Origin of the sequence: Micromonospora sp. NPDC005206, assembly GCF_040608175.1 — a bacterium.
Taxonomy (GTDB): Bacteria; Actinomycetota; Actinomycetes; order Mycobacteriales; family Micromonosporaceae; genus Micromonospora.
In genome coordinates, this window is the sequence record NZ_JBEXHU010000002.1 from 341,788 (window position 1) to 429,420 (window position 87,633).

The 87,633-nt window shown below is 70.4% G+C and carries 73 protein-coding genes and 1 pseudogene (1 of these 74 only partly in view); 39 read left to right on the plus strand and 35 right to left on the minus strand.

The window, feature by feature from the left end; all coding sequences use genetic code 11:
* The 8 genes from ABZU69_RS03715 to ABZU69_RS03750 form a co-directional block, all read left to right on the plus strand.
* Positions 1-1,828: the 3' portion of a DUF262 domain-containing protein gene (locus ABZU69_RS03715; protein ID WP_354962862.1), read on the plus strand. The gene continues 515 nt to the left of window position 1, outside the view; only the last 1,828 of its 2,343 coding nucleotides appear in the window; the start codon falls outside the window, past its left edge; the stop codon is at positions 1,826-1,828.
* A 5-nt stretch (positions 1,829-1,833) separates the two neighbouring features.
* Positions 1,834-3,171, plus strand: coding sequence for an AAA domain-containing protein (locus ABZU69_RS03720; RefSeq protein WP_354962863.1), 1,338 nt, complete (start codon positions 1,834-1,836; stop codon positions 3,169-3,171).
* A gap of 77 nt (positions 3,172-3,248) precedes the next feature.
* Positions 3,249-7,421 carry a BREX system serine/threonine kinase PglW gene (gene pglW, locus ABZU69_RS03725; protein ID WP_354962864.1) on the plus strand — a complete coding sequence of 1,391 codons (4,173 nt, stop codon included), beginning with the start codon at positions 3,249-3,251 and terminating at the stop codon, positions 7,419-7,421.
* Between the two features lie 20 nt (positions 7,422-7,441).
* The gene (pglX, locus tag ABZU69_RS03730) at positions 7,442-10,939 is read left to right on the plus strand and encodes a BREX-2 system adenine-specific DNA-methyltransferase PglX (protein ID WP_354962865.1); all 3,498 of its coding nucleotides are present in this window, start codon (positions 7,442-7,444) and stop codon (positions 10,937-10,939) included.
* On the plus strand, positions 10,936-14,625 hold the full coding sequence (locus ABZU69_RS03735) for a phage resistance protein (protein ID WP_354962866.1): 3,690 nt from the start codon (positions 10,936-10,938) through the stop codon (positions 14,623-14,625). The genes pglX and ABZU69_RS03735 overlap by 4 nt, the downstream gene beginning before the upstream one ends.
* A complete protein-coding gene (gene pglZ / locus ABZU69_RS03740) occupies positions 14,622-17,294 on the plus strand; it encodes a BREX-2 system phosphatase PglZ (protein WP_354962867.1) in 2,673 nt (890 codons plus the stop codon). The genes ABZU69_RS03735 and pglZ overlap by 4 nt, the downstream gene beginning before the upstream one ends.
* Positions 17,291-18,625 carry a BREX system ATP-binding protein BrxD gene (brxD, locus tag ABZU69_RS03745; RefSeq protein ID WP_354962868.1) on the plus strand — a complete coding sequence of 445 codons (1,335 nt, stop codon included), beginning with the start codon at positions 17,291-17,293 and terminating at the stop codon, positions 18,623-18,625. Before pglZ ends, brxD begins: the two co-directional genes overlap by 4 nt.
* Complete coding sequence (locus ABZU69_RS03750; RefSeq protein WP_354962869.1) at positions 18,622-20,727, plus strand: DEAD/DEAH box helicase; 2,106 nt, start codon at positions 18,622-18,624, stop codon at positions 20,725-20,727. The genes brxD and ABZU69_RS03750 overlap by 4 nt, the downstream gene beginning before the upstream one ends.
* A 78-nt stretch (positions 20,728-20,805) precedes the next feature.
* Here the strand turns inward: ABZU69_RS03750 and ABZU69_RS03755 are convergent, their stop codons facing one another.
* Positions 20,806-22,632 carry a DUF262 domain-containing protein gene (locus ABZU69_RS03755; protein ID WP_354962870.1) on the minus strand — a complete coding sequence of 609 codons (1,827 nt, stop codon included), beginning with the start codon at positions 22,630-22,632 and terminating at the stop codon, positions 20,806-20,808.
* Positions 22,633-23,029: 397 nt separating this feature from the next.
* Here ABZU69_RS03755 and ABZU69_RS03760 point away from each other — a divergent pair, with 397 nt between their 5' ends.
* Together ABZU69_RS03760 and ABZU69_RS03765 are read left to right on the plus strand one after the other, a co-directional pair.
* Positions 23,030-23,266, plus strand: a complete 237-nt coding sequence (locus tag ABZU69_RS03760; protein WP_354962871.1) for a hypothetical protein — start codon at positions 23,030-23,032, stop codon at positions 23,264-23,266.
* Positions 23,251-23,439, plus strand: a complete 189-nt coding sequence (locus ABZU69_RS03765; protein WP_354962872.1) for a hypothetical protein — start codon at positions 23,251-23,253, stop codon at positions 23,437-23,439. The genes ABZU69_RS03760 and ABZU69_RS03765 overlap by 16 nt, the downstream gene beginning before the upstream one ends.
* 189 nt (positions 23,440-23,628) lie before the next feature.
* Here the strand turns inward: ABZU69_RS03765 and ABZU69_RS03770 are convergent, their stop codons facing one another.
* Complete coding sequence (locus ABZU69_RS03770; protein WP_354962873.1) at positions 23,629-24,123, minus strand: flavoprotein; 495 nt, start codon at positions 24,121-24,123, stop codon at positions 23,629-23,631.
* The gene (locus tag ABZU69_RS03775; protein ID WP_354962874.1) at positions 24,120-25,367 is read right to left on the minus strand and encodes a helix-turn-helix transcriptional regulator; all 1,248 of its coding nucleotides are present in this window, start codon (positions 25,365-25,367) and stop codon (positions 24,120-24,122) included. The genes ABZU69_RS03770 and ABZU69_RS03775 overlap by 4 nt, the downstream gene beginning before the upstream one ends.
* Before the next feature lie 355 nt (positions 25,368-25,722).
* Between ABZU69_RS03775 and ABZU69_RS03780 the strand changes: the two genes are divergently transcribed.
* From ABZU69_RS03780 to ABZU69_RS03800, 5 genes are all read left to right on the plus strand, one after another.
* Positions 25,723-25,854, plus strand: coding sequence for a hypothetical protein (locus ABZU69_RS03780; protein WP_354962875.1), 132 nt, complete (start codon positions 25,723-25,725; stop codon positions 25,852-25,854).
* Positions 25,851-26,114, plus strand: a complete 264-nt coding sequence (locus ABZU69_RS03785; protein ID WP_354962876.1) for a DivIVA domain-containing protein — start codon at positions 25,851-25,853, stop codon at positions 26,112-26,114. Before ABZU69_RS03780 ends, ABZU69_RS03785 begins: the two co-directional genes overlap by 4 nt.
* The gene (locus tag ABZU69_RS03790; protein ID WP_354962877.1) at positions 26,111-26,374 is read left to right on the plus strand and encodes a hypothetical protein; all 264 of its coding nucleotides are present in this window, start codon (positions 26,111-26,113) and stop codon (positions 26,372-26,374) included. The genes ABZU69_RS03785 and ABZU69_RS03790 overlap by 4 nt, the downstream gene beginning before the upstream one ends.
* A 10-nt stretch (positions 26,375-26,384) precedes the next feature.
* Positions 26,385-26,792 (plus strand): GIY-YIG nuclease family protein, encoded by a 408-nt coding sequence (locus ABZU69_RS03795; RefSeq protein ID WP_354962878.1) that lies wholly within the window; start codon positions 26,385-26,387, stop codon positions 26,790-26,792.
* Between the two features lie 182 nt (positions 26,793-26,974).
* Entirely contained in the window at positions 26,975-27,343 is a 369-nt protein-coding gene (locus tag ABZU69_RS03800) for a hypothetical protein (protein WP_354962879.1), read from the plus strand.
* Here ABZU69_RS03800 and ABZU69_RS03805 read toward each other — a convergent pair.
* Positions 27,305-29,671, minus strand: coding sequence for a UvrD-helicase domain-containing protein (locus ABZU69_RS03805; protein ID WP_354962880.1), 2,367 nt, complete (start codon positions 29,669-29,671; stop codon positions 27,305-27,307). The two genes, ABZU69_RS03800 and ABZU69_RS03805, sit on opposite strands and share 39 nt — an antisense overlap.
* Positions 29,672-30,299: 628 nt before the next feature.
* Between ABZU69_RS03805 and ABZU69_RS03810 the strand changes: the two genes are divergently transcribed.
* The 4 genes from ABZU69_RS03810 (at position 30,300) to ABZU69_RS03825 (ending at position 33,106) form a co-directional block, all read left to right on the plus strand.
* Positions 30,300-31,169, plus strand: coding sequence for a helix-hairpin-helix domain-containing protein (locus tag ABZU69_RS03810; RefSeq protein ID WP_354962881.1), 870 nt, complete (start codon positions 30,300-30,302; stop codon positions 31,167-31,169).
* A 58-nt stretch (positions 31,170-31,227) separates the two neighbouring features.
* The gene (locus tag ABZU69_RS03815; RefSeq protein WP_354962882.1) at positions 31,228-31,497 is read left to right on the plus strand and encodes a hypothetical protein; all 270 of its coding nucleotides are present in this window, start codon (positions 31,228-31,230) and stop codon (positions 31,495-31,497) included.
* Between the two features lie 30 nt (positions 31,498-31,527).
* Positions 31,528-32,823 carry a phosphodiester glycosidase family protein gene (locus ABZU69_RS03820; RefSeq protein WP_354962883.1) on the plus strand — a complete coding sequence of 432 codons (1,296 nt, stop codon included), beginning with the start codon at positions 31,528-31,530 and terminating at the stop codon, positions 32,821-32,823.
* Positions 32,824-32,896: 73 nt separating this feature from the next.
* A complete protein-coding gene (locus tag ABZU69_RS03825) occupies positions 32,897-33,106 on the plus strand; it encodes a hypothetical protein (RefSeq protein ID WP_354962952.1) in 210 nt (69 codons plus the stop codon).
* A gap of 306 nt (positions 33,107-33,412) precedes the next feature.
* Here ABZU69_RS03825 and ABZU69_RS03830 read toward each other — a convergent pair whose 3' ends face one another.
* Entirely contained in the window at positions 33,413-34,162 is a 750-nt protein-coding gene (locus tag ABZU69_RS03830) for a hypothetical protein (RefSeq protein ID WP_354962884.1), read from the minus strand.
* An 8-nt stretch (positions 34,163-34,170) separates the two neighbouring features.
* On the minus strand, positions 34,171-35,844 hold the full coding sequence (locus ABZU69_RS03835) for an NYN domain-containing protein (RefSeq protein ID WP_354962885.1): 1,674 nt from the start codon (positions 35,842-35,844) through the stop codon (positions 34,171-34,173).
* A gap of 58 nt (positions 35,845-35,902) precedes the next feature.
* Here ABZU69_RS03835 and ABZU69_RS03840 point away from each other — a divergent pair, with 58 nt between their 5' ends.
* Together ABZU69_RS03840 and ABZU69_RS03845 are read left to right on the plus strand one after the other, a co-directional pair.
* Complete coding sequence (locus ABZU69_RS03840) at positions 35,903-37,504, plus strand: NERD domain-containing protein (RefSeq protein ID WP_354962886.1); 1,602 nt, start codon at positions 35,903-35,905, stop codon at positions 37,502-37,504.
* A complete protein-coding gene (locus ABZU69_RS03845; RefSeq protein WP_354962887.1) occupies positions 37,501-39,891 on the plus strand; it encodes a pentapeptide repeat-containing protein in 2,391 nt (796 codons plus the stop codon). Before ABZU69_RS03840 ends, ABZU69_RS03845 begins: the two co-directional genes overlap by 4 nt.
* Before the next feature lie 561 nt (positions 39,892-40,452).
* Here the strand turns inward: ABZU69_RS03845 and ABZU69_RS03850 are convergent.
* From ABZU69_RS03850 to ABZU69_RS03860, 3 genes are all read right to left on the minus strand, one after another.
* The gene (locus ABZU69_RS03850) at positions 40,453-41,715 is read right to left on the minus strand and encodes a phosphodiester glycosidase family protein (RefSeq protein WP_354962888.1); all 1,263 of its coding nucleotides are present in this window, start codon (positions 41,713-41,715) and stop codon (positions 40,453-40,455) included.
* A 211-nt stretch (positions 41,716-41,926) separates the two neighbouring features.
* Positions 41,927-44,632: a M48 family metalloprotease gene (locus tag ABZU69_RS03855; RefSeq protein WP_354962889.1), complete on the minus strand. Its 2,706-nt coding sequence runs from the start codon at positions 44,630-44,632 to the stop codon at positions 41,927-41,929.
* Positions 44,616-45,137: a hypothetical protein gene (locus tag ABZU69_RS03860; protein WP_354962890.1), complete on the minus strand. Its 522-nt coding sequence runs from the start codon at positions 45,135-45,137 to the stop codon at positions 44,616-44,618. The genes ABZU69_RS03855 and ABZU69_RS03860 overlap by 17 nt, the downstream gene beginning before the upstream one ends.
* 324 nt (positions 45,138-45,461) lie before the next feature.
* Here ABZU69_RS03860 and ABZU69_RS03865 point away from each other — a divergent pair, with 324 nt between their 5' ends.
* Entirely contained in the window at positions 45,462-45,695 is a 234-nt protein-coding gene (locus ABZU69_RS03865; protein ID WP_354962891.1) for a hypothetical protein, read from the plus strand.
* A gap of 61 nt (positions 45,696-45,756) precedes the next feature.
* Positions 45,757-46,359, plus strand: a complete 603-nt coding sequence (locus ABZU69_RS03870; protein WP_354962892.1) for a hypothetical protein — start codon at positions 45,757-45,759, stop codon at positions 46,357-46,359.
* Positions 46,360-46,423: 64 nt separating this feature from the next.
* Here the strand turns inward: ABZU69_RS03870 and ABZU69_RS03875 are convergent, their stop codons facing one another.
* The gene (locus tag ABZU69_RS03875) at positions 46,424-46,645 is read right to left on the minus strand and encodes a hypothetical protein (protein ID WP_354962893.1); all 222 of its coding nucleotides are present in this window, start codon (positions 46,643-46,645) and stop codon (positions 46,424-46,426) included.
* A 382-nt stretch (positions 46,646-47,027) separates the two neighbouring features.
* On the opposite strand from ABZU69_RS03875, the gene ABZU69_RS03880 reads away from it, so the two are divergent.
* A complete protein-coding gene (locus ABZU69_RS03880; protein ID WP_354962894.1) occupies positions 47,028-47,357 on the plus strand; it encodes a hypothetical protein in 330 nt (109 codons plus the stop codon).
* A 32-nt stretch (positions 47,358-47,389) separates the two neighbouring features.
* On the opposite strand, the pseudogene ABZU69_RS03885 reads toward ABZU69_RS03880, so the two are convergent.
* Positions 47,390-47,941: pseudogene (locus ABZU69_RS03885) on the minus strand (DUF4180 domain-containing protein); the annotation flags it as partial.
* Positions 47,942-48,182: 241 nt separating this feature from the next.
* Between ABZU69_RS03885 and ABZU69_RS03890 the strand changes: the two are divergent.
* A complete protein-coding gene (locus ABZU69_RS03890) occupies positions 48,183-48,437 on the plus strand; it encodes a hypothetical protein (protein ID WP_354962895.1) in 255 nt (84 codons plus the stop codon).
* Between the two features lie 259 nt (positions 48,438-48,696).
* Here the strand turns inward: ABZU69_RS03890 and ABZU69_RS03895 are convergent, their stop codons facing one another.
* Complete coding sequence (locus ABZU69_RS03895; protein WP_354962896.1) at positions 48,697-49,479, minus strand: hypothetical protein; 783 nt, start codon at positions 49,477-49,479, stop codon at positions 48,697-48,699.
* Positions 49,480-49,670: 191 nt separating this feature from the next.
* Here ABZU69_RS03895 and ABZU69_RS03900 point away from each other — a divergent pair, with 191 nt between their 5' ends.
* Positions 49,671-50,309, plus strand: coding sequence for a hypothetical protein (locus ABZU69_RS03900; protein WP_354962897.1), 639 nt, complete (start codon positions 49,671-49,673; stop codon positions 50,307-50,309).
* On the opposite strand, the gene ABZU69_RS03905 is transcribed toward ABZU69_RS03900, so the two are convergent.
* The 3 genes from ABZU69_RS03905 to ABZU69_RS03915 form a co-directional block, all read right to left on the minus strand.
* Positions 50,299-50,667: a DUF4180 domain-containing protein gene (locus ABZU69_RS03905; protein ID WP_354962898.1), complete on the minus strand. Its 369-nt coding sequence runs from the start codon at positions 50,665-50,667 to the stop codon at positions 50,299-50,301. The genes ABZU69_RS03900 and ABZU69_RS03905 overlap by 11 nt on opposite strands.
* The gene (locus ABZU69_RS03910; protein WP_354962899.1) at positions 50,660-51,115 is read right to left on the minus strand and encodes a helix-turn-helix domain-containing protein; all 456 of its coding nucleotides are present in this window, start codon (positions 51,113-51,115) and stop codon (positions 50,660-50,662) included. The genes ABZU69_RS03905 and ABZU69_RS03910 overlap by 8 nt, the downstream gene beginning before the upstream one ends.
* Before the next feature lie 728 nt (positions 51,116-51,843).
* Positions 51,844-52,044, minus strand: coding sequence for a hypothetical protein (locus tag ABZU69_RS03915; protein ID WP_354962900.1), 201 nt, complete (start codon positions 52,042-52,044; stop codon positions 51,844-51,846).
* Positions 52,045-52,426: 382 nt separating this feature from the next.
* Here ABZU69_RS03915 and ABZU69_RS03920 point away from each other — a divergent pair, with 382 nt between their 5' ends.
* Together ABZU69_RS03920 and ABZU69_RS03925 are read left to right on the plus strand one after the other, a co-directional pair.
* Positions 52,427-53,323, plus strand: coding sequence for an aldo/keto reductase (locus ABZU69_RS03920; RefSeq protein ID WP_354962901.1), 897 nt, complete (start codon positions 52,427-52,429; stop codon positions 53,321-53,323).
* Between the two features lie 296 nt (positions 53,324-53,619).
* Positions 53,620-56,898 (plus strand): AAA family ATPase, encoded by a 3,279-nt coding sequence (locus ABZU69_RS03925; RefSeq protein WP_354962902.1) that lies wholly within the window; start codon positions 53,620-53,622, stop codon positions 56,896-56,898.
* 114 nt (positions 56,899-57,012) lie between these two features.
* On the opposite strand, the gene ABZU69_RS03930 is transcribed toward ABZU69_RS03925, so the two are convergent.
* Together ABZU69_RS03930 and ABZU69_RS03935 are read right to left on the minus strand one after the other, a co-directional pair.
* Entirely contained in the window at positions 57,013-58,077 is a 1,065-nt protein-coding gene (locus ABZU69_RS03930; protein ID WP_354962903.1) for a glycosyl hydrolase, read from the minus strand.
* Positions 58,064-61,069 carry a glycosyl hydrolase family 28-related protein gene (locus ABZU69_RS03935; RefSeq protein ID WP_354962904.1) on the minus strand — a complete coding sequence of 1,002 codons (3,006 nt, stop codon included), beginning with the start codon at positions 61,067-61,069 and terminating at the stop codon, positions 58,064-58,066. Before ABZU69_RS03935 ends, ABZU69_RS03930 begins: the two co-directional genes overlap by 14 nt.
* A 278-nt stretch (positions 61,070-61,347) precedes the next feature.
* Here ABZU69_RS03935 and ABZU69_RS03940 point away from each other — a divergent pair, with 278 nt between their 5' ends.
* A complete protein-coding gene (locus ABZU69_RS03940) occupies positions 61,348-62,424 on the plus strand; it encodes a LacI family DNA-binding transcriptional regulator (protein ID WP_354962950.1) in 1,077 nt (358 codons plus the stop codon).
* On the opposite strand, the gene ABZU69_RS03945 is transcribed toward ABZU69_RS03940, so the two are convergent.
* The 4 genes from ABZU69_RS03945 to ABZU69_RS03960 form a co-directional block, all read right to left on the minus strand.
* Complete coding sequence (locus ABZU69_RS03945; RefSeq protein WP_354962905.1) at positions 62,395-62,694, minus strand: hypothetical protein; 300 nt, start codon at positions 62,692-62,694, stop codon at positions 62,395-62,397. The two genes, ABZU69_RS03940 and ABZU69_RS03945, sit on opposite strands and share 30 nt — an antisense overlap.
* Positions 62,695-62,794: 100 nt before the next feature.
* Positions 62,795-63,652, minus strand: coding sequence for an ABC transporter permease (locus ABZU69_RS03950; protein WP_354962906.1), 858 nt, complete (start codon positions 63,650-63,652; stop codon positions 62,795-62,797).
* Positions 63,649-64,662, minus strand: coding sequence for an ATP-binding cassette domain-containing protein (locus ABZU69_RS03955; RefSeq protein ID WP_354962907.1), 1,014 nt, complete (start codon positions 64,660-64,662; stop codon positions 63,649-63,651). Before ABZU69_RS03955 ends, ABZU69_RS03950 begins: the two co-directional genes overlap by 4 nt.
* A 28-nt stretch (positions 64,663-64,690) precedes the next feature.
* Entirely contained in the window at positions 64,691-65,245 is a 555-nt protein-coding gene (locus ABZU69_RS03960; protein WP_354962908.1) for an NAD(P)H-dependent oxidoreductase, read from the minus strand.
* A gap of 156 nt (positions 65,246-65,401) precedes the next feature.
* Here ABZU69_RS03960 and ABZU69_RS03965 point away from each other — a divergent pair, with 156 nt between their 5' ends.
* Positions 65,402-65,917, plus strand: coding sequence for a GNAT family N-acetyltransferase (locus ABZU69_RS03965; RefSeq protein ID WP_354962909.1), 516 nt, complete (start codon positions 65,402-65,404; stop codon positions 65,915-65,917).
* Positions 65,918-65,942: 25 nt separating this feature from the next.
* Here ABZU69_RS03965 and ABZU69_RS03970 read toward each other — a convergent pair whose 3' ends face one another.
* Positions 65,943-66,929 (minus strand): aldo/keto reductase, encoded by a 987-nt coding sequence (locus tag ABZU69_RS03970; RefSeq protein ID WP_354962910.1) that lies wholly within the window; start codon positions 66,927-66,929, stop codon positions 65,943-65,945.
* An 80-nt stretch (positions 66,930-67,009) separates the two neighbouring features.
* Positions 67,010-67,765, minus strand: a complete 756-nt coding sequence (locus ABZU69_RS03975; protein ID WP_354962911.1) for an SDR family oxidoreductase — start codon at positions 67,763-67,765, stop codon at positions 67,010-67,012.
* 102 nt (positions 67,766-67,867) lie between these two features.
* Between ABZU69_RS03975 and ABZU69_RS03980 the strand changes: the two genes are divergently transcribed.
* Positions 67,868-68,704, plus strand: coding sequence for a helix-turn-helix transcriptional regulator (locus ABZU69_RS03980; protein WP_354962912.1), 837 nt, complete (start codon positions 67,868-67,870; stop codon positions 68,702-68,704).
* Here the strand turns inward: ABZU69_RS03980 and ABZU69_RS03985 are convergent.
* The gene (locus tag ABZU69_RS03985) at positions 68,635-69,669 is read right to left on the minus strand and encodes a DUF5937 family protein (protein ID WP_354962951.1); all 1,035 of its coding nucleotides are present in this window, start codon (positions 69,667-69,669) and stop codon (positions 68,635-68,637) included. The two genes, ABZU69_RS03980 and ABZU69_RS03985, sit on opposite strands and share 70 nt — an antisense overlap.
* A 130-nt stretch (positions 69,670-69,799) precedes the next feature.
* Between ABZU69_RS03985 and ABZU69_RS03990 the strand changes: the two genes are divergently transcribed.
* Entirely contained in the window at positions 69,800-70,330 is a 531-nt protein-coding gene (locus ABZU69_RS03990) for a nuclear transport factor 2 family protein (protein WP_354962913.1), read from the plus strand.
* 78 nt (positions 70,331-70,408) lie between these two features.
* On the opposite strand, the gene ABZU69_RS03995 is transcribed toward ABZU69_RS03990, so the two are convergent.
* The 3 genes from ABZU69_RS03995 to ABZU69_RS04005 form a co-directional block, all read right to left on the minus strand.
* Entirely contained in the window at positions 70,409-71,104 is a 696-nt protein-coding gene (locus ABZU69_RS03995) for a hypothetical protein (RefSeq protein WP_354962914.1), read from the minus strand.
* Positions 71,105-71,184: 80 nt separating this feature from the next.
* Entirely contained in the window at positions 71,185-72,036 is an 852-nt protein-coding gene (locus ABZU69_RS04000) for an aldo/keto reductase (RefSeq protein WP_354962915.1), read from the minus strand.
* 133 nt (positions 72,037-72,169) lie between these two features.
* Entirely contained in the window at positions 72,170-73,138 is a 969-nt protein-coding gene (locus tag ABZU69_RS04005; RefSeq protein WP_354962916.1) for a LysR family transcriptional regulator, read from the minus strand.
* A 52-nt stretch (positions 73,139-73,190) separates the two neighbouring features.
* Between ABZU69_RS04005 and ABZU69_RS04010 the strand changes: the two genes are divergently transcribed.
* Positions 73,191-74,114 carry a serine hydrolase gene (locus ABZU69_RS04010; RefSeq protein WP_354962917.1) on the plus strand — a complete coding sequence of 308 codons (924 nt, stop codon included), beginning with the start codon at positions 73,191-73,193 and terminating at the stop codon, positions 74,112-74,114.
* Positions 74,115-74,268: 154 nt separating this feature from the next.
* The gene (locus ABZU69_RS04015) at positions 74,269-75,264 is read left to right on the plus strand and encodes an MBL fold metallo-hydrolase (RefSeq protein ID WP_354962918.1); all 996 of its coding nucleotides are present in this window, start codon (positions 74,269-74,271) and stop codon (positions 75,262-75,264) included.
* A gap of 43 nt (positions 75,265-75,307) precedes the next feature.
* Here the strand turns inward: ABZU69_RS04015 and ABZU69_RS04020 are convergent, their stop codons facing one another.
* The 3 genes from ABZU69_RS04020 to ABZU69_RS04030 are packed head-to-tail and all read right to left on the minus strand — an operon-like array spanning position 75,308 to position 77,715.
* Positions 75,308-75,847 (minus strand): DUF1697 domain-containing protein, encoded by a 540-nt coding sequence (locus ABZU69_RS04020; RefSeq protein ID WP_354962919.1) that lies wholly within the window; start codon positions 75,845-75,847, stop codon positions 75,308-75,310.
* A 30-nt stretch (positions 75,848-75,877) separates the two neighbouring features.
* Positions 75,878-76,561, minus strand: a complete 684-nt coding sequence (locus ABZU69_RS04025) for a response regulator transcription factor (RefSeq protein WP_354962920.1) — start codon at positions 76,559-76,561, stop codon at positions 75,878-75,880.
* Entirely contained in the window at positions 76,558-77,715 is a 1,158-nt protein-coding gene (locus ABZU69_RS04030) for a sensor histidine kinase (protein ID WP_354962921.1), read from the minus strand. The genes ABZU69_RS04025 and ABZU69_RS04030 overlap by 4 nt, the downstream gene beginning before the upstream one ends.
* A gap of 169 nt (positions 77,716-77,884) precedes the next feature.
* On the opposite strand from ABZU69_RS04030, the gene ABZU69_RS04035 reads away from it, so the two are divergent.
* From ABZU69_RS04035 to ABZU69_RS04045, 3 genes are read left to right on the plus strand one after another with little or no spacing between them, the layout of a single operon-like run.
* Positions 77,885-78,670: an ABC transporter ATP-binding protein gene (locus ABZU69_RS04035; RefSeq protein WP_354962922.1), complete on the plus strand. Its 786-nt coding sequence runs from the start codon at positions 77,885-77,887 to the stop codon at positions 78,668-78,670.
* Positions 78,664-81,096, plus strand: coding sequence for an ABC transporter permease (locus ABZU69_RS04040; RefSeq protein WP_354962923.1), 2,433 nt, complete (start codon positions 78,664-78,666; stop codon positions 81,094-81,096). The genes ABZU69_RS04035 and ABZU69_RS04040 overlap by 7 nt, the downstream gene beginning before the upstream one ends.
* 54 nt (positions 81,097-81,150) lie before the next feature.
* Entirely contained in the window at positions 81,151-82,134 is a 984-nt protein-coding gene (locus ABZU69_RS04045; RefSeq protein WP_354962924.1) for a hypothetical protein, read from the plus strand.
* A gap of 2 nt (positions 82,135-82,136) precedes the next feature.
* Here ABZU69_RS04045 and ABZU69_RS04050 read toward each other — a convergent pair whose 3' ends face one another.
* From ABZU69_RS04050 to ABZU69_RS04065, 4 genes are read right to left on the minus strand one after another with little or no spacing between them, the layout of a single operon-like run.
* Entirely contained in the window at positions 82,137-82,700 is a 564-nt protein-coding gene (locus ABZU69_RS04050; protein WP_354962925.1) for a heme-binding protein, read from the minus strand.
* Between the two features lie 31 nt (positions 82,701-82,731).
* Positions 82,732-83,481, minus strand: a complete 750-nt coding sequence (locus tag ABZU69_RS04055) for a hypothetical protein (RefSeq protein ID WP_354962926.1) — start codon at positions 83,479-83,481, stop codon at positions 82,732-82,734.
* A 2-nt stretch (positions 83,482-83,483) separates the two neighbouring features.
* Positions 83,484-84,281 (minus strand): ABC transporter permease, encoded by a 798-nt coding sequence (locus tag ABZU69_RS04060; RefSeq protein WP_354962927.1) that lies wholly within the window; start codon positions 84,279-84,281, stop codon positions 83,484-83,486.
* Positions 84,278-85,174, minus strand: a complete 897-nt coding sequence (locus tag ABZU69_RS04065) for an ATP-binding cassette domain-containing protein (RefSeq protein ID WP_354962928.1) — start codon at positions 85,172-85,174, stop codon at positions 84,278-84,280. Before ABZU69_RS04065 ends, ABZU69_RS04060 begins: the two co-directional genes overlap by 4 nt.
* Before the next feature lie 132 nt (positions 85,175-85,306).
* Between ABZU69_RS04065 and ABZU69_RS04070 the strand changes: the two genes are divergently transcribed.
* Positions 85,307-86,560, plus strand: coding sequence for a histidine kinase (locus ABZU69_RS04070; RefSeq protein WP_354962929.1), 1,254 nt, complete (start codon positions 85,307-85,309; stop codon positions 86,558-86,560).
* Positions 86,548-87,267, plus strand: a complete 720-nt coding sequence (locus tag ABZU69_RS04075) for a response regulator transcription factor (RefSeq protein ID WP_354962930.1) — start codon at positions 86,548-86,550, stop codon at positions 87,265-87,267. Before ABZU69_RS04070 ends, ABZU69_RS04075 begins: the two co-directional genes overlap by 13 nt.
* Before the next feature lie 80 nt (positions 87,268-87,347).
* Here ABZU69_RS04075 and ABZU69_RS04080 read toward each other — a convergent pair.
* Positions 87,348-87,633: transposase (locus ABZU69_RS04080; RefSeq protein WP_354962931.1), on the minus strand; the 286-nt coding region annotated here is incomplete at its 5' end.

Consider the following 87,633-nt stretch of genomic DNA (forward strand, 5'->3'; position numbering starts at 1 on the left):
ACGCGAGTTCCACCAGGAGAAAATTACCGGCGCGGACAAGGGCGTCGACGTGGTCGTCGACATCTTCAACCGGGTCAACTCGGGCGGCACGAAGCTCTCCAAGGGCGACCTGGCGCTGGCGAAGATCTGCGCCGACTGGCCCGAGGCCCGCTCGACGATGCGCAAGCACCTGGGCACCTGGTCGACCGCCGGGTTCGAGTTCAACCTCGACTGGCTGCTGCGCAACGTCAACGCGGTAGCGACGGGCCGGGCCCAGTTCGAGTCCCTGGAGGGGGTCGGCTCGGCCGACTTCGCGCAGGCGCTTACCTCCAGCGAGCGCTACCTTAGCGGCTTCCTCGACGTGATCTCCGGGCGGCTCGGCCTGGACCACGACCGGGTGCTGATGGGTCGCTACGCCTTCCCGGTGGTCTCCCGCTTCCTGCACCTCAACGGCGGCACGTTCGCCGACGCCACCGAACGCGACCGGGTCCTCTTCTGGTACATCCACGCCGCGCTGTGGGGACGCTTCGCCGGCTCCACCGAGACGATCCTGACCCAGGACTACGACACGGTCGCCCGCAGCGGCATCGACGGCCTGATCACCAGCCTGGCCCGTTGGCGCGGCGGAAACCTGGTGATCGACGGGCAGGACTTCGAGGGCTTCGGCCGCGGCTCCCGCTTCTATCCGCTGCTCTACCTGCTCACCCGGGTGCTCGGCGCCCGCGACTTCAACTCCGGCCTGGAGCTCAAGAGCGAGATGCTGGGCTACCTCACCTCGCTGCAGGTCCACCACATCTTCCCCAAGGCGCTGCTCTACAAGCACGGCTACGGCCGCTCCGAGGTCAACGCCGTCGCCAACTTCTCCTTCCTGACCCAGCAGACCAATCTCGCGATCGGCAAGCGGCCGCCGGAGGACTACTTCGCCGAGACCGAGCAGAAGCACCCGGGCGCGCTCGAATCCCAGTGGATCCCGACGGACCCGCAGCTGTGGCGTCCCGACCGGTACCTGGACTTCCTCGCCGCCCGCCGGGAGCTGCTGGCCAACGCCGCCAACGGATTCCTCGCCGGTCTCCGGGACGGCACGAGGCAGGCCGCCGAGCCACTGCGGCCGGTGGTCGTGGTCGCCGAGGAGGAGGTTAGCGACGTCCGCGCTGGGCAGGTGAAGGCCCTCGTCGAGGAGCTGGTGGCGGCGGGCTGCGCCGAGCCCGCCCTCGACAGCGAGATCGCCGACCCCGCCACCGGTCGGCTGCTGGGCGTGGCGGAGGCGTACTGGCCGGACGGCCTGCAGCCGGGGCTGGGCAATCCGGTGGTGCTGGAGCTGGACGCCAACCCGGAGCTCGCCCGGATGGAGGAGCTCGGCTACGAGGTCTTCACCTCGGTAGACGCCCTGCGCGGTTACGTGGCCCGGCGCAACGAGCAGGCGGCGGGACTCGCTGACACCGACGGTGAGCCGCTCGGCGAGGAGACGGATGCCGACGGCGAGGCGGCCAGCGGCTCGCAGAGTGCGGTAGTACCGGCCCAGTCCGGCGGCGATCAGGTGACGGTCGCGGACTTCGAGCGGGCGATGCGCGGGGTGTACGAGACGGCGCGGCGCGAGGCCGGCTACAACGCCACCTACTTCATCGGCATGGTCGCCGCGCACGGTGGGCTCGCCACCGCCAAGAAGCTGCTCGCCAGCCCGGTCGTGTCCGACGGGTTCGCGGCGCTGTGGGAGCGCGGGCGACTCGACCTCACGGTGGAGGCCCTGGTGGCCAAGGACGAGTACGAGTCGCTCTTCACGCCCCACGAGCTCGACATCGCCCGGCACCGACTGCGGCAGTTTGACTTCGACACCACGGCACGGCGGTGAGCACCATGACCACCCTGCTTCTGCCGCACGCGCCGGCGGACCCGCCGTCGGTCCAGGCCGAGCGCGTCATCGCCGAGGTGCTGGCCGACCTGCGTTCCGGCCTGCACCATGGCGTCGTGGTCGACTCCCCTCCCGGGGCCGGCAAGTCGACCCTCGTCGTCCGCGCCGCCGCCGAACTGGCCCGCGCCGGCGAGCCGCTGATCGTGATCGCCCAGACCAACGAACAGGTCGACGACCTGATCGACCGCCTGGCGCAGAAGGCGCCGGAGCTGCACATCGGACGGCTCTCGGCGACCGACTACACGGCCTCCGACCGGATCAAGCAGTACGCCACCGTCCGGGTCGCCGCCAAGGTCGCCGACCTCGGTGGTCCCTCCGTCATCATCGGTACGGCCGCCAAGTGGGCCATGGTGTCCGACGGCTGCTGGCCGTGGGCGATCGTCGACGAGGCGTACCAGATGCGGTCGGACGCCCTGCTGCGCGTCGCGGGCCGGTTCGAGCGGGCGCTGTTCGTCGGCGACCCCGGCCAGCTCGACCCGTTCTCCACCGTCGAGACCGAGCGGTGGATTGGGCTGACCTGGGACCCGATGCAGTCGGCGGTAGCGGCGCTGCTGCGGCACAACCCCGACCTGCCGGTGCACCGGCTCCCGGTGTCGTGGCGACTGCCTCCCTCGGCCGCGCCGGTGGTGGCCCAGGCGTTCTACCCCTTTACCGGGTTCCAGGCCGGCACAACCGCTGGCGAACGGTCGCTGTCCTTCACCACTGCCGTGTTTGGGCATGGGCCGGTCGACGCTGCCGTGGAGACGGCGGCGGCGACCGGGTGGGCGCTGTATGGGCTGCCGGCCCGGCACACGCTGCGGACCGATTCGGAGGCGGCCGCAGCGTGCGCGGCGCTGGCGCGGCGGGTGTTGGAGCGGGGAGCGGTCGCGGTCTCGGAGCGCGAACCGGGCGGCGCGTCGGTCACCGGGGACCGGATCGCCATCGGGGCCGCGCACCGCGACCAGGTCGCGGCCATCCGCGCGCAGCTCGGCGCGGCTGGAGCGGACATCACGGTCGACACGGCCAACCGGCTCCAGGGCCGGGAGTACGACGTGACGATCGTGCTTCATCCGCTGTCTGGGCGGCGGGACGCCACCGCTTTCCACCTGGAGTCGGGGCGGCTCTGCGTGCTGACGTCGCGGCATCGGCAGGCCTGCATCGTGGTGGCGCGGGCGGGGATCGCCGAGCTGCTCGACGCCCACCCGTCGGCCGAGCCGGTGCACCTCAACGTCCCCGTCAAGTTCCCCGACGGCTGGGAGGCGAACCAATCGATGATGGGCCACCTCGTGAGACGCCGGTATTGACGATCTTCGTTGGCATTTGTTGACCACGGCGGGCGCGACATCGCAGGATGGAGCACTCGCACAGACCTTGGGGGGAGGTGGCTGCGATCAGAGATGATTCGCCGCGCTGGAGAGAGATCAACGCCAGCGCCTGGCTGCACGAGCGGGCGGGCCTGCGCCACATCAAGACCCTGCTGCCCGACGGTGAGCCGTACAATGCCTGGGCCAATGTCGAATTCGTCGGCACCGACGGCTCGATCAATGAGGTTGACCTGCTCGTTCTCACTCCGAGCGGTCTGCAACTGGTGGAGCTCAAGCACTGGCAGGGGGAAATTAGTGGGAACGGCACGCAGTGGCGGGTGAAGTCACTTAACGGCCGAGTCCGGCGCGAGGACAATCCGCTGATCTTGGCCAACCGGAAGGCGAAGCGGCTCGCCAGTCTTCTTCACCACTACGGTGGTCAGTCGGGCAAGGATGTCAAGGTTCCGTACGTACGCGCCGCGATTTTCCTTCATGCCGCCAATATGAGCGCGCGCCTCGACGAGGTCGGCAAGCAGCGGGTCTACGGCCTGCACACGGACCAACGGAGTGGCCTGCCCACCATCTACGACCTCCTCACCCAGCCTCCGACGGATCAGCGGGACGCCGTCGACCGCACCCGGGCCCGAGAGATCGTCTCTTTGATCGATGGCTGCGGCATCCGTCCCTCGATTGCCGATCGCACCGTGCAAGGTCTCCTGCTCCAACCGAAGCCCTTCTCGGAGGGGCCCGGCTGGCAGGACTACCTAGCTGGTCACAAGGTTGAGACCGACATCGTGCGCCGCGTCCGGTTCTACCTCACCTCAAAGGCCAGCGCGGACGACCGAGACCTGATCCGCCGCGCCGCCGAGCGGGAGTTCCGACTGCTGCAGGGCATCTATCACCCCGGGATCGGCCACGCGATCGACTTGGTCGACCACGAATTTGGCCCGGCGGTGATCTTTGAGCACGTTGAAGACGCGGTGCGGCTCGACCACTGGCTGACCGAGCACGGCGATCAGCTAGCCCTGGAGCACCGGCTGGACCTGGTCCGTGACCTGGCTGAGGTGCTCCGGTACGCGCACTCGCGTCACCTGGTCCACCGGGCACTCAGTCCTCGCGCGATCTTCGTGTACGACCCGGACAAGCCACGACCGCGCCTGGTCGTCACCGACTGGCAAGCCGGCGGTCGGGTGGCGGCGACGACGACCCAGGCCACCCTGCTCGCCGGCACCACCCACGTCGACCAGCTGACCGACGAGAGCGTGCGGCTCTATCAGGCGCCCGAGCTGGCGACTAATCCGGACGCCCCGGGCCGACTGTTGGACATGTTCTCTCTTGGCGCGATCACTTACCTGATCTTCGCGGGCCGTCCGCCCGCCACCAGTCCGGAGGCTCTCAAAGCCACCGTGGCGGTGCAGGGAGGCCTGGAGCTGTCGGCCGCCGCCGACGCCGTGCCCGAGACGCTGAGCTACCTCGTGTACGACGCGACGATGGGTGACACCTCGAAGCGAACCCCAAGCATCGCCGAGTTCCTAACCCACCTCGACGCGGTCGAGGAGGAGCTGACCGCCCCGGAGCCGGCTCCCGTCCTCGACCCGCTAGACGCCGGCCCCGGAGACGTGCTCGACGGGGGCCTGACCGTGGAGCGGCGGCTCGGCTCTGGCGCGACTTCTATTGCCCTGCTCGTACGGCGCGAGGGTAACCATGTTCCGTTGGTCCTGAAAGTGGCCCGGGACGAGGAAAAACGTCAGCGGCTGCATGACGAGGCCGACCAGCTGCGCAGCCTCAAGCACTGGCAGGTAGCCCAGCTCATTGAAGGCCCGGTCACCGCTGGAGGACGTACGGGCCTGCTGCTGGAGTTCGCCGGCCAGGTGACCCTCGCAGAGGAGTTGAGCACGTACGGGCGGCTCAGCCTCGACCTGCTGGAGCGCTACGGCAAGGACCTGCTCGACATCCTCGAATACCTCGACGGGCAGGGGGTCATCCACCGTGACATCAAGCCCGCTAACCTCGCGGCCCGTCCTCGGCCGAAGGACAAGCAGCCGCACCTGTGCGTCTTCGACTTCTCGCTGTCCGGATCGCCTGCCGATCAGATCGGCGCGGGTACCCCGCCCTACCTCGATCCGTTCCTCGCACCGCCGCGACGGCCGCGTTACGACCTGGCGGCCGAACGCTTCGCTGCGGCGGTGACGCTGTTCGAGATGGCTACCGGAACGCTTCCCCGGTGGGGCGATGGCGTGGCCAACCCGGTGGCGATTGCCGATGAAGTGAGCCTGCCGACCGAGCTGTTCGATTCGGCGATCGCCGACCGACTGGTCTCGTTCTTCCAGCGCGCGCTGGCCCGGGACGCCCGGCAGCGCTTCGACACGACCGAGGAGATGGCCGACGCCTGGCGGTCAATCTTCAAGGACATCCCGAAGGCCGCTGCGACGCCGACAACACACTTGGCACCGGGACCGGCGGTCACCCGCGACACGCCCCTCGACCTGGTCAGCCTGACGGAGCGGGCCCGCTCGGCGCTGGAGCGCTTCGGCGTACGTACGGTCGGCGAGCTGGTCGACTACGACCCGATGGCCCTCTCGCGACTCGACGGGGTGCCACAGGCCACCAAGACCGAGATCCGGCGCCGAGCCAAGGAGCTTCGCACTCTCTTTGCGCCCTCGCCCGAGCCAGCACCGGTCGAGACCACCGCTGAACGATCCTCGGTACGCGGCGTCGACAGCCTGGTCGAAGGCCTGTTGCCAAAGCGCACTAGCCGCAACGAGACGGAGATGCGGGCGCTGGAGGTGATGCTCGGCCTGCGCGCCCCAGCTGGCCAGATTGAACCGTTGCGCTGGCCAACGCAGCGGGAGGTGGCGAGCGCACTCGTCCTGGCGCAGCCACAGCTGAGCCGAGTCGTGCAGAAGGGCGTGCAACGTTGGACCGCCAGCGACGACCTGGCCGCGGTCCGCGCCGAGATGGTGGAGCTGCTCGACGCCCGGGGTGGGGTTATGTCCGCCGCCGAGCTGGCCGAGGCGTTGATCGCCTCCCGGGGTTCGTTCGCCATCGAGCCGCGCCGTACCACGCAGGCGATCGGTCTGGTCCGGGCCGCTGTGGAGGTCGAGCTGTCCACCGGAGGTGACTCCCGGGTGGGCTTCCGCCGCTTCGGCCAGACCGTGCTCGTGGGCCGCGAGCCCGACGACCCGACCGCTACCCACACCTCGCTGGACCTACTGCTCTACGCGGTCGCGCTCGGGAAGACCGCGCAGAAGCTGGTGGACGCCGACCCGCTGCCGACACCGTCACGGGCGGTGGAGCGGCTGCGACACACCACGCCGCCCGCGGTCATGCCGGCGCTGGCGGATGCCCGGCTGGTCCAGCTCGCCGCGGCCGCCGCCGGCACGGTCGCGGTCAATTCGCAGCTCCAGCTCTACCCCATGGACATGCTAGCGGAAAGGGCGATCCGACTCGCCGCCGGAAGCCTGGTGCTGACCGCCAACCAAATGCTCGACGTGCACAGCCTGCACAACCGGGTACGGGCGCGCTTCCCGCAGGCGGCACCGCTCCCGGAGCGGCCCGCGCTCGACGACCTCCTGGCGCGCTGTGGTATCGCGCTGGAGTGGGATCCGGTCGCCAAGGCCTACCGGCCGCAGTCGGCCCCCTCACACGGGATTCTCGGCAGCACCACCCGCTGGGCCACCTCGGTCGGTCCGCTCACTTTCGTCGGTGTCGACGCGGTGTCCGACGTGGAGGCGCGTATCGCCGGTGCGCTGGAAAGGCGGGCGTTCCTCGCCCTGCTCGTCGCACCACCCCGGCTGACGCAGGCTCGGCGCGCACTGCTAACCCGGTACCCGCTGACCGAGGTCGACGTGACCCGGACGCTGATCGAGACGCTGCGCTCGATCGGGGTGCCGTGGGAGCTGGTGGCCACCTCCGACGCCAAGGACCGCAGCGACCCCGATCGGCGCAGCCTGGAGATCGCCGTGCGGCAGGAGGTGCTGCCCCGGGTGGCGGCGGCGATGGAGGCGGCCGAGGGTGCGGTGCTGCTGACCGAGGCCGGCCCGCTCGCCCGGTACGGCTGCATGGACCTGCTCGCCCAGCTGGCCGACACCGCCGCGCCACGGCCGACGGCCCGCCTGCTGCTGGCGGCGGCCCGGCGCAACCAGCCAGTGCTCGACCACGAGCCGATCCCCGTAACGTCCTCCGGTCAGTGGCTGTGGTTGCCTGACCGGTGGCTCGACTTCTCTACAGAAGTGAAAGGACAACAGTGACGACGTCTGGTCCGGTTCCGGTGAAGGTCCTGCAGCGTCAGGTGAAGGCGTTGCGGGCGGATCTGCTCGTGCAGAGCCGGGCCGTGCCTGAGTTGGCGGACTGGCTGCTCAGCCAGTACAAGGCTGCCTACGCCGGGAAGCGGACCGGGGCGACGTTTGAGTCGTGGCGGGACGAGCAGCTCGACCAGGCGGCGGTGGCCTGGGTGCTGGGTATGGTGTTCGTGCGGTTTTGCGAGGACAACAGCCTGGTCGACCAGGTGTGGATCGGCGGTCCGGAGACGGTGGATGCGGCGGTGCAGGCGCGCACGGCGTACTTCATGGGGCAGCCGACCCACAATGACCGGCACTGGATCCTGGAGGCGTTCGCGCACCTGCTCGGGTTCCGGGCCACTAGTGCGCTGTTCGACGAGCACAACCCGGTGTGGCGTTTTCACGTTTCCGCGGACGCGGCGGAGAAGTTGCTGGAGTTCTGGCAGCGCAATGAGGGGCTGGCGTCGTTCGCGTCGCTGGACACCCGGTTCCTCGGCGACCTCTACCAGGACCTCTCTGAGGACGCGCGAAAGCGGTACGCCCTGTTGCAGACGCCGGAGTTCGTGGAGGAGTTCATCCTCGACCTGACGCTGACGCCGTCGCTGCAGGAGTACGGTCTGGCCGAGACGTCGGTAATCGACCCCACGTGCGGCTCCGGGCACTTCCTGCTCGGGGCGTTTTATCGGCTGCACAAGCGGTGGCTGCGTGAGGCGCCCGCGATGGACCCGCGGGAGCGGGTGCAGAAGGCGCTCGACCAGGTAACCGGCGTCGACATCAACCCGATTGCGGTCGCGATCGCCCGTTTTCGCCTGCTGATCGCCGCCATGCAAGCGTGCGGAGAGACCCGGCTCGCCTCGGCGCCCGGCTTCCGCATCCGCCTCGCCGCCGGCGACTCTTTGCTGAAGTGGGGCGGTGGCCAGTCGTCGCATCAGGGCGACATGCTGTCGATGCTGCAGACGGGCAAGAGCTTCGCGTACTTCACCGAAGACGGCGAGCTGCTCGCCGACTACCTCCGGCCGGGGCAGTACACGGTGGCGGTGGGCAACCCGCCGTATATCGCCGTCAAGGACAAGGTGCTCAACGAGGAGTACCGCAAGGAGTACAAAGACGTCTGCTCTGGCAAGTACGCCCTGTCGGTCCCGTTCGTGCAGCGGTTCTTCCAGCTCGTGCGCATCCGTGAGGAGTCGGGGCGGGCCGGGTTCGTCGGCCAGATCACCGCGAACTCCTTCATGAAGCGCGAGTTCGGCAAAAAGCTCATCGAACAGTATCTCGCCATGCACGTCGAGCTGTCCCACGTCATCGACACGTCTGGCGCCTACATCCCCGGTCACGGCACGCCGACAGTGATCTTGGCCGGGCGGCGACGGTATCCCAAGGCTTTGACGGTGCGCGCGGTGCTCGGCATCCTCGGCGAACCCCCTGGGTTGGAAGACGCGGCGGAAGGACTGGTGTGGAGGGCCATAGTTGACAATGTTGACCAGCCGGGCGCTCCCAATCCTTACGTCACCGTTTCCGAGGCGCCTCGAGAGACATTGGCCCGACATCCATGGAGCCTCTCTGGGGGTGGCGCTGGCGGTCTCAAGGAAGCGATTGAGAGCAGGGCGGCACAGCGAATTGGGGAGCGGGCTGCCCGCATCGGCATCTTTGGCATGACGAATGCAGACGATGTTGTCTTCACGCCTCGCCAGGTCGTCGAACGGTGTGGACTAGAAAGCATCGCGTTCAGGCGGCTAGTGGTAGGGGATGAGATCCGTGACTACCAATTGGCCGACGGTGAATACGCCTTTTTCCCCTACGCGACCGACTTTGCGCTCCAGCCGCTCGACTCATTTCCTTGCGCCGCGAAACGCCTCTGGCCTACTCGGACAGTCCTTGGGAACCGAGCAACCTTCGCTAAACTGACCTACTTTCAGGAGGGTCGACCTTGGTATGAGTGGCATCAGGTAACGGTAGACCGCGGAGTGTCGCCATTGACTATTACGTACGCGTTTGTGGCAACGCATAACCACTTCATGCTGGACCGGGGTGGGAAGGTGTTCAACCGTTCCGCGCCCGTGATCAAGTTGCCGGCGGGAGCGAGCGAGGATGACCACCTGGTGCTGCTGGGGCTGCTGAACTCCTCGACCGCCTGCTTCTGGCTACAACAGGTTTCTCACAACAAGGGTGGGCCCGGTGGTGGGTACAGCAAGGACGAGAAGTGGCATGACTTCTACGAGTTCACCGGGACAAAGTTGCAAGACTTCCCCTTGCCAAAAGATTTGCCGCTTTCCCGGGCTCGGCGGCTTGACCGGTTAGCGCAGGAGCTTGCTGCGGTACGACCGAGTGCTATCAGCGCCGCTGGCGTGCCGACCCGCGACTCACTGAACAAAGCACATGCCGAATACGAAATTATCCGTGGTGACATGATCGCGGTCCAGGAAGAATTGGACTGGGAGGTCTATCGGCTCTACGGGCTGATCGACGAGAATCAAACGGCAGCTGAGACGTCGGTGCCGCGCTTGAACAACGGGGAACGGGCGTTCGAAATCGCACTTGCGCGCAAGGTTGCAGACGGCCAGTTGCGAACCTCGTGGTTTGACTACAACGATTTCAAGTTCGAGCCCGTCACGGAAATTCCGGCGCACTGGCCGGAGGCATACAAGGCGGTGGTTGAGCGGCGCATCCAAATCATCGAAGAGCGCCCGGACATGGCATTGATCGAGCGGCCGGAGTGCAAGCGGCGCTGGGCATTGAAGTCGTGGGAGAAGCAAGAGCGCGAGGCGCTGCGGGACTGGTTGCTCTACCGGCTGGAAGCCGAGAGCCTGTGGCGGGAGGCCGGCCGGGCGCGGGTGCTGTCGGTGGCGCAGCTCGCCGACCGGGTACTTACTGACGCCGACTTCCGCAGCGTCGTCGCGCTCTACTGCGGGCGCGACGACTACGACCTCGCGGCTGAGCTGACCAAGCTGGTCGTTGATGAGGTCGTGCCGTACATGGCGATGTACCGCTACAAGGCGAGTGGTTTGGCCAAGCGGGCGCAGTGGGAGCGTACCTGGGAGCTGCAGCGCAGGGAGGACGCGGGGGAGACGCTCGACAAGCCGATCCCGGTCCCGCCGAAGTACATAAGTGCTGACTTCGCCAAGATCTCCTACTGGCGCAATCGGGGCAAACTCGACGTGTCGAAGGAACGGTTTGTGGCGTACCCGAAGGCGGGCCGCGACGCCGACAAGACGCCCGTGATCGGCTGGGCCGGCTGGGACCACGTCGACCAGGCGCAGGCGCTCGCCACGCTCTACCTGGAGCGCAAGACCCAGGACGCCTGGCCGGTTGAGCGGTTGTTGCCGCTGCTTGCCGGCCTAGTTGAGCTGGAGCCGTGGCTGCGTCAGTGGTATGCCGACCCAGCCCCCAGCTATCCAATGGGCGTCGCCGCCTTCTACACCACCCTGATCGACTCGGAGCTGGCCGCGCTCGGGCGCGGCCGGGCCGACCTTGCCCCGGAGAAGCTGTCATGACCCTGCTGCGGGACGTCATCACCATCCCGGAGCGGGTCTCCGACTCCGACTTCGTGATGCGCCTGTCCGAAGGCGTGGCCCATGCGCACACCACGCTGCAGGAATACGTCGTCACCGAGAGCCTGAAGCGCAACTTCGGGCAGGCGCTCGGGCTGGTTGGGCAGGCGGTGCAGACGGGCAAGTCGCAAGCGGCGTTCCTGCACGGCTCGTTCGGCGCCGGTAAGAGCCACTTCATGGCGGTGCTCCACGAGATCCTGCGCCGCAACCCGGAGGCACGGTCGATCCCGGAGTTGGCGGACGAGATCTCCGACGGCGACCGATGGCTCACCGGGCGGAAGATCCTGCCGCTGACCTACCACATGCTCGGGGCCCGTTCGATCGAAGAGGCGGTGCTCGGCGGCTATCGGGCGCAGATCACTGCCCTGCACCCGGACGAGCCGTCGCCCGCCGTACACAAGTCGGACCGGATGCTCGACGACGCCGCGAAGCAGCGGACGCTGCTCGGTGACGAGAAGTTCTTCCATGCCCTCTCCGGAGGAGGCACCGCCTCCGCCGGCTGGGGCGCCTACCGCGGCGGCTGGGACGCCCAGTCCTACGCGGCGGCGGCTGCCGCCGCCCCCGGCACCGCCGACCGGGACCGGCTGGTCAGCGACCTTACCTCGGCGTTCTTCTCCGGCGCCGTGCACAGCGGCGAGTACCTCGACATCGACACCGGCCTGGCCGTGCTCAGCCAGCACGCCAAGTCGCTCGGCTACGACGCGGTGGTGCTCTTCCTCGACGAGCTGGTGCTCTGGCTCTCCCAGCATCTGTCCAATCTGGAGTTCGTTAACCAGGAAGGCGGCAAGCTCGCCAAGTTCGTCGAGTCGGCGGATGCGCACCGGCCCGTCCCGCTGGTGTCGTTCGTCGCCCGACAGCGCGACCTCGCCGACTTCCTCGGCCCGCACGTCCCCGGCGCCGAACGGCAAGCCTTCGCCGACGTGTTTCGGCACGGGCGGGGACGGTTCGCTCAGATCCCCCTTGAAGAGCGCAACCTGCCGCTCATCGCCGAGCGACGGCTCCTTTCGCCCAAGGATGCCACGGCGAAGAAGGTGATCGACGACGCCTTCGCCTCGCTTACTCGCCGCCCCGACGTGTGGGACACCCTGCGCCTCGGCGCCCAGTTCGACGACGCCGGAATCGGCTCCGACGAGGCCGTCTTTCGCCGGCTCTACCCGTTCAGCCCGGCGCTAGTTGCCACCCTGGTCGCGCTCTCCCAGGCACTGCAGCGGGAGCGCACCGCGCTCAAGACCATGCTGCGGCTGCTGGTCGACCGCCGGGACACCCTCGAGGTCAACGACCTGCTCGGTGTCGCCGAACTCTTCGACGAGCTGATCGGCAAGGGCGAGCTGCCCGACGAGCCGACGCTACGCCGCCACTTCGAAACCGCCCGTGCCCTCTACCGCAGCCGCCTCCGGCCGGCACTACTGCGCCGCAACCACCTCGACGAGGCCGGCGCCGCGACAGTGCCCGCGAGTCACCAGTTCCGTATCGACGACAAGTTGGTCAAGACGCTGCTGCTCGCGGCGCTCGTGCCTGACGTGCCGGCGCTGTCCAACCTCACCGCCGCGAAGCTGCACGCGCTCAACTACGGATCCATCGAAAGTCCACTGCCCGGCATGGAGCCTCAACTCGTGCTGGGTCGGCTGCGGGAAATCTCCACCGACGTACCGCAGATCCGGGTCGCTGAAGGCCCGGACCCGGTCGTCAGCGCCGAGCTTTCCGATATCGACCCCACGCAAGTCCTGGAGCGGGTCCCCGCCACCGAGGACACCCCCGGCGCCCGGCGCCGGCTGCTGCGTGAACTGATCTGCAGCGAGCTGGGTGTCAAGGCGATCGAAGGCGTCTACAGCGAGCTGCCCCACCAGCGTGACTGGCGCGGCCGACGCCACCAGATCGACGTTGTTTTCGGCAACGTCCGCAACCGCGACGAGCTGCCCGACTCGGCCCTCGTCACCGCCGGGGAGATCTGGCGGGTCGTGGTCGACTACCCGTTCGACGACGAGCAGCACACCCGTCGCGACGACTTCGCCCGGGTGGAAAGCCTCATCCACAACGGCGCCGAAGGGCGCACGATCTTCTGGCTCCCCCTCTACCTGACCGCCGACCGGCTTGGAAGCGTGGGAACGCTCGTCAAGGTCAACTACGTGCTGGCCGGCGGTGGCGACGACCGGCTCCGCACCCTCGCGCCGGATCTGCTGCCCGCCGACCGACTCCAGACCAAGCTGATGCTCGAACAGCAGCAGAAGACCCTCACCACGCGACTCCTGGAATGTCTCAAGCAGGCGTACGGGGCGGCCCGACCGCAACCCGGTGACGTCGAGCCCGATACCGATACGGTCTTCGTAACGCTCACACCTGGGCTTCGGCCGGAGAACCCGGTCGGCGGCACCCTCAAGGCGGCCTTCGACCACCTCGCCGGGCAGATGCTTGGCTGGAGCTACCCTGGCATGCCGAACTTGCCTGAAGATGAGCCGGCCCTGCGCCCGGCCGAGCTGCGCAAGGTGCTCGAGTACGCACGCAGGGCCGTGGCCGACGAGGCTCGGCGTACCACGGTCGAACAGGCCGACCGGCAGAGCGTCCGCCGGATCGTCAACCACCTGAAGCTCGGTGAGCTGGTCGAAAATCAGTATGTTCTCAACCTGACCACGTCTTGGTGGAGTCGGCACCTCCTCCAAGGCGCCCGTGCTCAGGGGTACGCCGACCGCTTCCCGGTGCGGGTGTTGCGGGAACTGCTCGACCGGCCGCAGCCACGCGGTTTCGACAAGCAGGTCCAGAACCTCATCATCGCGGTGTTCGCGCTGGAGCAGGATTTTGCCTGGTACCGCTACGAGGCACTCGTCACCGTCGCCGACCTCCAAGGCGTCACGGACGACCTGGAGCTGCGACAGCCGCGGTTGCCTGACGAGCAGACCTGGTCGACGGCGATCCGCCGGGCCTCGGCGCTGTTCGGCGGGGCGTACTCGCCGCTACGGTCTGCGACCAACCTGGCCGACTTGGCTAGGGCGGTCCGCACCGGCGCCCGGCAGTACAGCGTGGCGGCCCAGGAGCTCGTCAAGCTGCTCGAAGGGCACGCCGGCCAGCTCGGCATCGACATGACCGCCACCGAGGGGCGGCTCGCGACCGGCCGGCGGGCCGCCCAGCTGCTACACCAACTCGCGCACGAGTCCGACGACCTCGTGCTGACTGAGGTCCTAGCTGCCGCCGAGCTCGGCGTGCCCGATAAGACGACCGCGCGCGCCATCACCTCTGGGCCGAAGCTCGTCGGCGCACTCTCAACGACGCACTGGAAGACGCTGGACACCGTCGCGGCCATTGCCGATGACCGTGCCGAACGAGTGCGGGCGATCCTCGACCAGCTCGCGATCAGCGCACGCACCAATCAAATGGGTGCAGACCTGGCCGAGGCGCTGAACGACGCGGTCCGGCAGGCTCAGGACGTCCTCGTCATCGCACCGCCGCCACCCCCTCCGCCGCCCCCGCCGCCGATCGTGAATCCGCCCAAGCCTCCCACGCCTCCGCCCGCCGGGAAGGGGGGCGAGCGGACTGTGCGTGCCGGGGCCGACCTGCAGACCGCCCTCGGTGAGATCCAGAAGATGCTCAGCGAGAACCCCGGTCGTTCAATCCGTATCACCTGGCTCCTCGAATGACCGGCGCCGTACCCATTGCCACCGAAGCGCAGATCCGACGCCTGGCGGCGGAGTGGCTCGGCCGGAAGGGCAACGGCGAGGTCCTCGCGGTCAAGGCTCGCCCGCAGTGGAGCGGCAATCCCGTGGTTCCCGTCGCTGGCGGAAACATCCGGGTCGTACCCTGCCCGTCGCCGCTCGCCGTGCGGGCCGCGCTCGTCGACCGTGCCCCCGACGATCATCTCGTCATTCTCACCGACTGCGACGAGGAAGCGCTGGGCGTTGGTCTCCTGGCGCACTGCGCCAAGCTGCGATTGGTCAGCATCGAGCCGTGGGAGCTGGTACGCACCCAGTTCGCCGCATCGGCGCTCGACCCGGCGCTGGTGAAGGAAGGTCGCTGGCTGGCGGACGCGCTGGTCGAACAAGCGCCGGCCGAGGGATGGCCACCGGTGTCCGGTGCGGTCTTGACCCGCGACCATGCGATGCGGAGCCTTGCCGCCCGGCTCCTCGCCGTCGACCTCAAGGATCTCGACAGCGCCGGGATCCTCCAGTGGACGACTCGCAGTGTGGACGTGGTCCGGTACACGAGTCTTCCGGTCCAGATTCGTCGAGCCGTCCGTGACTGGCTGGCATCCGTTGCGGGCGCGCCGGCGCGATGGGCGATGGCTGCTGTGGACGCTGGGCACGGCACAGACGCCATCCCGCTCGGGATCCTCGCCGGGCTGCTCTGGCACGCCGATACGCCAGTGTCGACCGCCGTTACGGAAGCTCGCGTCCGGCTCGAGTCCCTGATCGGCGGGATCCAGCCGGGTCGCGGCGACGCGCTTGCCTGGAGCGAGGCTGCCCAGGCATGGCTTGAACGCGCCGTCGACGCCGGAGACAACCAGCAAGTCGTGACCCGCATTCTCGGCCGTACCGAGGAGATCGCCAAAGAAATCCACGCCACGGGCCTCGTCCAGCGGTCGGATCTGCTGCCTGGAGCGTTGACGGCCCGGATACGCGCCCTCGCCGCCCGGCTTCGGACCGCGCTTCCGCGGCCGACCAGCAGTACGGTAGCCGCCGTCGAGGCAGCGCTTCGCGTGGTCAAGAAGCATCAACTCGCGTCGGTGAGCGGCGACGTGATCGTCGCCGAGTCAGCCTTACGGCTGCTGCGCTGGCTGGCGACCCCGGAGCTGTCTGCTCCGTCCACGCTCGCTGACGCGGTCGCCCGCCATGCACTGGACGACGGTTGGGTTGACCGGGCCCGACATGACGTGTGGTCCGGAGTCAACGATCTTGAGGTCGCTGCCGCATACCAGGAGCTGCTCGCACAGGTGAACGCGCGCCGGAACCGGCACGACGAGCAGTTTGCTCGTCTATTGGCAGGGGCGACGCATGCCAACGCCGCGCCCGGGTCGATGCTGCGGGTCGAAGACATACTCGGCCGCGTGGTGAAACCGATCCTCGACTCTGGCCAGCGCGTCCTTCTCCTGGTCGTGGACGGCATGAGCGTGGCCGCGAGCGTGGAGCTTGTCGAGTCCATTACCGCGAATACCTGGCTGGAACTGTCTCCGAGAGGTGGTCCACGTATCGGCGTTCTCGCCGGGCTGCCGACCGTCACCGAGGTCAGCAGGACCAGCCTCTTCAGCGGCCGCTGTGCCCGGGGCGGCCAGACCGAGGAGAAGTCAGGACTTGCTGCGGTTTTTGGAAGCAATGTCCGGCTACTGCACAAGGCGGACCTGAGGACGGGTGGGGGCGCGAGCATCGATCCGACGGTCGTGGCCGCCTTGCAGGACAGATCCGCGAAGTTGGTCGCCGCCGTCGTCAACACCATCGACGATGCGCTCGATCGCAGTGATCCTGGCGCGATCGACTGGACCACCGACACCATCCGCGCGGTACGCGATCTGCTCGAACATGCCCGGGACCGGGTCGTCGTGCTGTTGTCCGACCACGGCCATGTGATTGACCGAGGTACAGAGGCGGAGCTGCGGTCACAGCTCGGCGCAACCTCGGCACGCTGGCGTCCCGCTGACAAACCGGGGGGCGACGGCGAGGTGCTGATATCCGGGTCGCGCGTGATGCTTGGCAATGGTCAGGTCGTGCTGCCGTGGCGGGAGACGCTGCGCTACACCGCACGAAAAGCCGGTTATCACGGGGGAGCCAGCCCGGCCGAGGCCGTAATCCCACTTACGGTGCTCAGCGCCGGTAACGAAGACGCCGTCTCCGGCTGGGCAGGCGCTCCGGTCGCCGCACCCGCCTGGTGGCGTGGCGCCGAGCTCACCAGCTCGGTCGAGGTTCCGCCTCCGACAGTAGTTACCAAGGAAAGCCAAGACGCACTCTTCGAGATCGTGCCGGCGGCGCCTCAGCCGATCACGCCCGCCGCTACCGCGGGGCAACCGCTCGTCTCGGCCCTGCTTGCGAGCAATATCTACCGTGCCAGGCAAAAGGCCAGCCGCTCTTCGCTGCCCGACGAACGCGTGGCCGCACTACTCACCGTGCTCCTGCGCGCTCCAGGTGGCCGGATACGCGTTGAATCGCTCGGTGCGGAGGCGGGTATTCCCGCCCACCGGATCGGACCGACGCTGACGATGCTCCGCCGTCTCTTCCAGGTCGAGGGGTACCCCGTCCTTGACGTCGACCCCGATGGCAAGACGGCGGTGTTGAACGAGCGGCTGCTCCGCGACCAGTTCCAACTATCGTCGGGATCATGACCGTGGAGATCAGCGCCCGCCGGCGGCGCGAGGTTGTCGACGCACTGCGCCGCGGAACCGTGCCGCGCAGCGGGCTCGACGTCCTCGCCGTGGGCCTGGACCGCTTGACGGCTGCCGTCGACGCCGAACGGACGGCCGCCATCGACGGCGGCGCCGTCTTCAAGGCCGTCCGCGGTGAATATGGCGCCGGCAAGACGTTCTTCACCCGTTGGCTGGCAGAGCGAGCAAAGCGCCAGGGTATGGCCGCAGCCGAGGTGCAGATTTCCGAGACGGAGACACCGTTGCACCGGCTGGAAACGGTGTACCGTCGCGTGGTCGAGAACCTCACGACCGAGGAGTTTGCACCCTCGGCCCTGCGCCCCGTGCTCGATTCGTGGATCTTCACTCTTGAAGAAGACGTCCTGGCCGGCGGCGAGATAGCAGAAGAGGATGCAGACGCGCTCGACGCCGCGGTGGGGGTGCTCATGGAGCGGCGGCTCGGCGACATCGGACGCAATGCCCCAACCTTCGCCGCCGCCATACGCGGCTACCGAGCAGCGTCGGCTGCCAGTGACTCTGTAACGGCCGAAGGTCTGGCCGCATGGCTCGGCGGCCAACCGAATGTTGCGGCTGGTGTACGTCGAGCCGCAGGCGTCAAAGGGGAGCTGGACCACTACACCGCGCTCGGGTTTCTACAGGGGCTCCTCACGGTGCTGCGCGACTGCGGCCACCCGGGACTGCTTGTAGTCCTCGACGAGGTCGAGACGCTACAGCGGATGCGCTCGGACGTGCGAGACAAGGCCCTCAACGCGTTGCGGCAGCTCATCGACGAAATCGACAGCGGCCGGTTCCCCGGCCTATACCTGGTGATCACCGCCACGCCGGCCTTCTTCGATGGAGTGCAGGGCGCTCAGCGGTTGCCCCCACTCGCCCAGCGTCTCGCCACCGACTTCACGACCGACCCGCGCTTCGACAACCCTCGAGCGGTCCAGCTGCGGCTGCCCGGATTCACCGCCGCAGGCTTACGTGAGCTGGGCGGCCGTGTGCGCGACCTCTTCGTTGCCGACCTTCCCGAGCGCGACCGCATTGTCAAGGTCGTCGACGATGCGTACATCGGCCTGCTCGCCGACTCAGTCACCGGCCAGCTCGGCGGGAAGGTCGGCATCGCGCCGCGGGTCTTTCTAAAGAAGTTCGTTGCCGACGTGCTCGACCGGGTCGAGCTGCACCCGGCTTTCGATCCGCGCCGGGATTACAAGCTCACCCTCCGGGCGGCAGAACTCACGGACGTCGAGCGGAACGCGGCTGGCCTGGCCGCAAACAGCGTCGACGACATCGAGCTCGATTTGCCGTGACCGCAATCGACCGGCTGCATCCCGGACTCGCTCATCACATCGTCAACACACTCGGCTGGTCGTCCTTGCGGCCGCTCCAGGAAGCTGCGGCGCAGCCGCTGCTCGTGGGTAGCGATGCGCTGCTGCTGGCACCGACTGCTGGCGGCAAGACGGAAGCCGCAGTGTTTCCGATGCTCACGTCAATGATCGAGTACGGATGGCGCGGGCTTTCCGTGCTATACGTCTGCCCGTTGCGAGCACTTCTCAACAATCTGCAGCCACGCATCGACGGATACGCCCGGTGGGTCGGTCGCACCGCAGGTGTATGGCACGGCGATACGAAAGCGTCCCAGCGACGGGCGATGCGTGTTGAACGACCAGACATCCTGCTCACCACGCCCGAGTCGCTCGAGTCGCTCCTGGTCTCGCCGTCCGTCAACCCCAGGGAGTTCTTCGGCGACGTGCAGGCAGTCATCGTCGACGAGGTTCACGCCTTCGCCGGTGACGACAGGGGATGGCATCTTCTGGCTGTGCTGGAACGGATCTCCCATCTCGCCAACCGTCCCATCCAGCGGATCGGGTTGTCTGCGACCGTTGGAAACCCAGGTGACCTTGTGAGGTGGCTGCAGGGGACAGGATCTGCGGCCCGTGCCGGCGTCGTCGTGGCACCTGAAGCCGACGGTTCGTCATCCTCGGCTGAAATCGAGGTTGACTATGTCGGGAACGTGCAGAACGCAGCTACGGTGATATCCGCGCTTCACCGCGGAGAGAAGCGGCTGGTGTTCTGCGAGACCCGCCGAAGGGCAGAAGAGCTCGCATTAGCGTTGCGGTCCCGCACCGTGACGACGTTCGTTTCCCACTCGTCGTTGTCACGCGATGAACGGCGTCGCGCCGAACAAGCCTTTGCAGAGGAGCGCGATTGCGTGATCGTCGCGACGTCCACGCTGGAACTCGGCATCGACGTTGGCGACCTGGACCGAGTCATCCAGCTGGATGCCCCTCGCTCGGTGGCGTCATTCCTTCAACGACTGGGTCGAACCGGACGCCGTGCGGGCAGTGAGCGGAACATGTTGTTCCTCGCATCGTCGGCGAGCAAATTGTTGCATGCGACCGGCCTGCTTCGGCTCTGGAACGAGGGCTTCGTCGAGCCAATCACTCCACCGGTGGCGCCTCGTCATATAGCGGCGCAGCAGCTCCTGGCCCTCTGCCTTCAGGAAGGGCGCACCGGCGAGTCGATTTGGCGGGAGTGGTGGGGTGACCTCCCGATCTTCGACGAATCTACTCGCGAGATCGTCGAGTGGCTGGTGGCAAGCGGTCACCTTGAACGTGACTCGTCGGGCATGCTCTTCATCGGGCCGGAGGCCGAACGTCGCTACGGGCGACGTAACTTCATGGAACTCCTCGCCGTCTTCACCGCCGCACCTGAGTTCACGGTCCTGCACGGCCGCCAAGAGGTCGGCGGAGCCGATCCGCTCATGCTGATGCGGAAGGTGAACGGCCCGCGCGTCCTGTCTCTCGCGGGTCGTCCTTGGCGTGTGACGCACATTGACTGGACCCGCCGACGATGCTTCGTGGAGCCGACGGACATACCTGGACGCAGCCTCTGGCAGGGGATGACGCCGCCCCAGTCGTTCGAGCTCAGCCGCGCGCAGCGTGATGTGCTGCTCGGCGCGACACCTGACGCCGGGCTGTCGAAGCGGGCGACCACAGCGCTCGCCAAGCTTCGTGAGGAGGCCGGCCACCGAGCCTGGAAGGCCGGCACGGTCGTCGAATCAGGGAGCGAGGTGCCCGTGTGGTGGACCTGGGCAGGCGAGCGCGCCAACGCCACGCTCGCTGCCGCCCTTCCCGACGTTGTGGACCCCGAGGGTGACCTTGACGACCATTCGCTCCGGCTTCGGGAAGACATCTCACCAGATCGTCTGCGCGCGGCGCTCAACCGCGTCGCGGGTGATGAGCTGCCACAACCCGTGGTAGCGGACGAAGCGCTGCACCAGTTGAAGTTCGCCGAGATGCTTCCTCCCGAGCTGGCTCGGACCACACTCGGCCTCCGTCTTGCCGATACGGCGCGAGCGCAGTCTGTGCTAACAGAGCATGTCCGCTGGTACCACTCGCCGGGCAGCTAAACGCCTTCACACGCCCTTCGCGGGTGTCCGCTCGCCTCGGAACCGACCCCGCATCAGAACGGCCCCCAGCTGGACCGGCTACATGTCTTCCGTGTCGTCGTCGGGCTCCAGTGTCTCGCCGTAGTCGGCCGCGTCCTCGTCGATGGCCTTGCCCATGGCGCCGGCAATTCTTTCCAGCAGCGCCTTCTTGCGCGCGGCGTAGAACCCCTCGAAGTCGTCCTCGCGCATGAGCGCCGGCTCGCACATGTGGGTTGAGACAAGAGTATCCAGCGCCTCAGTCCCGATCTGAGCACTGTTGCTCAACCGCGACAGGTAGTCCGAAGGGGCTCGCCCCCCGATCACCCGATTGGTCCGGGCAGTCAAGGGCGTCTTGTTGATGATGGAGTTGTAGACCCTCGCCCCGATTCCCTGCTGGTCACACCAGTGTTTCGGGAAAATATGGTGAATGTCAACGGCGTCGTCGAAGTAATTGGCGACCGTGGCAGCCGCCCCCGTCCGCCAATCGCGCGCTCCCTCTTTGAGCTGGAGGGCATAGATACCCTTGTACGCCGCGCTGCCGCGGGTCCGCAACGTGTGCAGGCGCGACGGGGCGAACTGCGCTTCGAAGACGGTGCGAGGCTGCTCTGCGCCACGGCGGACCCAGGCGACGACCTCCGGTAGATCCCGGCTGAATCGGGTTTCGGTGGTGCCGCCGTAAAGTTCGCCGAAGACTCCGCACCAGTACCACCGCCCGATCTTTTGCTGAACGCTGGCGTTCTCCGCCTCTGCGCCAAGTACAGCGAAGATTGCCGACAGCGGGATTAGCTGTGTTCCGTAGGGAAGGAACCGCGTGTCGAAGAGGTACTGCTGGTGCAGGAAGCGCGCCGTCGCCTCCAGCCCCTTGACGATCAGCGGAGCGAAGCGTCGATACTCATCGAGCGTCAGTCCGAGCATGTCGGTGCGCTTGCAACCCACCCGAGGAAGGCGCTCCTCCTCGGCTCCACTCGCTGCGGCCGCCTCGCGCCGTGCTCTCGTAGCCAAAAGGGCGATGGCCTGCAGGAAGTCCGTGTTTGATACTTCCCAAAGGATCCGGTACTCCGGTGCTGACCAGCTGGCCTCGCACTCCTCCCAGTGCCGCCGCAGGTCGAACTCGTCGGCGGCGAAGGTGGCAGTGAGCAGCTCGAAGACGGTCAGCGTGACTCCGCCCGTGTTCACCTTTTCGAAGACCTGGCAGACGGCCTCACGCGGCGTAGCCTTGCCAAGCTCGATAATGGGCAGTTGGTACGTCGAGAAGTGGTTGACGACCTCCCTGCGGAAGGCGTTCCAGAGCTTAATTTTCTCCCTGTCGTAGTCCCAATACTCCTGAAAGCCCATGGACCAGTTGTCCGGGTCGAAGACCTGGTGGAGCGGGAAGAAGTGCGCGTCGTACTCTTTGTCTGGCGTTGAGTAGTCCCGGATTGGTTCCTTGCGGAAGTTGCGCACGACCCGGTCCTCGGGGACGAAGTAAATCGCCTCTTCTCGGTCGCCATCCGGGTCCAAGGCCGCCCTCATGTCGATGTAGAACCACCCGGAAACTGGCCGCTTACGGACATCCTGCGTTCGTACGGGCTTGCCGAGCTTGAGCGACTGGAAGAGCGAGGTGAGCCGTTGCTGGCCGTCGAGGATCAACCGCTCGGGCCGTTGGTTGACCGGTGGGGTGGCACCCTCGACCGGACGTTCCTTGAACCGGACCGGGCCCCCAGTGCGCAGCATCATGACAGTTCCTACCGGGTAACCCAGCGAGATTGATGCGAGAAGGCTGGCGATGTTGCGATCGGGCCACACCCAGCCCCGCTGGAACTCCGGTAGCTGAGCCCCGCCCTCCTCGACGTCCCGCAGCAGATCCTTTAAGAACTCCTTCTCGATGCCGAACGCGTCGACTGCCATGCGCTTCCTTCACTGTTCTTGAGAGGGAGAGACTGTCCACCATCTTGCTGCGAGCCCTTGGTAAGCAGATAGACCTCATGACCGTACGGCCCACACCTTGTCTCGCGCGACCCCTACCTACGGAGTCGGAGACGACCGATAACCTGCATCGGCCGCGGGGTGCACGCAAGTTCGACGTGCCGAAGATGGGCAGTAGCAGGGCAGAGCTTCGCGTCATGCCGAATATTAGGTTCCGCCGTCGACGGCAGTACAGCCGCAACCGGTCCAACCGGCGAGCAGACCGCCGGCTGGCCCGCGTGCCCGCCCAGCGGAGTGCAGGCGAGGGCGCGATCGCAGACGCCCTTCTGTGGTACGGGCGCGACCATGCCAACGAGCGTGCCGGCTTACACCCCTGTTCGTGGCGCATGCCGAGGCCAATCGGCTCGTCATCGAGGATCCTCTCGCGTTCCTGCTCGCAGTGGTCTCGGCCAGGGGATCCCCGCTGAGCGCGCCTGCGGCTGCCCAGCCGTGCACCATGGAAGCCGTCGCCGACGCTCCCCGCGCCCCCGGTGTGCACGTGGTTCTCCGCAGCGGCGTGGTCATCTACGTCGGCCTGACCGGGAGAATGCTGCGGAGCGCATGCGGCAGCACCTGACCGGCAACCGCGGGTCGTCGGTACTGCACGAGCAGGTCGGCCAGGAACTCGACAAGCTCGGCGGCGTGGCATCAGCCACGGACATCGCCGGCTGGCTGGACCGGTGCGAGGTCCGCTGGCAGGAGACCGACAACCCGGAGAGTACGAAGGAAGCCCTTGTCCTTGCCCTCTAACCGCGCTTCAACCGGCAGGTGCCGAAACCGCGGCGCCCCACCGGCGGGGGAGGATAGCGGCAGTCGTCGCCCTCAGCGCCGCAAAGGTCAGGATGCCTCGGCGTGGATCGAGCGGTTCAGCGGGAGCTCTTGGAGGAAGCGGGTCCGGGCCTCGCCGTTGGCAGGAGGCAGCGGACATGTCGGCAGGGGCTACACGGGCACTTGGAGTTGGTCCGCGACCATCCGCCAGTTCAGCTCGGCGGGCAGTGGCGACACGATGACATTGGCCCCCTGAAGTAGCCGCAGGTGCCGGTCATAACTCGGGTGGGCACCAAGCTGTGCCTTGACGTTCGGAAACGCGTACACCGGGATGTCAGCACCGAGCGCCTCGTTGAGGATGCCGAGCGCGAGTGTGTCGTTGATCCCCTGAGCCCACTTGTTGATGACGTTAAACGTGGCCGGTACGACGGCAACTGCGGTCGCCGGAGGGTGAGGTTCCGGGTCACCGGGCATCCGCCACTCGACCCGGACCGGATACCTGGTCTGCCGCGCGAGCGCTTTACTGTCGATCCAGGTGGCGGCGGTCGGCGTAGCGGTGAGGCAGATAGTCCAGCCGTCCTTCTGTAGCAACTCGATCAGCTCACCGATGCGCAGCACGGGAGGAGCGGCGCAGGCGACCAGAGACAGCACGCCCCGCTCTATCATGCGAGCAGTCCAGCCCGTTCAGCCAGCGGCCGCAGCCCCGGTGTCGCCGCTCGTCGCTCCTTCGTCAGCAGGTCCAGCAGGAGCGTGCGGGCCTGAACGTTGGCGTGGACCATCTCGGCGGCTATCCGCTCGGCTTCGAGCAGGTGCAGCACCGATGCCGATTTGTCGCCGGCCGACCTCATCGTCGCTGCCGCCAGGTCGACGTGCACCTGTGCCCTTCGGCCAACCAACGCCGTCGGTAGCCGCGAGGTGTCGAGCCGCGTTCCGATCTCCAGTGCCCGGTCCGCGTTGCCCGTCCGAACTGCAGCGGAGACTGCGTGGATAACGACGTTCGTCGGGCCAAATCCAGTCCACAATCGGTTGCTATCAGAGCCCAGCGTCGTTGCCAGCCCTTCAGCCTGCGTCAGGAGCTGACGTGCTTCCTTCGGATTGCCCTGTCCGGCCGTCATGACGGCAGCCAGAAGCAGCAATGCCCCCTGAGCGGAGAGCAGGTCGGGATCGCTCGGAGGGGCAGTGGTTGTCAGCCGAGCGATGCTGCTCCGCACGACCTGCTCGGCCACGGTTGCCCGTCCAGGCAGCCGCATGAGACCGCAGGCCGCCTGGTACGCCGCAACGGCCGCAAGCGCCTGGTCGTCGGCGAGCCGCGCCGCCGTGGAAGCCCGGTCGGCGGTCAGTAAGGCGGTCTCGCCGTCGCCCACCTTGGCCGCCAGCTTTGATGCCGCGATGTACGCGGCGGCGAGCAGCCGGAAAGCGCTGCTGCGATGCATCCCGGTGGACCTGCTCGACAGCTCCGTCGCCTGGCTGAGCACGTCCGGTAGCAGGCGGACAGTGGATGTGTAGCTTGCCCGCTGGTAGAGGTTGTGCACTCGGCCGACGCTTCGCCGCACCTCGACGACCGACTGAGCTGGCCCAGCGGGTGCTGTCAGGTAGTTGGTCAGGAAGGTTCGGAGGCCGTTCAGCAGCTCCGGCCGGGCAGCGCCGGAAGCGGGATTGCGAGTCTCATCTCCCATGGCCTGCCCTCGATGCACTGCCAACGATACGTCGACGAGCATGTCGTCGAGCTGTTCGAGCGTAACTCCCAACGCGGAGGCGATGCGGGCTCGATGCCAGGGCTGAGGATCCGTCTCGGCGTTCTCCCAGCGCACCACGGTCGACCGCTCCACGCCCAGAATCTCGGCCAGGCGCTCCTGGCTGTACCCGAGGGCTTTGCGCCGCTGGCAGAGCAGGTGTCGCTTCAAGGCCACGACCCGATCTCCCTCCGTCTGCCGCCACTGTAGTAACAGTTCGTCGATCAGGCGGGTACGGAGATGCCTCATTTCTGCGTCACCGAGGCCTCTCGGACGCTGTAGTTCCTGGTCAGCTTCTTGCCGAAGCTTGGGGGCATGGCCCGGGGCGGGTGCTGGGCTCCGGTATCCCGTCGTACCCCGAACGGCGAGCCGCCGTCCCCGCCCGCCTCGGCGCCGAACGCGACAACCAGGGAGAACCATGGATTCCATCGACAAGGTTCTCGGCAAGCTGCCCCACCGACCTTCGTCACCGCTGAAGACGTCGGTCTCGCCGTCAAGGCGGTCACCGTGCACGCCGCGGAGCTGCGGCTCGATGGCCTGGGATGCCGCAACGACCGCGCTCCGCGCCCGTGCCGCCTGCACCGCTCGTTCCCGGCGGATCCTCGACCAGCGCGGCCTCACCGACCGGCAGATCCACGCCGAGCAGGAGGCGCCGCAGCGATGATCTACGTGACCGGGGAAAGCCTGCACCCGCACCACGCCCGCATCGCCTCCTTCGACACCCGCTGGCGCGGCCTCGACCCCGCCCAGGTGCACGATTACCTCAACCGGGTAGCCGACGAACTCGAACGCCTGCACCGCGAGCTGACCACGGCAAACACCGAGGCCGAACGCATCCGCCAGGCGCTGAGGCAGTGGCAGTCCCGGCACACCGGCTGCCGCCACACAGATCAGGGTTCACGCAACAGCCGGTGGCAGCGATGACCTCACCCCGTTGGATCATCCACCTGCCCACCACCCTGACTAGCCTCGACGAGGCCATCACCCTCGCCGTGGCCCTGCGCGACTCGCTCGGCCACGTCACCGCCATCGACTTCGGCGAGACCACCCTCAGCGAAGAGGATCAGCAGTTCCTGCGTACCCGAATCCGGTGTGACGCCAAGCTCGACGGCGCCGGCCGCTGCCGACGCCGCAACGACCACGACGGCCCGTGCGGGGCCACGGAGGAGGGCCCACGCCGGTAGCGTCCCGGAAATGCCAGACACCCAGCACGACGACCTGCTGGCCGGCTTCACGGCACCCCAGCCGTACACCATGGAGGCTGTCGCGGACGCTCCCCACGCCCCAGGCGTGCACGTGGTCCTCGACGGCGGGGTGGTCATCTACGTCGGCCGGACGAGGCGGGGTCTGCGGGAACGCCTCCGGCAGCACCTGACCGGCAACCGCGACTCGTCGGTGCTGCACGACCAGGTCGGACAGCTCCTCGACGCCCCGGACAACGCGGCGTCGGCCGCCGACACTGCCGACTGGCTGGGCCGGCGCGAGGTCCGCTGGCACGAAACCGACAACCCGGAGGGTACGAAGGAAGCGCTGGTCGTCGCCCTCAAGCCGCGCTTCAACCGGCAGGTGCCGAAGCCACGTCACGCGGACGGTGGCGAATAGCGGAGCGGCGCGTGAGCGACTGCCCCAAGCCGGAACGGCTCCGTCCTCCGACCTTCGGCGCAGATCGACCTCCACCCGGCTGAACGGCGCCGTCGACAATGTCGAAGCGTGCCTATGCTCTCAGCAATCGGGCGAGGCGGCGATCGAGGGCCAGTCGCCTTGTGCGAGTTCGAGGGGCGAGCATGGGATTCAACATCGGTGACATCGTTGCCATTCACGCCGACCCCAGTCGAGTCGGACCGGTCATCCAGATTCTTCAGAGCGTCGATGGGTTCGGCCGCTATCGCGTGCTCCACGAGGCGGGAAGCATGCGCGAGTACGCCGAGGACCAACCCGACCGGACCACCGCCGTCGAGTTGCCCCGCGCGCCGCTCCGCCGAAGTGGCTACCGGCTGACGCGCCTGAAATCTTGCGGTCTACGGTCGGCGAGGTTGAGCAACAGCCTGACGTCGGCCAGCAGCCTCGTCACAGATCGCCGGCGAGACGACCGTTTGCCGATCCATCTCCGTGGATCAGCCCTCTGCGCCGAGGACCTCGCCCGCTCTGGCTAGTACGGACTTCCACAGATTCGGCGCGACGGTTTCCCGGAGGAGCGTGACTACCTCCTCCGCCGCCAGGTCGACGAACCGCTGGGAGACGTGTCCTCGTGGTGGCGGCGAGTGGGAGGGCTTTACCGCCGCGCGGGGATCAACGTGTGGGCCGTCCTCAATCTCGGCCGCATCTGACTCATCGGCTGCGCCCGGGTTCAAGCCAGCCGCCTTTTCGAGGAGTTCTGCCCATGGGACGGGTTCGAACTCCGACACTTCCTCTGCATCGACCGCATCTCCGGTCCCCGCATCAAGGAGTTCGTCGGCGCCGCCCGTCGTCGGTTCGCCCGATCCGCGGTCGTCGTCGTTCATAGCGAGCGGGTCTCCGACGCAGACGATGTCGAGGTACCGCGTGGTTCTGGTCAGCGCGACATACAGCAAGCGGTGGCCCCGGTCGTCCTCGGCGACGATGTCTTCCGGCTCCATGACGACGACCGCGTCGAACTCGAGGCCCTTGGCTTCCTGAGGACCGACCAGGTTGATTCCTGGGCCGAGTTCACCGGCGGACGCGGCACGCCAGGCCACGTCTTTGGCCGTCAGCTCTCGTTCCGTGTCCGGGCGGCAGGAAGCGGGGCAGATGATCGCTACGGATCGACCGTGGGCGGCGTGCCCCATCGCGACGCGGACGGCCTCAGCCGCACGCTCGTCCCCGTCGACCCGGTGGATGAGAGGCTCGGCCGGACCGTCCCGCACGATTTGCGGTGCCTGCACCGTGGGAGCGGCGAGAGGCAGGAGTTGGGCCGCAAGCTCGAAGACCTGTCGGGGTACCCGGTAGCCGTAACGCAGCTCTTCCCGGACGTGGGGAAGATCGGCAGGCAGGTGATCGAGAACCTCGTCCCAGTCGTCACGCGCCCAGTGGCCGGTCGACTGAGCGATATCCCCGACGATGGTCATGGATCCGTTGGCAGACCTGCGGGCGATGGTTCGCAGTTGCATGGGCGAGAGATCCTGCGCCTCGTCGACGACGACGTGCGTAAAACGGATCTCCACGCTGTTGATGAGGTGCTCGGCCTCGTCGAGTACCGCAAGGTCGGCGTCGCTCCACGTCTCTTCAGAGAGCCGATCGGCGGGCCGCCGATGCAGCAGTGAAACTTCCCGAGCCGTGAATTCGTCGCCCGCCGCCCCCATCAGCCGGTCGCGCGAGCCGTAGAGCTCACGCAGGAACGATGCGGCGGTGAACGACGGCCAGAGCCTGTCCATGACGGGATCGAGTGCCGTCCGTAGTCGTTGCGGACTCACGCGGACCCGGGGGGAGACGAGATCGGTCAGCAGATCCCGGAACAGGTGTCGGCGCTCGGCGTATGTGCCGGCGCTGGCACGGCACCGCGTTATCAAGGGCTTGAGCTCCTCGGCGGCAATCGGCACGGGGCGGCCCTCGATCTGCGCCTCAATCCAATGCTGTCCCTCGGGCGGCCCGACCCGAGCGTAGAGAGCTCGCCGCAGAAGTCCAGCCATCCTGCCGTCGCCCTTCAGCCTCACAACTTCGGGATCCTCTTGGCGACCACGTTTCACCGGTGGATGCAGCTGGTTGATGTCACGTTGCTCAATGCTCGTGTCACCCAGGCTGGGCAGCACCGTGCGGGTGTAGCGCGTGAAGGTGGGGCTCGGGCCGATGATGAGCACATCCTGGGCCGAGAGTCGACCCTGACTGTTGAACAGCAGCCACGAGACTCTGTGCAGCGCAACTGCTGTCTTGCCAGTGCCCGGCCCGCCCTGAATGACCAACAGCTGGTCCATCGGGCCGCGGATGAGATCGAACTGCGCCGCCTGGATTGTCCGGACGATGTCCTGCATCGTGCCGGTGCGGTTGCTGTTGAGGTCTGCGAGCAGCGCGTCGTCGACGTCCTCGTGCGCCTCCAGCTCAGCGACGTCAGCGGCCAACTGGGCGAACACCGTGTCGCTGAACGACGTGATCGTGTTGCTCGAGCACTCGAAATTGCGCTTGAGGCGCAGCCCAAACGGGTCGGCGTGACTCGCCTCGTAGTAGCGGGCGGCGGCAGGTGCCTGCCAGTTCATGACGAGCAGCTCAGCGTGGTCATCAAAGATCGCGTGATGGCCGATGTAGAAGACCTCGCCGTCCTCGTAATCCATCCGGCCGAAGGCGACGGGATCGTCCGATCCGCCTATGCGGTCCAGCCGCGCTTGAGTGTCCTGCCTGATCCTCGCGGCGGCGCCGCTATTGGCAGCAGCGCCTGCGGCCAGACCCAGAGTCGTGCGCATGCGCTCCCGGTGGTCCCAAGCCGCGTCGAAGTACTTTTGCTCGCGACTCAACTCTTCCGAGACCGCATACATTTTGGCCCTCCCGCTGACATTGCGCACACCGCAGCAACTCGCTACGACAAATCGGCCCATCTCGCGCGGCGCCGAGGACGCTGAGGTCGGCGCGGCGAGTCCGATCAAGATCCCTTGACCGTACGGTCGGTCAACGGCTTTGTCGCTCGGTCGAGTGCATGCTTGCCCGCTCAACCTTTCGGCGCCGGGGGCGACCGGCCGGGTCTATAGACGAGCGCGATCAGTACGGTCATAGGCAACGAGTCTTCCGCTGCGGCCCGATCTGCCGGGAGCGCTCAGGATGCTCCCTTCAGTTTGACGCCGCGGCGGGCGAGCCTACAGAGACGGGTGGCCGGTCACAAGATCCAATCTTTCGATTGGGGCGCCGGCAACGTCAAGATCGAACCGGCTGGCTGTCCCGAGCCACCGTTCCGTTCACCTAGCGCTATCCGCCCCGACGATGCGTCGCTGCCTGCCCTGGTGGAAGATCATCACGCCCTGGGAGGGCGGCATGATCGAGGGGGCGCGTTGAGCATCTCGCTGATACTCCTGCCGTTGGCCGTAGCCGCCGTGACGGCGGTCCAGGGCCCGCTGGACGGTCGAGACACGAGGACGAACGTGAACGTGCAGTGCCTGCAGGAGGAGCGAGATGTCGAGCGTGTCTAACGGAGGCTGGCAGCCTCCACCGGTCCCCCCGAATCCGGCAGCAAACCTCGACTGGCGGATCCGGCACAGCCTCTGGCTGCTGCTGCCCGTCGCCGGCTGCGGCTTCCTCGCTGGGGCCGGATTCCTCTACATCGGCCTGCGCGCCCGGCGCCCGGCCTGGTGGATTGCCGGCATTGTCTACCTGGTGATCGGTTGGACGTCCTTCGCCACTGTCGGCGAGTCGGACGAGACAAGCGCTCTAAAGGATGTGGCAGCGGCCGTGCTCCTGGCGATGTGGGTGGCGAGCATCGTGCACGGATTCCTGATCAACTCGTCGTGGCTGCGTTGGCGGGCCGGCCACGTTCCTTGGTACGCCCGGCCCCAGGCGCCGCCGCCCACCTGGCCCGGCAGTCCGTACCCACCGTCTCAGGCAGGGCCACCGTCCCTGCCCACAGCCGCGCCGCCCGCCGTCGCCGAGATGATGCCGCAGCCCGGCGCCTACTCCGGCAACGGGACCGCGGCGGTGCCCGCGCCCACTCAGCCGTCGCCGCTACCGGCGCCGCAACCGCCCTCGGCGCCAATGGCGGGGCCCCCAGAGGCCGTGGATGTCAACGGGGCGACGTTCGAACAGCTCGCCGCTCTTGCTCACTTTGACCCTGAGCGTGCGCAGCGGGTGGTGGCCGAACGGCGGGTGCGCCGCGGGTTCGGCAGCGTGGAGGAGTTCGCGGCCGTCGCGAATCTCGCGCCACATGAGTTCGCTCATCTCAGAAACCTGGTGACCTGTGTACCGCAGCAGGGAACACCCGCCGGCCAGCCGCCACCGAGCCACACTCTGGATGTGGCCGCGACGCCGTCGACGCGAACGCCTAGCTGAGCGAAGTCGCCGACGAAATGGCCCGGCTGGAGAGGGAGGCGATGACCTGCCGGGCCGAATGCGGGGATGGAAGACGGGCTGCGACAGTGGCCCCGGCGAGCTGCTCTGGTTCGGCCCACCGGGCAACACCGGCCTGCGCCGCGACCCAACGCGCACGAACGATCTGCTGCTCGTCGCCGGTGGCACCGGCCTTGCGCCGCTGCGCGCCCTGGTCGAACAGGTTGCCGCCTGGGTGCCCACGGCGGTGAAGCTTCTTTTCAGCAACTGGTCAGCAGTTGCCGATCCTCTACACCAACAGTTTGCCCGGGTGTCAGGTGATGTCGGGTAGCTCGTTCCGTACCGTCGCGAGGGTCAGGGCATGACTGTTTCCCACTCTGGCCTCGCCGGCTTCCGCCGCGCCGGGGCGCTCGCCGCCGCCGCGCTGGCCGCGGTCACTCTCGGTGTCGTTCCGGGAGCCCGGGCCGAGGCCGCCGCCAGCACCCTGCCGATCGGCGACGCCGACCTGACCGAGGTCCGCACCAGCAGCACCCTGGCCTCCGGCGTCACCCTGACCCGGATCGTGCGGGGCACCGAGCCGGCGCCGGCCGACCAGATCAACACCACCACGCGGGGCCCGTGGGTGGTCAACGTCCTGACCATCGACCCGCGCCGCGCGCGGGGCCACCTGAAGGCGACGTACGGCCCGAACCTGAGCCAGGTCGAGAAGACCACCGACCTGGTACGCGCATCCAGTGCCCTGGCCGGCGTCAACGCCTCCTTCTTCACCTTCACCGCCAGCCAGCAGTACCCGGGTGACCCGGTGGGGCTGGGCCTGTTCGGCGGGAAGCTGCTCAGCGAGCCCACCACCGACCCGGCCGAGGTCAATTTCGTCGTCGACGCCAACACCAACCGGGCCGCAGCCGGAAAGCTGAGCTGGTCGGGCAGCGTACGGAACCGGCAGACCGGGGCCACCCTGCCGCTGGAGTTCATCAACCACCCGCCGGTCGTCCCGGCCGGGTGCGCCGCCCTCGCCGACCAGACGCAGTGCACGGTCGCCGGTGACGTCACGCAGTTCACTCCGGAGTTCGCGGCGGCCACCCCGTCCGGCGCCGGCGTGGAGGTCGTGCTCAACCGGCTCGGTTGCGTGGTGCGTACCGCGACCACCCGGGGCACCGCCCTGGCGGCCGGCCAGACCTCGCTCCAGGCCACCGGGCAGGAGACGGTCACCCTGCTGGCGGTGGCCGCGCGGGGCTGCCTGCAGCGGACCTCGACCCTCGTCGACCAGGACGGCGAGAGGTTCCCGGTGCGCCCCGGCCTGTTCGGCGTGAACGGCCGCTACCGGCTGACCGCCAACGGCCAAATCGTCGTACCTGACGGCGCCCCCGGTGACAGCTTCTTCGCCCGCAACCCCCGTACCATCGCCGGCACCACGCGGGACGGGAAGATCGTGCTCGCCACCATCGACGGCCGCCAGACCACCAGCGTCGGCACCACGCTGGACGAGACGGCAGCCGTCGCAGAGGCGCTCGGCATGTACGACGCCGTGAACCTCGACGGCGGCGGCTCCACCGCGATGGCCGCCGAGGGCGTGCTGGTCAACCACCCGAGCGGGGCGGAGCGCGCCGTCGGCGACGCGCTCGTCTACATGGAGGGCCGGTACCGCAGCGGGCACTGATCGCCGCCGCTGACGCCTGGTCGCCTACCGGGTGGGGGAGCGCGCCGGCTGATCGAGGGGAGGGTGCGGGCTGGTGGCGTGTGCCAGCGGCCCGCACCCGGGCTCGTATGGTGGCGGGACCGCTGGGGCCGGGCGGCAGCCGGTCGGGGAGGTGGTCGATGCTGACGGGGTTGGTGGTTCCGCCTACCTCGTCGGTCCGGCCGTCATCATCGGTACGGCCGCGAAGTGGGCCACCATCGCCGAGGGCTGCTGGCCGTGGGCGATCGTCGACGAGGCGTACTAGATGCGCTCGGATGCCCTGCTGCGCACGCCCACCCGTCGACGGAGTCATGGCCGGATGCACTGGCGGCGACCGTCAAGTCGCGGCTCGCCGTGAGCCGATCGGAGTACGGACACGGACGGGTAGCCGAGTTGACGCTGGCGGAGCGTGTCCGTAACCTCTACTCATAGGGGAGATGGTGGCTGGCGATGATGAGCTGAAACGTAGTCATTGTCCGATCCGTCTCAATACCCGGCCCCAGCCTTCGTGCTGGGGCTTTCACTTTTCCAGCATGTCCGACGGCCTTCGCTTGATCGCGTCCGGGCGCGGTCAGAGCGTCCCCGGCTCGTGCCCCTGCACGTAGTGCCAGGCGCCGAGCCCTCGCGGGTCGAAGAGCGCCGTTGTCCGACGAGGGTTCGCGAAGACGTCGACATACTCGAGATCAAGCCAGTAGGCGATGCTCGGCCCAGCGTCCCGTGCCGTCATCGAACGGAGCGCCTCCGGCAGCGGCCGTCCATCGGCCCGGATCACGGCCGCCATCACACCGGTCCGGCCCACCCCCAGAACCGGCACGCCGGCGACCGGGCCGTTGCGCCCGTCGGAACACCACAACGTCCCTCGAATTCGCAGCGCCGGCCCCTCACCGACATTCTCCACCGGCATGAGGAACCTGTCCTTCGCGATCGCGAGGAACGCGTATGCCGGGGCGGGCGCGGAGGTCAGCGCGAAGCGCTCCTGGGCCGGTGGATGCTGGGCCAGCATCCCGCCGGAGTCCGGGAACGCCACTGACTGGTGGATCGGCAGCAGGAGCGGATACCTGCTCAGCACCAGGGACCGGCGTGTTTCCGCGAGCTGCCGGTCCGTCCGGGACAACGCCTGCCGGGAGAGGTGGATCGCGGCCAGCACACCGATGGTTGACGCGATGGCGGCGAACGAGCCGGCGACCGCGGCCGCCTGCTGGGTCGGCCAGGTGAAGGCCACCACTACGGCGGTGCCGGCGGCGCAGACCGCCACTGCCCCGGCGAGCGCCAGCCCGTATCTGCCGGCGCCGCGCAGCAGCCTCCTCGTCCAGCGCGGCACGGGAGCTCCTAGGCGAAGGACGAACCGGCGTCGCCCCATCGCGTCTGGGGGATCGTGACCTTCTCGCTCCGCCAGGTGATGGCCCGGGACTGTGCCAGGATGCGCAGGATCCGGTGCCGGTCACGCGAGTCGTAACCGAACACCGGCTCTGCCCGCGTCCGGTCCTTGACCGCCATGAACTCGAGGATCTCGCTCTCCGGTATCGGGCTCGGAGCCCGGCCGACGAAGGCGCGGTAGAGCTCGTGATAGGCGTCCTCGATCGGACGGGCGAACGGTGAGTTCGTGGCCAGTGCGTGGCGGGCGCCGCCGACCGCGACGGCGTCCACGACGCCTGCCGCGCTCGCGTACTTCATGACCCTGTTGATCAGGCCGGCGGCGAACTTCTCCGGCCCCTGCCCGACACCGGTCGCGCTGAGTAGTCCGGGAAGGCGCCGGAACGGGAGGGTCCGGCTCTGCGTCCGGAAGCACTCCATGGTCAGGCCGGCATGGACCCGCCACAGCGGTTCCAGGTACCCGAGGCCGAGGTCGTTCACGGTCACCGCGTACGTGTCGTCCGCGCCCTTGCGAACGACCGGCACGGCGGTCAGCGCGTCGAGCACCCGCAGTAGCCGGGCACCGTTGTCCGCCTGTAGGGGGCCGGCACGCAGCTCCGTGACCGTCAGGCCCTTGGGTCGTGCGGCGAGCCGCCGGACCAGGTAGTCGATGGCCATGATGTCGCCGAACCGGCCGGAGCCGACGTCGAGGTAGGTGCGGGTGGCGTTGCGTGGAAGGAACTGCTCCTTGGCCCGCACCGCGGCGTCGGTACGGACCACCTTGTGACCGAGGGACTCGATGAGCGCCCAGTACCGACTCTCGTCTTCGTTCTCCAGGATGCCCCAGCGGGCCAGGGTCGCGGTGCGGTCGGCCTGTTCCTTGCCGCCCAGGATGATGCCGCGACGCTGCAGTTCGAGCAGGCCGAGCAGCGCTCGGCAGGTGGCCGGCGGAGGCTTCTTCAGGGTGTAGATGTCGTCGATGCAGATGGAGTCCAGACCGGGCAGGGTGAGAATGCCGCGGAACTGGGGGGAGAGCCGGTCCTTGTCGCCGTAGACGACGGTGACCCGGCAGCCGTCGCGCAGCAGGCGGCGGATCAGCGGGATGAAGTCCTGGTCGCCGGTCACCAGGACGAACTGGCCGCAGTCCTGGTAGAGGTAGTCCATCGCCAGCACGGTCAGATGGATGTCGGCTTGCTCCTTGGCGCTGCCCACCACATCGTCGTCGATGAGGTGCTCGGCCATCGCGGTCGAGATGCTTCCGTCGAACTTCGTCGCCGCCATGTGCTTGTACTGAAGATGGCCGCCGCACCGGGTCGTCGCATCGTTCCAGAGGGCGTCGACGATGCCTCGCTCCACCACATGGCCGCGGCCGATGATCGCGCCGGCCAGGTTGTCCCAGTCGACCAGCAGGACACCTTTGTTTCCGACGGCCATCTGCGGCTCCTCCGTGAGCTCATCGAGGCGCGATTGATTTCCGAATTCTGCCTCCGTGTCTCCCCGCTGCTTCTTCATCCGTTCGGCCACGATGTTCATCACTTGTGCGACGTCGCCGGGGGCGTTCGGTTCGCGGTACGTGACCTCCAGATGACCGATCATCCATAGAAGACCGCAAGTCCGGTGGAGCGCGACAGTCCGCGAGCGAGCAGACAATGTGGATTACTGGGTCGTCACCACAGTCGTCGCACGGCCCGTGTCGGGGAGGCGGACTGTGGCGCGCTTCTATCCCAAGCACCTGCGACCGAACGCCACTCGTGGGGAACGGGCGGTCTTCGACAAGCTCCGGTCTCTCAACGACTCGTGGTTCGTGCTGCACAGCCTCGCGTTCTTCGACCCGGGTCGGACGAGGTGGCGGATGGGCGAAGCGGACTTCGTCCTGCTCCACCCGGGGCGCGGCCTGCTGATCATGGAGGTCAAGGACGGTTCCTACCGGGTCGCGGGGCGGCAGTGGTTCGCCCAGCGCCGCGGCGGCGACGTGCCGCTGAACGCCGACCCGTTCGACCAGGCCGTTCGGAACAAATACGCCCTGGCCGGGTGGCTGCGCGAAGCCGCCGGCATCCGGCACGTCCCGGCCGGGCACTGTGTGGTGTTCGCCGACGGCCGGCCCTCGGGCAATCTCGGTCCGCACGCGCCGGACACGATCGTGCTGACCGCGGCGGCGTTGGAGCACGCGCAGATGCTATTGGAACGCGTCATGGCCCACTGGGACCAGCATGGCTGGGCCAGCCAGTCGGACTTCGAGAAGGCCTTGGCGGCGATCGCGCCGACCGCCGTCGTCGCCCGCACCCTCCGGTACGACGTCGATCTGGCGTCGGACGATCTCGCACGCCTGACCCAGCGCCAGATCCGCCTGACCGGTCGCCAACTGGAGGTGCTGGAGGGCACCTCCAAGAAGCGCGCCTCACTGGTGCTCGGCGCGGCCGGCACGGGTAAGACGGTCCTCGCTCAGGAGCGGGCGCGCGAGTTGGCGGCCAGGGGGCTGCGGGTCGCAGTGATCGGACAGCAGCGCAACCTGCGCCTGGAGATCCGGCGTAGGTTGCGGGTGGAAGGCGTCAGCTCCGGCGACCCGGAGGACGTGCTGTGCGACCTCTACGGCGCCGATCGCCTGCGCGAGTACGAGGGTGAGCAGCTTTGGGTCACCGTGCTGGCCCTCGCCGAGGCGTACGGCAAGCCGCTGGACTGCCTCATCGTCGACGAGGCGCAGAGTCATGACGAGGACCTCCTGGACGCCCTGCGGGAACTCGTCCGCCCCGACGGTTCGGTGGTGCTGTTCGCCGACCCGTACCAGCGGGACTCCTCCGGGACGTGGCGCCCACGGCCCGACGGGTCGTTCAACGAGTTCTGGCTGACCGAGAACTGCCGCAACGTCCTGCCGATCGCGAAGCTCGTCGCACGGATCTCGGGAGCGCACACGCCCGTCACCGGTCCCGCTGGGCGGCCGCCGCGCCTCAGCGGCGGTTCCGCGGATCTCCCGTCGGCGTGCGCGGACGCCGTCCTCGAGATCCTGAAGGACCTGCCGGCCTCCCAGCTGGTGCTGCTGACGTCGACGACGGCGAACCAGGCCGCGATCCGCCGGACGCTGGCGGACCGGGGCGTGCGGACGAGGAGTGGGCTCCGCGGCGACGAGCTGGCGGTCTGCACGGTGCAGCAGTTCCACGGATGCGAGGCCCCGGCCGTGGTCTACGCCGATGACGGCGAGGAGGACTGGACGACCAGCTACATCGCGGTCAGCCGGGCCTGCGCCTACCTGCACGTCGTTGGCCGGCCGGACCGGTGGGAACCCTTTCGATTCCTGATGGAGGATGGTTCATGACGCTGTACGACGAGGCTGTCACTTTCCTGGAGTCGGAAGGCTGGTCGGTTCCCGGGGAATTGCGGGGTGAAGTTGTCCGAGCGAGGCGGGCAGCGTACGCGGACAACAGCGAGCACATGACGGTGTGGTGCCCGGCCGCCCCGGACGCCGAGGAGCTGAATCGCCGCGAGGCGACCCTCCTGCAACGCTTCGCGGAGGAGGCGCGCACTCCCGGCGCGAAGTTCCTGCTGGTGGAGTCCACCCAGGGGCTGTCGACGGACTTCCGGAGACTCGCCAAGCACGAGTACAACGTCGACATCCGGGTCCCGATCCAGTTCTTCGACGCCCGGTTCAAGTGGGACGACACGTCGGTGTCGGCCCTGGCGGGAACGGCCGCGCAGCAGCTCCGTCGCGACGGGGAGACGGCGGAGCGGCGGCGTACCCCGCAACCCTTCGAGGCGGTGGGCACCGGAGTGGTGGGCAGCGACCTGCTCACCGAGCTGGCTCGCCGTTTCGACAGCCCGGGCGGCTGGGACCGCCCGATCGTGCTGGTAACCGCGCCGGCGGGGTACGGCAAGAGCGTCCTGTTCGAGTCGCTGTTCGCGACGCTGTACACCAACTTCCAGAAGGCGAAGAAGCAGCTACGGCGGGCCTACCGGCCGCTGCCGCTCCTGCCGGACTATGCCGCGCTGGCGAGTGCGCCCGCGCTGGGCCCCATGGTCGACGCGTTCCTGCAGACCGAGGTCGCGCGGCCGGTCAAGCAGCCGACGTTCCAGTGGATGCTCACGCGGGGGTTCGCGAGCTGGCTGCTGGACGGGCTGGACGAGGTCATCGCCCAGGACCCGGGCTTCTTCGAGTACATCCACGAGATCGTCGCCCGACCCGACAACCCGACGACACCGCGCATCCTGCTCTGCGTCCGGGATTCGCTGCTGAGTTCCAACCAAGCACTGCGGGACTTCCTCACGGTGGCCCACGAGTACGTCGAGGAGTTCCGCCTGCTGCCGTGGCGACCCGAGTCGATCACCACCTTCGCGCGCATCCGCCTGCAGGACAAGGACCGCGAGCTCCTCTCGATCCTCGACGCCAAGCCGCAGCTGATGAAGCTCTGCGGCACCCCGTACTACGCCGAGCTGCTCGCCGAGCGCGTCGACGAGGGCAAGACCGACGGGATACCGAACGACTACTCGGAGATGGATCTGGTTCATGACGCCGTCGACGCGATCATGGATCGCGAGTACAAGAAGGAGCAGTTGCAGGAGAACGTCGTCTCCCGGCACGACCTGCTCGACGTCATCAGTCACGTCGCCGTCGTCGAGTTGGAGAACGACAACCGCGGTGTGCCGATCGACGAGATCGGCCAGCTCGCCGAGTTCGTGATTCCCTCGGACCTGTCCGATCCCGAGCGCGAACGGTGCACCGCGGCCATCTGCCGCCTACCGGTCTTCCGTGCCGCCTCGGAGCGGCAGCGGGTGCGCTTCGCGCAAGATGTGATCTTCGAGCACCAGATCGGAATCCGTGCCGCCCAGTATTTCGCCGTCAATCCGGTACGGTTCGCGCAGCTGTTGGACTGTCGCCCGTTCCCACCCGACTCCTTCGCCCTCCGGGTGCTCTGCGCCCGGATCAGGGAACTCGCCGCCGGCGAGGAGTTGCTCACCCGGCTGTCCAGCGCCACCGCGACCCCCACGGCCTTCCGCAACATCCTCCAGGTGCTCCTCGGGCTCCCCGACTGCGCCCGGCTGCTGATCCACGCTCCGCTGGAACGCCAGGACCTTTCCGGGCTCACCTTCGCGGGCCTGTCGCTGGCCGGCGTCAGCTTCCGCGGAGCGAATCTGGAGTCGACACGCTTCAACAACTGCGTCATGACCGGCTGCGACCTGTCCGACGCGACGTTGCACGGCACGCGATTCGACGCCTGCCTGCCCACCCTCGCCGAGGCCGACTTCGGGCACCTCACCGGCTTCGTCTCCGTGGAGATCGACTCGCGCACCGCCATCGAGGACGTCGCGGACTTCGTCAAGTTGCTGGGCGCGGACGGGCGCCGGGAGCACCCCTTCGTCGGTCCCTGCCCCACCGCCCTTCAACTGCGGTTCCTGTTCCTGAAGTTCGTAAGGCCGGACGGCCACTATCGTCGTGACTCGCTCGACGAGAAGGGCCTGCTGTCGGGACGGCGCATCGTTGATCCGGCTTCCGTGCTCAGCGGTGCGGTGCGGGCCGGCTTCCTCACCGCCATACCCAAGCGCCGCCGGTATGAGCGCACGCACAGCCAGCTCTACGCAGACATGGTGGGGTTCGCCCAGAACCTCAGAGTGACCCCGGCCATCCGGTCACTTCTGGAGGACACCTGCCGGGTGGAGGGATGTTCGCACGTCGTTCAGGAGAACCTGACCTCCGCGACCTTCGATTGACTGTCCATCGCCGGCAATGCCAGGCATTGATCCGAACTGGTTCTTCCGCCGCTTCCATTCCGCGGACCTGGTCGACTTCGAGGCCGCCATGGCCAGCCTCGCGGAGCGACTCGGCCGCCGGCGCCCGCCGCGCAGCCGGAGTGAATTGATCGATGCCGATGATTCGTGTCGCTGGTCGTGCGGACGACGGAGTGACTCTTCCGGGCGGCGGAGCAGGCGCACCGCAGGGGTGTCGAGCCGAAGAAGCGGAGATGGCGGTCGGGGCAGGGTGCGCGCGGCTCTGACGGGAACGCGACCGGCCTCAGGCGGAAACGCGACGGGCAGCAGAATGAGCGGATTCACGCCGCCGTTGATCGCTGACATTCATGCCAGGGGTGCCGATAGAACGGTGATTCTTTCGATCATGTCCGCCGATAACGTGTCGCGCAAAGGCCGTCCCGGGGGCTAGTCATCGTGCAGCCGGCCGGGCAGGTCGCGGAAATCGGGCATCCGGCTGAGCGGCGTATGTATCGGAGAAGCGCCCCGCATCAGCCGGGGCGCTTCCCTTAACTGATCGCCCGGTCAGTGGCGGTCGACGAAGATGCCGATGCCGTTGGCGACCGCGCGCTCCGTACCGTCGGACGGGTTGTTGCGGGCGGTGGCCGCGGCCTGGCCCGGCTCCCGGACGGCGACCGTGGTCGAGCCGCCGCCGTCCAGGTTCACCGCGTCGTGCGCACCGAGCGAACGCATCAGGTCGGCCAGTTCGGCGATGGTGAAGCCCGCGCTGGCGGGCGCGCGGCCGGCCAGCGCGACGAGGTACACGGTCCTGCCGTCGGCGCTCGCGCCCGCGGAGCTACGTACCGCGGCGGTCTTGGTGTCCAGGCCGGCCAGCGGCGCGCCGTCGCGCAGGATCGGGGCGCCGCCGACCGCGAACGTCAGCCTCGGCTTGCCGACGGAGACGAGCTTCTCGTCCACATTCACCCGGTCGCCGACGACGAGGTCGTCGAGCTGGTCCGCGCCGTCCTCCCGGCCGACGAGCACCTGGGTGTCGCTGGGAATCTCACCCGCGCCGGGCGTCTGACCGACCGAGGTCACCACGCCGCGGCGGACGGTCACCTCGTAGGTGTGGCTGCTGCACGGGGCGTCGCGGCTGGTGTCGCTGCCGCAGGTCGAGCGGACCCGGGAGGCGGTGCCCCAGTCGGCGGTGAAGAGGCCGACGCCGCCGACTGGCAGCGCGTACTGGTTGAGGCCATCGAGGGTGATCGTGCCCTTGGCGCTGCGCACCTCGCCGGCCAGGCTCAGGGTGTCAACGCGCGCTTTGCCGTTCACCCCCACACCGAACACGTCGCGGGTCGAGGTGCCGAGGGCGAGCCCGGGGCCGAAGCGCTGCTTGTTCGGTACGGCGAACTTCAGGTCCTCGCCGTCCGCGATCTCCGGACCCGAGGCGGAGCCGGTCGGTGCGACCCCGGCGTGCGTCTCGCTGATGTTGAAGAAGTCGCCGTTCACGCCGGCGACAGCACCCTGCTCGTTCGTCATCGCCGAGACGACCTTCCGCTGCGCGACGGCGTCGGGATGCAGCAGGTCCACCGAGACCTTGTTCTTGTGCAGGTCCGCGGTTAGCAGGTAGCCGACGGTGACGCCGCGTGGCGTCGCCACCTGGAACGAGTCGTACGTCACGCCCGGCGCGAGTTGCTCGGTCGAGGTGACGGTGATCGCGGAGTCCGCTGTGGACGCCGCCGGCGTCGTGATCGCGGCCTGCGCGGTACCGGTGGGCGCCACGAGTGTGCTCAGCCCAGCGGCGAGCACCAGCGCCAGACTCGGGCGTACGAGCTTCGATGACCTCATCGTCGCTCCTTTCCTAAGGAAGTCCCGAGCCTTGCGCTCGGCGGTTCGAGCGGACCCGACGAAGGCCGGACCAGCGAAAGTTTCCTGGTCAGCCGATCATGCCGGGGTGAACGGGCGAGATGATCAAGCTGAACCGCCGGCGCGCGATGGTTCATCTGCCCGTCTCCCGAAGCAGACGGCCAGAGGTCCGCGTTCGACTGCGCTCTGGCCGTCAATTCAGGTGCAGCAAGGTGTGTTCGGTGGTCGCCAGGACCAACTGGAGTAGCTCCTCGTTCAGCGGTTCCCCGAATGCGGCCATGTGCACCGTGATGAGCGTGTACCCGGCGACCAGCACCACGTAGGCGTTGCTGCCGGTGAGCGCCTGGCCGGCGACCGTGGCGCTCATCGTGCAGTCGTACCGCCAGCCCAGCTCGCCGATCGGGGGCGGCTGGGCGTCCCGGGTCTGGTAGTCGATCGACACCGACGACACGCTCAGGCTGAACGACGGGCACGCCCGCAGGGCGTCGCGGGCGGCGATCAGCACAGTCTCGCCCACAGCGGCGTCGTACGAGTACACGGTGACGGTCACGTCGGTGTACGTGGGCGCGCCGTCGACGGTGTCGCTGGTGTAGGCGCGTATACCTGTGGTTCGCAGGTGTGGCTTACCGGGGGCCAGGAAGCTCTCCCTGACCAGCGGCTCGCAGGCCGGGTTGGAGACGGTCGTCTCCGGTGAGACGATGCCTCCGCCGGCGGGGCCGAAATCGGTGACTTCCCAGTTCTGCCTGGGGATCACCAGCACGCTGGACTGGGCCACTCGGTCGGCCTGTTGCGGGGTCAGGGCGTGCCGGACCCCCGCGTACCGCTCGGCGTCAGACGCGAGCTGGAGCTGCTGGGCGTTCATGGCGACGCCGCCGGGCACGCCGACGCCGATGAGGGCCAGCGCGACAGCGGCGGTCAGCACCGTCGCGCCCGCCGGGGCCAGCCAGCGTGACCACACCGGCGGCGTGAATTCGTGGTGGCGGCTGGTCAGGGGTACGAGCACCGCCGCGAGCAGCACCGTGGCGCAGCCGAGCCAGATCGGCGCGACCGCGACGTCCGAGGCGAACAGATCTGGTTCGGTGGGGCGGTCGGACAGCCACCCGTACCCGTAGTGCGCCCCGGTGGCGAAGGCGGTGGTCGCGGTCGCGGCGAGCACGCCTCGAGCCCAGCCATCGGGCCATGGAGTGGCCAGTGCGACCACGACGAGCACCACAATGCCGGCGGCGGTGCAGATCCACCACCGCTGCTGCTGCGCCCGCAACTGGTCGGTCAGCTCGGACGTCGCGGGACGCAACAGGATCGCCGCGGTGCCGGCGACCGCCGCCGCGACGAGTGCCACCAGCCAGGGCAGGCGACGGTGCGGAGCCCGCCACAGGGACAGCAGCGCGTAGGCCGGCAGCAGCCCGAGCGTGAGCGCTGGCCAGGCGAACCGGCCCAGCCCGTAGGCGAGGAAGAACCGCAGGTCGTCAGTGTTGTGCAGGAGACCGGCGATCCCTCCGACCGGCCACAGGCCGGCGACCGCGGCCAGACCGGTCGCGCCGACCGCAAGGCGGGTGACGACGGGTCGGTCAGTCCGTGCCGCCAACTCCGCGACGCTGACGGCCAGCGCGACCACACCGGCGGCGACCAGTGCGAACACGGCCACGGCGAGCGCGCTACGGGCGAAGCTGCCCGGCCAGACCAGGGGGTAGAGGGGCTGTTCCGCCAGGAACACGACCGCAACGACCAGCGTACCGAGCACGATCCCGGCACCGGTGCCCACGACCGGCCGCCACCATTGCGGGTGCGGGAGCAGGACGCGCGCCCGGCGCACCAGCGAGGGGAACAGCAGGGCGAGCACTGCGGCACCTGTCACCGCCGGGATGGCGGTGCCACCCATCGAGTACAGGTCCAGGTCGAAGAAGCTGGCCAGCAGGACGATGGTGGACACGGCGGTGCTGGCCACGAAGCCGACCGCGACCGCCTGCACGAGCCCGCCCTCCCAGGCGCGGGCGGCGTGCCGCAGCGAGAGTGCCCGGTCCGCCGGGGCCGGGTGCCGAGTCAGGACCCGGCGGGCCCAGGACGATGGCCTGGTGCGCGGCGGCGTTGCCTTCGCGAACAACGCCACCAGGCCGGGCTCCGCACCCGCGCTGGCGGCGTAGCGGTCGGCCTCGAACTCGCGCAACCGCAGCAGCGCGGCCGCGAGCACCGTCACGGCCGCGGCCAGCAGGGTGATCCCGACCGGCGCCGCGATCACCCTCGGCCGCGCCCCGACCCGACCGACCATGGGTACGCTCGCCAGCGCGAAGACGGGAACGAAGAGCCACGCCGGTCCCCGTACCGCCGAGACCCAGCTGACGTCGCGGGCCAGCACGTGCGCGATCTCGTGCGTGACGACGGCGTCGAACCGGTCGCCGGGGTCGAGTGCCAGGCGCGCCGGGACCACGATGGTGGGCCGCCGGCCGGGCAGGGCCGTGGTGAACGCGTGCCGCACCGCCGGCCCGGCCACCCACAGCCGAGGGACGCGCCGCCCGGACAGGCCGTGCCGCTGGCACAGGTCGGCGAACCGCTCCTGAGCCGTCGGCGAGTCGAGCCGGCCGAACCGGCCCAGTCGGCGCAGGTCGCGCCACGGCACGGCGACGGCCAGGGCCAGCGTCCCCGCGAGCAGGAAGAGCGCGGCGCCAGCTACCACCCACCCCCGAAGTCTGAGCTGCTCCGCCATACAGGTGCTCAGTGCGTCGGCCGACTCCCGGTGCAACGCCTCGCACCGCTCGCGGATGATTCGGTCCGGCAGCACGCGGGACAGGGGACCGTCGAAGAACAGGTTGCCGATCGCCACGCCGACGCTGGCCAGGGAGACAGCGATCAGGCCGTACAGCCACAGCAGTGGCTGCGGCCGGCCGTCAGGGGCGGCCGTCATTCGGCGAGGCCTCCGGCAGGTGGATGGCACCGACGAGGGCGTCGGCGAGGAGGTCGGCGGCGGACTCGTCCAGCCCGAGGGCCGTCGCGTGCCGCCGCGACACCTCCCGTAGCCGTGCCACCTGGGCCGCCGTCACGACGATCCGGCCGTCGATCATTGGCAGCGTGGCACCGGCCAGCTCGCGGCCCGACACGCCACGGCGGCCAGGCGCTCGCCACCGCCGCCACCGCGACCTGGCGGCACCGGCCCCGAGACCCAAGACCTCCCTGACCGAGGTGGCTACCACCTCGATGACGATCGCGCTCACCAGCGCCTCTTCGATGCCGAAGCCGATCGAGCCGCCCGGCGCGCGTCCCTGCGCCGCCCCGGCCCGCCACACCGCGGCGACCTCGTCGAAGACACCCGACTCCTCCGGGGCCAGCCGCCCGCTCACCTGCCGGGCCAGCCCGATCACGAACTCCGACGCGTCAACGGTTGCCGATGGGCCGGCGGATTCCATGGTCACGCGGCCTCCCGAGCCGAACCAAGCACGATTCGAACCCCAGGCTATAGAGCGCGGGCAATCAAAGGTGTCCCGTGAGCTTCGACGGACGCACCCCGGACCGTCGGGCGCGGTCCTTCTTCAAATCCGCCCTGGGCGCCTCTCAGACCGATCGAAACGATCGATGACAAGGTCCGTTACGCGACGTAGTCGGTTTGGAGATAATGCCTGGTCAGGCCGCTACCTAACGTCAACCCGTCATCACGATCGGCCTGGCGTCGGCGAAAGTTCGTCCGATTCGGATAGCCGCAGGTGCGCCGCCACCCGGGCCTCAGACGGGAGATACATATGCGTGCTCAGAAGGAATCCCGGCGGTTCGGTGCCCGAGCATCCGTACTCGTGCTCGGTCTCGTCGTGGCCGGAGCGGTGATCGCCCCAGCGAGCCCGGCATCCGCTGCGGTCCCCGGCCTGGTGCGAGTCTCCGCGACCAGCGTCAGCAACACGGCCGACTTCCACAGTGCCACGGCGACCTGCCCGGTCGGGAAGGTGCTGACCGGTATTGGCTACGAGCTGAACGGGTGAGGGCGTCGTCGACGACCTGCGCCCCAACGGCGGCCCGGCCACCGCGCCGACGGCCGTCACCGTGGGCGCCTACGAGACGGAGGCGTTCGCCGGCAACTGGTCGGTGACGGCGTACGCGATCTGCGCCAACCCGGTGCCCGGTCTGGTGCGGGTCTCCACAACCAGCGTCAGCGACTCCGCCGACTTCCACAGCACCACCGCGACCTGCCCGGTCGGGAAGGTGCTGACCGGGACGGGCTACGAGCTGAACGGGGTGACCGGTGAGGGCGTCGTCGACGACTTCCGCCCCAAAGGTGGGGTCGCAGCGGCACCGACCTCGGTCAACGTCGGCGCCTACGAGTCGGACGCCACCGCGCTGAACTGGTCCGCCACCGCGTACCCCATCTGCGCCAACCCGCTGCCCGGCCTGGTACGGACGTCCACGGCGGGTGCCAGCAACTCCCTCGACTTCCGCAGCGTCGTCGCGACCTGCCCGGTCGGGAAGGTGCTGACCGGCGCCGGCTACGAGCTGAACGGCGTCACCGGCGAGGGCATCGTGGACGACTTCCGCCCCAACGGTGGTCCCGCGACCGCCCCGACGTCGGCCACCTCGGGTGCGTACGAGGAGGATGCGTACGCCGGCAACTGGTCCGACACGGCGTACGCCATCTGCGCGACGGCGTAGCAAATACTCATCCGGTGTAACCGCCCCGCGAATCGCGGGGCGGCTACACCGTTGACTGGTTGGCTCAGGAGCCGCCCTGGCGCTGGATCCGTCCGTCGCCCGAGACCTTGGCCCGGCCCAGGTCGCCTTCGGTGCCGGCCGGACCGGTCGCGGTACGGCGGTGCCGTTGGTCGGGCGAGTGCTCCATGGGCGAGCCCTGGCGGCCCGGAGCGCCGCTGCCCGAATGCCGCCGGCCTCGTGCCGACTCGCCGCCGCTGTCGTGTTTGTTCTGCTTGTGCCTACCCATGCACCGCGCGTACCCGGTCGCTCGGCGAAGTCCTGAGCCCGGTCGGGGCCGTGGTGCCGGGCCGCCCAGTTCGACACCACACCAGGTGGTTCACGCCCCTCGATACCCCGATATGGCGTCAGCGGTCAGCGTGTGGGAGTGCCCAGCCATAGCGTTCGGGCGACGGAGATCCCTGCCTGCGGCTGGTTGCTCCGCGATTCGAGGAGGCAGTCATGACGATCGCCGGCGAATTGACGTTGCCGGGGGAACAGGCTTCGATCACCGTCCATCCCGACCGGTGGCGGGCGGCGCTACCGCCGGACGCGTGGCTTGACAACTTCCCATTGAGCGGCGACGTCTGGCGGCGCGACGTCTTCGCCGTGGCCGGCGCGTACCGCGCCGGGTGTCCGCGTCAGCGCCGGACGAGGAAGCGCCGCGCACGGCGTACCGCCGCTTCCGCGACACCAACCACGCTCGCCTGCCGTGGTTGGGGCCGGGCTTGTTCACGAAGGTCCTCTACTTCGTCGGCTACCAGCGCGGGGTGGGTGGTGTGCAGCCGCTGATCCTTGATCGCTTGGTCGCCAGCCACCTCCCCGCCGAGGCCGGCGTCGGTCGCCGAAACGGCTGGTCATCCGAGGAGTGGCTGGCGTATTTGCGTTGGGCGGCCGAGCAGGCGCAGGCCAGAGGCATTGAACCGGACGCGGTCGAGATGGCCGTCGGCGACGATCGCTGAGGCGGCTTCGACATGGCGTGGAGGCGGGCGTCGAGGGCGTCGAGGTCGGGGACGAACCAGATGTGCTCGGCCCGGTTCGACTCGTGTACCAGGGCGCGCAGCGCCGAGCTCTCCGCCAGGTGAGCCGAGATGTCGCCGACCACGGCCAGTCGTAGCCGGTAGTTGACGAACTTTTGCATCACGTCGCCGGCGAAGCGGGTGCCCAGCGAGAAGAAGCGCTCGTCGAGCCGGTTGGCCGGTACGGCCACCACCTGGGCGCCGAGGAAGGCCGCGCCGATGAGGTCCAGCGCGTCCTGCTCGGTGGCGACCGGCGGGCCGGCCGGGTCACAGACCAGCACCTGCACTCCGGCGCGTTCCTGCAGCTCGTCAGGCATCTGGACCTCCCGGTCGAGTAGGCCGTTGTCGGCGTTGAGGACGGCGTCGAGGAGGTGCAGCAGCTCGGCGGTGGCGGCGGGGTCGCCGAGGATGATGATCTTCATGCGGCGCCGCTCCTCGTCGTGCACGGTCTGCACCCGCAGCGGGTTGGCCGGGTCGTGGCCGGTGTTGGCGTTGGCGTTGGCGTTGGCGTTGGCGTTGGCGAGCATGAGCGTGCCGAGCCGGCGAGGGTGTCGTCGACGACTTCCGCCCCAACGGAGGCATCGCCGCGGCGCCGACCTCGGTCACCGTCGGCGCCTACGAGTCGGACGCCACCGCCCTGAACTGGTCCGCGACCGCGTACGCCATTTGCGCCAACCCGCTGCCCGGCCTGGTGCGGGCGTCCACGGTGGGCACCAGCAACTCCCTCGACTCCGCAGCATCGTCGCGACCTGCCCGATCGGGAAGGTGATGACCGGCGCCGGCTACGAGCTGAACGGGGTCACCGGCGAGGGCATCGTGGACGACTTCCGTCCCAACGGTGGTCCCGCGACCGCCCCGACGTCGGTCGCCTCGGGTGCGTACGAGGAGGACGCGTACGCCGGCAACTGGTCAGACGGCGTACGCCATCTGCGCGACGGCGTAACAACACTCGTCCGGTGTGGCCGCCCCGCGAACTCGCGGGGCGGCTACACCGTTGACGTGTCAGATCAGGAGCCGCCCTGACGGTGTACCCGTCCCTCCCGGGCGACGGTGGATCGGCCCTGGTCGCGTTCCGTGCCGGCGGAGCCGGTCGCGGTACGGCGGTTCCGCATGTCTGGCGAGTGCTCCATGGGCGAACCCTGGCGGCCCGGAGCGCCGCTGCCCGGATGCCGCCGGCCTCGCGCCGACTCGCCGCCGCTGTCGTGTTTGTTCTGCTTGTGGCTACCCATGCACCGCGCGTACCCGGTCGCCGGGCGGCTAGTCACGAGCCGACCTGCGGACGTCAGCCGTTGGGTGTCCGCGACGTGGGCAGGATCGGGACAGTTCTGGGCAGCCGCTCGCGTTGCTCCAACGGGAGCCATTCACCCTTGGGATCGAGCAGTTCGATGAGCTCGACGAGTTCGTTCTGTAGGCGTACCAGCCGCTCATTCCCGTGCCGGCCTCGGGCTTCCACGTCGTCCACCTCCGCCAGGAGGCGGGTGAACCAGGACGCGAACGTCGGGTCGGTTTCGAGGCGGTCGCAGAAGGCCGCGTATCCCAGCACCTCTGTCACAGCGCCCTCAGGCGACTCCACCCGGTTGAGCATGACTTCGCCGATGGCGCGCTGGTGTCCCCTGAACACGCGGAACGGGCCAGGCAGAGCGTCGGTCGCCAAGGGATGGTGAATCCGCTGGATCGCTGTGAAGAGCTCCTTGGTGCTCTTCACCGACTCAAGATCGAGGAAGCGCTGTTCCCGGCGGAGGACCTCCAGCCAGGCCAGGTGCTCGGCGAGGACGTACACGGTGTTGTGGCGGACGTAGTGCTGCTCCTCGCTGTCGCCGGAGTGCAGGTACGTGCGCAGGAGGTTTCGGCTGAGCGCGTTATGCAGCCGATCCTGCAGCGCCTCGGCTGACCACAGCAGTGGCACCCGGTAACGCCGGAACAACTCCTCGGCGAGTTCCACCTTGTCGCGGCTGCGTGCCTGCTCCTGCAGGCGGTGGGTGACGACGGCAGTCCGATATGTCACCGCCACGCTGATCAGCGACACAGCGGCTGACACCACCGCGATGACGATTTCTGGCCCCATGGCGGACAGCTTGCCTGGCCCCTTCGCCGGGGTAGGCGTTCGACTCGCCGATCTACCAGTGCTGTGGATTCAGGTAGGGCAGGCAGGCGGTCGATACCGCGATATGGCGTGAGCGGACGGCGTGCACGAGTGCCCGACCGTAGCGTCCGACCCGCGCAGATCCCCAAGCGCGCGACCTGAGGGAGGTAGCTATGCAGAGGCCGTTACCGGGGGAGCAGGCCCCGATCACCGTGAATCTGGACCGGTGGCGGGCAGGGCTGCCGCCGGACGCCTGGCCCGACGACTTCCCGTCGAGCGGCGAGGTCTGGCGGCGCGACATCTTCGCGGTGGCCGACGCGTACAGAGCGGGCTCCGCGAGCGCCCACCAGCTCCTGACCGCCGTGCTGATCTGGGGCTACGGACCCATCGGGTACGGGCCGTGGCGCGCCGCCAGGTCGCTCGGCGCGGACCCGGACGGCAAACGTCTGGCGTACGCGCTGGAGGAGGTGTCCGCGTCAGCACCCGACGAGGACGCGCTGCGCACGGCGTACCGCCGCTTCCGCGACCCCAACCACGCTCGCCTGCCGTGGCTGGGGCCGGGACTGTTCACGAAGGTCCTCTACTTCGTCGGCTACCGGCGAGGGGTGGGCGGTGTGCAGCCGCTGATCCTCGACCGCGTCGTGGCCAGCCGTCTCCCCAGCGAGGCCGGCGTCGGTCGTCAAGCCGGCTGGTTGTCGGAGGAGTGGCTCGCGTACCTGCGCTGGGCGGCCGAGCAGGCGCAGGCCCAGGGCATCGAGCCGGACGAAGTCGAGATGGCTGTCGGCAGGGACGCCGAGGCGGCTACGAGATAGCGCGGAGGCGGGCGTCGAGGGCGTCGAGGTCGGGGACGAACCAGATGTGCTCGGCCCGGTTCGACTCGTGTACCAGGGCGCGCAGCGCCGAGCTCTCCGCCAGGTGAGCCGAGATGTCGCCGACCACGGCCAGTCGTAGCCGGTAGTTGACGAACTTTTGCATCACGTCGCCGGCGAAGCGGGTGCCCAGTGAAAAGAAGCGTTCGTCGAGCCGGTTGGCCGGTACGGCCACCACCTGGGCGCCGAGGAAGGCCGCGCCGATGAGGTCCAGCGCGTCCTGCTCGGTGGCCACCGGCGGGCCGGCCGGGTCGCAGACCAGCACCTGGACCCCGGCGCGTTCCTGGACCTCGTCAGGCATCGTTGACCTCCCGGTCGAACAGGCCGTTATCGGCGTTGAGTACGGCGTCGAGCAGATGCAGCAACTCGGCGGTGGCGGCAGGGTCGCCGAGGATAATGATCTTCATGCGGTGCCGCTCCTCGTCGTGCACGGTCTGCACCCGCAGAGGGTTGGCGGGGTCGTGGCCGGTGTTGGCGCTGGCGAGCACGAGCGTGCCGAGCCGGTCGGCGGCGGCCCGGTCGACGCCGTCGATCTGCACGATGCTCGACACCTCCGCCGGCCCGGCGGCGCTGCCGGTGGTGGCTCGGGTCTGCCCGGTGAACGTGTCCAGGTCACTGGCGGCGATCCGATACTGCTTGCCGATCCGCACCGCCTTCAGCCGGCCCGAGCGGATGTAGCCCCGCACGGTGCGCACGTGCAGCCCGAGCCGCTCGGCGACCTGCTCGACAGAGTGCATATCTTCCTTCATCGCTCCCTATCCTATCTGCATAGGGAAGGTTAGGGAACGATGGGGAGCGCGCGCAGTATGAGTCGTTGACGACATCAGCTCCAAAGGGCCTCCAGCGCAGCCCGTCGGCCCGCCCCGGCGCAGGACAGGCGGCTGCCGGCGATGTGGACGCTCCTATTTCGCGCGAGTGTTGAGGCGCAGGTTACGAGCCGCCCCCGTCCTCCGGGTCACTGACTCAATCCCTGCGGTGACCCGGTCTTCCGTCGGGGAGTAGATGATTAGTGGGGCGTCCGGGAGGTTTTCTGGCGTGAGGCGAACCGGCTTTCCCAGCTGACGGCCGACGCTGCGCAGGAAGGAGCACAAGGTGTCCAGCCTGTCCTGCCCCTGCAACTGCCTGGGGTCGAAGTCGAACTCGACCTCGTCTTCAGTGAAGAAGTGGGTGTTGACCAGGATGTTGGGCTTCGGCCAGATGTGCAGGGTGACAGCTGCGTCGCCCCGGTGGGCGAAGATGTCTGCGACGTGCTCGGGTAGCTGCCGGGATTTGACCCTCGACCTGGAAGTCGAAGCGCCATCCCTGGGATCGGACGAGCTCAATGATTAGCTGCCAGTCGGCGGTGTCAGCGTCGAGGACGTAGGCGTCGAGCAAGGAGCCGTCCGGCTCGAACCGTTCGGCCACGTCGTCCCAGGTCAGATCGTGCACCTAGACATGATCGTCCTTCTCCTCACTCCGGGCACTCTCAATTCGGTGGTCAGCCTGTGAGCATCCGGTAGGCGTCTCGGGCGATGTAGTGCTTGAGGCATCGCATGATCTCGGTCTTGGTCTTGCCCTCGGCGGTGCGGCGGGTGACGTAGTCCTTGGTGTGTTGGTGGCAGCGCATGCGGACCAGGGTGATGCGCCAGAGGGCGCTGTTGGCGTCACGATCCCCGCCACGGGCGGCATACCAGCTCACGGTCCCGGCCGAACCGTCGCAGACGGACGATCGCAAACCTCGAAAGCGTGTGAGGGTTAACGCCCTCCGCGGGTTCACATCCCGCCGCCACCGCTCGTGAGTGCGAAAACGCCCGGTCGATCCCCACGGATAGGCCGGGCGTTCCGCCGTGGTCGTAGACCGCCTGAACCTCCGCCAGGTAGACCGCTTCGACCAATTCATCCCGGTTGAATCAGTTATGGTCGAGAGTACCTATACGGACCCCCGTCCGGCGGGTCACCTCCTCCAGGGTGGCCTCCGCGCCCAGTTCGCCGAAGACGTCGCGGGCCGTGCGCAGGATGGCGTCGAAGTTGCGGGGCGGCGTCGGCGACAGGGCCGCCGGCGACCCAGAATCGAGATGACCATGACGTCTGGCTCCCCGTCCACCCCGCCCACGATCATCATTGGCGGCGACCTTCCGGTCGGACGGGTCGGCTTCGGGGCGATGCAGCTCACCGGCGACCAGGTCTGGGGCCCGTACCCCGCCCACGATCGTGGGCTGGCGCTGCTGCGCGCGGTGGTGGCGGAGGGCGTCACCTTCATCGACACCGCCGATGTCTACGGGCCGCACACCAACGAGCTGCTGATCCGCGAGGCGCTGCACCCCTACCGGGCGGGGCTGGTGGTGGCGAGCAAGGGCGGCTTCGTCCGGGGCGGCCACGACTACTCGACCCTGGGCTGGGTGGGCAACCCGAAGTACCTGCGGCAGTCAGCCATGCTGAGCCTGCGCCGCCTCGGCGTGGATCGGTTCGACCTCTACTACCTGCACAGCGGGTACGCGACCGACGCCCCGTTCGAGGACCAGGTCGGCGAGCTGAGGAAGCTGCAGGACGAGGGCTGGATCCGGCACATCGGGCTGTCCAACGTCACCGTGGCGCAGTTCGAACTCGCCCGGTCGATTGCGGAGATCGCCGCGGTGACCGCCCTGTACAACATCGGCAACCGCGCCGGTGCGGACCTGCTTGCGGCGGCGGAGCGGACCAGAGCGGTGTTCTCGCCCTGGCACCCGGTCAGCCTGCGCGACGGCGGGGACAACGCCGGCCAGGTCGCCGCCGCCCTCGCGCCGATCGCCGCCCGGCACGCGGCCACGCCCCAGCAGATCGCGCTGGCCTGGCTGCTGCACCGCTCTCCGGCGATGCTGCCCATCCCCGGCACCACGAGCCTGGCCCACCTGCGGGAGAACCTCGCGGCGGCGCGGATCGCGCTGAGCGACGCTGAGGTCGCGGAGCTGACCGCCCTCGTTCCCGAGACCGCCGCCTAACCGGGCACCGCCTCCCGCAGCTGGACCAGCTGGATGCCGGGAAGCAACCGCCTCCCGCTCGGTGGTGAACTCGGCCGACCACGCGACGCCGTTCCGGTCTGGCCACACGGCGCGGTACCGATGCGGGCCGGTGTTGAGAACCCGGCCTAGCAGTCCGGCCCGGACCAGCGAGGACAGCCAGACCCGTCGGCTCACCCGCTACGTCATCGGCCTGCTCCAATCCGCCTGAGCTGCGGGCGGACACCCGCGCCGAGGATCCCCCGGGTGTCAGACGGGTCCAGTACCGTCTGGGAACCATGGACGCGCGGCTCGGCGACGCCATCATCGGACGGGATCATCCCACCGGTCTGCTGCGCGCTGAGCTGGACCGGGCCGCCACCAGCCACGGCGGCCTCGTCCTGGTCACCGGCGAGCCGGGCATCGGCAAGACGACGCTGGTCACCGCCGCGGCTCGCGAGGCTAGGCAGCGCGGGGCACTGGTGCTCGGTGCCGCCTGCTGGGATTCCGACAGCGCCCCCGGCTACTGGCCGTGGGTTCAGGTGCTGCGCGGCCTGCAGCGCTCCGCCGACGACTGGTCGGTGGCGCGACCGACCGCGGAGCCGGCTCTCGCGGCCCTGCTCGGCGAGACCGACACCAGCAGCGAGCAGGCCGGTCGCACCGCCAGTTGGGCCGGCGTCGACCCGGGCGGGGACATTGCCGACCGGGAGGCGTTCGCCCTGTACGACGCGGTGACCACCGCCCTGGTCGCGGTCTCCCAGCACCGGCCGGTCGTGGTGGTCCTCGACGACCTGCACTGGGCCGACCCGGCGTCGCTGCGGCTGCTGGCCTTCGCCGCCCAGCACACCTGGTTCGAACGGCTGCTGCTGATCGGCACCTACCGCGACGCGGAGGTCGAGTCGGGCGAGCACCCGTTGCGCCCACTGTTGATGCCGCTGGTCACGAAGGCGACCACGGTCACCCTCACCGGTCTGTCCCGGGACGAGGTGGCCGCGCTGATGGCGCGTACCGCCGGGCGGGAGCCCGACGCCGGCCTGGTCGACGAGGTGCACCGGCGTACCGGGGGCAACCCGTTCTTCATCGAGCAGACGGCCAGGCTGTGGCGCGCGGACGGTACGGGCGGCACGGTCGCTCCCGGCGTACGGGAGGCGGTGCGGCGCCGGTTGGCCCAGTTGCCGGCACCGGTGGTCGAGGCGCTCACCGTCGCCGCAGTGTTGGGCCGGGAGTTCCACCGTCAGGTCCTGGCGGCCAGCTCGGCTGCCCCGGTGGCGCAGGTCGATCGGCTGCTCGACCGGGCGGTGACCGCCCGGCTGATCGTCGGCCGGGGTGGCGGCCGGTTCGCCTTCGCCCATGACCTGGTCCGGGAGACGCTCTACGACGGCCTCAGCGATGAGGACCGGCGGGCCCGGCACGCCGCGGTCGTCCGGGCGGTCGACCCACCGGCGGAGCTCCGCGACCTGCTGATTCCGGCCGACCTGGCCCGCCACGCCTACCTGGCCGGCGCCGCGCTCGACCGGGCGCGGGTCACCGACCTGCTGGTCGCCGCGGGGCGGGACGCGCACGCCCGGCTCGCCGTCGACGAGGCGGAGGTGCACTTCCGCCGGGCGCTGGAGATCGTCGAGGACCGGACGAAGCGGGTGCGGATCCTCGTCGAGTTCGGTGAGGTGCGCTACCACCACGCCGGCCGGGAGGAGGCTGGGCAGCTCCTCGCCGAGGCCGCGACGCTGGCCCGTACCCTCGACGATCCGGTGCTGCTGGCCCGCGTCGCGCTCACCGTCCACCGCTCCCGCCAGGTGGCGACCGATCGCTCGGTCGAGGCGGCGGAGCTGGTGCGGGAGGCGTACCGGCGGCTCATCGGCGAGCCGGACGGGGCCGCGTCGGTCGGCACGTTGATCGCCGACCTGATCACCGCCACCGAGACGATCGCCCGTCGAGGTCGGGATGACGAGACGCTCACCTTCAGCCTGTGGGCCCGCCACGACACCACCTGGGGGTTGGGCACCGCGGCGGCCCGGGCGGCGCTCACCTCGGAGATCCGGGACGTGGCCCGCCGCACCGGCGACCGGGAGACCGAGCTGTGGGCCACCTCGCTGCGCTGGGTGGCGCTGCTGGAGCTGGGCGACCCCCGCTTCGTCGAGGAGTTCAGCTCCTTCGTCACCGGCGGCGACCAGGACGACATGGCCAGATACCGGATCGCGGCTACCGTCGACAGTGGAATCATCGCGGCGTTCCGAGGTGACTTCGCCGAGGCCGACGAGCGGTTCGCCTTCCTCACCGACCTCGCCGACCCTGGGCACGCCGAGTTCGCGTTCATGGGCCATCACATGCTTTGGTCCCGTCTGCTGCTCCAGGGCCGGTTCGACGAGGTCGACGTACTGCTGAACGGGCTGGCCCCGACCGACTACCCCTACCGGGAGCTGCTGCGGGCTATCACCGCGGCGGAGCGCGGCGACGACGAGACGGCGGTCCGGCTGACCGACGGTATCGAGGCCGCCGACATCCGGTACCCGCGTCCAGTGTCGCCGCTCTGGCTGCGGTTGCGCGCGCAGGCCGCTGCCGCATCCCGTGACCCGGGCCGCTGCGACGGCGTGCGGGCCGCGCTGGCTCCCCATCGTGGAGAGTGGACGGTGGGGCTCTTCGGCTGCGACATCAGCGGTCCCGTCGACCACTGGCTGGCCGTGGTCGACGCCGCACAGGAGCGCTGGGACGACGCCATCGCCGGCTTCGCGGCGGCCCGCGACGCCGCCGACCGGATGGGCTCCCGGCCCTGGTCGCTCATCGCCCGTGCCGGGCTGGCGACCGCCCTGGCCGGCCGTGGCCAGCCGGGCGACGCCGAGACGGTGGCCGCGCTACGCGCCGCCACCGCCCGGGAGGCCACCGCCCTCGGCATGACCCAGGTGCTCGACCGACTCGCCGGTCCGGCACGCACCGACGCCACCGAGCCAGGCCAGGCCACCGCGCCGGGCCAGGCCACCGCGCCGGGCCAGGCCGTCGGGCCGCGCCAGGTCGCGTCGGTCGGAGTGCCCGTCGAGGGGTACGAGTTCCGTCGCGACGGGCCGGTCTGGCAGCTCGCCTACGCCAGTGCCATCGTGCACCTGCCCGACGCCAAGGGGCTGCACGACCTGCACCTGCTGCTCAGCCGGCCGGGCAGTGACGTCCCGGCGGTGGAGCTGCTCGACCCGGCCGCTGGGCCGGAGCTGGTCGCCGCCCGCCGGATGGGTGGCGACCCGGTCCTCGACGACGAGGCGAAGGCCCGCTACCGGCGGCACCTGGAGCGCCTCGACGAGGAGATCGACCGGGCCGCCGCGCGCGGCGACGACCGGAAGGTGGCCGCGCTGGACGTTGAACGCGGTGCGCTGCTCGACGAGTTGCGCACCGCGGCCGGGCTGGCCGGCCGGAGCCGCCGGCTGGGCGACGAGGCCGAGCGGGCCCGCAAGACGGTCACCGCGCGGATCCGGGACACGCTGCGCAAGCTCGACGGGCGCCACCCGGCGCTCGCGGGTCACCTGCGCGAATCGGTCTCGACCGGCAGCACCTGCCGCTACCTGCCGCCCGAGCCGATTCCCTGGCGGCTCTGAAAAGGGTGCCCGGCGCGCTGACCCTCTGCTGCCCCGGACCCGTCTGCTGAGCCCCGGGGCGGGCCGGCGTCGACCGTTCGTCGGCACCGGCCCGCCCCGACGGGACCGCACCGGTTACCGGCGGGCGCCCGGGCGCGGCAGGAAGTACGGGTCGTGCACCAGCTGGCGCAGTGCGGCCTCCGTACGGGGATTGCCCGGCAGGACCCAGTCGGTCTCGCCACTGCCCCTGGAATCGAAGTACACCATCGCCCGTACCAGTGGGAACGTCGTCCGCAGGTCCGTCCGGGCCTGGCGCAGCCAGTCAGCCTGCACCCCGGGTGCGGTGTCGTTGACGCCGACCTCGGCGAGGATCATCGGCTTGTCGTGCCGGATCCCGAAGTCGTAGAACCAGGGGAACAGCTCGGTCAGCGGTGCGTGATCGTTGCTCGGGCGGGCGTACCCGTCGGCGCCGACCCAGTCGACCATCGAGTCGCCGGGCCAGAAGGACGATACCCGCCCGGTCCTGAAGGCCAGCCAGGTCGGGCAGAAGACGAACGCGACGTTGTCGGCACGTTCCTCCCGGAAGATCGTCCGGACCCGGCGCCACGCCTCCTTGAAGGTCGCCGGGGTGTAGCCGCGCTGCGGCAGGTCCATCTCCCAGGTGAAGCGCAGCAGCACCGGCTGCCGCAGGGCCCGCAGCCATCCCGCCTGTTGCCGAACCAGTTCGTCGTTGACGCCCTGCGCGGTCGCGGCCAGCACGCTCTGCGGGCCGGCTCCCCAGGAGAGCAGCGGGGTACGCCCTCGGGCGATGTCGTCGGTGAGCCGGTCGGCGCGGAACGTCTGGCCCCAGTGCTGGAAGGAGTGGTCGATGCCGAGCAGCTCATGGGTCACCGACTCCAGCGCCTCCGGTTCGGAGATCCCCGGGTCGCGGTCCGGATCGTGCTTGACGAAGGCGCCGAAGAGGGCCCCGGCAGCCGGGACGAGCGACGCCGCCGGAACCACCTCCGACTGATCGACCGCGGTCGGACCGACGCCGATCGGGTCGGTGCCCGCTGCGGTTTCACCGGTGGTCGGGTCGGTCGCTCCGGCGGTGGCCGGAAGCGCCGGAAACAGCGTCGATCCCGCCGCGGCGGCCAGCAGACCCCGGCCGATCGCGCGCCGGCTCACCCGGCTGGTTCGCCACGGTTCAGCGGATGCCATGGATCTCCACCTCGAAGACTCGGGCCAACCCGTCGGTCGGGCTGGGTTCGGTGAACACGAGGCGGACCTGCCGGATTCCGGCCGGCGCGCCGCTGAGGTCGACCTGGGCCGGGCTGGCGGTGTTCGCCCCGACGGACCCGATGGTCGTCCAGGCCCCGTCGACCAGGGCCTCCACCCGGAAGGCCCGCACCCGCAGGCTCTCCGAGCCGGCCACTCCGCTGTAGAGGTCGAGCCGTTGGAGGTCCGCCGGCCCACCGAGATCCAGGGTGAGCGTCGGCGCCGGGTCCACTGAGCCAGAGATCCAGCGGGCTCCGGTCCGGTTGCCGTCCACCGCGTTGCCCGCGACGTTGCCGGAGAGGACCGAACTGGCCTGCACGGCGGCGCCCCGGGCGAGGTTCTCCCCGGTCACGCGCACCCGCAGGGTCCGCGGAATCTCCTGCCGCTGACCGCCCCTGGTGAACGAGACGGTCAACCGGACCGTGCCGTCAGTCACCGCGTCGGTGGGGACCCGCACGCTGACCGCGACCGGCGTGGTCGCGCCCGCGGGCAGTCTCGTGGCCTCCGGGCGCGCCAGCGCCTGCCAGTCGGCCGGCGCCTCGGCGTCGACCGCCAGGCCGGTGACCGGGCCGGGGCCGTCGTTGCGTACCCGCAGCACGGTGCTGCCGGACCGGCCGGGCAGGACCCGGATCTCCGGCGTGTCCAGCGCGATGTGGGCGCCGGCCGGGGTGGGCGTCGTACCGGTCACCCCGACCCCCAGGTACGCCACCTCGATCTCGGGTACGGTCCGGCCGGTCGCCACGTCGGTGATGGTGGCGCCCCAGCGGGTGTTGGCCACGTTGTCCGGCCGGTAGCCCCGGGTGCCCCGGATCACGATCCCGGTGCTGTTGCGCAGCCCCACGGCGTACGGGTACGGGCCCTGCACCGTGGCCACCCGGAAGAAGACCGTGTTGCCGAACAGGACGTCGTGCACGTCGTCCAGTTCGACGGCCTGGGAGCGCCAGCCGTAGATGTGGTCCTCGGTCTGGAGCGCGTGCAGTTCCCAGTTGCGGACCCGGCGCAGCACGACCTCGCGGTGCTCGTGGTGCTCGACGGAGACCTCGTACATCCGGCCGCGCACCGAGGTGTCCTCGACCAGGAAGCCGTTGTCGGCCCAGCCGGCGACGCTCCAGATGTTGGCGAAGGTGCCGCCACCGCCCTGCACCCAGAAGCTGTACTTGTGCCTGCCCCGGTACTGGTAACCGGGGTCACCGGCGCCGGGATCGCCGGGCTCGGTCCGCTCCGGATGCCACTTCACGAACTGCGTGGCGATGTCGGCGAGGTAGCTCTGCGCGCCGGAGCGCCAGTGCACGTGCACCGAGCCCGCGGTTTGCTGCGCGGAGTCCAGGCCGAGGCCGGTCACCTGATTCCTCCCGCCGAGGGGGGTCTGGATCATCGCCTTCGGCTGGTCCGGGTCGGTGAATCCGGCGGCACTGTCCGGCAGCTTCAGCCAGGTCTGCCGGGGATGCAGGCCGATCAGGTTGCTCTGTGGCCGGAGCCGCAGGGTGTTCCCGATCAGGTACTGCCCCATCGGCACGTACACGGTGTCGTGCTCGTCGATGGCCTGCTGGAAGATGGCGTAGTCGTCGCTGGTGCCGGTGCCGACTGTGACGCCCCTGGCGGCGGCGTAATCGACCACGTTGACCCAACCGCCGGTGGCCGGTGGCAGGGGCGCGTCGGAGCGCAGGAGCCGGGCGAAGCTCGCCGGTGCGGCCGGTGTCGCCGAGACCAGGACGCCGTCGCTGCGCCGCTCGGCGGCGCCCAGCGCGTCGTCGACCCGAAGCCCGAGCGTGGCGTCCCGCACCAGATAGGACGCGCCGGGTCCGGCCCAGGTACGCCCGCTGGGCACGGTGGTCAGCAGCGCGCCGGTCCCGGTGACTCCGGTGTCGACCACGTTGAGCTGGTTCTGGGCGCGGACGAGTTCCGGCTCGCCGCCACCCGGGACGGATTCGCTGTCGTTGAGGGTGATCGCCGACCCGCTGATGTTCTGGAAGACCGAGTCCTGCACGTAGAGGCGCTGGGTCTGGTCGGGGGTGGCGACGATGCCGGTCGGGGAGTCGGCGATGCGGTTGCGGATCAGGCTGAGCTTGCTGTCCGTGTGCAGCTTGATGGCCGCCTCGCGCTGGCCGGTGAAAGTGGTGTCCAGCAGGGTGGTCTGCCAGCCGGGCGAGGCGGCGAAGGCCAGCATGCCGACCGTGCCGCCGTGCACGTTGACCCGCTGGATCAGGTTGGCGTTGTGGTCGATCCCGGCGTAGCCCATACCTACGTGGATGTCGAGGTCCTGCAGGACGAACATCTGCGCGCCGCTGAAGCGTACGGCCACTGCGGCGGGGTTGCCGGGCGCGATCCGGATGTCCAGGTTGATCAGGCCGGTGCCGAAGGTGTCGTTGTTGCCGAAGCTGCGGGGCGTGTCCGGCTGGAACGGCTGGCGCAGCGCGGCGAAGAGGAAGGACTGGTTGCCGTCCTGGAAGCCGGGGGTGGATTCGCCGAGGACGAACTCGGGCCGCTCGGCACCGAACCCGACCAGGCGTACCGAGGCGTGCAGATCCACCTGCCGGGAGAGGCGGTAACGCCCTTCCGGCACGAAGACCACACCACCGCCGTCCCCGACGGTGACGTTGCGTGCCCCGCCGACGATGTTGCCCAGCCAGTTCCTGCCGCCTCGGCGGGACGCTTCGTCGATGGCGGCCTGCACCGAGGCCGTGTCGTCACCGATTCCGTCGCCGTGCACCGGGAACTGTGCGCTGCCGAGGACGACGGCGGTCGGGTCGGCCGGCATGCTTTGGTAGACCGAGGTCGAGGTGGCCGGCTCGGTGGCGGCTGTCGCCGATTGGGAGACGACTGCCGGCGCCACCGCCGTGGTGGCCAGGAGGAGGGAACCGGCCAGCATGCCGACCCGTGCCCGGCCCGGTAAGGGTCGGCGGCCGGCTGCCTGCCGGGGTGGAGCTTGGATCATCTGGTACGCCTTTCCTGCCCTGGTGGGACCGGTCGGCGACCATGTGGTCATGCGCATAACCAGAATGTTTCCGCAGCCTCCAGGTGTCAATAGCCGGTCCGCCAGAATCTGAAACCGCCGCGTAACATTGACAAAATGCGGCTGATGGGCCGACCATCCACGCCAACCCGCTCCCGAGACGTTGTCGTGTGCGATCGTGTGGTCATGCGCATGACCAGCCGGGGCGACGGCCCGGGAGCGGGCCACCGGCCACCGGCGGGGACACGGAGGTGACGACGATGCCAGGCGCCAACGGACGGGCCACCCAGGCCGATGTGGCCCGGGTTGCCGGGGTCAGCCAGGCGACCGTGTCCCTGATCCTCAACGGGGGCGACACGGGCCGCCGACGGGCCGGTGAGCAGACTCGTCGGCGGGTGCTCGACGCCATCCGGATGACCGGGTACGTCGCGAACCCGGCCGCCCAACGCCTGGCCGGGGGACGGACCCGGATCATCGGCGTCTTCACCTACGAGCCGGTCTTCCCGCGCGACAGCCGGGACTTCTACCACCCGTTCCTGGTCGGGGTCGAGGCGCAGACCGAGGAGCTCGGATGCGACCTGCTCTTCTTCACCAGCACCCCGTCGCGGGAGGGGCGGCGCCTGCTCGGTGGCGGCTTCCGTCGGCTCGGTATCGCCGACGGCTGCGTCCTGCTCGGCCGGCACGACGACAAGCGCGACCTGGCTGACCTGCTCAGCCGCGACTTCCCCTTCGCCTTCATCGGTCGTCGGGAGTCCGACGCCGGCACCGTGCCGTACGTCGGAGCCGACTACGTGACCGCCACCCGGGAGGTGGTCGAGCGATTGTTCGCCCTCGGCCACGAACGGGTCGGATTTGTCGGCGACCTCCGCCGGGACGAGCCGTCGGTGGACCGCGCGCAGGGCTACCACCAGGCGGTACGGGCCGCCGGGAGCCGTCCGGTCGTGCTGAACGGGACCGGGCTGACCGGCGGCGAGGCGCTCGACCTGATCGGCGAAACCGGGCTCACCGCGGCGGTGGTCTGGCCGTCCGGGTTGGCCCCGGACATCCGGGCGGCGGCGCTGGCCCGGGGGAAGTCCGTACCCGGCGATCTGTCGCTGGCACAGCTCGGTGACGTCGAGGACGGCAGCCCGGACGACATCGACTGGACCGGGTTCCGGATTCCTCGCGAGCAGATGGGCGCGGCGGCGGTGCGGCTCCTCTTCGAACAGCTGGTCAGCCCCACCCTGCTGCCTGCCGACGCGCTCCGGCGCAGCCTGCCCTGCACCATCGTGCCCGGCGCCACCACAGGAGCACCGGCCCGCACCCGGTCACGGTCCGGCGGCGGCGGCGTCAGGTGAACCGGCTGCCGCCGGGGTGGCCGGTACCAGGCGACGGGTGATCCACAGCGGCGAGGTGACCGCGTTGCCCATCACCACCGAGTGGGCGCCGGCGGCGAACGGCTGCCCGATCTGTTCGGCGTCGCGGTACCGCCCCTCGGCGATCACCGGCACCGCCAGCGCGCCGGCGAGCCGGGCCACCAGCGTCAGGCGCGGAGTTGTTGCAGGCTCAGCCGTGAATACCGTCGCCAGTTCGGCGCGCCTCCCAGCCAGGACGCGGCCCGCCTGCACGGCATCACCCGAGCCGATGTGCCGGCGGTCGTCTGACCGCCGGCACTCACCGGGCTTCCGCAAGTGTGCAAGGGCTGGAGCTCTGTCGGAGCGGGCAGGGTCAGCGGCGGTTGTAGCGGTACATGGTCAGGGTGCCGAAGACGACCACGAACCCAACGCTCCACGCCAGCAACCACATGGTGCTGGACGGGTCCGACGAGCCGGCCATCGCCGCGCGGACCGCAGCCACCAGCTGCGTCACCGGGTTGACGTTCACGAACGCCTGGAGCCAGCCGGGCATGGTGCTCGGCTCGACGAAGACGTTGCTCAGGAACGTCAACGGGAACAGCACCATCATGCTGACGCCCATCACCGACTTCTCGCTGCGCAGGACCAGCCCGAAGAACGTCCACACCCAGGAGAAGGCGAACGAGAAGACCACCAGCAGCCCGATCCCGATGGCGACGCCGGCCACCCCGCCGTCGGGCCGGAACCCGAGCGCCAGCCCGACGCCGAGGATCACCAGGGCGGCGAGGATGTAGCGCAGCACGTCGCCGAAGATCATGCCGACCAGCGCGGCGGGCCGCCAGACGGGCAGCGTCCGGAAGCGGTCGAAGATGCCCTTCTCGATGTCGGTGTTGAGACCGACGCCGGTGTACATGGTGATCATCACGACGCTGGTCACCATGATGCCGGGCAGGAAGAACTGCAGGTAGTCGCGCGGGCTGTCGGCGAGGGCGCCACCGAACAGGTACGTGAACATCAGCACCATGATGATCGGGAACGCGGTCACGTCGAAGAGCTGCTCCGGCACGTGCTTGATCTTCAGCATGGCCCGCCAGCCGAACGTCAGCGACGCACCCAGCGCGCTCGGCCGGGGCGGTCGGGCACCGGGCGCGAGCACGGTCGCCAGCGCCTCGGCGGACGGGACGTAGACGGACGGCGCCCGTTCGGTCGTGGTGGTGGTGGCGTTGCTCATCGGGCTGCCTCCAGCTGGTCGTCCCGCTCGTCGGCGGGCACGGCGGGGTGGTCGGTCAAGGCCAGGAAGACCTCGTCCAGGCTCGGCTGGCCGAGGGAGAAGTCGTCGACGACGATGCCGGCGCGGGCCAGGTCACCGAGGGCGCGGGCAGCCTGCGCGCTGGCGTCGAGGTCACTGCCGGCCTCGCCGACCCGGGCGAGCAACGCGACCGGGTCGGCTTCGAGCTGCACCGGTACGCCGAGCGCCGCCTGGAGCACCTTCTCCGCCTCGGGCCGCCGCCCGGGGTCACGCAGTCGCAGGTGGACGGTGCCGGAGCCGACCGAAGACTTCAGCTCGCCCGGGGTGCCCTCCGCGATCACCCGCCCGTGGTCGACGACCGCGATCCGCCCGGCGAGCTGGTCGGCCTCGTCCAGGTACTGGGTGGTCAGCAGCACCGTCGTGCCGTGTGCCACCACAGCCCGGATGATCTCCCACACCTGGTTGCGGCTGCGCGGGTCGAGACCTGTCGTCGGCTCGTCGAGAAAGAGCAGGTCCGGGGTGTTGAGGATGCTGGCGGCGATGTCGATGCGCCGCCGCATGCCGCCGGAGTACTTCTTCACCTGGCGGTCGCTCGCCTCGGTCAGGCCGAACGCGGCGAGCAGGGCCGCCGCGCGCTCCCGGGCGGCCGGTTTGCGCAGGCCGAGCAGGCGAGCGAGGAGCACCAGGTTTTCCGTGCCGGTCAGGTCCTCGTCGACCGAGGCGTACTGGCCGGTGAGGCTGACCCGGGCGCGGACCGCGTCGGCCTCGGTGACCACGTTGTGCCCGAAGACCCGCGCCGTGCCGCCGTCGGGCCGCAGCAGCGTCGCGAGCACCCGCACGGCGGTGGTCTTGCCCGCCCCGTTCGGGCCAAGCAGGCCGTAGACGGTGCCGGCGGGCACCTGCAGGTCGATGCCGGCCAGCGCCTTGGTGTCACCGAACGAGCGGGTGAGCCCCTCGGCCTCGATGGCCAGGCCGGTGGTGCGTCTACTCATGATCCTTACCTTTCGTCAGTCGTCATGTTCAGGAGGCGTAGGGCCGGGCGGCGCGGCCGTCGCGCAACGCCAGACCCCACCAGCGGAGCTGGTCGAGCAGGACACGGGTGTCCCGGCGCAGCTCGTCGGTGCACTGCGGCGTCGGCTCGCCGGCGAGCAGGTCGATGCCGACGACGTCGCGCACCGTCATCGCGTGCAGCGCCGTGAAGACCGTGCGCAGCTGGTCGACCGCGTGCAGGCCGGTGGACCGGCAGCCGTACGACACGAAGCCGACCGGCTTGGCCTGCCACTCGTCGTACGCGTAGTCGATCGCCTGTTTCAAGGGCGCCGGGAAGCTGTGGTTGTACTCGGGGGTGACCACGACGAACGCGTCCGCTTGACTCACCTCGCGGACGAACGCCCGGATGGACGCGGTCGGCTCGGCCGGGTAGCTGGCCGGAAAGTCGTACTCGGTCAGGTCAACGACCGTCACCGCGAGGTCGTCGTGCCGCTCGGCCTGGTCGACGAACCAGCGGGCGATCCGGTCCCCGGCCCGCCCCTCCCGGGTGCTGCCGATGATCACGGCGATTCTGAGCGGCGTCATCGTTTCCCCCTCCCGGCCTCTCGGTCTCACCTTTGAGGCGCGAGAGAGCGGCCGGCGGCCCGCCAGATCGGATCTAGCGGGCCGTGCGGGCGGCGTTTCGCCGGACGCGATGTCGGTGGCATCGGTTTGACTGGGCCCCGACGATCAGGGGGCGGGATGGCGCAGGTACGTATCGAACCGTGGCACGAGGACGACCTCGACCTGCTGCGTCAGCTCAACTCACCGGACACGCGCAAGCACACCGGCGGGCCGGAGACCGACGAGCAGGTGCTCGCCCGGCACGACCGCTACGTGCACTTCGCCGAGGGCGGCCAGGGCTGCATGTTCACCGTGGTGCTGCCGGACGGCGCGCGGGCGGGCAGCGTCGGCTACTGGGCGCGGGAGTGGCGCGAGCAGCCGGTGTACGAGATGGGCTGGGCGGTGCTGCCCGCGTACCGGGGGCAGGGGCTGGCCACCGCCGCGGTGCTCGCGGTCGTCGACGTGGCCCGCGCCCGGCGGACCCGCCGCTACGCGCACGCCTACCCCTCGGTCGACAATCTCGCCTCGAACGCGGTCTGCCGCAAGGCCGGCTTCACCCTGCTCGGCGAGACGGACTTCGAATACCCGCCGGGGCAGATGATGCGCGCCAACGACTGGCAGCTCGACCTGACCGCCCCACCGGCGGCGGGCTGACGCCGGCGGGGCGGTTCATCGCCCGTCACCAGGTGGTGTCGAGGCGGTGCCGCTGCTCGGCGGTCAGCTCCAGGTCCACCGCGGCCAGGCTCTCGTCGAGCTGGGCCACCGAGGAGGCGCCCACCAGCGGGATCGACGGCAGGTCGCCGCCCAGCAACCAGGCGAGCACCACCTGGTTGACCGTCGCGCCGGTCTGCTCGGCCACCTCGCGCAGCGCGCCCAGCCGGCGCGGCGCGCTCGGCAGGTCGTACGCAGCGCTGAGCGGCTTGTCCGCCCGGGTGAAGGCCCCCTTGAGCAGCGGCGAGTACGCCACCAGGGTCAGCTCGGACTCGGCGCGCAGGTAGCTGAGCAGGTCGCCGCTGACGCCGCCCGGCTCGCCGTCCGGGTCCAGCGCGCTGGCCAGGTCGGTCCGGTTCGGCAGGTAGCTGCGGTGGTACTGGAGCACCTCGTACCCCGGCAGGCCGGCCGCGGCGGCCAGCGCGCGGGCCCGCTCGACCCGCCACGCCCGGTGGTTGCTCGCCCCCAGCAGACCCACCGTCCCTTCGGCGACCAGCTCGGCGAAGCCCTCCACCGTCTCCGCCAGCGGCACCGTCCGGTCCTCGATGTGCGCGTAGAGCAGGTCCAGCCGCTCCACGCCGAGCCGGTCCCGGCTGCGCTCCGCAGACTCGCGGATCACCTTCGCGGACAGACCCTCGGCGTTGTCCAGGTAGCTGGTCCCCGGGGCCAGCGGGCGGGCGCCCAGCTTGGTGGCGATGACGATCTCGGAGCCGACGCCCCGGCTGCGCCGCCACCGGCCGAGCAGCTCCTCGCTCTGCCCGCCCTGCCCGTCGTCCATCCAGAACGCGTAGTTGTCCGACGTGTCGATGAAGGTGCCGCCGGCCTCGACGTACCGGTCGAGGATCGCGTAGGAGGTGGCCTCGTCGGTGGCGCTGCCGAAGAGCATCGCGCCGAGGCTGAGCACGCTGACCTCGCGCCGGGTCGCCGGGTCGGTGCCGATCGTGCGGTACCGCATGGTGGTTCTCCTCTCGTGCGCCCTACCGGTGGGCGCCCGCGTGCCACCCTGCCGGCTGGAGCGCACTCCAGGTCAAGCGTTCACCAGGGCAGCACCCCGTACCCGCCGCCGGCGTCCATCTGGAAGCCCCAGAGCAACCCGCTCGGCCCGTCCGCCGGCAGCGTCGCCAGGTGCACGCTCACCTCGGCACCCTGCTCCGGGGTGCGGAAGCCGCTGTTGCCGTTGAGGTCGGTGGCGCAGTAGCCCGGGTTCGCCGCGTTCACCTTGATCGGGGTGTCCCGCAATTCCTTGGCGTACATCGCGGTGAGCATGTTCAGCGCCGCCTTCGACGACGGGTACGGCACCGAGGTCAGCGCGAACAGCGCGCCGTCCGGGTCGGTCATCACCGCGATCGAGCCGACCTCGCTGGAGACGTTGACGATCCGGGCCGCCGGTGCCCGGCGCAGCAGCGGCAGCAGCGCGTTGGTCACCACCGCCACCCCGAACACGTTCGTCTCGTACACCCGGCGCAGCGTCGCCACGGTCGTGTCGCTGGGCAGCGCCCGCGCGCCGTCGCCGAGCACGATGCCGGCGTTGTTGACCAGCACGTCCAGCCGTCCGTACTCCTGCTCGACCAGCTTCGCGGCCGTCGCCACCGACTCGGCGTCGGTGACGTCCAGCGGCACGAACCGGGCGTCCGCGCCGCCGTCGCGCAGCTCCCGCTCCGCTGCCCGGCCCCGCTCGGCGTCCCGCGCGCCCACCAGCACGGTCATTCCGAGGCTGCCGAGCTGCCGGGCGGTGGCGAGGCCGATTCCCTTGTTGGCCCCGGTGATCAGGGCGATCATGTTCGTCGTCATGTCCTCGACGCTGCCCGTCCGGCCTGCCCGGCGGGAGAGACCGGCCGAGGCTGGGACCGGCGGTACCACCCTCGCCGCCGCCGGCTGAGGCACGCTTGACGCATGACCGACCTGCGTCGTGACGAACTGGCGGCGTTCCTGCGCACCCGCCGCGCCCGGCTGCGCCCCGCCGAGGTCGGGCTCCCCGAGGGCGAACGCCGACGCACCCCCGGGCTGCGCCGGCAGGAGGTGGCCCAGCTCGCCGGGATGTCGATCGACTACTACATCCGGTTGGAGCAGGGCCGCGGCCCGCACCCGTCCCGGCAGGTGCTCGCCGCGATGGCCCGGGCACTGCTGCTCAGTCGGGACGAGCGCGAGTACCTCTTCCGGGTCGCCGGGGAGACCGCGCCGCCGGCCGGCGGGCCGAGCCGGGTGGTGCCACCCGGGCTGCGGCACCTGATCGACGCGATGACCGAGACACCGGCGTACCTCGTCGACGCCGCGTACCAGGTGCTGGCCTGGAACCGGCTGGCCACGTACTTCGTGGGGGATCTCGCCGCCGTGCCGGACGCGGACCGCAACATGATCCGCTGGACCTTCCGGCGCCCGGCGACCGACAGCCACTGGACCGACCCCGAGACCATCTGTTTCGTCCGCAGTACCGTGGCGGACCTGCGGGCCGCCTACGGCCGCTACCCGGCCGACCCGGCGATCCGCGAGCTGGTCACTGAGCTGCTCGGCACCTCGCCCCGGTTCGCGCGGCTCTGGGCGGAGCACGACGTCGAGCAACGCCGGCCCATCGTCAAGCGAGTGCCGCATCCCGAGCTGGGGTCGTTGGAGTTCGAGTGCCGGGTGCTGCACGTGCCGGAGACCGACCAGCGGATGATTGTCTACGTCCCCGAGCCGGGCTCGCCCACCCAGGCGGTGTTCCGCCGGCTCGCCGAGCGCGTCGCACCCTGACCCGGCCGGCAGCCGATCAGCTCGTCCCCGTGGGCGGATCGCCGGTAGAGCACGCTGTGCCGTTCCCGCGCGCGGACCACCAGGCCGGAGCGCAGCAGCACCCCCAGGTGGTAGGAGACGGTGGCCGGGGCCAGCCGGTGCCGCTCGCTGAGCTGTCCGGTGGACCGGGGCACGTCCAGGTCCGCCAGGATGGCCGCCCGGCTCGCGCCGACCAGGTCGTCGAGCCGGCCCGCCCGGCGCTGCTGCGCCCGCCCGGCGCCGATGGGGTAGACCAGCACCGCGTTGCCCTCGTCGCAGAGCTGGGTGGACAGCTGCGGCCAGGCCAGCGCCGACGGCGCGAGCACCAGCTCCGCGCCGGTCAGCGCCGTGGTGATCCGGTACGAGCTGTCGATGGTCAGCGACCTGCCGGTCCAGCCGACTTTCGGGTGCAGGCTGTTCAGCATGCTGCCCACCCCGGCGGTGGCCATGGCCGTGGCCCGGACCGCCAGTTCGGCCTCCAGCGTGGCCCGTACCGCCGGCCACTGCTCGGCGAGCGCGGCTAGCCAGAAGTGCCGCAGCCCGTCGGTGACCCGCCGGGCGAGGGTGCCGTCCTCGACCGCCGCGCGGACCCGTGCCGGCATCCCGCCTGCCGGGAATCGCTCGTGCACCTGCGTCGCCACCTCGTCGGCCGGGGTCGCCGCGATGGCCGCCAACTGCTGGTCGAAGGTCGCGTCGAGCGGGCCCAGCGGCGGCTTCGGCGTGAGCAGGTCCGGCGTGTAGCCGAGCCGGCCGGGCGGGGTCAGCAGCTCCGCGACCAGGGCCACGTCGGGGTGCCGCAGCGCGGCGCGGGCGGCCGGACCGGGATCGCCGTGCACCGGATGCCCGAACCGCGAGAGCACGGCCCGCAGCCAGGACGTCACCTCCGCGGCCGGCGAGATCGCCAACCGGAGCCGGGCGAGGCTCGAGCCGTCCAGATGCGCGACCATCACAGTGCGGATCGTACAAGCGGTGGCATCGATGTGCGGCCCGCATTCGAGCTGGTTCGAATCACTACCCGGCGGTGCGGCGGGCCGGGTTGGCTGCGACGGCAGAACCACTCGTCCCGAGGAGAACCCGATGCGCCCACCCGCCTTCGCCCGTCCCGCCGGCCGGCTCGGCCGCACGATCGCCCTGGTCGGGCTCACCGCCGGCCTGCTGGCCGCGGTTCCCGCCGCGGTGTCGGCCGCCGCCCCCGGACCGGGTGACACCACGACCGGCGACGCGACGGCCCGTGGCTGCGAGCGCGCCTTCGACCGCGCCGTCCGGGCGTACGTGGAGACCACCGCCCGGCGTGACCTGGACGGCTTCGCCGCGCTGCTGCACCCCGATGTGACCTCCGTATTCGCGTCCGACGGTGAGGTGCTCGACGGCAAGCGGGCCACCGTGGACTGGCTGCGCGGGTTCTTCGCCGACGATTCCTGGACGCAGTCGTTCAGCGTGGCGAAGCAGACCGTGGTGGGCTGCCACACGGGCTTCGTGCTGTTCGACTCCGTCTACGCGGTGCCGGCCACCGGCACGCGGGTGCCGCTGCTGATCGGGGTCAGCTACACCTACCACCACGGCCGCTGGCTGGTGCTGCAGAACCAGGACTCCGTGGGCCGAATCTGACCAGAGAGCTGACCGGGGGGTCGTCGGCCGGGGGGAGGGGCGGGCGCCACAGCAGTGGTGCCCGCCCCTCGGCGGCGTTCAGGCGATCTTCTCTAGGGCGGCCACCGCGAGCGGCGCGATCTTCGCGATCAGCGCGGTGCCGGCCGCCAGGTCGCCGTTGCTCGCCGAGGCGTCCACCTCCATGACGAAGTTGCCGCGCACCAGGAGGAGCGTGCACTGGTGCCGGGTCGCCTTGCCCTTCAACCGCTCGCAGAAGGTGATCACGTCCGGGCCGTTCGGCACCGGCGGGGGTGAGGGCCGCAGGATCGTCGACGTGCGCCCGTCGTCGGGCACCTCGTACTGCTTGCACGTCGAGAGGACGGATCGCAGCTCGTCGGCGAGCTTGCGGCCGGGCACCTTCAGGTAGCCGACCACGTACTGCCGGACCCACACGCTCTCTCCGTCCCAGGTCCGCTCCCGGTAGGCGGTGCGTTTGATGTCCGACGGCAGGCTCGCCCTGCACAACGAGATCAGCTTCCAGGCGTCGGTGTTCTCGTCGGTGTACTGGGCGGTCTCCGGGTTGAACTTCGCGTCCAGGTCCAGCATCGCCCCCGTCACCCGGCTGCGGACCTCGGCGGTGGAGGTCGGCGCCGGACGGGGCTTCGGCGGGGTCGGCGAGGCCGACACCGCCGGCGCGGACCAGCGGGGGACCTCAGCGGCCTGGCTTGGGGCGCAGGCCGCCGGCCCGAGTAGGAGCAACGACAGCAGAGCCAGGGTGGTACGGCGGAGCGACATCGCCGGGGGCGGTCCTTTCACGTGCGAAAAGGGGGCCCGACCGGGCCCCCTTTCTCTGTGCGCCGTCACCGGCCGTGGCGTTACGCCGGCAGGTACGCGAAGGTGTCCGGGTTCCCGCCCTGCCGGCCCGCCTCACCCTTGTCCAGACCGGTGATCCGCTCCATCGCCGTGTCGTCCAGCTCGAAGTCGAAGATCCGGGTGTTCTCCTCGATCCGCTTCGGCGTGGTCGACTTCGGGAAGATGATGTCGCCGCGCTGCACGTGCCAGCGGAGCACCACCTGCGCCGGGGTCCGGTCGAGCTGCTCGGCGATGTCGGCCACCGTCGGGTCGCCCAGCACCTTGCCCTGCGCGATCGGCGACCACGCCTCGGTGAGGATGTTGTGCTCGCGGCCGTAGGCGCGGACCTCCTCGTTGCCGAAGTACGGGTGCGCCTCGATCTGGTTGACCGCCGGCACCACGTCCGCCTCGGCGGCCAGCCGCCGCAGGTGCGACACCTGGAAGTTCGACACGCCGATCGAGCGGGCCCGGCCGTCGCGCTGGAACTCCTCCAGCGCCTTCCAGGTGGAGACGAAGTCGCCGTCGTACAGGGTCGGCAGCGGCCAGTGGATCAGGAACAGGTCGATGTAATCCATCTTCAGCGCCGACAGCGTCGAGTCGAACGCCTTGCGGGCGTCGTCCGGGCGGTGGAAGGCGTTGTTCAGCTTGCTGGTCACGTAGACCGCGTTCCGGTCGAGGCCGGACTCGCGGACCGCCTGGCCCACCTCGGCCTCGTTGCCGTACATCTCCGCGGTGTCGATGTGCCGGTAGCCCACCTCCAGCGCCTTTGTCACGGCCGCGACGGTGTCCTTCGGCTCGATCTGGAACACCCCGAAGCCGAGCTGCGGGATGGTCGTGCCGTCGTTCAGGCTGATGTCGGGAATCGTGTTGGCCACTGCGGCTCCTTCGCGTCTTCGTTCAGGGCACCCGGGCGCGGAATCACGTCCACCCGTGCCACCTGTCATCCCTACCCGCGCGGGAGGCCGAATCACCGTTCGTCGCGGCGTGACGAGCGCAGCGGTGGCTTTTTCACCCCGTGGTGTCGAACAGCACCGGCCAGGGTCGCGCCGCGGGTACCGACGGCGGGGTGCCCGGCGCGGGCGGCGTCGGCTCGGCGCCGGCCAGCACCTCGGCGGCGAGCTGCCCGAACATCGGTGCCGCCGGATGCGCCGACCGGTCCGGCCAGGCCGCCGAGGTGCGCTTCGCCAGCGGTGCGCCGGCGATCGGCCGCCAGGCGATCCGGGGCTCCCGGTGGGCCACCGTCGCCGGCTCGACGGCCACTGCGCCACCGGCCAGCACCAGGCCGAAGAGGAACTCCGGGTTGCGGGCCGGTCGGACCCGGGCCGGCCGGTAGCCGTGCCGGCGGCACACGTCCAGCAGGTGGTCGTGCCAGCCCGGCGCGGTGGCCCGGGGCGCGGCCACCAGGTCCAGGCCGGCCAGCGTGGGGAGCGTCACCTCCCGGCCGCGGGCCAGCGGCGAGGTGCGGGGCAGCAGCACCCCCAGGGGTACGTCGACGGGGGCGCCGAAGCGCAGCCCGTCCGCCGCCACCGGGTGGTGCACCAGACCCACGTCCAGGGTCCGTTCGGTGAGCATCCGCACCTGTTCGCTGCTGGTCAGCTCGTGCAGCTCCACGTCCAGGCCGGGTGCCCGGGCGGTGAGCGCGTCCAGCAGCAGGCGCAGTGTCACCGCCGGCGTCTCGGGTGGCACCCCGGCCCGTAGGACGCCCAGCTCGCCCGCGCGGACCTGCCCCATCAGGTTGCGCAGCCGGCCCTCACCGGCGAGCAGTTCCTCCGCCTCGCTGAGCAGCAACTCACCGGCGGTGGTGAGGCGCACCTGGCGGCGGGACCGGTCGAACAGCTCGACCGTCAGCTCCCGCTCCAGCCGCTGGATCGACTGGCTGAGCGGCGGCTGGGCCATCCCGAGCAGCTCCGCGGCCCGGCCGAAGTGCAGCTCGTGGGCGACCACCACGAAGTGCCGCAGGTGCCGGAGCAGATCCACCGCCCGGACCCTACGCCAGCGCCGGCCCGGTGCCGCTGGATACCGTGCCGGGGTGAACGTGGGGGAGCACATCGAGACCATCTTCGCCGAGGTCGGGGTGACGGCCAGCCTGCACGCCGTCGACCTGGACGCCGTCGACCTGACTGTCGAGCACCACGGCGGCCCGGCCGGCGGTGGTCGGGAGGTCGGGGTACGGGCCGACGAGCAGGTGGTGATCGCCTCGATCTTCAAGATCCTGCTGGTGTTGGAGTTCGCCCGGCAGGTAGTCGCCGGTCAGCTGGACCCGACCGAGCGGGTCCTGGTCACCGCCGCCGACCGGCTCGGCGGGTGGGGGCTGGCCGGCTGCACCGACGACGCCGAGGTGTCGCTGCGCGACCTCGCGTACTTCGCCATGTCGGTCAGCGACAACACCGCTGCCGACCTGCTGCTGCGCCGGGTCGGCCCGGACCTGCTGCCGATGCTCGCCGCCGAGCTGGGGTTGACCCGTACCCGCGTCCTCGGCGGCCCGCGCGCCCTGGTCGAGGGGATGCTCGCCGACGTGGGCGCGCGGAACGAAACGGAGTTCGCCCGGATCTTTCCCACCCTGCCGGCGGACCGGGTCTGGGCCATGCGGGTCTTCGACCCGACGCGCACCACCTCCAGCACGGCCCGGGAGATCACTCGACTGCTCACGCTGATCTGGCGGGACGAGGCCGGGCCGCCGGAGGCCTGCGCGATGGTCCGCACCTGGATGGCCCGGCAGATCTTCTGGACCCGGCTGGCCGCCGCTTTCCCGCCCGGCGTCCGGGTGTCCGGCAAGACCGGCACCCTGCCCGGCCTGCACCTGGAAGCCGGGGTCGCCGAGTACCCCGACGGCGGCCGGTACGCCATTGCCGTCTTCGCCCGTGCCGACCGGCTGACCCCGCGCCGGATCGACGTGGACCTGGCGATGGGGCATGCGGCCCGCACGGCCGTCGAGGCGCTGCGCGGCGACTGATTTTCAGCCGTCCGAGCATCGGCGCATCGTCGCTGAGCAGGCCCGATATGCGGCGGCGTATCGGAGCTGGCGGCCTTCGATCTTGGACCTGGGCGCGGTGGCGCTGATTGGCTCCTGTCGAACCAGTCGCCCGACCACGGGGAGTAGATCCGTCATGCCCAGTCTCGATCGCCGCCGTTTCCTCCGCGACGCCGCCGCCACCACCGCCCTGGTCTCCGCCGGCGGCCTCGCCGCCACCTCCTCCGCCCCGGCCCAGGCCGCGCCGCCGACCGCCGCCCCCGCGCCGACCGCCGCCCCCGCGCCGACCAGCCGCCGCCGCGGCGCGGTCAGCTTCCGCTGGTGGGGTACGGCCGGCTGGCGCATCGACATCGGCGACCGGACCGTGCTGGTCGACCCGTTCCTCAGCCGGATCGACACCGGGCTGTTCACCGGGCCGTTCAACCCGGCCAAGGCGTTGACCGTGCGCACCGACGTGATCGACCCGCGTGTCGACCGGGCCATGACGGTGCTGGTCACGCACACCCACTGGGACCACTTCTTGGACGTGCCGTACATCGCCAAGCGCACCGGCGCGCGGGTGTTCGGCACGCTGACCGCGTACCACCTGGGGTTGGCCTACGGCCTGCCGTCGACGCAGCTCAGCGCCGTCAAGGGCGGCGAGGTGCTGGACTTCGGCGACCACAGCGTCGAGGTGGTCGGCTCCCTGCACAGCCGCAACGCGACGTACTCGGTGGCCTTTCCCGGGGTGCGGGTGAGTCAGCCGGCGCAGCCCGCGACCATCGCCGACCTGCCGGAGGGGGACACCCTGGGCTACCTGCTGCGGGTCGACGGCGGCCCGTCGGTCTACTTCACCGGGGCCAGCGACGTCGCCGAGCGCAACCTCACCGGCCTGGCGCCGGACGTGGCCATGGTGGCCATGCAGAGCGCCACCACCACAGGCGACTACCTGCCCCGGCTGCTGGCCGGGCTCGACTATCCGAAGGTCGTGGTGCCGGTGCACTGGGACAACTTCGAGACCGAGCTGCAGAACCCGCCGGTCGTCGCACCCGCCGACCGCCTCCGGCTGGACGACATGGTCGCGGCGGTGCGCCGGATCTCGCCGCGCAGCCGGGTGCTGGTGCCCGAGTACGAGACCGCGTACCACTTCTGACCGGCCCGGGCGGGGGTCGCGGTCTTGCGTGACCCCCGCCGGGTCAGCCGGCCGCCAGCTCGGCGAGGGCGCGCACCGACTTCCAGTTCCGGGTGGTGGCCACCACGCCCAGCTTCTTCTCCAGGTACGCGTTGGTGAACTTCGACCGCCCGTAGCCACCGTCGGGGAAGTGCAGGTAGACCTCCCGGCCGGTCACCGTGAACGCCACGTTCTCGCTGCCGGGCACGGTCAGCGCGTCCACCGTGGATCGTTTCGGGGCGGTGGCGAGGAAGGCCACCAGCAGCCTCGTCGGGTCGTTCTCCCGCTCGGCGTACGGGTTGCCACCGGCCACCGCCGCCAGCTCCCGGGCGCTGCGTACCAGCACCGGCACGCTCAGACCCAACTCGTCGGCGAGCGCCCGCTCGATCCCGCCGGCCAGCTTCTCGGCGTCGCGTACGGTGCTGCCGAACACCACGTTGCCGCTCTGCAGGTACGTCCTGGCGTCGTCGTGCCCGAGGTCGGTGACGAGCCGGCGCAGGTCGGCCATCGCGAGCCGGGTGGAGCCGACGTTGACCCCGCGTAACAGGGCGACGTACCGGGTCATGGCTTCTCCTCGGGTGCGCGGTCGACCCGCTCAGCGTAGGTCGGTCGGCCTCGACCCGCCGGGACCTACCAGGCCCGTTTCGTAGGCGACGATGACCAGTTGCGCCCGGTCGCGCGCCGCCAGCTTCGTCAGCAACCGCCCGACGTGCGTCTTGACCGTCGCCGGGCTGAGACTGAGGTGCGCGGCCAACTCCGCGTTGGACAGACCGCGGGCGATCAGCGCGAGCACCTCCCGTTCCCGTTCGGTCACCCCGTCAAGGTGTCGGGGCAGCGGACGGGCCGGCTCTGGCCGGCGGGCGAACTCGTCGATCAGCCGGCGGGTCACCGTCGGCGCGAGCAGCCCCTCGCCGGCGGCGACCACCCGGATCCCGGCCAGCAGGTCCGCTGGCGGGGTGTCCTTGAGCAGGAACCCGCTGGCTCCGGCGCGCAGCGCCCCGTAGACGTACTCGTCCAGGTCGAACGTCGTCAGGATGATGACCCGGGTGCCGGCTGTCGCCGGGTCGACGCAGATTCGCCGGGTCGCCTCGATGCCGTCCATCTCCGGCATCCGTACGTCCATCAGCACCACATCCGGCCGGTGTTGTGCGGTCAACGCGACGGCCTCCACGCCGGTGCCCGCCTCGCCGACAGTGGTGAAGTCCGGAGTCAGATCGACCAGCAGTCGGAAGCTGCCGCGCAGCAGCGCCTGGTCGTCGGCGATCAGCACCCGGATCACGCGGCCATCCGGTAGGGCAGGTTGGCCGTCACCGCGAAGCCGCCGTCGGAGCGTGGTCCGGCGTGGAACTCCCCACCGTGCAACGCCACCCGTTCCCGCATGCCGATCAGCCCGTGCCCCTCCCCGGCGTTCGACACGGGGCGCCGGCCGTCGTCGGTCACCTCCACCCGCACCTCCCTGGGCGTGACGGTCACTGTTGCCCGGCAGGTGGCCGGCGCCGCGTGCTTCACCACGTTGGTCACCGCCTCCTGCACGATGCGATACACCGCGAGGCCCACCGACTCGGGCACCACGCCTTCCGGTTCCTCCCGCCGTACGTCGAGCTGAACGTCGACGCCGCCGATCGCCGCCTGCCGGGCGAGGACGGGCAACTCGTCCACCCCGGGCGTCGGGGCGTACGGGGTGCCCTCGCGCAGCACGCCGAGCACCCGGCGGACGTCGGTGAGCGCGTTCCGGCCGGTCTCCTCGATCACCCGCAGCGCGGCCCCGGCCTCACGCGGGTCCGCCTCGGCGACGTGGTTGGCGACGGCTGCCTTCACCACGATGAGACTCAACGTGTGCGCCACCACGTCGTGCAGCTCCCGGGCCACCCGCAGCCGCTCCTCGGTGGCGGCCTGGCGGATCAGGTGCTCGCCCTGGCGGGCGGCCAGGGCGCGGCGCTCCCGGATCAGCCAGCCGATCAGCCAGGCTGGCGCGATCATGACGGCGGCGTAGACGACCGCACCGGTCCGCGACCAGAGGTCACCTGCGGTCAGCACCAGGGCGACGCTCACCAGAGCGAGACAACCGGCGGCGCAGAGGATCGATCGGCGCGTGGCCGCCGACATGGCCACCGTGTAGAAGGACAGGCCGATGGCGAACGCCGGTGCGGCGGCGGCGAAGTTGGGGATCACCCCGGTGATCAGGGCCACGGTGGTGCTGCCGCTGATCACGACGGCGACTGTGATCGGCCACCGTCGCCGGACGGCCAACGGCAGCCCGAGAGCCATCCCGACGAGCACGGATACCCAGAGCGGCTCGCGTACGCCACCGTGCAGCGGCGACTCCAGCGCCGCGTACGGGCAGAGCAGCCCGCCGACTGCCACGGCCAACAGGGCATCCACGGTGTACAGATCAACCGGCCGCAGCCGCCGGGACAGCAGGAGAGCGGTCACCCGGTAGACGGTATCGGCCCACCACGGCGACCGCGTCCACCTGCGGGCCGTCATCCTCGGGAACGACGTCGGGTCGTCCACCGAGCCGTGGGTCCACCCGGGGAAGGGCCGGAAAGTGTCCGCGCTGGCACGACGCGCGGCACCTGCCGCAGCGGGCACCGTGGCGGTCATGACCACACACACGGTGACCCTGACGGGGCTGCGCGCGGTGTACGGCACCGGGACCCGGCGGGTGACGGCGCTCGACGGCGTGACCACCAGCTTCGCGAGCGGCACGTTCACGGCGGTGATGGGCCCCTCAGGCTCAGGAAAGTCCACCCTGCTGCACTGCGCGGCGGGGCTGGACCGCCCGACCGAGGGGCTCGTCACGATCGACGGCACGCCCCTGAACGACCTCGGCGAGGACGCGCTGACCCGGCTGCGGCGCGACCGGATCGGTTTCGTGTTCCAGGCGTTCAACCTGGTGTCCACGCTGACCGCCGCGCAGAACGTCGAGCTGCCGATGCGCCTGGCCGGCCGCCGTCCACCGGCCCGGGACATCGCCGCCGCGCTCGACGCCGTGGGACTGGCTGACCGGGCCGGGCACCGGCCGAGTGAGCTGTCCGGCGGTGAGCAGCAGCGCGTCGCCGTGGCCCGCGCGTTGATCACCCGACCGGCGGTGGTCTTCGCCGACGAACCGACCGGGGCCCTGGACAGCGCGGCGTCCCGGCAGGTGCTCCAGCTGCTGCGCGCGCTCGTCGACGACCACGGGCAGACCGTCGTGATGGTGACCCACGACCCCGCCGCCGCCGCGTACGCCGATCGGGTTCTTCTGCTCGCCGACGGCCGCGTCGTCGACGAGCTGACCGGTGAGATCACCGCCGCCGCCGTCGCCGCGCGAATCGCCGAGCGGGAGACAGATCCGGTCGGTCCCTCCCGCCACGCGATGGAGACGCTCGCGGAGCCGTCATGCTGAACATCCGGCGGTCGACCAGCGCGTTCGTGGCCGTCGCCATCGGGGTCGCGCTGGTCGCGGCGGCCACCCTGCTGCTCGCCTCCGGGCGCCCGCAGGTGCCGGACCGGCTGACGCAGGCGTCGGTGGTGGTGCAGAGCCCTGAGGCGGGTGCGCCGGCTGACTCGTTCGTGCCGAGCCGGCCCTGGTCGGCCACTGTGGCGGCGGAACTCACCAGCGGGCTGGCCAGTCTGCCGGGCGTCGCGGCGGCGGTGCCGGACCGGACCTTCTACGCCCAGCCGCTCGTCAACGGCCGCCCCGCGGCCACCGATGCCCAGCGGGAGGACGCCCACCAGGGGCACGGCTGGTCCAGCGCCCGGCTGGGCGGACTGCGCCGCACGGCCGGTGAGCCGCCCCGGAAGCCCGGCGAGGTGGTCGTCGACCGTGCGCTCGGGCTGCGTACCGGCGCGCCGGTCACCCTTGTCACGGCGGCGGGCGCGGAGCCGTACACCGTCAGTGGTCTGGTCGACGCGCCCGGCGTCTACGTCGCGGACGAGGCCGCCGCCGCGCTCGCGCCCGGCGTCCGGGCCATCGGGCTGGTGCTCGCGCCGGGCGCCGACCCGGAGCGGGTCGCCGTGGCGGCTCGCGGTGTCGTCGGCGGCGACGGACGGGTGCTGACCGGCGACGCGCGTGGCGCGCTGGAGCCTCGCAGTGACGCCCGTACCCGCTGGATCGGCATGCAGGTGCTCACCGCCACGGCAGCCCTCGCCGGCTTCGTCACAGTGTTCGTGGTGGCCTCGACCTTCGCGTTCACCATCGCGCAGCGCCGCCGCGAGCTGGGCCTGCTGCGCGCCGTCGGCGCCACCCCACGCCAGGTCCGCCGCATGGTGTACGCCGAGGCGCTCGCCGTCGGCGCCGGCGCCGGGCTCGTCGGCCTACTGGTCGGCGCGGCGCTCGCCGCGGCGTTGGGTGGACTGCTGGTCGACGTCGGCTTCGAGCCGGCGACCTTCCAGGTCCGCTACGAACACTGGCCGGTCGCGGTCTCGCTCGCCGCTGGGCCGGTGATCGCGCTGCTGGCCGTCTGGTCGGCGTCGCGCCGAGCGGCGAGGGCGCGCCCCTTGGAGGCGTTGCGCGAGGCGGCGGTGGAACAGCGGCCGATCGGGCGGCTGCGCACCGCCACCGGCGCGCTGCTGGTCGCGGCGGGCGCCGCGCTCAGCCTCGGGACGGCGACCGCCGACGAAGCCCGGGACGCGGCGACGTACGCCCTCTACGCGGTGATGGCCCTGGTGGCCGGCGCCACCGTGCTCGCCCCGGCGGTGGTCGGGCCGGTGGTGCGGCTGCTGCGGTCTCCGGTGCGACGGCCGGGCGGCGCGATCGGGATGCTGGTCCGGGGCGGCGCGTTGACCGCGACCCGGCGGACCGCGTCCACAGCCGCGCCAGTGCTGCTCACGGTCGCGTTCGCGGTGCTGGTGTCCGGGATGGTGCGGACCACCACCGCCGCGTATGCGGCAGGTCGGACGGACAACGTGAACGCCGGCTGGGTCGTCGTGCCCGACCGGACTCCCGGGCTGTCGGACCGGGCCGTCGCCGCGACCGGCGGCACCGCCCTCCTGCCGACCACCGTCTTCCGCACCGACCCCGGAACATCGCCGGAGAACCGGCCACTGACCGCGCTCGGCGTGGACCCGGTGGGCTTCGCCGCCGCGAACCGGGCACTCACCGTCGTCGCCGGCTCGCTCGACGACCTGCGCGGTGACGACACGGTGGTGGTCACCGCCTCGGCGAATCTGCTGCCGTCCGAGCCGTACGCCCTGGTCTTCGCCGACGGGGCGTTGCTGTCGCTGCGCATCGTCGCCGTGGTCAGCGACGACTCACTCCCCGGCGACCTGCTTGTGCCCCGGGCCGTGGTGCGAGCGCACGACCCGTCGGCGCTGACCTCCACGGTGTACGTCCGGGACCGGATAGATCCTCCCGCCGGCGCTCGGGTCGTCGACGTCGCCACCTGGGCGGCCGAGGCAGACGCCGCCGAGGACCGCCTCGTCTGGCTGTTCACGCTGCTGCTGATCGGTGTGTCCGCCGGCTACGGGGCCATCGCGGTGGCAAACACGCTGCTGCTGGCCGCCGCCGGCCGGGCCGCCGACCTGCGGCTGATCCGGCTGGCCGGGGCGACCCGACGGCAGGTCCTCTGGTTGGTCACGGCCGAGTCCGCCCTGGTGGTGCTGATCGGCGCGGCGCTCGGCGGGAGCGTGGCGTTCGCCGGTCTGCTGAGCATCCGCGCCGGCCTCGCCGAGCAGGTCGGCGCGCCGGTGGACCTCGTCGTGCCGTGGTCGGTGGTCGGCGGCGTCGTCGGCCTCTGCCTGCTGCTCGCGGTGATGGCGAGTGTGTTGCCGACGTGGCGGCTGCTGCGCCACCGTCCCGCCCGGTCGCCGGTGGGCACCTTCGCCGGATGACCCGTCCCGTCCCGAGGGCCGCCGCGGTGGGCGCCGGGCCGCTACCGTCCACGGATGCGATCTGCGCGCCCGGTCGGGCTGCTCCTCTCCGCCGCCGCCGTGCTGCTCTGGGCGATCGGCATGACGGTGCTGCAACCGCTCACCGAGCCGATCGGCCCCTGGTCGGAGCGGCTGCCGGGCAACAACGCCTACTGGGCGCGGGACGTGCGGTTCACGGCGATCGTCGCGGTCGTCCTCGGGCTGGTGCTGGCCGGCCGAGGGCGCCTGCGGTGGGCCGGGCCGGCGGTGCTGCTCGGTGGCCTCTGGGTCGCCGCCGACGTGACGATCGACCGGGCCGACCCGACCGGTACGGGGCCGACGGTGCTGCTCGCCGCCGGCGGCTGCGCGGTGCTCGGCGCGGCGGCGGCGGTCCTGTGGTGGCGGGAGCGCAGCGCACCCGGCGCGGGTACGGACCGGTGGGCGCTGACCGGCGCGGCCTGCGTGGCCGGGGTGCTGACGATGGTGGCCACCGGCATCGAGTCACCGACCGACCGGGAGCCCGAGCTGAACCCGGCGGCCTTCGCCACCGGCGTGCTGCTGGTCGCCCTGACCATCGGCGCCGCCCTGGCGGCGGCTCCGGCCCGGACCCGGGCCCGTTGCGTGCTGGCGGCCGGGCTCGGCGTGGCGGCCGTGTCCGGCGTCGGACTGATCCGGACGATCCCGCCCGGCCCGCGGGCCTTGCCGGAGCTGGCCCTCGGGGCGGTGCTGCTCACCGGGGTCACCCTGCTGGCGTGGGACTGGCCGGGTGGGCGGCCAGCGTGGCGGCGGCACGCGGTGGCCGCCCTCGCCGCGCTGGTGGGCCCGACGGTGTTGCTGCTGGTCGTGGCCATCGCCATGATCGTGCTGCTGCCGATCGGCGCGATGTTCACGGCGCTGGCCGGCAACAGCCCGATCAACGCGGCCGACTCCGACGTGCTGTACTCGCTGATCGGGCTGCTCGCCGGGCTCGGGATGGGGCTGCTGCTGGCCTGGCCGCCCGCGCTCGGCTACCGCCGCTGAACTCACTCCACGACCGGCAGCACGACCTCGTTGCGGCGCAGGAACCAGGGCTTCCACGGCGGGTCGAACCGGGCGTACCGGATGGCGCCGGTCGGTTGCAGCCCGGCCGCGGTGACCGACCGGCCGAGCATGGTGGCCCGCTGGCCGAACGCCTTCTCCGTCCACCGCCCGGAGAAGCGCATCGCCGCCGCGAGCTGCGCCGGGACCTCCCGGATCCGCACCCGGGGGTCCACCGGCTCGGGCAGGGTGGCGGCGGTGAAGCCGGCCGGCATGACGAACTGGACCAGATACGTGTCCGGCTGCTCGCCCTCCTCCTGGACCACCGGCCTGGTCATCGCGATCTTCTCCGTGCCGGTGGCCTCCTGCATGACCGGCGTGGTCATCCCGATCGGGTGCCGGGCCCGGTTGGCACCCCCAATGTAGGCGGCCAGCGGCCGGAACGCCTCCATCGGGGCCCGGGTGAACGACGCCTGGATCTGCATCTCGGCCACCAGGTGGGCCGGGTACCGGCGCAGCTCGAAGCCGGGGTGTCGGGACACCACCCGGTACGGCTGCTGCTCGGTCATCGCGCGCTCCCAGGATCTCCTGGGACAGACGCTACCGCCCGTCCGACCCCTGCTCGGCCGAAGTCGGCTCCTCCGCCCCGGGGGTGACCGCCCGCCCGGTCAGCCGCCAGTACTGCCGCTTGCGCTCGTCGCGCAGCACCACTCCGATCCGGCCCAGCTCCCGGCGCAGTTCCCGGGCGTCGTCGCGCCGATCCCGCTGGATCGCCCGATCGCGGGCCCGCAGCAGGGCGTCCGCGCCGGCGGGCAGCCCGGGCAGGTCGGGCACCCAGAGCCGGTACGCCGACCGGTGCGGATCGCCGTCCGCCCACCCCCAGCCGTGCGTGCGGAACGCCGCGGCCAGGCGGGGGCCCGGCAGGTCGGTCGACTCCCGGACCAGCTCCGCGCGGTCCGCGTCGAGCAGCACCAGATCTCCGCTGTCGACGAAGACCACCCGGGTCTCGGCCCGCGTGACGTGCCGGTCATCGCCGGCGCGGCGCAGCCGGACCCGCGCCGCGTCGACGGTGACGACCAGCCGTTCGGCGGTGCCCACCCCGGCGATGACCAGACCGGCCAGCGCGCCCACCGCTGCCGTGCCGACGATCGCCTGCTGCTCGGGCAGCCGGTCCAGCAGGTTGAACAGCCACTGCACGGGTGCCCAGGGCAGCCCGGCGACCCAGCCCGCCGCCAGCGCGAGCAGGGCGCCGGCGCCCGCGCCGAGCAGCGGGAAGCCGCCCCACAGCACGACCAGCTCGACCGGCCCGCCGGTGACGACGGTGCGCGGGCCGTAATCCTCACCGGCCATGCTCAGGACACCTCGCGGCGCAGCGTCCGGAACAGGCCGGCGGCCAGCGGGACGACCATCCAGACCAGCAGGGACACCGCTATCCGGCCCCACTGTTCGCCGGTGATGGCGTCGCTGCTGAACAGCGGTTCCATGGTCCGGCTGGTGTCCAGCCAGCCGGCCGGGCCGCGCAGGGGTCGCACCAGCTCGCCGAGCACACCCCAGAGGGTGGGCAGCAGCAGGTAACCGACGATGGCCAGCGGCGGGTTGAGCAGCAGCAGACCGAAGGCGGCACCCATCAGCACGCCGGTGACCTGGAAGATCGCCGCGTTCAGGAGCAGCGACGCGTCGATCTGCCAGGTGCCCGCGCCGCCGGTGGCGGACGCCACCAGCGTTCCGGCGGCGGCGACGGCCAGGCTGGCCAGCACCGAGGCGAGCGCGGCCAGCGCCACCGCGATCAGCTTCGCGGCCACGACCCGCTCCCGGCGGGGCACCAGGGCGTACGTGGTGAGTGCGGTGCGTTGGGACCATTCGCTGGTGATCGACAGGATGCCGAGCACCGGCAGGAGCACTCCGATCGGCAGCAGCGAGGGCGTGAAGAAGTTGACGAAGGTCTGCTCGGCGTCCTTGGCGTAGATCAGCTGGAGGGTGACGATCGCGGCGGCGACCAGGCCGATGGTGATCAGCAGCCAGCGGCCGGCCCGGGTGTCGACGAGCTTGCGCAGCTCCACGGCGGTGAGCCGGAGCATCGACGGGCGGTGCGCCGGAGCGTGCTGCCGGGGCGTGACGGCGTTGGCGGCGGGCGCGGTGGTGGTGCTCATCGGACGGCCTCCTTGGTGGATTCGCCGGCGGTCAGGGTGAGGAAGAGCTGTTCCAGGCCACCGCCGCCGGCGGGGCGCAGCTCGGCCAGCGCGACGCCGGCGTCCGCGGCGGCCTGGCCGACCGCCTCGGCGTCGGCCTGCACCAGCAGCCCGTCGGCGCCGTCGGCGGCGGTCAGGCCGGCCGCGTCCAGCGCCCGGCGCAGCGCCGCGCCGTCGCGGGCCCGGACCAGCGTGCCGCCGCCGGCGAGCAGCTCGTCCTTGTTGCCCTGGGCCACGATCCGGCCGCCCCCGATCACCACCAGCCGGTCCGCGACCGCCTCCACCTCGCGCAGCAGGTGGGAGGAGAGCAGCACGGTGCCGCCCCGGTCGGCGAAGTCGCGCAGCAGGCCGCGCATCCAGAAGATCCCCTCCGGGTCCAGGCCGTTCGCCGGCTCGTCGAGGATCAGCACCCGAGGGTCACCGAGCAGCGCCTGTGCCAGGCCGAGCCGCTGGCGCATGCCCAACGAGTACGCCCGTACCCGACGCTTGGCGGCCACCGCGTTCAACCCGACCAGGTCGAGCTTCGCGGCGACCTCCCGCCGGTCCAACCCCATGGTGTACGCGGACAGCGTCAGCGCCTCGCGGCCGGTCCGCCCGGCGTGCTGGGCGGAGGCGTCCAGCAGCACCCCGACCTCCCGCCCCGGGTTGGGCAGCTCCCGATAGGGGAGCCCGGAGACGGTGGCGCGGCCGGCGGTCGGTGCGGTGAGCCCGCAGATCATCCGCATGGTGGTGGACTTGCCGGCGCCGTTCGGGCCGAGGAAGCCGGTGACCGTGCCCGGCTCGCACTGGAACGACACGTCGTCCACCGCCGGGTGCGGCCCGTATCGCTTGGTGAGGTTCTCCACGGTGATCATGTCGTCGAGCGTGCCCGCGCCGCCCGGCCATCCGCTGCGGCCACCGGTCGGCGTCGCACCGACCTTGGTCGACGCGCGGGTCTCGACTTTGGTAGCTGGTCGCGGCGGCGATCGGCTGCCTAGCATGGCCTCGTGACCAGCCTCGCCGTGCCGGAAAACCCCTGGCTGCTGCCCGGGGCGCTGGCCGACGCGGCCAACCCGGACGCGGCGACCCGCCGGCCTCGCCGCACCACCCGGGACTGGGCGGTCGACACCCTGGCCTTCCTGTTCTCCCTGCTCTGGGTGCTGTTCGTCACCGCGGATGCCCTGTCGCCCGACCCGGCCGTCACGCCCCCGCTGCCGCACGACTGGATGATCGGCGCGGACGCGCTGCTCGGGCTGGCCTGCTGCGGGCTGCTCTGGCTGCGCCGGCGGTGGCCGCTCGGGCTGCTGGTGGCCACGACACCGCTGACGCTGTTCTCGATGGCCTCGGCCATCCCGTTGGTGATCCTCTACTTCACCGTGGTGGTGCACCGGCGCACCGCCGTCGCGGTGGCGATGACCGGCGTGGGTCTGGTCACCAACATGGTCTTCAGTTGGCTGCGCCCGGACCCGGGCATGCCGTACTGGGCCACCGCGACGTGGGGCGTGGTGATCAGTTTCGCCGTGCTGGCCTGGGGGATGTTCGTACGGGCCCGGCGGCAGTTGATCGTGTCGCTGCGGGATCGGGCCGAGCGGGCCGAGGCGGAGCAGCAGCTGCGGGTCGCTCAGGCCCGTCACCTGGAGCGCACCCGGATCGCCCGGGAGATGCACGACGTGCTGGCCCACCGGATCTCGCTGCTCAGCCTGCACGCGGGCGCGCTGGAGTTCCGCCCGGACGCGCCCCCGGACGAGGTGGCCCGGGCGGCCGGGGTGATCCGGGGCAGCGCACATGCCGCTCTACAGGACCTGCGCGAGGTGATCGGAGTGCTCCGGGCCGAGGGCGACGGCGACGCCCCGGAGCCCCCGCAGCCCACCCTCGCCGACCTGCCCGCCCTGATCGCCGAGTCGCGGGCGGCCGGGGTGCGGGTGAACGTCACCGACAGCGTCGTCGCAGCCCAGGACGTGCCGGTGGCGCTGGGGCGGGCCGCGTACCGGATCGTGCAGGAGGGTCTGACCAACGCCCGCAAGCACGCGGCCGGCGCGGCCGTCAGCGTGGATCTTGCCGGCGGGCCGGGCCCTGGGCTCACCGTGGCGATCAGCAACCGGTGGCCGGTGGGCACCCCGACCGGGGCGCAGCTACCGGGCGCCGGCACCGGCCTGGTCGGCATCACCGAGCGGGTCACCCTGGCCGGCGGCCGGTTGGCGTACGGCCGGGACGACGCGGGCGACTTCCGGTTGGCCGCCTGGCTGCCGTGGCCGGCGTGACCGGGTTGCCCGGCGAGACCGGGGCCGGTGCGGGTGTCACCCCGGTGCGGGTGCTGATCGTGGACGACGACGCCCTGGTCCGGGCCGGGCTCTCGATGATCCTCGGCGGCCTGCCGGACCTGACCGTGGTCGGCGAGGCGGCCGACGGCGGCGAGGTGCCGGCCGCGGTCGCCGCGTACGCCCCGGACGTGGTGCTGATGGACATCCGGATGCCACGGGTGGACGGGCTCACCGCCACCGAGGCGCTGCGCGCCCAGCCGCACCCGCCGGAGGTGCTGGTGCTGACCACCTTCGACGCCGACGAGCAGGTGCTGCGGGCGCTGCGCGCCGGGGCGGCCGGTTTCCTGCTCAAGGACACCCCGCCGGCGGACATCGTGCACGCGGTGCGCCGCGTGGCGGCCGGCGAGGCGACGCTCTCCCCGACGGTGACCCGGACGTTGATCGCCCACGTGACCGCCGCCGCCCCGGGCCTGGCCGGCCCCGACCCGCGCCGGGAGCGGGCGCTGCGGCTGCTCACCGGGCTCAGCGAGCGGGAGCGGCAGGTGGCGGTCGCGCTGGGCCGGGGCTGCACCAACGCGGAGATCGCGGGGGAGTTGTTCATGAGCGTGGCGACGGTGAAGGCGTACGTCTCCCGGCTGCTGACCCGGCTCGACCTCAACAACCGGGTCCAGGTGGCCCTGCTGGTGCACGACGCCGGCCTGGTCTGACGTTGCACTCATTGGTCAGCTTCTCGACCTTGAAGGGCCGAGCTTGCGGATCGTGACGGCTCGTGGTGATGAGCACGAGGTCACGCCGCGTTCGGCAGGCTGACGGCTGCCCAGCCCGTAACGCCGCGTGCGGCGATGTTGCGGGCTGCGTTCCGGTCGGCGTGCTCAGCGAAGCCGCACGACCGGCAGTGGAAGGTGGATTGGTTGGGCCGGTTGGCCTTGGCGACGTGTCCGCAGGCGGAGCATCCCTGCGAGGTGTATGCCGGGTCGACGTGCACGACCGCCACTGCGGACCGCTTCGCCTTGTAGGCGATGTACTGGCCGAGTTGGTGGAACGCCCACGAGTGCAGCGTGACCCGCTGGGGC

Bases quoted from the DNA above. Each gene is read 5' to 3' on its own strand.
- ABZU69_RS03800 (WP_354962879.1), top strand. From the start codon at position 26,975: ATGGGATTCAACATCGGTGACATCGTTGCCATTCACGCCGACCCCAGT.
- ABZU69_RS03890 (WP_354962895.1), top strand. From the start codon at position 48,183: ATGACCGGCGCCGGCTACGAGCTGAACGGGGTCACCGGCGAGGGCATC.
- ABZU69_RS03735 (WP_354962866.1), top strand. From the start codon at position 10,936: ATGACCCTGCTGCGGGACGTCATCACCATCCCGGAGCGGGTCTCCGAC.
- ABZU69_RS03895 (WP_354962896.1), bottom strand. From the start codon at position 49,479: ATGGGGCCAGAAATCGTCATCGCGGTGGTGTCAGCCGCTGTGTCGCTG.
- ABZU69_RS04020 (WP_354962919.1), bottom strand. From the start codon at position 75,847: ATGACCCGGTACGTCGCCCTGTTACGCGGGGTCAACGTCGGCTCCACC.
- ABZU69_RS03950 (WP_354962906.1), bottom strand. From the start codon at position 63,652: ATGAGCAACGCCACCACCACCACGACCGAACGGGCGCCGTCCGTCTAC.
- ABZU69_RS03920 (WP_354962901.1), top strand. From the start codon at position 52,427: ATGACGTCTGGCTCCCCGTCCACCCCGCCCACGATCATCATTGGCGGC.
- ABZU69_RS03925 (WP_354962902.1), top strand. From the start codon at position 53,620: ATGGACGCGCGGCTCGGCGACGCCATCATCGGACGGGATCATCCCACC.
- ABZU69_RS03805 (WP_354962880.1), bottom strand. From the start codon at position 29,671: ATGTATGCGGTCTCGGAAGAGTTGAGTCGCGAGCAAAAGTACTTCGAC.
- ABZU69_RS04065 (WP_354962928.1), bottom strand. From the start codon at position 85,174: ATGATCACCGTGGAGAACCTCACCAAGCGATACGGGCCGCACCCGGCG.
- ABZU69_RS03755 (WP_354962870.1), bottom strand. From the start codon at position 22,632: ATGGCAGTCGACGCGTTCGGCATCGAGAAGGAGTTCTTAAAGGATCTG.
- ABZU69_RS03770 (WP_354962873.1), bottom strand. From the start codon at position 24,123: ATGATAGAGCGGGGCGTGCTGTCTCTGGTCGCCTGCGCCGCTCCTCCC.
- ABZU69_RS03995 (WP_354962914.1), bottom strand. From the start codon at position 71,104: ATGTCGCTCCGCCGTACCACCCTGGCTCTGCTGTCGTTGCTCCTACTC.
- ABZU69_RS03875 (WP_354962893.1), bottom strand. From the start codon at position 46,645: ATGGGTAGGCACAAGCAGAACAAACACGACAGCGGCGGCGAGTCGGCA.
- ABZU69_RS03855 (WP_354962889.1), bottom strand. From the start codon at position 44,632: ATGACGGCCGCCCCTGACGGCCGGCCGCAGCCACTGCTGTGGCTGTAC.
- ABZU69_RS04045 (WP_354962924.1), top strand. From the start codon at position 81,151: ATGCGATCTGCGCGCCCGGTCGGGCTGCTCCTCTCCGCCGCCGCCGTG.
- ABZU69_RS03810 (WP_354962881.1), top strand. From the start codon at position 30,300: ATGTCGAGCGTGTCTAACGGAGGCTGGCAGCCTCCACCGGTCCCCCCG.
- ABZU69_RS03955 (WP_354962907.1), bottom strand. From the start codon at position 64,662: ATGAGTAGACGCACCACCGGCCTGGCCATCGAGGCCGAGGGGCTCACC.
- ABZU69_RS03865 (WP_354962891.1), top strand. From the start codon at position 45,462: ATGCGTGCTCAGAAGGAATCCCGGCGGTTCGGTGCCCGAGCATCCGTA.
- ABZU69_RS03980 (WP_354962912.1), top strand. From the start codon at position 67,868: ATGACCGACCTGCGTCGTGACGAACTGGCGGCGTTCCTGCGCACCCGC.
- brxD (WP_354962868.1), top strand. From the start codon at position 17,291: ATGACCGTGGAGATCAGCGCCCGCCGGCGGCGCGAGGTTGTCGACGCA.
- ABZU69_RS03935 (WP_354962904.1), bottom strand. From the start codon at position 61,069: ATGATCCAAGCTCCACCCCGGCAGGCAGCCGGCCGCCGACCCTTACCG.
- ABZU69_RS03965 (WP_354962909.1), top strand. From the start codon at position 65,402: ATGGCGCAGGTACGTATCGAACCGTGGCACGAGGACGACCTCGACCTG.
- ABZU69_RS04035 (WP_354962922.1), top strand. From the start codon at position 77,885: ATGACCACACACACGGTGACCCTGACGGGGCTGCGCGCGGTGTACGGC.
- ABZU69_RS03820 (WP_354962883.1), top strand. From the start codon at position 31,528: ATGACTGTTTCCCACTCTGGCCTCGCCGGCTTCCGCCGCGCCGGGGCG.
- ABZU69_RS03905 (WP_354962898.1), bottom strand. From the start codon at position 50,667: ATGCCTGACGAGGTCCAGGAACGCGCCGGGGTCCAGGTGCTGGTCTGC.
- ABZU69_RS03930 (WP_354962903.1), bottom strand. From the start codon at position 58,077: ATGGCATCCGCTGAACCGTGGCGAACCAGCCGGGTGAGCCGGCGCGCG.
- pglZ (WP_354962867.1), top strand. From the start codon at position 14,622: ATGACCGGCGCCGTACCCATTGCCACCGAAGCGCAGATCCGACGCCTG.
- ABZU69_RS04015 (WP_354962918.1), top strand. From the start codon at position 74,269: ATGCCCAGTCTCGATCGCCGCCGTTTCCTCCGCGACGCCGCCGCCACC.
- ABZU69_RS03900 (WP_354962897.1), top strand. From the start codon at position 49,671: ATGCAGAGGCCGTTACCGGGGGAGCAGGCCCCGATCACCGTGAATCTG.
- ABZU69_RS03765 (WP_354962872.1), top strand. From the start codon at position 23,251: ATGCGGCAGCACCTGACCGGCAACCGCGGGTCGTCGGTACTGCACGAG.
- ABZU69_RS03850 (WP_354962888.1), bottom strand. From the start codon at position 41,715: ATGAGGTCATCGAAGCTCGTACGCCCGAGTCTGGCGCTGGTGCTCGCC.
- ABZU69_RS03795 (WP_354962878.1), top strand. From the start codon at position 26,385: ATGCCAGACACCCAGCACGACGACCTGCTGGCCGGCTTCACGGCACCC.
- ABZU69_RS04060 (WP_354962927.1), bottom strand. From the start codon at position 84,281: ATGAGCACCACCACCGCGCCCGCCGCCAACGCCGTCACGCCCCGGCAG.
- ABZU69_RS04040 (WP_354962923.1), top strand. From the start codon at position 78,664: ATGCTGAACATCCGGCGGTCGACCAGCGCGTTCGTGGCCGTCGCCATC.
- ABZU69_RS03720 (WP_354962863.1), top strand. From the start codon at position 1,834: ATGACCACCCTGCTTCTGCCGCACGCGCCGGCGGACCCGCCGTCGGTC.
- ABZU69_RS03985 (WP_354962951.1), bottom strand. From the start codon at position 69,669: ATGGTCGCGCATCTGGACGGCTCGAGCCTCGCCCGGCTCCGGTTGGCG.
- ABZU69_RS03960 (WP_354962908.1), bottom strand. From the start codon at position 65,245: ATGACGCCGCTCAGAATCGCCGTGATCATCGGCAGCACCCGGGAGGGG.
- ABZU69_RS03970 (WP_354962910.1), bottom strand. From the start codon at position 66,929: ATGCGGTACCGCACGATCGGCACCGACCCGGCGACCCGGCGCGAGGTC.
- ABZU69_RS03790 (WP_354962877.1), top strand. From the start codon at position 26,111: ATGACCTCACCCCGTTGGATCATCCACCTGCCCACCACCCTGACTAGC.
- ABZU69_RS03785 (WP_354962876.1), top strand. From the start codon at position 25,851: ATGATCTACGTGACCGGGGAAAGCCTGCACCCGCACCACGCCCGCATC.
- ABZU69_RS03990 (WP_354962913.1), top strand. From the start codon at position 69,800: ATGCGCCCACCCGCCTTCGCCCGTCCCGCCGGCCGGCTCGGCCGCACG.
- ABZU69_RS03780 (WP_354962875.1), top strand. From the start codon at position 25,723: ATGGCCTGGGATGCCGCAACGACCGCGCTCCGCGCCCGTGCCGCCTGC.
- ABZU69_RS04055 (WP_354962926.1), bottom strand. From the start codon at position 83,481: ATGGCCGGTGAGGATTACGGCCCGCGCACCGTCGTCACCGGCGGGCCG.
- ABZU69_RS03815 (WP_354962882.1), top strand. From the start codon at position 31,228: ATGCGGGGATGGAAGACGGGCTGCGACAGTGGCCCCGGCGAGCTGCTC.
- ABZU69_RS04050 (WP_354962925.1), bottom strand. From the start codon at position 82,700: ATGACCGAGCAGCAGCCGTACCGGGTGGTGTCCCGACACCCCGGCTTC.
- ABZU69_RS03910 (WP_354962899.1), bottom strand. From the start codon at position 51,115: ATGAAGGAAGATATGCACTCTGTCGAGCAGGTCGCCGAGCGGCTCGGG.
- ABZU69_RS03845 (WP_354962887.1), top strand. From the start codon at position 37,501: ATGACGCTGTACGACGAGGCTGTCACTTTCCTGGAGTCGGAAGGCTGG.
- ABZU69_RS03975 (WP_354962911.1), bottom strand. From the start codon at position 67,765: ATGACGACGAACATGATCGCCCTGATCACCGGGGCCAACAAGGGAATC.
- ABZU69_RS03940 (WP_354962950.1), top strand. From the start codon at position 61,348: ATGCCAGGCGCCAACGGACGGGCCACCCAGGCCGATGTGGCCCGGGTT.